87 protein-coding genes, 1 tRNA gene, 1 rRNA gene, 2 pseudogenes and 1 riboswitch (1 of these 92 running past the window's edge) are annotated in these 115,343 nt (G+C 72.6%); of the genes and pseudogenes, 30 read left to right on the top strand and 61 right to left on the bottom strand.

Annotated elements, in window-relative coordinates; translation table 11 throughout:
- Positions 1-211 carry the 3' portion of a D-arabinono-1,4-lactone oxidase gene (locus ACZ4WQ_RS21500; RefSeq protein WP_468022340.1) on the top strand. The gene continues 1,124 nt to the left of window position 1, outside the view, so only the last 211 of its 1,335 coding nucleotides appear in the window; its start codon lies beyond the left edge, outside the window; the stop codon is at positions 209-211.
- A 459-nt stretch (positions 212-670) separates the two neighbouring features.
- Positions 671-1,753: a septation protein SepH gene (sepH, locus tag ACZ4WQ_RS21495; RefSeq protein WP_385346220.1), complete on the top strand. Its 1,083-nt coding sequence runs from the start codon at positions 671-673 to the stop codon at positions 1,751-1,753.
- A gap of 75 nt (positions 1,754-1,828) precedes the next feature.
- Here the strand turns inward: sepH and ACZ4WQ_RS21490 are convergent, their stop codons facing one another.
- Positions 1,829-2,665: a sulfurtransferase gene (locus tag ACZ4WQ_RS21490; RefSeq protein ID WP_398373687.1), complete on the bottom strand. Its 837-nt coding sequence runs from the start codon at positions 2,663-2,665 to the stop codon at positions 1,829-1,831.
- Positions 2,666-2,944: 279 nt separating this feature from the next.
- On the opposite strand from ACZ4WQ_RS21490, the gene ACZ4WQ_RS21485 reads away from it, so the two are divergent.
- Positions 2,945-3,754: a VOC family protein gene (locus ACZ4WQ_RS21485; RefSeq protein ID WP_385342019.1), complete on the top strand. Its 810-nt coding sequence runs from the start codon at positions 2,945-2,947 to the stop codon at positions 3,752-3,754.
- A 7-nt stretch (positions 3,755-3,761) separates the two neighbouring features.
- On the opposite strand, the gene ACZ4WQ_RS21480 is transcribed toward ACZ4WQ_RS21485, so the two are convergent.
- The 4 genes from ACZ4WQ_RS21480 to ACZ4WQ_RS21465 all read right to left on the bottom strand — a co-directional run bounded on the left by ACZ4WQ_RS21480 (position 3,762) and on the right by ACZ4WQ_RS21465 (position 9,264).
- The gene (locus ACZ4WQ_RS21480) at positions 3,762-4,475 is read right to left on the bottom strand and encodes a thymidine kinase (RefSeq protein WP_311723763.1); all 714 of its coding nucleotides are present in this window, start codon (positions 4,473-4,475) and stop codon (positions 3,762-3,764) included.
- A gap of 64 nt (positions 4,476-4,539) precedes the next feature.
- Positions 4,540-5,772: an alkaline phosphatase family protein gene (locus ACZ4WQ_RS21475; RefSeq protein ID WP_311723765.1), complete on the bottom strand. Its 1,233-nt coding sequence runs from the start codon at positions 5,770-5,772 to the stop codon at positions 4,540-4,542.
- Positions 5,772-6,368: a DUF5998 family protein gene (locus ACZ4WQ_RS21470; RefSeq protein WP_311723766.1), complete on the bottom strand. Its 597-nt coding sequence runs from the start codon at positions 6,366-6,368 to the stop codon at positions 5,772-5,774. The genes ACZ4WQ_RS21475 and ACZ4WQ_RS21470 overlap by 1 nt, the downstream gene beginning before the upstream one ends.
- Before the next feature lie 61 nt (positions 6,369-6,429).
- Positions 6,430-9,264 (bottom strand): bifunctional acetate--CoA ligase family protein/GNAT family N-acetyltransferase, encoded by a 2,835-nt coding sequence (locus ACZ4WQ_RS21465; protein WP_358847730.1) that lies wholly within the window; start codon positions 9,262-9,264, stop codon positions 6,430-6,432.
- A 209-nt stretch (positions 9,265-9,473) separates the two neighbouring features.
- Here ACZ4WQ_RS21465 and ACZ4WQ_RS21460 point away from each other — a divergent pair, with 209 nt between their 5' ends.
- Positions 9,474-9,755: an HPr family phosphocarrier protein gene (locus ACZ4WQ_RS21460; protein ID WP_311723768.1), complete on the top strand. Its 282-nt coding sequence runs from the start codon at positions 9,474-9,476 to the stop codon at positions 9,753-9,755.
- Between the two features lie 216 nt (positions 9,756-9,971).
- Here the strand turns inward: ACZ4WQ_RS21460 and ACZ4WQ_RS21455 are convergent, their stop codons facing one another.
- The 4 genes from ACZ4WQ_RS21455 to ACZ4WQ_RS21440 all read right to left on the bottom strand — a co-directional run bounded on the left by ACZ4WQ_RS21455 (position 9,972) and on the right by ACZ4WQ_RS21440 (position 15,088).
- Positions 9,972-10,730, bottom strand: coding sequence for a GntR family transcriptional regulator (locus tag ACZ4WQ_RS21455; protein WP_398373686.1), 759 nt, complete (start codon positions 10,728-10,730; stop codon positions 9,972-9,974).
- A 226-nt stretch (positions 10,731-10,956) separates the two neighbouring features.
- Complete coding sequence (locus tag ACZ4WQ_RS21450) at positions 10,957-11,781, bottom strand: M23 family metallopeptidase (protein WP_311723770.1); 825 nt, start codon at positions 11,779-11,781, stop codon at positions 10,957-10,959.
- Positions 11,782-11,794: 13 nt separating this feature from the next.
- A riboswitch (cyclic di-AMP (ydaO/yuaA leader) is annotated at positions 11,795-11,993 on the bottom strand.
- A gap of 297 nt (positions 11,994-12,290) precedes the next feature.
- Positions 12,291-13,673: a M16 family metallopeptidase gene (locus tag ACZ4WQ_RS21445; RefSeq protein ID WP_311723885.1), complete on the bottom strand. Its 1,383-nt coding sequence runs from the start codon at positions 13,671-13,673 to the stop codon at positions 12,291-12,293.
- 20 nt (positions 13,674-13,693) lie between these two features.
- On the bottom strand, positions 13,694-15,088 hold the full coding sequence (locus tag ACZ4WQ_RS21440; protein ID WP_358847729.1) for a M16 family metallopeptidase: 1,395 nt from the start codon (positions 15,086-15,088) through the stop codon (positions 13,694-13,696).
- A gap of 339 nt (positions 15,089-15,427) precedes the next feature.
- Between ACZ4WQ_RS21440 and ACZ4WQ_RS21435 the strand changes: the two genes are divergently transcribed.
- Positions 15,428-17,881 carry a DNA topoisomerase (ATP-hydrolyzing) subunit A gene (locus ACZ4WQ_RS21435; RefSeq protein WP_398373685.1) on the top strand — a complete coding sequence of 818 codons (2,454 nt, stop codon included), beginning with the start codon at positions 15,428-15,430 and terminating at the stop codon, positions 17,879-17,881.
- 172 nt (positions 17,882-18,053) lie between these two features.
- Here ACZ4WQ_RS21435 and ACZ4WQ_RS21430 read toward each other — a convergent pair whose 3' ends face one another.
- Positions 18,054-18,932, bottom strand: a complete 879-nt coding sequence (locus tag ACZ4WQ_RS21430; RefSeq protein WP_398373684.1) for an alpha/beta fold hydrolase — start codon at positions 18,930-18,932, stop codon at positions 18,054-18,056.
- A gap of 185 nt (positions 18,933-19,117) precedes the next feature.
- Here ACZ4WQ_RS21430 and ACZ4WQ_RS21425 point away from each other — a divergent pair, with 185 nt between their 5' ends.
- From ACZ4WQ_RS21425 to ACZ4WQ_RS21410, 4 genes are all read left to right on the top strand, one after another.
- On the top strand, positions 19,118-21,136 hold the full coding sequence (locus tag ACZ4WQ_RS21425) for an AfsR/SARP family transcriptional regulator (RefSeq protein WP_398373683.1): 2,019 nt from the start codon (positions 19,118-19,120) through the stop codon (positions 21,134-21,136).
- Positions 21,137-21,282: 146 nt separating this feature from the next.
- Complete coding sequence (locus ACZ4WQ_RS21420; RefSeq protein ID WP_398373682.1) at positions 21,283-22,320, top strand: sucrase ferredoxin; 1,038 nt, start codon at positions 21,283-21,285, stop codon at positions 22,318-22,320.
- 79 nt (positions 22,321-22,399) lie between these two features.
- Positions 22,400-24,070, top strand: coding sequence for a sensor histidine kinase (locus ACZ4WQ_RS21415; RefSeq protein ID WP_311723776.1), 1,671 nt, complete (start codon positions 22,400-22,402; stop codon positions 24,068-24,070).
- A 22-nt stretch (positions 24,071-24,092) separates the two neighbouring features.
- Positions 24,093-24,821, top strand: coding sequence for a response regulator (locus tag ACZ4WQ_RS21410; protein WP_398373995.1), 729 nt, complete (start codon positions 24,093-24,095; stop codon positions 24,819-24,821).
- A 9-nt stretch (positions 24,822-24,830) separates the two neighbouring features.
- Here ACZ4WQ_RS21410 and ACZ4WQ_RS21405 read toward each other — a convergent pair whose 3' ends face one another.
- From ACZ4WQ_RS21405 to ACZ4WQ_RS21385, 5 genes are all read right to left on the bottom strand, one after another.
- Positions 24,831-26,435: a solute symporter family protein gene (locus tag ACZ4WQ_RS21405; protein WP_361186122.1), complete on the bottom strand. Its 1,605-nt coding sequence runs from the start codon at positions 26,433-26,435 to the stop codon at positions 24,831-24,833.
- Complete coding sequence (locus ACZ4WQ_RS21400; RefSeq protein WP_398373681.1) at positions 26,432-26,893, bottom strand: DUF485 domain-containing protein; 462 nt, start codon at positions 26,891-26,893, stop codon at positions 26,432-26,434. Before ACZ4WQ_RS21400 ends, ACZ4WQ_RS21405 begins: the two co-directional genes overlap by 4 nt.
- A gap of 177 nt (positions 26,894-27,070) precedes the next feature.
- Positions 27,071-27,805, bottom strand: coding sequence for a response regulator transcription factor (locus tag ACZ4WQ_RS21395; protein ID WP_398373680.1), 735 nt, complete (start codon positions 27,803-27,805; stop codon positions 27,071-27,073).
- Between the two features lie 115 nt (positions 27,806-27,920).
- Positions 27,921-29,072, bottom strand: a complete 1,152-nt coding sequence (locus ACZ4WQ_RS21390; RefSeq protein ID WP_398373679.1) for a sensor histidine kinase — start codon at positions 29,070-29,072, stop codon at positions 27,921-27,923.
- A gap of 146 nt (positions 29,073-29,218) precedes the next feature.
- Positions 29,219-31,348, bottom strand: coding sequence for a DNA gyrase/topoisomerase IV subunit B (locus tag ACZ4WQ_RS21385; protein ID WP_361186118.1), 2,130 nt, complete (start codon positions 31,346-31,348; stop codon positions 29,219-29,221).
- Positions 31,349-31,790: 442 nt separating this feature from the next.
- Here ACZ4WQ_RS21385 and ACZ4WQ_RS21380 point away from each other — a divergent pair, with 442 nt between their 5' ends.
- Entirely contained in the window at positions 31,791-32,021 is a 231-nt protein-coding gene (locus tag ACZ4WQ_RS21380; protein WP_311723781.1) for a DUF7455 domain-containing protein, read from the top strand.
- A gap of 127 nt (positions 32,022-32,148) precedes the next feature.
- On the opposite strand, the gene ACZ4WQ_RS21375 is transcribed toward ACZ4WQ_RS21380, so the two are convergent.
- The 6 genes from ACZ4WQ_RS21375 to ACZ4WQ_RS21350 form a co-directional block, all read right to left on the bottom strand.
- Positions 32,149-32,979 carry a S1 family peptidase gene (locus ACZ4WQ_RS21375; RefSeq protein ID WP_311723782.1) on the bottom strand — a complete coding sequence of 277 codons (831 nt, stop codon included), beginning with the start codon at positions 32,977-32,979 and terminating at the stop codon, positions 32,149-32,151.
- A 190-nt stretch (positions 32,980-33,169) separates the two neighbouring features.
- Positions 33,170-34,738 (bottom strand): RNA polymerase sigma factor, encoded by a 1,569-nt coding sequence (locus tag ACZ4WQ_RS21370; protein ID WP_311723783.1) that lies wholly within the window; start codon positions 34,736-34,738, stop codon positions 33,170-33,172.
- A 463-nt stretch (positions 34,739-35,201) separates the two neighbouring features.
- Positions 35,202-36,152, bottom strand: coding sequence for a FadR/GntR family transcriptional regulator (locus ACZ4WQ_RS21365; protein WP_311723784.1), 951 nt, complete (start codon positions 36,150-36,152; stop codon positions 35,202-35,204).
- Positions 36,153-36,402: 250 nt separating this feature from the next.
- Positions 36,403-38,445 carry an ATP-binding cassette domain-containing protein gene (locus tag ACZ4WQ_RS21360; protein WP_398373678.1) on the bottom strand — a complete coding sequence of 681 codons (2,043 nt, stop codon included), beginning with the start codon at positions 38,443-38,445 and terminating at the stop codon, positions 36,403-36,405.
- Between the two features lie 129 nt (positions 38,446-38,574).
- A complete protein-coding gene (locus ACZ4WQ_RS21355; protein ID WP_358846283.1) occupies positions 38,575-39,336 on the bottom strand; it encodes an NUDIX hydrolase in 762 nt (253 codons plus the stop codon).
- Between the two features lie 108 nt (positions 39,337-39,444).
- Positions 39,445-40,779: a DUF4192 domain-containing protein gene (locus ACZ4WQ_RS21350; protein WP_398373677.1), complete on the bottom strand. Its 1,335-nt coding sequence runs from the start codon at positions 40,777-40,779 to the stop codon at positions 39,445-39,447.
- A 110-nt stretch (positions 40,780-40,889) separates the two neighbouring features.
- Here ACZ4WQ_RS21350 and ACZ4WQ_RS21345 point away from each other — a divergent pair, with 110 nt between their 5' ends.
- The gene (locus ACZ4WQ_RS21345) at positions 40,890-43,079 is read left to right on the top strand and encodes a RecQ family ATP-dependent DNA helicase (RefSeq protein ID WP_311723788.1); all 2,190 of its coding nucleotides are present in this window, start codon (positions 40,890-40,892) and stop codon (positions 43,077-43,079) included.
- 218 nt (positions 43,080-43,297) lie between these two features.
- A complete protein-coding gene (locus ACZ4WQ_RS21340) occupies positions 43,298-43,921 on the top strand; it encodes a hypothetical protein (RefSeq protein WP_398373676.1) in 624 nt (207 codons plus the stop codon).
- A 12-nt stretch (positions 43,922-43,933) separates the two neighbouring features.
- Here ACZ4WQ_RS21340 and ACZ4WQ_RS21335 read toward each other — a convergent pair whose 3' ends face one another.
- From ACZ4WQ_RS21335 to nrdR, 7 genes are all read right to left on the bottom strand, one after another.
- Positions 43,934-44,590 (bottom strand): hypothetical protein, encoded by a 657-nt coding sequence (locus tag ACZ4WQ_RS21335; RefSeq protein ID WP_398373675.1) that lies wholly within the window; start codon positions 44,588-44,590, stop codon positions 43,934-43,936.
- A 60-nt stretch (positions 44,591-44,650) separates the two neighbouring features.
- Positions 44,651-45,352, bottom strand: a complete 702-nt coding sequence (locus tag ACZ4WQ_RS21330; protein WP_311723791.1) for a ribonuclease HII — start codon at positions 45,350-45,352, stop codon at positions 44,651-44,653.
- A 183-nt stretch (positions 45,353-45,535) separates the two neighbouring features.
- A complete protein-coding gene (locus tag ACZ4WQ_RS21325) occupies positions 45,536-46,426 on the bottom strand; it encodes an ADP-ribosylglycohydrolase family protein (protein WP_398373674.1) in 891 nt (296 codons plus the stop codon).
- Positions 46,423-47,097 (bottom strand): histidine phosphatase family protein, encoded by a 675-nt coding sequence (locus ACZ4WQ_RS21320; protein ID WP_352132082.1) that lies wholly within the window; start codon positions 47,095-47,097, stop codon positions 46,423-46,425. The genes ACZ4WQ_RS21325 and ACZ4WQ_RS21320 overlap by 4 nt, the downstream gene beginning before the upstream one ends.
- 84 nt (positions 47,098-47,181) lie before the next feature.
- Positions 47,182-47,787, bottom strand: a complete 606-nt coding sequence (locus ACZ4WQ_RS21315) for a YdbC family protein (RefSeq protein WP_358846278.1) — start codon at positions 47,785-47,787, stop codon at positions 47,182-47,184.
- A 227-nt stretch (positions 47,788-48,014) separates the two neighbouring features.
- Positions 48,015-50,888 (bottom strand): vitamin B12-dependent ribonucleotide reductase, encoded by a 2,874-nt coding sequence (locus ACZ4WQ_RS21310; protein WP_311723795.1) that lies wholly within the window; start codon positions 50,886-50,888, stop codon positions 48,015-48,017.
- 114 nt (positions 50,889-51,002) lie between these two features.
- Complete coding sequence (nrdR, locus tag ACZ4WQ_RS21305; protein ID WP_311723797.1) at positions 51,003-51,524, bottom strand: transcriptional regulator NrdR; 522 nt, start codon at positions 51,522-51,524, stop codon at positions 51,003-51,005.
- A gap of 441 nt (positions 51,525-51,965) precedes the next feature.
- Here nrdR and lexA point away from each other — a divergent pair, with 441 nt between their 5' ends.
- Positions 51,966-52,769, top strand: coding sequence for a transcriptional repressor LexA (gene lexA / locus ACZ4WQ_RS21300; RefSeq protein WP_311723798.1), 804 nt, complete (start codon positions 51,966-51,968; stop codon positions 52,767-52,769).
- Between the two features lie 95 nt (positions 52,770-52,864).
- On the opposite strand, the gene ACZ4WQ_RS21295 is transcribed toward lexA, so the two are convergent.
- The 3 genes from ACZ4WQ_RS21295 to ACZ4WQ_RS21285 form a co-directional block, all read right to left on the bottom strand.
- Positions 52,865-54,871 carry an ATP-dependent DNA helicase gene (locus ACZ4WQ_RS21295; RefSeq protein ID WP_311723799.1) on the bottom strand — a complete coding sequence of 669 codons (2,007 nt, stop codon included), beginning with the start codon at positions 54,869-54,871 and terminating at the stop codon, positions 52,865-52,867.
- Positions 54,872-54,984: 113 nt separating this feature from the next.
- Entirely contained in the window at positions 54,985-55,680 is a 696-nt protein-coding gene (locus ACZ4WQ_RS21290) for a GNAT family N-acetyltransferase (protein ID WP_358846276.1), read from the bottom strand.
- A 56-nt stretch (positions 55,681-55,736) separates the two neighbouring features.
- Positions 55,737-57,740: an IucA/IucC family protein gene (locus ACZ4WQ_RS21285; RefSeq protein WP_398373994.1), complete on the bottom strand. Its 2,004-nt coding sequence runs from the start codon at positions 57,738-57,740 to the stop codon at positions 55,737-55,739.
- A 251-nt stretch (positions 57,741-57,991) separates the two neighbouring features.
- Between ACZ4WQ_RS21285 and ACZ4WQ_RS21280 the strand changes: the two genes are divergently transcribed.
- The gene (locus ACZ4WQ_RS21280) at positions 57,992-59,218 is read left to right on the top strand and encodes a trypsin-like serine peptidase (RefSeq protein WP_311723802.1); all 1,227 of its coding nucleotides are present in this window, start codon (positions 57,992-57,994) and stop codon (positions 59,216-59,218) included.
- A 168-nt stretch (positions 59,219-59,386) separates the two neighbouring features.
- Here ACZ4WQ_RS21280 and hflX read toward each other — a convergent pair whose 3' ends face one another.
- From hflX to miaA, 6 genes are all read right to left on the bottom strand, one after another.
- Positions 59,387-60,895 (bottom strand): GTPase HflX, encoded by a 1,509-nt coding sequence (gene hflX / locus ACZ4WQ_RS21275; RefSeq protein WP_398373673.1) that lies wholly within the window; start codon positions 60,893-60,895, stop codon positions 59,387-59,389.
- A gap of 26 nt (positions 60,896-60,921) precedes the next feature.
- Positions 60,922-62,556, bottom strand: coding sequence for a M1 family metallopeptidase (locus tag ACZ4WQ_RS21270; protein ID WP_398373672.1), 1,635 nt, complete (start codon positions 62,554-62,556; stop codon positions 60,922-60,924).
- A gap of 90 nt (positions 62,557-62,646) precedes the next feature.
- Positions 62,647-64,839, bottom strand: a complete 2,193-nt coding sequence (locus tag ACZ4WQ_RS21265) for a RelA/SpoT family protein (RefSeq protein WP_398373671.1) — start codon at positions 64,837-64,839, stop codon at positions 62,647-62,649.
- A 136-nt stretch (positions 64,840-64,975) separates the two neighbouring features.
- On the bottom strand, positions 64,976-65,890 hold the full coding sequence (dapF, locus tag ACZ4WQ_RS21260) for a diaminopimelate epimerase (RefSeq protein WP_311723806.1): 915 nt from the start codon (positions 65,888-65,890) through the stop codon (positions 64,976-64,978).
- Positions 65,891-66,002: 112 nt separating this feature from the next.
- Complete coding sequence (locus ACZ4WQ_RS21255; protein ID WP_385342226.1) at positions 66,003-66,530, bottom strand: hypothetical protein; 528 nt, start codon at positions 66,528-66,530, stop codon at positions 66,003-66,005.
- A 107-nt stretch (positions 66,531-66,637) separates the two neighbouring features.
- Positions 66,638-67,576: a tRNA (adenosine(37)-N6)-dimethylallyltransferase MiaA gene (gene miaA, locus ACZ4WQ_RS21250; protein ID WP_311723808.1), complete on the bottom strand. Its 939-nt coding sequence runs from the start codon at positions 67,574-67,576 to the stop codon at positions 66,638-66,640.
- Between the two features lie 120 nt (positions 67,577-67,696).
- Between miaA and ACZ4WQ_RS21245 the strand changes: the two genes are divergently transcribed.
- Together ACZ4WQ_RS21245 and ACZ4WQ_RS21240 are read left to right on the top strand one after the other, a co-directional pair.
- Positions 67,697-68,023, top strand: coding sequence for a hypothetical protein (locus tag ACZ4WQ_RS21245; protein WP_311723809.1), 327 nt, complete (start codon positions 67,697-67,699; stop codon positions 68,021-68,023).
- A 24-nt stretch (positions 68,024-68,047) separates the two neighbouring features.
- Positions 68,048-68,302, top strand: a complete 255-nt coding sequence (locus ACZ4WQ_RS21240) for an antitoxin (RefSeq protein ID WP_311723810.1) — start codon at positions 68,048-68,050, stop codon at positions 68,300-68,302.
- A gap of 81 nt (positions 68,303-68,383) precedes the next feature.
- On the opposite strand, the gene ACZ4WQ_RS21235 is transcribed toward ACZ4WQ_RS21240, so the two are convergent.
- Entirely contained in the window at positions 68,384-69,112 is a 729-nt protein-coding gene (locus tag ACZ4WQ_RS21235; protein WP_398373670.1) for a class III extradiol dioxygenase subunit B-like domain-containing protein, read from the bottom strand.
- 128 nt (positions 69,113-69,240) lie between these two features.
- Positions 69,241-70,758: a tRNA (N6-isopentenyl adenosine(37)-C2)-methylthiotransferase MiaB gene (gene miaB / locus ACZ4WQ_RS21230; protein WP_361186094.1), complete on the bottom strand. Its 1,518-nt coding sequence runs from the start codon at positions 70,756-70,758 to the stop codon at positions 69,241-69,243.
- A 127-nt stretch (positions 70,759-70,885) separates the two neighbouring features.
- Between miaB and ACZ4WQ_RS21225 the strand changes: the two genes are divergently transcribed.
- Positions 70,886-71,884, top strand: a complete 999-nt coding sequence (locus tag ACZ4WQ_RS21225; RefSeq protein WP_311723813.1) for a TAXI family TRAP transporter solute-binding subunit — start codon at positions 70,886-70,888, stop codon at positions 71,882-71,884.
- Between the two features lie 80 nt (positions 71,885-71,964).
- On the opposite strand, the gene ACZ4WQ_RS21220 is transcribed toward ACZ4WQ_RS21225, so the two are convergent.
- Both ACZ4WQ_RS21220 and ACZ4WQ_RS21215 read right to left on the bottom strand, forming a co-directional pair.
- A complete protein-coding gene (locus ACZ4WQ_RS21220; protein WP_358846268.1) occupies positions 71,965-73,371 on the bottom strand; it encodes a sensor histidine kinase in 1,407 nt (468 codons plus the stop codon).
- 21 nt (positions 73,372-73,392) lie between these two features.
- Positions 73,393-74,103, bottom strand: coding sequence for a response regulator transcription factor (locus tag ACZ4WQ_RS21215; protein ID WP_311723815.1), 711 nt, complete (start codon positions 74,101-74,103; stop codon positions 73,393-73,395).
- A 273-nt stretch (positions 74,104-74,376) separates the two neighbouring features.
- Here ACZ4WQ_RS21215 and ACZ4WQ_RS21210 point away from each other — a divergent pair, with 273 nt between their 5' ends.
- The 8 genes from ACZ4WQ_RS21210 (at position 74,377) to ACZ4WQ_RS21175 (ending at position 80,950) form a co-directional block, all read left to right on the top strand.
- On the top strand, positions 74,377-75,153 hold the full coding sequence (locus tag ACZ4WQ_RS21210) for an amino acid ABC transporter ATP-binding protein (RefSeq protein WP_311723816.1): 777 nt from the start codon (positions 74,377-74,379) through the stop codon (positions 75,151-75,153).
- Positions 75,154-75,259: 106 nt separating this feature from the next.
- Complete coding sequence (locus tag ACZ4WQ_RS21205) at positions 75,260-76,165, top strand: glutamate ABC transporter substrate-binding protein (RefSeq protein WP_311723817.1); 906 nt, start codon at positions 75,260-75,262, stop codon at positions 76,163-76,165.
- A gap of 72 nt (positions 76,166-76,237) precedes the next feature.
- Positions 76,238-76,885 (top strand): amino acid ABC transporter permease, encoded by a 648-nt coding sequence (locus ACZ4WQ_RS21200; protein ID WP_311723818.1) that lies wholly within the window; start codon positions 76,238-76,240, stop codon positions 76,883-76,885.
- Positions 76,882-77,823, top strand: a complete 942-nt coding sequence (locus tag ACZ4WQ_RS21195) for an amino acid ABC transporter permease (protein WP_311723819.1) — start codon at positions 76,882-76,884, stop codon at positions 77,821-77,823. The genes ACZ4WQ_RS21200 and ACZ4WQ_RS21195 overlap by 4 nt, the downstream gene beginning before the upstream one ends.
- A gap of 175 nt (positions 77,824-77,998) precedes the next feature.
- Positions 77,999-79,741: an FAD-dependent monooxygenase gene (locus tag ACZ4WQ_RS21190; RefSeq protein WP_398373669.1), complete on the top strand. Its 1,743-nt coding sequence runs from the start codon at positions 77,999-78,001 to the stop codon at positions 79,739-79,741.
- 104 nt (positions 79,742-79,845) lie between these two features.
- Entirely contained in the window at positions 79,846-79,935 is a 90-nt protein-coding gene (locus tag ACZ4WQ_RS21185; RefSeq protein ID WP_352132105.1) for a putative leader peptide, read from the top strand.
- A 60-nt stretch (positions 79,936-79,995) separates the two neighbouring features.
- Positions 79,996-80,553 carry a cysteine dioxygenase gene (locus tag ACZ4WQ_RS21180; RefSeq protein WP_398373668.1) on the top strand — a complete coding sequence of 186 codons (558 nt, stop codon included), beginning with the start codon at positions 79,996-79,998 and terminating at the stop codon, positions 80,551-80,553.
- 4 nt (positions 80,554-80,557) lie between these two features.
- Entirely contained in the window at positions 80,558-80,950 is a 393-nt protein-coding gene (locus tag ACZ4WQ_RS21175) for a rhodanese-like domain-containing protein (protein WP_358846260.1), read from the top strand.
- Between the two features lie 49 nt (positions 80,951-80,999).
- Here ACZ4WQ_RS21175 and ACZ4WQ_RS21170 read toward each other — a convergent pair.
- The 5 genes and pseudogenes from ACZ4WQ_RS21170 to ACZ4WQ_RS21150 form a co-directional block, all read right to left on the bottom strand.
- Positions 81,000-83,554 (bottom strand): annotated as a pseudogene (locus tag ACZ4WQ_RS21170) (ABC transporter permease).
- Positions 83,555-83,718: 164 nt separating this feature from the next.
- Positions 83,719-84,405, bottom strand: a pseudogene (recX, locus tag ACZ4WQ_RS21165) (recombination regulator RecX); the annotation flags it as partial.
- The gene (recA, locus tag ACZ4WQ_RS21160; RefSeq protein WP_311723824.1) at positions 84,324-85,457 is read right to left on the bottom strand and encodes a recombinase RecA; all 1,134 of its coding nucleotides are present in this window, start codon (positions 85,455-85,457) and stop codon (positions 84,324-84,326) included. The gene recA and the pseudogene recX, both read right to left, overlap by 82 nt.
- A 139-nt stretch (positions 85,458-85,596) precedes the next feature.
- Complete coding sequence (locus ACZ4WQ_RS21155; RefSeq protein WP_311723825.1) at positions 85,597-86,808, bottom strand: AI-2E family transporter; 1,212 nt, start codon at positions 86,806-86,808, stop codon at positions 85,597-85,599.
- Between the two features lie 75 nt (positions 86,809-86,883).
- On the bottom strand, positions 86,884-87,078 hold the full coding sequence (locus tag ACZ4WQ_RS21150; protein ID WP_311723826.1) for a DUF3046 domain-containing protein: 195 nt from the start codon (positions 87,076-87,078) through the stop codon (positions 86,884-86,886).
- 79 nt (positions 87,079-87,157) lie between these two features.
- Here ACZ4WQ_RS21150 and ACZ4WQ_RS21145 point away from each other — a divergent pair, with 79 nt between their 5' ends.
- Positions 87,158-88,093 (top strand): hypothetical protein, encoded by a 936-nt coding sequence (locus ACZ4WQ_RS21145; RefSeq protein ID WP_311723827.1) that lies wholly within the window; start codon positions 87,158-87,160, stop codon positions 88,091-88,093.
- On the opposite strand, the gene ACZ4WQ_RS21140 is transcribed toward ACZ4WQ_RS21145, so the two are convergent.
- The 3 genes from ACZ4WQ_RS21140 to ACZ4WQ_RS21130 form a co-directional block, all read right to left on the bottom strand.
- Complete coding sequence (locus tag ACZ4WQ_RS21140) at positions 88,090-88,392, bottom strand: AzlD domain-containing protein (RefSeq protein ID WP_311723828.1); 303 nt, start codon at positions 88,390-88,392, stop codon at positions 88,090-88,092. The genes ACZ4WQ_RS21145 and ACZ4WQ_RS21140 overlap by 4 nt on opposite strands.
- On the bottom strand, positions 88,389-89,129 hold the full coding sequence (locus ACZ4WQ_RS21135) for an AzlC family ABC transporter permease (RefSeq protein WP_311723830.1): 741 nt from the start codon (positions 89,127-89,129) through the stop codon (positions 88,389-88,391). The genes ACZ4WQ_RS21140 and ACZ4WQ_RS21135 overlap by 4 nt, the downstream gene beginning before the upstream one ends.
- Before the next feature lie 65 nt (positions 89,130-89,194).
- The gene (locus ACZ4WQ_RS21130; RefSeq protein WP_398373667.1) at positions 89,195-90,034 is read right to left on the bottom strand and encodes an AraC family transcriptional regulator; all 840 of its coding nucleotides are present in this window, start codon (positions 90,032-90,034) and stop codon (positions 89,195-89,197) included.
- A 100-nt stretch (positions 90,035-90,134) separates the two neighbouring features.
- Between ACZ4WQ_RS21130 and ACZ4WQ_RS21125 the strand changes: the two genes are divergently transcribed.
- Genes ACZ4WQ_RS21125 through ACZ4WQ_RS21115 form a run of 3 tightly spaced genes read left to right on the top strand, consistent with a single transcriptional unit; the run spans position 90,135 to position 96,392 of the window.
- Positions 90,135-94,739 (top strand): ATP-dependent helicase, encoded by a 4,605-nt coding sequence (locus tag ACZ4WQ_RS21125; protein WP_398373666.1) that lies wholly within the window; start codon positions 90,135-90,137, stop codon positions 94,737-94,739.
- Between the two features lie 48 nt (positions 94,740-94,787).
- Positions 94,788-95,582 (top strand): Fpg/Nei family DNA glycosylase, encoded by a 795-nt coding sequence (locus ACZ4WQ_RS21120; RefSeq protein ID WP_468022339.1) that lies wholly within the window; start codon positions 94,788-94,790, stop codon positions 95,580-95,582.
- Positions 95,583-95,618: 36 nt separating this feature from the next.
- Positions 95,619-96,392, top strand: coding sequence for an SDR family NAD(P)-dependent oxidoreductase (locus ACZ4WQ_RS21115; protein ID WP_358846255.1), 774 nt, complete (start codon positions 95,619-95,621; stop codon positions 96,390-96,392).
- Positions 96,393-96,814: 422 nt separating this feature from the next.
- On the opposite strand, the gene ACZ4WQ_RS21110 is transcribed toward ACZ4WQ_RS21115, so the two are convergent.
- From ACZ4WQ_RS21110 to ACZ4WQ_RS21070, 9 genes are all read right to left on the bottom strand, one after another.
- Positions 96,815-97,294, bottom strand: coding sequence for a Dps family protein (locus ACZ4WQ_RS21110; protein ID WP_311723835.1), 480 nt, complete (start codon positions 97,292-97,294; stop codon positions 96,815-96,817).
- A gap of 180 nt (positions 97,295-97,474) precedes the next feature.
- Positions 97,475-97,858, bottom strand: a complete 384-nt coding sequence (locus tag ACZ4WQ_RS21105; protein ID WP_065965310.1) for a helix-turn-helix domain-containing protein — start codon at positions 97,856-97,858, stop codon at positions 97,475-97,477.
- A 109-nt stretch (positions 97,859-97,967) separates the two neighbouring features.
- The gene (locus ACZ4WQ_RS21100; RefSeq protein WP_385342247.1) at positions 97,968-98,501 is read right to left on the bottom strand and encodes a CinA family protein; all 534 of its coding nucleotides are present in this window, start codon (positions 98,499-98,501) and stop codon (positions 97,968-97,970) included.
- A complete protein-coding gene (gene pgsA / locus ACZ4WQ_RS21095) occupies positions 98,498-99,142 on the bottom strand; it encodes a CDP-diacylglycerol--glycerol-3-phosphate 3-phosphatidyltransferase (RefSeq protein WP_398373664.1) in 645 nt (214 codons plus the stop codon). The genes ACZ4WQ_RS21100 and pgsA overlap by 4 nt, the downstream gene beginning before the upstream one ends.
- Positions 99,139-100,713: a 30S ribosomal protein S12 methylthiotransferase RimO gene (gene rimO / locus ACZ4WQ_RS21090; protein WP_311723837.1), complete on the bottom strand. Its 1,575-nt coding sequence runs from the start codon at positions 100,711-100,713 to the stop codon at positions 99,139-99,141. Before rimO ends, pgsA begins: the two co-directional genes overlap by 4 nt.
- Before the next feature lie 63 nt (positions 100,714-100,776).
- The gene (locus ACZ4WQ_RS21085; protein WP_398373663.1) at positions 100,777-101,619 is read right to left on the bottom strand and encodes a helix-turn-helix domain-containing protein; all 843 of its coding nucleotides are present in this window, start codon (positions 101,617-101,619) and stop codon (positions 100,777-100,779) included.
- Positions 101,620-101,809: 190 nt separating this feature from the next.
- On the bottom strand, positions 101,810-104,674 hold the full coding sequence (locus tag ACZ4WQ_RS21080) for a DNA translocase FtsK (protein WP_398373662.1): 2,865 nt from the start codon (positions 104,672-104,674) through the stop codon (positions 101,810-101,812).
- Positions 104,675-104,847: 173 nt separating this feature from the next.
- Positions 104,848-105,525 (bottom strand): response regulator, encoded by a 678-nt coding sequence (locus ACZ4WQ_RS21075; RefSeq protein ID WP_311723842.1) that lies wholly within the window; start codon positions 105,523-105,525, stop codon positions 104,848-104,850.
- Positions 105,526-105,799: 274 nt separating this feature from the next.
- A complete protein-coding gene (locus ACZ4WQ_RS21070) occupies positions 105,800-111,352 on the bottom strand; it encodes a HAMP domain-containing protein (RefSeq protein WP_311723843.1) in 5,553 nt (1,850 codons plus the stop codon).
- A 253-nt stretch (positions 111,353-111,605) separates the two neighbouring features.
- Between ACZ4WQ_RS21070 and ACZ4WQ_RS21065 the strand changes: the two genes are divergently transcribed.
- Entirely contained in the window at positions 111,606-114,230 is a 2,625-nt protein-coding gene (locus tag ACZ4WQ_RS21065) for a SpoIIE family protein phosphatase (protein ID WP_311723892.1), read from the top strand.
- Between the two features lie 75 nt (positions 114,231-114,305).
- Here the strand turns inward: ACZ4WQ_RS21065 and ACZ4WQ_RS21060 are convergent.
- From ACZ4WQ_RS21060 to rrf, 3 genes are all read right to left on the bottom strand, one after another.
- Positions 114,306-114,378: transfer RNA gene (locus ACZ4WQ_RS21060), tRNA-Thr, on the bottom strand.
- A gap of 66 nt (positions 114,379-114,444) precedes the next feature.
- A complete protein-coding gene (locus ACZ4WQ_RS21055; RefSeq protein ID WP_311723844.1) occupies positions 114,445-115,143 on the bottom strand; it encodes a DegT/DnrJ/EryC1/StrS family aminotransferase in 699 nt (232 codons plus the stop codon).
- Positions 115,144-115,251: 108 nt separating this feature from the next.
- Positions 115,252-115,343 (bottom strand): 5S ribosomal RNA (rrf, locus tag ACZ4WQ_RS21050); the annotation flags it as partial.

Raw genomic sequence — 115,343 nt, 5'->3', positions numbered from 1 at the left:
GGGCACCCCGCACCGGGAGTACTTCACCGCCGCCGAGCAGATCATGACCGCGCACGGCGGGCGCCCGCACTGGGGCAAGCTGCACAGCCGCGATGCCGCGTATCTGGCCGAGGTCTACCCGCGCTTCGGAGAGTTCACGGCCGTCCGCGACCGGCTCGATCCGGAGCGGCGGTTCGGCAACGACTATCTGCGGCGGGTGCTGGGCGACTGACGCATCCGCACATTCGTTCCCGCACATGAAGGGAAGCGAGCAAAAACGAAGTAGATCGTTCCGTTTCTGTCGATCATGTGAAACTTGCCACCCACTTCACGGGCGACACCGCCCGATTCCCGGTCCGCGGGCCCCGCGCGGCGAGAACTCGGCTGGCGCGCCGCTCCACCTGAGCGGCCCGAATGGAGTACTGTGACGATCCTTGGCCCCGCTTTCCCGTCCGGCCGCCCGGACCCAACGGGAGGGGTCGGACGGCGGCAACTCAACCGGCGGCGCCGCGACATGACATGGGGATCGCTGCCCCGAGCGACGGCGCCGTCGCTTTGGGCTGCAAACAGGTCACCGTGCCATAACGGCGGATCGGGGTGCAGGCCCGACACGCCGGGCAACTCGGCAAAGTTGTGGCAGGCTGCACCCGGGCAGGCCACACTCGTCTAGCGGGAGAGCAGCGACGCAACCGTGACGTCGGCAGGCACCACCCGGGAGGTCCCCATGCCCGAACTGCGTGTCGTGGCCGTCAGCAACGACGGCACACGGCTGGTGCTCAAGGCTGCGGACAGCACGGAGTACACACTTCCCATCGACGAGCGACTGCGCGCTGCCGTGCGCAACGACCGCGCTCGGCTCGGCCAGATCGAGATCGAGGTCGAGAGCCATCTGCGGCCGCGTGACATCCAGGCCCGTATACGCGCCGGCGCCTCGGCCGAAGAGGTCGCGCAGATGGCGGGCATCCCCGTCGACCGCGTGCGCCGCTTCGAGGGACCGGTGCTCGCGGAGCGCGCCTTCATGGCCGAGCGCGCCCGCAAGACCCCCGTGCGCCGCCCCGGCGAGAACGCCGGGCCCCAGCTCGGCGAGGCGGTCGCGGAGCGGCTGCTGCTGCGCGGCGCCGAGAAGGACACCGCGCAGTGGGACTCCTGGCGGCGTGACGACGGCACCTGGGAGGTGCTGCTGGTCTACCGCGTGGCCGGGGAGCCGCACTCGGCCAGCTGGACCTACGACCCGCCCCGGCGGCTGGTGCAGGCCGTCGACGACGAGGCCCGGGCGCTGATCGGCGAGGCCGACGACACCCCGGAGCCGAGCTTCCCCTTCGTGCCGCGGATCGCCCGGCTGCCGCGTGACCGCGACCGGGACCGGGACCGGCTGGGCGCGCCCGAGCGCGGTGACGGCGATGCCGAGTCCGCGTCGGCGTCCGCCTCGGTGGACGACGGGCTCGGCGGGGAGCGGGACTCGCTCACCAGCCTGCTGGAAGCCGTGCCCAACTTCCGCGGCGACATGATCGTGCCGGAGCCGCCGGGCGTCTCCTCCCCGCCGGACGAGCCGGCCGAGGAGCCGGAGGCCGTCGAGCCGCCGGCCCCGGCGGCGAGCGCCGGCTCGGCGTACGCGGACGTCCTGATGCCGCGTTCGGTCGCCGGGCACCGCGACCGGCTGACCGGCACCACGGACCGTCAGGCGGAGGCGGACGGCGTGCGTCCGGGCCGCCGGGCGGCGGTGCCGAGCTGGGACGAGATCGTCTTCGGCACCCGCCGCAAGAAGCAGGACTAGCGGCAACAGCAGCCGCACCGGGCCCCGCCGTCGCTCCGACGGCGGGGCCCGGTCGCGTTGGCCCGGTGTGGGACCTCAGCCGCGGTCGGGGCCGGTGGCCACCGGGCGGGCCGGGTCGGCCGACCATTCGCTCCAGGAGCCGACGTACAGGGCGGCCGGGACGCCCGCGACCGCCAGGGCCAGCACCTGGTGCGCGGCCGAGACGCCCGAGCCGCAGTAGACCCCCACCTCGGTGCCCTCGGCGGCGCCGAGTTCGCCGAAGCGCTCGGCCAGCCGCTCGGCCGGCAGGAACCGGCCCTCGGGGGTGACGTTCTCCATCGTCGGCGCCGAGACCGCCCCGGGGATGTGCCCGGCCACGGGGTCGATCGGCTCCACCTCGCCCCGGTACCGCTCGCCCGCCCGCGCGTCCAGCAGCACCCCGCGCCGGGCCAGCGCCGCCGCGCCGTCCGCGTCCAGCAGCGGCAGGGCGCCGGGGCGCGGCTCGAAGTCGCCCTCGGGCGGGGCGGTCACCTCGGTGCTCAGCGGGCCGCCCTGCTCGGTCCAGGCCGCCAGGCCGCCGTCGAGGACGCGTACGGACGGGTGGCCCGCCCAGCGCAGCAGCCACCAGGCGCGCGCCGCGGCCCACCCCTGTCCGCCGTCGTACGCCACCACGCGCCGGTCCGCGCGGACTCCGGCCCGGCGCATCGCGGCGGCGAAGACGGACAGATCGGGCAGCGGGTGGCGGCCGGCCGCGCCCGCGGGGCCCGCGAGTTCGGCCTCGAGGTCGACGTAGACCGCGCCGGGGAGGTGCCCGGCCTCGTACGCCGGGCGGCCGGGCGGGCCGCCCAGCTGGTAGCGGACGTCCAGGAGGAGCGGCGGCTGCTCTCCCGCCAACTCATCCATGAGATCGGATGCGGTGATGATGGCATTCATGGGAACCATCCTTGCGTAGATGTGACTGCGACTATTGGCCCACTCGATCACCCGCCGTACAGCTGACGGACCCCCCGCGACCATGGCTCGGAAACGGATGCCCGGCCCGAAAGCGGGCATTGTCCTGGCGGGAGCCGCGAATTGCGGCGCGGCCAGGGCCCGTGTCACGACAGGTGGTGCAAATATCTGTCGGGCGCGACCACCCCCACCACCGCCCCGCACACCAGCGGGCGGGCCGAAGCCGTACGGACACCACAATGGTCCGAGGAGAGAGTGAAGATGACCGAGGCAGCGACCCGGCGCACACCGGGCACGCCCTGTTGGACGAGCCTGATGGTGCACAGCCTGGCCGCGACGCAGGACTTCTACCACGCCTTGTTCGGTTGGGAGTTCACCCCGGGGCCACGGCACCTGGGCCCGTATGTACGCGCGCGGATCGGCGACCGGCTGGTCGCCGGGCTGGGCGAGCTGCCTCCGGAGCGCCACCTCCCGGTCGCCTGGACGACGTATCTGGCCTCCGACGACGTCGACGAGACGGCGGAGCTGATCCGCGCGTGCGGCGGCACCGTGGCGGTGGGCCCGCTGGACGCGGACGACGCGGGCCGGATGGCTCTCGCGGCCGATCCGGAGGGCGCGGCCTTCGGCGTGTGGCAGGAGCGCGAGGGCCTGGGCACCGAGGAGATCGGGGTGCCGGGCTCCCCGGTCTGGCATGAGCTGATGACCCGTGAGTCCTCGGCCGTCGGCAAGTTCTACGACATGGTCTTCGGCTGCGACAGCGAGCCCTCTCCCCGTCGGTCCGACGGCCCCGGCACGGCCCCCGGATCCGAATCCGGATCCGATGTGCGGACCCTGCGGGTGGCGGGGCGGCCGGTGGCCGCGATCCACGGCCTGGGCGGCGCGCTCCCGCGCGACCGGGGCCCGCACTGGCGGACCCACTTCGCGGTGACGGACGTGGACAAGGCGGTGCGCCAGGTGGCCGAGCTGGGCGGCTATGTGGTCCTCCCGCCACAGGACGGCGCGAGGGGCCGTACGGCCACCGTCACGGACCCGGAGGGGGCGGCCTTCACCCTGGTCGGAACGGACGGCTGACGGACGGCTAGGAGGCGGTCCAGGGCGTTTCGCCGGTGTCGCCGGACGCGGGGGCGGGGATCGGGGCCGGGGACGTCGGGTCGACGGGGAGGACGTCGGGCGACAGCGCGGCGGCGCGGGCGGCGGCGGCCGTCATGCGGCGGCTGTGGTGGCGCCGGCACAGCACCTCGTAACCCACCTCGGTCCCGGGCTGGTTGACGTCGCCGACGACCACCTGGGCGCCCTCGACGACCATCTCGCCGCCGACGGTCCGGGCGTTGTGCGTGGCGCGGGCCCCGCACCAGCACAACGCCTCGACCTGGAGCACCTCGATCCGGTCCGCGAGTTCGACCAGGCGCTGCGAGCCGGGGAAGAGCTTGCTGCGGAAATCGGTGGTGATGCCGAAGGCGAAGACGTCGAGCCCGAGGTCGTCCACGACCCGGGCGAGCTGGTCGATCTGGGGCGGGGCGAGGAACTGCGCCTCGTCCACGATCACATAGTCGGCGCGGCCCCCGGCCGTGAGCGTCCCGACGACATGGGCGTAGAAGTCCAGGTCGTCACCCGCCTCGACGGCCTCGGTGACCAGCCCGAGCCGCGAGGAGAGCTTGCCCCGGCCCGCCCGGTCGTCCCGGGTGTAGATCATGCCCTGGAGCCCGCGCGTCGAGCGGTTGTGCTCGATCTGGAGAGCGAGGGTGCTCTTTCCGCAGTCCATGGTTCCGGAGAAGAACACCAGCTCGGGCATGGGAGTGGTGAGGCCTTTCGTACGGGAGGGGCGGGCAGGCGAGCGGGGCGGGCGGAGGAACGGCTCAGGAGCGTACTTCGAGGAGCGGGACGAGCTGCTCGACGGGGGTCATCGAGCCGTGCAGCCCCACCATCGCCGACTCCTTCGGCTCGGTCCGCGAGGCGACGATCGCGACGTCCGCGCTGGCCGCGGCCACCACATCGCCGATCCGCCGGTACACCCGCTCGTCCACGCCGCCGCCGACGCCAGCGTCGTCAGGCCGCCCGAACCAGCCCGCCTCGATGGCCTCGTCGCGGCTCGCCACCCACATCCGGTCGCCGAGCACCTCGCGCCACACGGCCAGCACATCGCCCGCGGCGCCGGGGACCGCGTACACATGGCGGGCGCGGCCCTCGCCGCCCAGCAGGGCGACGCCGGCCCGCAGCTCCCAGTCCTCGTCGAAGTCGATCCGGGACTCCGGGTCGAAGGGGATGTCGATCATGCCGTGGTCGGCGGTGACATAGAGGGCGGCGCGGGGCGGCAGCTGCTCGGCGAGGCGCTGGACGAGCCCGTCCACATAGCGCAGCTGGGCGCGCCACTCGTCGGAGTCGACGCCGAAGCGGTGCCCCTTGCCGTCGACTTCGCTGTAGTACGTGTACACCAGCGAGCGGTCGCCCGCGGCCAGCTGCTCGGCCGCGAGATCCATGCGCTCCTCGCCGGTCAGCCGGCCGTGGAAGGTGCCGCCGCTCAGCGCGACCTTGGTGAGCGGGGTCTCGGCGAAGGTCGGCGCGGACACCTGGCAGGTGTGCACGCCTGCGGCGTCGGCCAGTTGGAAGACGGTGGGGTACGGCTGCCAGGCGTGCGGGTCCGTCCACGGCTGCCAGCGCAGCTGGTTCATCAGCCCGCCGGTGGCGGGGTCGGCCACCGTGTAGCCGGGCAGGCCGTGGGCGCCGGGCGGCAGGCCCGTGCCGACGGAGGCCAGCGAGGTCGCGGTGGTGGAGGGGAAGCCCGCCGTGATGGGCTCGCCGGTGCCGCCCAGCGAGCCGGCCAGCAGCGAGGTCAGAAACGGCGCCTCGGCGGGGTGGGCGCGCAGCAGCTCCCAGCCGAGGCCGTCGACCAGGAAGACGCAGACGCGGTCGGCGGGCGCGAGGGCGAGGCCCGAGGCAAGGCCCGGGACCCCCTGGCCCGCGGCGACGGCGGGCAGCAGATCGGCGAGCGAGCCCGTGCCGTAGCGGGGCGCGGGGGCGGAGCGCGGGTCGAGCGGCTCGGGCTCATGCCATGGGGAGGCAGTGGTGGAGCCCGCGGTGAAGTCGGACATCAGCGGCCGGCGTCCGGCGTGTCCACGGTGGCTTCGGAGAGCGACTGGGCAAAAGCGAGGGTCTGACGGACGCTGTCGGGGCCGTCGCCCGCCTCGCTGACCCGCAGGCTGAGGTCGTCGGCGGTGGAGGAGCCGGTGTAGCCGTGGTCGGCCTCGCAGTTGGGGTCGCCGCAGGCGGCGGGCTCGAGGTCGAGACGGTTGACGGCGCCCCAGCCGATGGTGAGGACCACCTCGCGGGGCAGCGTGCCGGGGGTGTACGACTCGGGGTTGGCCACGACCCGGCTGAGCACCACCGAGGAGATCCGCTGGAGCTTCACCGACTCGGTGGAGGTGGTCGCGTACGGCGACGGGGAGGTGCCGTCGGCGGCCTGCTCGTCGGTGTGGCTGACGATGAAGCGGGTGCCGGTCAGGACGAGGACCGTGACATGGCGGCGGACCTCGTTGGAGTCGAAGGTGGTCTCCTGGTGGACCAGATACGAGACGACGGGCTCACCGCCCACAGCGGCCTCCACCGCCTCGGCAACGAGTGCCGGGTAATAGCCACTGCGCTCGATCGCCGCGCGCAGCCCCTTGGTCGTCGTACCGGTCTTCGCCATGTGCCCATCCTACGGGCCCGCGCCGACACCGGCGCCCATGCCGGCCATGCCCACGGCGGGGTCAATAGCTGGGGAGGTGGCGGGGGCCGAGGTCGGTGCGCGGGGGTGGCGGGGCCAGCCGGACGGCCGCGCCGAGCACGGACAGGCCGTGCGGGGCGACGACGACCGGTTCCAGGTCGACGCCGACCACCTCGGGATGGTCGTCCACCAGTCGGGACACCCGCAGCAGAAGCTCCTCCAGCGCCGCGGTGTCGACGGGTCTTGAGCCGCGCCAGCCGAACAGGAGCGGCGCGGTCCGGATGGATCTGATCAGCTCCGCGGCGTCCCGGTCGGTGGCCGGGACGAGCCGGTGCGCGGTGTCGCCGAGCAGCTCGGAGGGGGCTCCGGCGAGCCCGAAGGAGAGCACCGCCCCGGCGGCGGGGTCGATGGCGGCCCGTACGACGGTGTCGACGCCGCGCGGGGCCATCCGCTGCACGACGAGCCGCAGCTCCTCGGGGGCGCCGAGGTACCCGGTCAACTCGGCGTAGGACCGGCGCAGTTCCGCCTCCCCGCCGAGGTCGAGCCGCACACCCCCGAGGTCGGCGCGGTGGCGCAGCTGGGGCGCGGTGGTCTTGAGGGCGACGGGGAAGCCGAGCCGGGCCGCGGCCCGTACGGCGGCGTCCGGGTCGGGGGCGGGGAACGCGGGCAGCACGCTGACGCCGTAGCGGGCGAGGAGGCGCTGGGCGTCGGGGGCGGACAGGCTGACGGGGGGCGGGGCCGGGACCTCGGGGCGGGGGCCGCCGGGCGGGGCCGCCTCGGTCGAGTCCGACGGGGCGAGCAGCACGTCGATGTCGGCCGCGGCCCCCGCCTCGTCGATGTCCTCGTACTGGGGCACCCGCCCCGGCTCTTCTTCGGCCTGCCGGCGCCACCGCGCGTACCCCACGGCCTCGGCGAGGGCCCGTACGGCGCGCTCCGCGGCCGGGTACGCGGGGATCCGCGGGGCCGGGAAGGGTTCACCGCCCTCCTGTCCCCCGTGTGCTCCGGGGGCGCCCCAGGGCGCGGCCAGGGCCTCGACGAGCCCCGGGATCTCCAGGTGGACCACCGCCACCGGCTTGGCCGCGCCGCCCGCCGCCGCCTCGGCGGCCGCGCCCCGCATCGCCCCGGCGAGGTCGGCCGCGTCTGCGTCGCCGACCCAGGGGATGGCGGTGACGACGACCGCGTCGCACGCGTCGTCGGCGAGGGCCGCTGCCAGGGCCCGCCGGAAGTCGTCGCGGGCGGCGGCCGTGGTCAGGTCGCGGGGCGGCAGCGGGCGCAGCCCCTCGGCGAGGCAGGCGTCGTAGGTGAGCAGCCCCAAGGACTCGGAGTTGCCGAGGATGGCGATGCGCGGGCCGGCGGGGAGCGGCTGGGAGCCGAGCAGCAGCCCGGCGTCGACGAGCTCGGTGACGGTGTCGACCCGGATGACGCCCGCCTGCCGCAGCAGGGCGGAGACGGTGGCGTCCGGGATGCCGGTGGCGGGCACGGCGTGGCCGGTGGGGGCGCTGCCGCTGTGCCGGGCGCCCTTGACGACCACGACCGGCTTGACCGCGGCCGTGCGCCTGGCGAGCCGGGTGAACTTGCGGGGGTTGCCGATGGACTCGAGGTACATCAGGGCGACGTCCGTCCGCGGGTCGTCGTACCAGTACTGGAGGAGGTCGTTGCCGGACACGTCGGCGCGGTTGCCCGCGGAGATGAAGGTGGAGACCCCCGCGGTCCCCGCGCCGCGCCGGTCGAGACCGGAGAGCAGCGCGATGCCTATCGCCCCGGACTGGGTGAACAGGCCGAGCCGGCCGGGGGCGGGCAGCCGAGGCGAGAGGGAGGCGTTCAGCCGCACGCCGTCGGCGGTGTTGATGATGCCGAAGGCGTTGGGGCCGATGATCCGCATGCCGTAGGTGCGCGCCTGGCGGACCAGCTCGCGCTGGCGGTCGCGGCCCTCGGGCCCGCTCTCCGCGTAGCCGGCGGAGACCACGACGAGGCCCTGGACGCCGTGTTCGCCGCAGTCCGCGACCACGGACGGCACCTGGTCGGCGGGGACGGCGACGACGGCGAGGTCGACCGGCCCGTCGATCTCGCGGATCGAGCGGTGGGCCGGGACGCCCTCGGGGTCCAGCCGCTTCCACTCCCCGGGGAAGCGGCGGTTGACGGCGTGGACGTGCCCGGTGAACCCGCCGTCCAGGAGGCCGCGCAGCACGGTGCGGCCGACGCCGCCCGGGGCCCGCCCGGCGCCGATGACGGCGACGGAGCCCGGGGCGAGCAGCCGCTGTACGGAGCGGGCCTCGGCGCGCTGCTCGCGGGCGCGCATGACGGCCAGGGAGCGGTCGGTGGGTTCGAGGTCGAGCTCCAGCCGGACGACGCCGTCCTCGAAGCTGCGCTTCTGGGTGAAGCCCGCATCCGTGAACACCTTGATCATCTTGGTGTTGGCGGGCAGCACCTCGGCGGCGAAACGGCGGATGCCGCGCTCGCGGGCGACGGCGGCGATGTGCTCGAGCAGGGCGGAGGCCACCCCGCGGCCCTGGTGGGCGTCCTGGACGAGGAAGGCGACCTCGGCCTCGTCGGCCGGGCCCGTCGCGGCCAGGCCCTGGCCGTCGATCCGGTCGTAGCGGACGGTGGCGATGAACTCGTCCCCGACCGTGGCGGCCAGGCCCACCCGGTCGACGTAGTCGTGGTGCGTGAAGCGGTGGACGTCGCGATCGGAGAGCCGGGGGTAGGGCGCGAAGAAGCGGTAGTACTTGGACTCGTCCGAGACCCGTTCGTAGAAGCTGACCAGGCGCTGTGCGTCGTCGGCGGTGATCGGGCGGATCTGGGCGGTACCGCCGTCGCGGAGCACCACGTCGGCCTCCCAGTGGGCCGGATAGGCGTGGGTGTCGGACGGGGGCCGCATGGGGCCCAGCCTACGGCGCGGGTGGAGAGGGGTCCGGACATCCGAATGGCGGACCCCTCTTGCGTGAAGAGGAGGTGTCGAGGGAAGGTCCGTATCGGACCCGTACGGGCACGCTCGGGCCCACTCGGACACCTTCCGGGCAGACCCAGACACCGACACCGTATGATTTGGTCTAGACAACAACCACACCGCTTCTGAAGGGCAACACCATGGCTGAGCGCCGCGTCAACATCGGCTGGGCCGAGGGCCTGCACGCCCGCCCCGCGTCGATCTTCGTCCGGGCGGCCACCGCCTCCGGCGTCCCCATCACGATCGCCAAGGCGGACGGCACCCCGGTCAACGCCGCGTCCATGCTCGCGGTGCTCGGCCTCGGCGCCCAGGGCGGCGAGGAGGTCGTCCTCGCCTCGGAGGCGGATGACGCCGAGGTCGCGCTCGACCGTCTGGCCAAGCTGGTCGGCGAGGGGCTCGAGGAGCTGCCGGAGACCGTCTGACTGGCTCCGGCTCCGCCGTCGGCGGATCGATTCGGCACGGCCGCGCAGCGCGGCCGCGGTGCCCCATTCCGGGCGACCGCGGCCGCGTTGTTTTATGTTTTCCGCCCGCGCTCCGCACACACCACCTGAATACGGGGACACGAAATCAGCGGCCACGGAAATCCACGGCCGCGACACATCGGCGATAATTCCAAGAAGTTGTATACGGGGCCGCTGTTAATTCCGCGCGCCCGCATTGTTTACGGAATGTTTCGAAGTCCTCACGCGGGGGGGACGGCGCAGCCGGTATTCCGACATCGAGCGCTCGGCGTGAGCCGCGGCGAGCGTCCGGGCGCGGTCGGCGTCGCCCCGCGCCACCGCGTCGACCAGCGCCCCGTGCTCGCTCCAGGACTCGACGGCCCTGAGCGAGAAGTCGGGGCGTCCGGGGCCGCCCGGGACGGGCGGCGCGGACCGGCGGGGCTCCACCGCGTACACCCAGGCGATCTTGCGCCGCAGCTGCACCAGCAGCCCGGCCAGGCTCGGGCTGCCGGACGCCTGGGCCAGCGTCTCGTGGAACCAGTCGCTCAGCGACCGCAGTTCGCCCAGCTGACCGCGCTGGGCCCGCTCCTGGCCCAGCCGGACCAGGCCGCGCAACACCTTCAGATGCGCCTCGGTGCGGCGCTGGGCGGCCCGGGCGGCGCCCAGCGGCTCCAGCAGCGCGCGGATGTCCAGCAGGTCGGCGGCCTCCCGGTCGGACGGCTGGGCCACGCATGCGCCCGCGTGCCGGCGGGTGGTCACGAAGCCCTCCGACTCCAGGGTGCGCAGGGCCTCGCGCACGGGCACACGCGAGACGCCGTACCGCCGGGCGAGGACTTCCTCGGTCAGCCGGCTGCCCGGCGCGAAGGTGCCGGAGACGATGTCGTCGCGGATCGCCGTACACACCGCGTGCGCCGAAATCCGGCGGCTGCCGTGGACCGCGGTCGTATCGCCGTTCACTTACGGTCCCGCATTGTCGAACCTCCGCCTTAATCTCCGCGAAACGCAGCCGATTGACGCGTGTTCAGCGACTCTATTCTAAGCGGCTGGAATTTCCGATGGGCGGGGGGATTTCATGGATATTTTTTGGCCAGGGCGAGCGGACGGACAGCGGGCGGACGGACAGACAGACAGACCGAAGGCCCCGGGTCCGTGGGACCGGGGCCTTCGGGCGGCGTGCGGTTGATCAGATGTTGACGCCGTGCGAGCGCAGATAGGCGACGGGGTCGATGTCCGAGCCGTAGTCCGGGCTCGTGCGGGCCTCGAAGTGCAGATGCGGCCCGGTGACGTTGCCCGTGGCGCCGGACAGGCCGATCTGCTGACCGGGGGTGACCGCCTGGCCGACGGAGACGCTGAGGGACGACAGATGCGCGTACTGGGTGTAGGTGCCGTCGTTCATCTTGATCACGATGTTGTTGCCGTACGCGCCGCCCCAGCCGGCCTCGACGACGGTGCCGGAGCCCACGGAGTGCACCGAGGTCCCGGACGCGGCGTGGAAGTCCACCCCGGTGTGGCTGCCGGAGGACCACAGGCCGCTGGAGGCCTGGTAGCTGGTGGAGAGGTACGAGCCGGAGACCGGCAGCACGAACATGTTCAGCCGCTTGCGCTCCGCCTCGCGCGCCGCGCGCTCCTTGGCCTCACGCTCCTGCTTGGCCTTCTTCGCGGCCGCCTCCGCCTTGCGCTTCGCCTCCGCGGCCAGCCGCGCGGCCTCCTTGCGGGCGTCGGCCTCGGCCTGCGCCTTGGCGGCGGCCTCCGCGGCGAAGGACTGCTGGGTCTCCGCCTGGGCGGCGACCTGGTCGGCGAGCTCGTCGCCCATGGCGACCGCCTGGCGCAGCCCGGTGTCCTCGGCGCCGCGCCCGTCGTCCGAGGCCGCGAGCGCCGGGGCGGCGAAGCCGGCGACCACGCCGGAGGCGGCCAGTGTGGCTATGCCCGCCAGGTTGGCGCCGGAGCGGGCGGTACGGGGGGCGCGTCCGGGGCGGCGGTGCTTCCCGGTGGTACGGGTGATCGCCATGAAGCGGCGCACTCCTTTCCTTCCCTCTCGCCTACCGGGTTAGCTGACGGGTTCGGAGCAGGAAGGTCTCCTACGGGCCCCTCGCCCCTCGCGGGGAAGGCGTCCGATTCACCCCTGGGAATCGCCCCTCCGGCGCCGCGGGCGGCAACGGGCGAGGCTGGTTCCCCGGTTCCCCTGGCTCGCGCCGTACGGGGATTCGGCGATGGTTGTCCGTGCCGCGGGCGCGGCGTGTCTCGGGCGGGCAACCGGACTGACGCTAAGCGGGACCGCTTTCGATCACCAAACGGTTCCGCTCTTTTGTTGGTTTCCCCACAGACACGCCCATCCAGATGGGCAACCTCTGCTATAAAGCGGGCGAAACGACCGGTGAAACGGCAACAAAAGGAAACCCCGGCGCCTGAAACGGCGCCAGGGTCCTTGTCCCGGCGGCCCGTTCGCCCAGCTCGCGAGGGCGGCCGGGCGCGTCGGCCTCACGTCAACCTGGGGTAAACCCCCGGGTCATCTCCAGGTCAGCCCTGGATGACGCTCACCTCGCCGATGCCGAGCTCCTTGACCGGCTCCTCGATCTTCGAGGCGTCGCCCACGAGCACCGTGACCAGCCTGTCGGGCGGGAAGGCGCTCACCACCGCGGCCGTCGCCTCCACCGTGCCGGTCTCCGCGAGGCGCGCGTACAGGTGCGCCTGGAAGTCGTCCGGCAGGTGCTGCTCGACCTGGTCGGCCAGCGTACCCGCGACCGCGGCCGCCGTCTCGTACTTCAGCGGGGCCACCCCGACGAGGTTCTGCACGGCGACATCGCGCTCGGCGTCCGTCAGGCCCTCCTCCTTGAGCGTGCCCAGCACCTTCCACAGGTCCTCCAGGGCGGGACCGGTGACCTCGGTGGCCACCGAGCCGCTGATGGCCAGCATCGCGGCGCCCGTGGCCCCTCCAGAGGCGTCCGGGGCCGCCGAGCGGAGCACCTGGCCGAAGGCGCGCACGCCGTAGGTGTAGCCCTTCTCCTCGCGCAGCACCCGGTCCAGCCGGGAGGTGAGGGTGCCGCCCAGGCAGTAGGTGCCCAGCACCTGGGCGGGCCAGATGCGGTCGTGGCGGTCGGCGCCGATCCGCCCGATGAGCAGCTGGGTCTGCACCGCGCCCGGCCGGTCGACGATGATCACCCGGCCGGTGTCATCGGCGGTGATCGGCGGCATGGAGCGGGGCTCGGCGGCGCCGCCCGTCCAGGCGCCGAGGGTGTCGGCCAGCGCCTTGTCGAGGTCGACGCCGGTCAGGTCGCCGACGACCACGGCGGTCGTGGTGGAGGGGCGGACATGCGTCTCGTAGAAGGCCCGCACGGCCGCGGCGTCGATGCCCTCGACGGTCTCCTGGGTGCCCTGGCGCGGGCGGGACATCCGGGACTCCGCCGGGAACAGCGTCTTGGACAGTGCCATCGAGGCGCGCCGGGCCGGATTGGCCAGCTCGTGCGGGATCTCGTCCAGGCGGTTGCGCACCAGCCGCTCGACCTCGCCCTCGGGGAAGGCGGGCGCGCGCAGCGCGTCGGCCAGCAGGCCGAGCGCCTTGGGCAGCCGGGAGACGGGGACCTCCAGGGACACGCGGAGGCCGGGGTGGTCGGCGTGTGCGTCCAGGGTGGCGCCGCAGCGCTCCAGCTCGGCGGCGAACTCCTCGGCGGTGTGCTTGTCGGTGCCCTCGGACAGCGCGCGGGCCATGATCGTGGCGATGCCGTCGAGCCCGGCCGGCTCGGCGTCCAGCGGGGCCGCGAGGTTGACCTCCACGGCCACGACCTGCTGGCCGGGGCGGTGGCAGCGCAGCACGGCCAGCCCGTTGGACAGCTCGGCGCGCTCGGGGGCCGGGAAGGCCCAGGGCTTGGCGGCGCCGCCCAGCGGCTGCGGGTGGAAGGTCATCGTGGTGGTGACGGCGTCGCTCACTGGGCCGACTCTCCTTCTGCGTCGTTGTCGTCGGCTGCCGCGTCGTTGTCCGTGTCCGTGACGGCGTCGGCCTCGGCCTGCTCGGCGCCCTGGAGCGGTTCGTACACCAGCACCGCGCGGTTGTCGGGGCGCAGCCTGGCCTGGGCCACGGCCCGCACCTCCTCGGCCGTCACCTGGAGCACGCGCTCCACGGCGGTCAGCGCCAGCTGCGGGTCGCCGAACAGCACCGCGAACCGGCACAGCTCGTCGGCGCGGCCGCCGACCGTGGCCAGCCGGTCCAGCCACTCGCGCTCCAGCTGGGCCTGGGCGCGCTCCATCTCCTCCGGGGTCGGCCCCTCCTCGGCGAACCGGGCCAGCTCCTCGTCGACCGCGGCCTCGATGTCGGGCACCTCCACGCCGCCCGAGGTCTTCACGTCCAGCCAGCCGAGTGAGGGGGCGCCGGACAGCCGCAGCAGGCCGAAGCCCGCGGCCACCGCCGTACGGTCGCGGCGCACCAGGCGGTTGTGCAGGCGGGAGGACTCCCCGCCGCCCAGGACGGTCAGCGCCAGGTCGGCTGCGTCGGCCTCGCGGGTGCCGTCGTGGGGCAGCCGGTAGGCGGCCATCAGGGCGCGGGCCGGGACCTCCTCCTCGACGACCTCGCGCAGCTGTCCGCCGATCACCTCCGGCAGGGTGCCGTCGCGGGGCGGGCGCTTGCCGTCGTGGGAGGGGATGGTGCCGAAGTACTTCTCGATCCAGGCAAGAGTCTGCTCGGGGTCGATGTCGCCCACGATCGCCAGCACCGCGTTGTTCGGCGCGTAGTACGTGCGGAAGAACTCGCGCGCGTCCTCCAGGGAGGCCGCGTCCAGGTCGGCCATCGAGCCGATCGGGGTGTGGTGGTACGGGTGGCCCTCGGGGTAGGCCATGCCGACCAGGCGCTCGAACGCGGTGCCGTACGGCACGTTGTCGTAGCGCTGGCGGCGCTCGTTCTTGACGACGTCGCGCTGGTTCTCCAGGCTCTCCTCGTCCAGCGCGGTCAGCAGCGAGCCCATGCGGTCCGCCTCGAGCCACAGCGCCAGCTCCACCTGGTGGGTCGGCATCGTCTCGAAGTAGTTGGTCCGCTCGAAGCTGGTCGTCCCGTTGAGCGAGCCGCCGGCGCCCTGCACCAGCTCGAAGTGGCCGTTCCCCTTCACCTGCGCCGAGCCCTGGAACATCAAGTGCTCGAAAAGGTGAGCCAGCCCGGTACGCCCCTTGACTTCGTGGCGCGAGCCGACGTCGTACCACAGGCAGACCGCCGCGACCGGGGTCAGGTGGTCTTCGGAGAGCACCACCCGCAGGCCGTTGGCCAGCCGGTGCTCGGTCGCTGTCAGGCCGCCGGAGCCGGCTTGTTCCGTGGCCGTGTGACCCATGGGCATGTACGTCCCTTCGATCGCGTGATGGAGCGCGTGCGAGCCGCGTGAAGTGCGGTCCTGTCACTGTATGCAAGCGCACGGACATCTGGCGAAGTTCCCGCCGGGCGAATCTCGCCGGCGGGCCGCCGGAACACCGCGCGAGCGGCTCCCGGCGCGCCCCCGGCGTGCCCCTGGGGCACCGCCCAGCGGTAGTCGGGGGAGCTCCCAAGACGGCTCCGCGGGGGCCCTGGGAACGGTCGGCGAGGGGGCGTTGACCATGGCCCGTTCCACACTTGTCTGCGGTCCGGTCCACAATGGTCGGCGTCAGATCCCGCCTCGGCAGTTGAAGGAGCCGCAAGCGCGATGGCCCGCCGCAGCACAAAGACCCCTCCGCCGGACGACTTCGAGGAGCGCATTCTCGACATCGACGTCGTCGACGAGATGCAGGGCTCCTTCCTTGAGTACGCGTACTCGGTCATCTACTCGCGCGCCCTTCCCGACGCCCGGGACGGGCTCAAGCCGGTGCACCGGCGCATCCTCTACCAGATGAACGAGATGGGCCTGCGGCCCGAGCGCGGCTTCGTGAAGTGCGCCCGGGTCGTCGGCGAGGTCATGGGCAAGCTGCACCCCCATGGCGACGCGTCGATCTACGACGCGCTGGTGCGTATGGCCCAGCCCTTCTCGATGCGCGTCCCGCTGGTCGACGGCCACGGGAACTTCGGCTCCCTGGGCAACGACGACCCGCCCGCCGCGATGCGCTACACCGAGTGCCGCATGGCCTCGGCGACCTCGCTGATGACGGAGTCGATCGACGAGGACACCGTCGATTTCACCCCCAACTACGACGGCAGCGAGCAGGAGCCGGTGGCGCTCCCCGCCGCCTATCCCAACCTGCTGGTCAACGGCGCCTCCGGGATCGCCGTCGGCATGGCGACGAACATGCCCCCGCACAACCTGGGCGAGGTGATCGCCGCCGCCCGCCATCTGATCAGGCACCCGGGCGCGGACCTGGACGCCCTGATGCGGTTCGTGCCCGGCCCCGACCTGCCGACCGGCGGCCGGGTCGTGGGCCTGGGCGGCGTCCGGGACGCGTACGAGAAGGGGCGCGGCACCTTCAAGATCCGCGCCACGGTCGCGGTGGAGGACGTGACGGCACGCCGCAAGGGCCTGGTCGTCACCGAACTGCCCTTCGCGGTCGGCCCCGAGAAGGTCATCTCGAAGATCAAGGACCTGGTCGGCGCCAAGAAGCTCCAGGGCATCGCGGACGTCAAGGACCTGACCGACCGCGAGCACGGACTGCGCCTGGTCATCGAGGTCAAGAACGGCTTCAACCCCGAGGCCGTGCTGGAGCAGCTCTACAAGCTGACGCCGATGGAGGAGTCCTTCGGCATCAACAATGTCGCGCTGGTGGACGGCCAGCCGCTCACGCTCGGGCTCAAGGAGCTGCTGGAGGTCTATCTCGACCACCGCTTCACCGTGGTGCGGCGGCGCAGCGAGTTCCGGCGCGGCAAGCGGCGGGACCGGCTGCACCTGGTCGAGGGGCTGCTGGTCGCCCTGCTCGACATCGACGAGGTCATCCGCATCATCCGCTCCAGCGACAACGCGGCGCAGGCCAAGGAGTCCCTGATCGCCCGCTTCGGGCTCTCCGAGGTCCAGACGCAGTACATCCTGGACACCCCGCTGCGCCGGCTGACCAGGTTCGACCGGATCGAGCTGGAGTCGGAGCGCGACCGCCTCAAGGCGGAGATCGAGGAGCTGACCCGGATCCTGGATTCGGACGCCGAGCTGCGCAAGCTGGTGTCGGCGGAACTGGCCCAGGTGGCCAAGAAGTTCGCCACGCCGCGCCGCACGGTGCTTCAGGAGTCGGCGAACGCCCCGGTGACCGCGGTGCCGCTGGAGGTCGCCGACGACCCGTGCCGGGTGCTGCTGTCCTCCACCGGCCTGCTGGCCCGCACGGCCAACGGTGAGCCGTTCCCGGGCGAGGGGCAGGCCAAGCGCGTCAAGCACGATGTGATCGTCTCGGCGGTCCCGGCCACGGCCCGCGGGGACCTGGGGGCGGTGACCTCGTCCGGGCGGCTGCTGCGGCTCGCCGTGGTCGATCTGCCGATACTCCCGGAGACGCCCGGGGCCCCGAACCTGGCGGGCGGGGCGCCCATCGCGGAGTTCCTGACCCTGGAGGACGGCGAGGAGCTCGTCTGCCTCACCACGCTCGACGAGTCCTCACCCGGGCTCGCGATCGGCACGGAGCAGGGCGTCGTCAAGCGCGTGGTCCCCGACTACCCCGCCAACAAGGACGAGTTGGAGGTCATCGGCCTCAAGGAGGGCGACCGGATCGTCGGCGCGGTGGAGCTGCGCACGGGCGAGGAGGACCTGGTCTTCATCACCGATGACGCACAGTTGCTGCGCTATCCGGCCGCCCAGGTGCGGCCGCAGGGCCGCCCCGCGGGGGGCATGGCCGGCATCAAGCTGGGCTCGGGCGCGAAGGTGATCTCGTTCACGGCCGTCGACCCGGCGTCCGACGCGGTGGTGTTCACGGTCGCCGGCGCGCACGGCACGCTCGACGACTCGGTGCAGCAGTCGGCCAAGCTCACGCCGTTCGACCAGTACCCGCGCAAGGGCCGGGCGACCGGCGGGGTGCGCTGCCAGCGGTTCCTGAAGGGCGAGGACTGCCTGGTCCTGGCCTGGGCGGGCGCGACACCGGCCCGCGCGGCCACGCCTACCGGAACCCCGGTGCCGCTGCCGGAGCCCGATCCGCGCCGCGACGGCTCGGGAGTGCCGCTTGCGAAGGCGGTGTCGGTGCTGGCCGGCCCGGTGTAGGGGCCGGTGCGGACGGGGCGGGCTCGTCGTAGCGCGCCGTCGTCGTGACCGTCATGGCCGCGTCGGCCGGGCCGTCGTCGTACGGCCCCGCCGCCGCGGCCGTTCAGGGGCGCCCCTGTCGCTCGAGCGACTCGGGGGCGCCTCGGCTGTCCGGGCGACGCCGCCCCGGCCTTCAGCGGGCGAGCAGGGCCCGCAGGGCCTTCACGATGTCCGCGGGGGCCTCCTCGGCCATGAAGTGGCCGCAGGTGACGGTGGTGTGCCGCAGATCCGGCGCCCACGCGCCCCACAGCGCGGCCGCGTCGTAGCCCAGAGCGGCACCCCAGTCCTGCTGGAGCACGGTGACCGGCATCCGCAGCCGGCTGCCGGCGGCGCGGTCGGCCCGGTCGTGGTCGGTGTCGATCCCGGCGGAGGCGCGGTAGTCGGCGACGATCGAGGGCACCGCCTCGCGGCAGGCGTCCAGGTACGCGGCGCGGACGTCGGCCGGGACGGCACGCGGGTCGCCCGCCCACAGGTCGAGGAAGTGGCCGAAGAAGGCCTCCGGGGCGGCCGAGATCAGCCGCTCGGGCAGCCCGGGCGGCTGGGCCATCAGGTAGAGGTGGAAGCCGACGGCCGCGGTGGTGCCGTGCAGCGCCTCCCACATGTCCAGGGTCGGCAGCACATCGAGGCAGGCCAGGTGGGTGATCGCCGCCGGGTGGTCGAGGCCGGCGCGGAAGGCGACCAGCGCGCCGCGGTCGTGCCCGGCCAGCGCGAACCGCTCGTGGCCCAGCTCTCGGGCCAGGGCGACGATGTCGGCGGCCATGGTGCGCTTGGCGTAGGCGGTGCCGTCGGGGTCGGCGGGCTTGTCGCTGGCGCCGTAGCCGCGCAGGTCGGGGCAGATGACGGTGTGGTCGGCCGCGAGGTCGGCGGCGACGTGCCGCCACATCAGGTGGGTCTGCGGAAAGCCGTGCAGCAGCACGATCGGAGGGCCCGAACCGCCGACGGCCGCGTGGAGGGACACTCCGTCGGCGACGGGGACTCGCTGATGGTCGAAGCCGGTGATGACAGGCGCCATGGTTCCGCCTCTTTCGTGGGGCTGGGAGTTTGGTGCGGCTGGGAGTTTCGTGGGGGCTGGGAGTTTCGTGGGGGCTGGGAGTGAGGATCCGCCGTTGTCGTCAGCGTGCCGGGCGCGGATGAGCGGCGGATGAGCGAGCTACCGTGGCCAGGGCGCTGCCCCGGGTCCGGAAAGGGTGGTCAGGCGTGCGGTTCCTGTTCGGCGTGCTGGGTCCGGTGGCGGCCTGGGACGGGGCCGGGGGCGCGATCGCCTTGAAGGGGCCACGGCATCGCGCGGTGCTGGCCCGGCTGATCGTCGCCCGCCGCCGTGTCGTCCCGGTCCGCCGCCTGGCCGAGGACCTGTGGACGGAGCCGCCCGCCGACGCGGTGGGCGCGATACGCACCTTCGTGGCCGCGCTGCGGCGCAGCCTGGAACCGGAGCGCCCGCCCCGCGCTCCGGCCCGGCTGCTGGTCACCGAGGGGCCGGGATACGCGCTGCGCGCCGACCCCGGCGCGGTGGACGCCTGGGGCTTCGAGCGGGCGGTGGCCGCCGCCGCGGCGCTGCCTCCCGAGGACGCGTTCGTACGGCTGGACGAGGCGCTGGAGTGGTGGCGCGGGCCCGCCTACGCGGAGTGCGCCGACGAGCCCTGGGCCCGCGCGGAGCGCTCCCGCCTGACGGAGCTGCGGCTGCACGCCGTCGAGCGGCGGGCCGAGGCCCGGGTCGCGCTGGGCCTGGCCGCCGAGGCGGCGGCCGACCTGGACGCGCACGTGGCCGAGCACCCCTGGCGCGAGGGCGCCTGGCGGCTGCTGGCCCTGGCGCTGTACCGCTCCGGCCGCCAGGGCGACGCGCTGGCGGTGCTGCGCCGCGCCCGCGCGCTCCTGGCCGAGCAGCTGGGGGTGGACCCCGGCCCGCGGCTGCGCGGCCTGGAGGCGGACATCCTCGGCCACGCCGCCCACCTCGACCCCGGCCCGGCCGGGGCGGCGGGGCGGGTGTGGGCGCGTACGGCCGCCGCCTACGACCGCACCGTGCCCTCCGGCGCCCGGGCCCGTCTGGAGTCGACGGTGGGGCTGCTGCGCAGCCTCGCGGTGACCGGCGGCAGCGGCCTCCAGACCGCCCGGCGACACCGCGTGGCGGCCATCACGGCGGCCGAGGAGCTGGCCGACGCGGAGCTGACGGCCCGCGTGATCGGCGCGTACGACGTCCCGGCAGTCTGGACGCGGGTCGACGACCCCGAGCAGGCCGCGCAGGTCGTCGCGGCGGCGGAGCGCGCCCTGGCCACCCTGTCGCCCGGCGGGCACGAGGCGGCCCGGGCCCGGCTGCTGGCCACGATCGCCCTGGAGTCGCGGGGGACCCGCGCCGCGCGCGGGCCCCAGGCCGCCCGGCAGGCGGAGGAGCTCGCCCGCCGCCTGGACGACCCCGCGCTGCTCGCGTTCGCCCTCAACGCCACGTTCATGCAGACCTTCCACCACGCCGGTCTGGCGCCGCGCCGGGACGCGATCGGCGCCGAGCTGATCGCCCTGTCCGCCCGGCACGGCCTGACCACCTTCGAGGTCCTCGGCCACCTCGTCCGGCTCCAGGCTCGCAGCGCGCTGGCGGACTTCGCCGGGGCCGACCGCCACGCGGCCGCCGCGGACCGCCTGGCCGAGCGCCATGAGCTGCCGCTGGTCGGCGTGTTCACGCGGTGGTACGCCGCGCTGCGGCTCGACGCGACGGGCGACGCGACGGAAGCAGCGGCGGAGGCCGCCTACCGGAGCGCCGCCGCGCGGCTGGACGGCGCCGGCATGCCCGGGCTGGAGCGCGGTCTGCTGCCGCTCGCGCTGCTGTGCCTGCGCACCCGGCGCACGCTGCCCGTCCGGTCCAGCCCGCACAACGACCCGCACACCGACCCGCACACCGACCGGCACACCGACTGGGGGCCCTACGCGCCCTGGGTCCGCCCCCTGGCGCTGCTGGCCCAGGACCGCCGCGACGAGGCCGCGGCGGCGCTGCGCGAGGCCCCGGACCCACCGCGCGACCTGCTGTTCGAGGCGCTGTGGTGCCTGACAGCCCGGGCGGCCGTCGCCGTCGGCGACCGGGAGACGATGGAGCGCGCCCACCGCGAGCTCACCCCCGCGGCGGCGGAGCTGGCCGGGGCGGGCAGCGGCCTGCTGACCCTCGGGCCGATCTCGGCGTATCTGAGCGATCTCGCCACGGCCCTGCGGCACCCGGGCCCCGGCCGGCGCTGAGGCCTCCGGGCGGCCCCGGCGCAGGCCCGCCCCGGCCCGCGGCCGCCCCCCTCGGAACCCGCCCGCACCCAGCACAAACGCGCCTCGCACCCCCAGAGGCGCGCCTTCGGAAGCCGACGGCCGCAAGAGAGGTTAGGCTTACCTTCGTGAGCACGTGCGCGACCGCCTCCCGTGATCTGTCCGAGCCGCTCGCCGGGACGGCGACCACCGCCACCACCTGGCTTCTGCTCGAACAGCCCGGCCCCTGGGGGGCCGAGGCCCTGACCGCCAGCCATCTGGCCCCGGCCGTCGGCCGCGCGCTGGAGCGCGCCGTCAAGGACACCGGAGTCCGGGTCGCGCTGATCCGGCGCCCCGGCCGGCACCCCGACTGCCACACCCACCCGCGGCAGCGGGTCTTCATCGCGCACACCCGCCCGGGCCGCTCCTGGATCCGTACCACCACGCTCACCGAGCCCGAGCGGCTGCTCGCCCTCGACTTCGGCGCGCTGGGCGCGGGCGACCCGGGCGGTCTGCGCCCCGTGGCCACGGGCCCCGGCCAGGCGTGGGAGCAGTACACCGGCGACCCCCTGGTGTTCGTGTGCACCAACGGGAAGCGCGACCGCTGCTGCGCCATCCTCGGCCGGCCGCTGGCCGCCGAGCTCATCGCCTCCGGCGCGCGCGGCACCTGGGAGATCACCCACATCGGCGGCCACCGCTTCTCCCCCACGCTCATGGTGCTGCCGCACGGCTACGCGTACGGCCGGGCCACCGCGCAGTCCGTCCAGGAGGTGCTGGACGCGCTGCGCGAGGGCACGGTCGTCACCGAGGGCTGCCGCGGCCGGTCCACCTGGGAGCGCCCCGGCCAGGCCGCCGAGCTGGCGATCCGCGAGCTGACCGGCGAGGCGGGGGCCGACGCGCTGACCGTGCTGCGGACCGAGGGCGCCGCCCCGGCCTGGACCGTGACCGTCGAGCACACCGACGGCCGGCTGTGGCGGGTCGGCGTCGTCCAGGTCGCCGCCGCGCCGCCGCGCCCGGAGAGCTGCGGGTCCGTCCTGGGCTCCCCGGCGCGGATGGACGTCGTCGGAGTGCGGGCGGTGCGCGCCTCGCGGCCGGTGCCGCCCGTCGCCGCCACGGCTGTGACGCAGCCATCAATTGAGGAACCCCCACGGCGAGCAACCACCTCCGCGAGAGTGGCGCCGGTTTAGACACAAAGGCGCCGGTTTAGGCACAAAGAGGGTGTCCTGGCGCAGTGCCGGGGCCCGCTCTTGGTTACCCTTCCGTGGCATGAGCGCCGCGATACCCCGGGGGCCGCGCGCCGAGGCCCCAAGGTGGCGCATCGGCTGGCCCCGACGTGTCTTCTCCCAGGTCCTGCTGATGCAGCTGACCATCGCCACGGGTGTCACGGTGCTCGCGACCGGCCTCTTCCTCGCCCGGCTCGGCTCCCAGCTGGACGACCAGGCCATGCGCCGTGCCCTCGCCATCGCCCAGACCACGGCCTCCGCCCCGAATCTCACCGACGCCATCGAGCACACCCGCCCCGCCCCCGACGGCCCGGTCCAGGTCCAGGCGGAGCGGATCCGCCGGGCCACCGGTGCCGAGTATGTCGTGATCATGGACAAGCGTGGCGTGCGCTGGTCCCACACCTCTTCCGAGGAGATCGGCCGGCATGTCTCCACCGACCCCAGCGACGCCCTCGCCGGCGAGGAGGTCATGGAGATCGACAACGGCACGCTCGGCCGCTCGGCCCGCGGCAAGGTCCCGCTGCGCGACGAGCACGGCCGGATCGTCGGCGCCGTGTCGGTCGGCATCTCGTACAACAGCGTGCGCGACCGGCTCATCGGGGCGGTGCCGGGGCTGCTCGCCTACGCGGGCGGCGCGCTCGCGGTGGGTGCGGTCGCGGCGTACGTGGTGGCCCGCAGGCTCCGGCGCCGCACCCACGACCTGGCCTTCTCCGATATCTCCGCGCTGCTCGCCGAGCGCGAGGCCATGCTGCACGGCATCCGCGAGGGGGTCGTCGCCCTCGACGCGCGCGGCCGCATCCGGCTGGTCAACGACGAGGCACAGCGGCTCCTGGACCTGCGCGCCGAGGACACCGGGCGGCCGCTGGACGAGTTGCTGCCGCCGGGCCGTACCACCGATGTCCTCGCCGGGCGGGTCACCGGATCCGATCTGCTGACCGTCAGCGGCGGCCGGGTGCTGGTCGCGAACCGGATGCCGACGGACGACGGCGGGGCCGTGGCCACCCTGCGCGACCGCACCGAGCTGGAGCGGCTGGGCCGTGAGCTGGACGGCACCCGGGGGCTGATCGACGCGCTGCGCGCCCAGGACCATGAGCACGCCAACCACCTGCACACCCTCCTCGGGCTGCTGGAGCTCGAGCTGTACGAGGAGGCGGTGGAGTTCGTCACCGAGACGGTCGGGGTGCACCGCGCCACCGCCGAGCAGGTCACCGAGCGGGTCCACGACCCGCTGCTGGCCGCATTGCTGGTCGGCAAGGCCACGGTCGCCGCGGAGCGCGGCGTCTCGCTGCGCATCGCCGAGGGGACGCTGCTGCCGGACCGGCTGGTGGACCCGCCGGGCCTGGTGACGATCGTCGGCAACCTCATCGACAACGCGCTGGACGCGGCGGCCGGGACGGCCGACCCGCTGGTCGAGGTGGAGCTGGCCGCCGACGACACGGCGGTGGTGCTGCGGGTCTCCGACAGCGGGCCCGGTATCCCGGCCGACCGGCGCGATGTGGTCTTCGCCGAGGGCTGGTCGACCAAGGAGCCGCCCGCGCACCGCAAGCGCGGCATCGGCCTGCCGATGGTGCGCCGGCTCGCCGAGCGGCAGGGCGGCAGCGTGCGGGTGACCGACCGGGACGGCGGGGGCGCGGAGTTCACGGTGGTGCTGCCCGAGGCGCTGGCCGAGGAGCCGAGCGGGGCACAGCTGAGCACGACAGGAGAGCCGCGATGACGGAGGTACGGAGGTGACGGCCGTGAACGGCAGGGGCGGCGTGGGTGGGCCGGGCGGCACGGGTGGCGCGAGCAGCGCCATCAATGTGTTGGTCGTGGACGACGACGTGCGCGTGGCCCGGGTCAACGCGGCGTATGTGGAGAAGGTGCCCGGCTTCCGCGTCGTGGGGCAGGCGCACACGGCCGGTGAGGCGCTGGCCTTCCTGGACCGCGCCGCGGTCGACCTGGTGCTGCTGGACCACTATCTGCCGGACGGGACGGGCCTCGCGCTGGTGCGGCGGCTTCGCGAGCGCGGCCACCACACCGACATCATCATGGTGACCGCCGCCCGCGACATCGCCACCGTCCAGGCCGCGATGCGCCATGGCGCGCTCCAGTACCTGGTCAAGCCCTTCACCTTCGCCGGGCTGCGCGCCAAGCTCCAGGGCTACGCGGCGCTGCGCCGCGCGCTGGAGGGCGGCGGCGAGGCCGGGCAGGACCAGGTCGACCGGATCTTCGGCGCCGTGGGCGGCGCCTCGGCGGGCCCGGCGGAGCTGCCCAAGGGCCACTCCGCGCTCACCGCCGACCTGGTGCGGGAGGTGCTGCGGGGCGCCGAGGGCCCGCTGTCGGCGCAGGAGGTCGCCGAGCGGTCCTCGCTCAGCCGCCAGACCGCCCAGCGCTATCTCAAGCTCCTGGAGCGCACGGGCCGGGTCCGGCTCAGTCTGAAGTACGGCGAGACGGGGCGCCCGGAGCACCGCTACGCATGGGTGTGACCCGGCGCGTCAGGCCGCTCCCGCCCCGGTGAGGGCCCTTACCTCCGTCTCGGCGTACTTGGCGGCGTGCCTGGAGTGGGCGCCCCGCGGTGAGGTGACCGTGCCGAACCAGCCGGCGAGGAAGCCGAGGGGGACGGAGACAAGGCCCGGATTCTCCAGCGGGAAGACATGGAAGTCCACGCCCGGGAAGATCGCCTCCGGGCCGCCGGACACCACCGGGGAGAGCACCACCAGCACCAGCGCCGGAAGCAGCCCGCCGTAGACGGCCCACACCGCGCCGCGCGTGGTGAACCGCCGCCAGAAGAGCGAGTACAGCAGCACCGGGAGGTTCGCCGAGGCGGCGACCGCGAACGCCAGCCCGACCAGGAAGGCCACATTGAGGTCCTGGGCCAGCAGCCCCAGCCCGATGGCGGCCGCCCCGATCCCGACGGCCGCGATCCGCGCGACCGCGACCTCGCTGCGCGGCGTACGGTGCGCGCGGCGGCCCAGCGAGGCGTACAGGTCATGGGCGACCGAGGCGGAGGAGGCCAGGGTGATCCCGGCGACCACGGCGAGGATGGTGGCGAACGCGACGGCGGCGACCGTGGCGAACAGCACCGTGCCGCCGGTCGACCCGGCGCCCCCGCCGAGATCCAGCGCGAGCAGCGGGACGGCGGTGTTCCCGGCCGGGTTGGAGCTCCGTACGGCGCCGCCGCCCAGCACGGCGGCGGCGCCGAAGCCGAGCACGATGGTCATCAGATAGAAACCGCCGATCAGCCCGATGGACCAGATGACCGAGCGGCGGGCGGCCCGGGCGGTGGGCACGGTGTAGAAGCGGGACAGGATGTGCGGCAGCCCGGCGGTGCCGAGGACGAGGGCGAGTCCGAGGCTGATGAAGTCCAGCCGCGCGGTCCATCCGCCGCCGTACTTCAGGCCCGGGGCGAGGAAGTCCCGGCCATGCCCGCTGTGCCGCGCCGCCGCGCTGAGCAGGGCGTCCACATCGCCGTGGAAGCGGACCAGGACCAGGGCGGTGAGCGTGGCCGCCCCGGCCATCAGCAGCACCGCCTTGACGATCTGGATCCAGGTCGTGGCGCGCATCCCGCCGAGCGCCACGAAGATCACCATCAGGGTGCCCACCCCGATGACCGTCCAGGCGCGGGCGCGCGGCCCGGTCTCACCGAGCAGCAGGGCGATCAGGCTGCCCGCCCCGACCATCTGGGCCACGAGGTAGAGCACGCACACGGTGACGGAGGAGACGCCCGCGGCGATCCGGACCGAGGGCTCGCCCATCCGGGCGGCCAGCACATCGGCGAGGGTGAACCGGCCGCAGTTGCGGACCAGTTCGGCGACCAGGAGCAGCACGATCAGCCAGGCCACGAGGAAGCCGACGCAGTACAGCACGCCGTCGTAGCCGTAGAGCGCGATGAGGCCGGAGATGCCGAGGAACGAGGCGGCCGACATGTAGTCGCCCGCGATGGCGAAGCCGTTCTCCATGGGCGAGAACAGCCGCCCGCCCGCGTAGAACTCCTCCGGAGAGCCTTGCCGACGACGCCCCGCCCAGGTGGTGATGGCGAGCGTGGCCGCGACGAACACGCCGAAGAGCAGCAGCGCCAGGCTCTGCTGATTGCCCGTCACCGGCCGCGCCCCCGCATCATCTCCTGCGTCACCCAGCGGAGCTCCAGCGCGACCTGGTCCCGGCGCAGCCGGGCGTGGCGGGCGTACGCCCAGGTCAGCAGGAAGGTGGTGGCGAACTGGGCCAGCCCGGCGACCATCGCGACATTGAGCGCGCCGACGACGGGGCGGGCCATCAGACCGGGCGCGGTGGTCGCCGCGACGACGTACCCCAGATACCACAGGAGGAAGGCGGCGGCCGCGGGGAAGACGAAGCGGCGATAGCGTCTGCGCACCTCCTGGAAGGCGGCGCTGCCGTGCACCTCGGTGTAGATGTCCGCCGCGGCGGGCGGGCGCGCGCGACGGGCTCCGCGGTCCTCCCTCTCCCCCTCGCCCGCACCCCAGCCGGAGGCGACCGTGTCGTACCAGGGGTCGCCCAGCCCGACCGCCCCGGCGTCGCGCGCGTTGTGCTGCATGTCCACCCGAACACTCCTTGCTCCACTGCCGCATTGGCCGCGTGCCAAGGATGGAGGGGGCGCGAGACCCCGGACCCCGCAATAACGGACGTTCACCCCATCAGGTGACTCAGGTGACGAACATCCTGGAACCGGGACCGGAGCCGGAGCTGAGATCGGGGCCGGAATCGGGGCCGGAACGGGTCAGGAGGCCGGGTCGAAGCCGGGTGGCCGGGCGATCCCGCTGCGGTAGGCGTAGCGCACGGCCTGGGCGCGGTCGCGGACCCGCGCCTTGGTGAAGAGGTTGTTGATGTGGGTCTTCACGGTCGCCGGGCCGATACGGAGCCGACGGGCGATCTCCGCGTTGGACAGCCCCTCGGCGACCAGGGCGAGCACCTCCGCCTCGCGGGGCGTCAGCCCGTCGGGCAGCGGGCCGGGGGCGCCCACGGCCGCCGCGGGCGCACCGCCCGGCGCCCCCGTGGCACCCTCCTGCACCAGCCGCTCCAGCAGCCTCCTCTGCACCTGCGGCGACAGCGCGGCCTGCCCGGACATCACGTCCTCGACGGCGCGGGCGATCTCCTCCGCGTCCGCGTCCTTGGTCACATAGCCGCGGGCGCCCGCCTTCAGGGCCGGGAAGAGCCACTCGTCGTCGGCGTAGGTCGTCACCACCACGACCTGGGTCGCGGGGTGCTCGGCGCGGATGCGCCGGGTCGCCTCGACGCCGTCGCAGCGCGGCATCCGCAGATCCATCAGCACCACGTCCGGGGAGACCTCGGCGACCAGCCGCAGCGCCTCCTCGCCGTCGCCCGCCGAGCCGACGACCTCGATGCCGGGCAGCAGCCCCAGCAGCAGCACGATGCCCTCGCGCACCATGATCTGGTCGTCGACGACCAGCACCCGCACCACGCGCGGGCCCGTGGCGCCGTGCCCTTCGCTCATGGCCCTGTCCCCCATGCCGTCCCCGCTCCTGCCGTTCCCGCTCCTGATGGCGACGCTCCTGATGGCGACGCGGCGTCACACCCGTACGCCGTCATACCAGTACGCCGGTGGACCGTCACGCCGGGACCCGCAGGCGTACGACGAAGCCTCCCTCGGCGGGTCCCGCCTCGAGCGTGCCGCCGAGGAGTTCGGCGCGCTCCCGCATCCCCCGCAGGCCGTATCCGGCCCCGGTCGCCGCCGGGCCGCCGGAGGGCGCCTGGCGCGCCCCGCCGTCGCGTATCTCCAGGAGCACCTCGTCCTCCTGGTAGGCGAACCGCACTTCCACCGGGGCGCCCGGCGCGTGCTTGCGGACGTTGGTCAGCGCCTCCTGCGCGACCCTCCGCACCGCGAGCCCCGTCTCGGCGGCCAGTTCGCGCGGCTCGCCCTCCGTCTCGAAACGCGCCCCCTCGGTCGCGGCGGACTCCCGCAGGAAGTCCTCGACCGGCGCCGTCTCGCCGCGCAGCGCGTGCAGCGCCTGGCGGGTCTCGGCCAGGCCGTGGCGCGCCATCCGGCGGGCCGCCACCACCCGCTCCAGCACCATCTCCTGGTCCCGCCCGCGCTCGATCAGCAGCCTGGCCGCCTCCAGATGCACCAACTGGGCGGACAGGCTGTGCGCCAGCACATCGTGGATCTCCCGGGCGATCCGGGCCCGCTCGGCGAGCGCCGCGCTCTGCGCCTCGGCGCTGCGCGCCGCCCGCTCCTGCTCCAGCAGCAAGTAGGCGGTGCCGCGCGCCTCCTCGTCCACCCGCAGCGAATAGCCGATGAGCACGAGGCCGGCGCCGATGGCCGGGCCGGTCAGCGGGCCGTGGTCGACGGTGAGCACGAAGGAACCGGCGGCCACGGTCGAGGCAGGCAGCGCGGCCATCAGCGGCAGCCGCTCCATCGCATGGATCGCGCCGACGATCCACGCCACGACCGCCGGGGTATCGGCGCCCACGGCCCACAGCGCCGCGCCCGCGGCGAGCAGCAGGGCGAGCAGGCCGAGGGCGGGGCCCAGCCGGCGGTCGACGGTGACGCGGCGGAACGCGTGCACCGTGGCCCCGCAGCCGGCGACGGCCGCGAGCAGGGCGATCCGCTGCCACACCTCGAAGGAGCCGTCACGGGCCACGTTCCAGATCAGCAGGCCCGACCCGACGATCGACATCCCGCAATTGATCACCAGCCGGACCTTGGGCAGGCCCTGGCCCGTGAGCGCCTGCCGCGAGGGCCACTGCGTCCATCCGCTCATCGGCCCTCCCCGGCTCCGGACGCTCACGACGCTACGCAATGCCCTCCGCCGAGCGAATCGGCCTCCGGTCGGGCGCGGGTGGAGAACGCCCCTCCACCCTGGGGTGGAGAGGCGCCTCGCGTTTCCGCGCCCGTCAGGGTCCTCCGTCAGGCGTCGATACGCGAACGGTCCAGGGTCGCCGCCGAGTTGGTGATGAACTCCTTGCGCGGCGCGACCTCATTGCCCATGAGCAGGTCGAAAACCTGCTCGGCCGCCTCCAGGTCGCTGATGTTGATCCGCCGCAGGGTGCGGTGGCGCGGATCCATCGTGGTCTCCGCGAGCTGGTCGGCGTCCATCTCGCCCAGACCCTTGTAGCGCTGGATGCCGTCCTTGTAGCGCACGCCCCGGCGCTGGAAGTCCAGCAGCGTCTCCTGGAGCTCCTTGTCCGAGTAGGTGTAGACGTACTTCTCCTGCCCCCGCTTGGGGTTGACCAGCTCGAGCCGGTGCAGGGGCGGCACGGCCGAGAAGACCCGCCCCTCCTCGACCATCGGCCGCATATAGCGCTGGAAGAGGGTGAGCAGCAGGATGCGGATGTGGGCGCCGTCGACATCGGCGTCGGCGAGGAAGATCACCTTGCCGTAGCGCGCCTGGTCGATGTCGAAGGTACGGCCCGAGCCCGCCCCTATGACCTGGATGATCGAGCCGCACTCGGCGTTCTTCAGCATGTCGGAGACCGACGCCTTCTGAACGTTGAGAATCTTGCCCCGGATCGGCAGCAGCGCCTGGAACTCGGAGTTCCGGGCGAGCTTGGCCGTGCCGAGCGCCGAGTCGCCCTCGACGATGAACAGCTCGCTGCGGTCCACGTCGTCGCTGCGGCAGTCGGCCAGCTTCGCGGGCAGCGAGGAGGACTCCAGCGCAGTCTTGCGGCGCTGTGCCTCCTTGTGCTGGCGGGCCGCGATACGGGTGCGGGCGGCCGCCACGATCTTGTCCAGCACGGCGCGGGCCTGCTGCTTGGCGTCCCGCTTGGTGGAGGTGAGGAACGCCTTGAGCTCCTTGGCCACCACATTCGCCACGATCCGGGAGGCCGCGGAGGTGCCCAGCACCTCCTTGGTCTGCCCCTCGAACTGCGGCTCCGCCAGCCGCACGGTCACGACCGCGGTGAGGCCCTCCATCGCGTCGTCCTTGACGACGTCGTCCTCGGCGACGCGCAGCAGCTTGGCGCCGCGCAGCGCCTCGTTCACCGTCTTGGTCACCGAGCGCTCGAAGCCGGCGACGTGGGTGCCGCCCTTCGGGGTGGCGATGATGTTGACGAAGGACTTCATGGTGCTGTCGTAGCCGGTGCCCCAGCGCAGCGCGATATCGACACCGAGCTCGCGCGTGACCTCGGTGGGTGTCATATGGCCGCGCTCGTCCAGGACCGGCACGGTCTCCTTGAAGGTGCCCTGCCCGGACAGCCGCAGCACGTCGCAGACGGCCTTGTCCTGCGCCAGGTACTCGCAGAACTCGCTGATGCCGCCGTCGAACCGGAAGATCTCCTCCGAGTGGCCTGCGCCGTCCCCGCCCTCGGGGGTCCGCTCGTCCCGGACGATCAGCGTCAGGCCCGGCACCAGGAAGGCCGTCTGGCGGGCGCGCGCGTACAGCGTCTCCAGGGAGAGCTTGGCGTCCTTGAGGAAGATCTGCCGGTCCGCCCAGTAGCGGATGCGCGTGCCGGTGCGGCTCTTGGGAACCCGCTTGCCCTTGAGGAGGCCGCTCGACGGGTCGAAGGGCGCCTCGGGGCCGCCTTCGGTGAAGATGCCCGGGACACCTCGCCGGAAGCTGATGGAGTGCGTCTTGCCGTCCCGGTCCACCTCCACGTCGAGCCGGGAGGACAGCGCGTTCACCACGGAGGCGCCGACGCCGTGCAGACCGCCGGAGGCCGCGTACGAGCCGCCCCCGAACTTGCCGCCGGCGTGCAGCTTGGTCATCACGACCTCGACGCCCGACAGACCGGTCTTGGGCTCGACGTCGACCGGGATACCGCGGCCGTTGTCCCGCACCTCCACGGAGCTGTCGTCGTGCAGGATCACCTCGATGCGGTCGCAGTAACCCCCGAGCGCCTCGTCGACGGAGTTGTCGATGATCTCCCAGAGGCAGTGCATGAGGCCACGGCTGTCCGTGGAGCCGATGTACATGCCGGGGCGCTTGCGTACCGCTTCGAGCCCCTCCAGGACGAGCAGGTGCCGCGCGGTGTAGTTGGAGCCGCCCCGGTCTGCTCCGGTCAGCAGCGCAGTGGACGGCACGGACGTGTCGGCGGTCACGCGGTTCGCTCCTCGCTGAATTTCTTTGTTGGCCCGGCTGGGGGCCGCTTGGTGGCAGGGTCGCCCGTCAGAGCGTACCGAGGCCTGATAGAGCCGTTGTGCCACCACCCATGAGAACGTCCATGCTAGTCCAGACTCCTTGACTTTCGCTCGTACGTTCGATCGCTCGTTGGAGTGACGCACACATCACGTTCCCTTTCAGGCATGAACCATTTAGGCTCCGGGCACGTCCTCAGCAACAACCGGCAACCCAGCCGGGAGGACAAATCCGACAAGCGACGTGAAACCGTAAACCAACGCAATACGGCTCATTCGCCGCCAACCGTCACCATCTGGTCTACTCAGAAGCAATTTTTGAGAAAAAGCCACGAGCGGGAACGTTTTCGGCTTGGTTGGATGTTGACCCTGGTACGACAGCTCGTCGAGCTAGAGAAGAGGCGACGTGACTACTGTTCTGACCCCCGCGAGCCCCCTGACGGCCGCTGACCGCTGCGACCGCTGCGGCGCCCAGGCGTACCTGCGTGTCGTCCTGGTAAGTGGCGGTGAACTGCTCTTCTGCGCCCACCACGGACGTAAGTTCGAGCCGGAACTCAAGAAGATCGCCGCGGAGATACAGGACGAGACCGAGCGGCTGACGACCGTCCCGGCGTCCGCGTCCAACGACGAACGCTGACACCTCGCATCCGACGACGACGAGCGACACCGGCCCAGGGCCGGGACCTCGGGCGGCCGTCCCCGCATGGGGCCGGCCGCCCGCCCGCATGCCCTCCCTTGCTCTCCCCCGCCATCCCGGCATCCCGTCATCCGGCGGCGGTCACCTGCGACAGCACCGCTGAGATCCGCGTGTAGACGCCGGGCCTGCCCGGCTCCGCGCAGCCGCTCCCCCAGGACACCAGGCCGACCAGCTTTCCGCGGGCGATCAGCGGCCCGCCGCTGTCCCCCTGGCAGGCGTCCCGGCCACCGTCCGGCAGCCCCGCGCACATCATGGATTCGGAGATGTACTCCCCCTCCGCACCACCCGGATAGGCCTCCTCACACGTCGCGTCCGGCATCACCCGCAGCCGGGTGGCCCGCAGCGTCGAGGCATAGCTGCCGTTGCCCCGGGTGTCGCCCCAGCCGTACACCGCCGCTCGCGCGCCCGGCTGGTACGCCGGATCCCCCACGGCCGCCATGGCGACGCCGTAGATCCGGGGCAGCGGCTGGGAGAGGGTCAGCACCGCGACGTCCCCGGCCCGGCCCCCCTGGTCGTAGGCCGGATTGACCCAGACCCAGCGGGGCGCCATCTCCACCCCTCCGCTGCCGCGCAGATCGTCGCGGCCGATGATCACGCGGAGGTCCCCGACCTCCCACCAGTTCACGCCGAGCACACCACGGCTCATGCAGTGCGCGGCCGTGAGCACCGTGGTGGGGCCCACCACCACACCGCCGCAGAACTGGCCCGAGCGCGCATCGCCGAACCGCTCACGGCTCGCCAGAGCCACCGCCCAGGGCGCCAGGGCGGTGTGCGCGGGGTGGCCCCCGACCACCGTGCGGTCTGCCGTCGCCGGGGGAGGCAGGATCACCAGCATGGCCAGTGCGGTGACCAGCGGTGCCGCGAGAGGGGCGAACAGGGCGGACAGCGACCTACGCATTCAGCCTCCTGACCGTACGGAGCGCGTCGCACACCCAGCGTCACCCGGCCTCGGCCATCCCGCATCCCGAGAGGGGCCGAACGGGTCGGGGGGGGGGAAGCGCGGACAGCGCGAAGGCCGGGCCCTGGAAAAGGGCCCGGCCTTCGCGCTGTGCCGTGGAGCTGCTCTGTCGATCAGCCCAGCTCCGTCATCAGTCCAGGTAGTCGCGCAGGACCTGGGACCGGGACGGGTGGCGCAGCTTCGACATCGTCTTCGACTCGATCTGCCGGATGCGCTCACGCGTCACCCCGTAGACCTTGCCGATCTCGTCGAGCGTCTTCGGCTGGCCGTCGGTCAGGCCGAAGCGCATGGAGACCACGCCCGCCTCGCGCTCGCTGAGCGTGTCGAGGACGGAGTGCAGCTGCTCCTGGAGCAGCGTGAAGCTCACCGCGTCGGCCGGAACGACCGCCTCGGAGTCCTCGATCAGATCGCCGAACTCGCTGTCGCCGTCCTCACCGAGCGGGGTGTGGAGGGAGATCGGCTCGCGGCCGTACTTCTGGACCTCGATGACCTTCTCGGGGGTCATGTCGAGCTCCTTGGCCAGCTCCTCCGGGGTGGGCTCGCGGCCCAGGTCCTGGAGCATCTGGCGCTGCACACGCGCGAGCTTGTTGATGACCTCGACCATGTGCACCGGGATACGGATGGTGCGGGCCTGGTCGGCCATCGCGCGGGTGATCGCCTGACGGATCCACCAGGTGGCGTACGTGGAGAACTTGTAGCCCTTGGTGTAGTCGAACTTCTCGACGGCGCGGATCAGACCCAGGTTGCCCTCCTGGATGAGGTCCAGGAAGAGCATGCCGCGGCCGGTGTAGCGCTTGGCCAGGGAGACCACCAGACGGAGGTTGGCCTCCAGGAGGTGGTTCTTGGCCCGGCGGCCGTCCTCGGCGATGATCTCCAGCTCGCGCTTGAGCTTGGGGGCGAGCTTGTCGGAGTTGGCGAGCTTGTCCTCGGCGAACAGGCCGGCCTCGATGCGCTTGGCGAGCTCGACCTCCTGCTCGGCGTTGAGCAGCGGGACCTTGCCGATCTGCTTCAGGTAGTCCTTGACCGGGTCGGCGGTCGCGCCCGCCGCGGCAACCTGCTGCGCCGGGGCGTCGTCCTCGTCCTCGTCCGAGAGCACGAAACCCTGGTTCTCGGGCTCGCCCTCGGCACCCTCGGCCCCGGGCTTGCCACCGGGAGCTTCCTCGATGACGTCCTCGCCCTCGAGGATCTCGTCCGAGTCCTTCTTGGCGGTGGTCTTCTTCGCCGCCGTCTTCTTGGCGGCGGTCTTCTTGGCCACCGCCTTCTTGGCCGTGGTCTTCTTGGCCGCGGCCTTCTTCGCGGGCGCCGCCGCGGCCTCTCCGGCCGCGCCGTCTGCCGCCTCGGCCGCCGGGGCGGTCGGAGCGGCGGCAGGGGTCTTCTTCGCGGGGACCGTCCTGGCCGTGACGGTCTTGGTGGCGGTGCGCTTTGCCGGACTCTTCGCTGCGACGCTCTTACGGGTGCGCTTGGGCGCCTCTGCGGCACTGACCATCAGCGTCACACCCTCCTCGTCGAGGACCTGGTTGAGGCTGCGCAGAACGTTCTTCCACTGGGTTGGCGGAATCTGGTCAGCCTCGAAGGCCCGACGCACGTCATCGCCGGCGATCTGCCCCTCAGCCTTTCCCCGCTCGATGAGCGCCATGACAGACTCGGACTCGGCGATCTCCGGCGGGAGCGTACGGGATGTGCTGGCCGACACGAACAACCTCTCGGAACGATGGAAACGGCTTCCGGCCCCGTCCGCTGGGGACTGGAGCCGACGACCGCCGGCAGGATGAACCGACGGCGCGGGCGGAGTGCGGGTGAACTGGAACGTCGCGAGCGACGTCCGTATTCCCTCCGCGGCTGCCACCTCTTTAATCATCGCGCTGCCCCAAAGAGCGTTACGCCCATTCCTCGTGTCCCGAGTCACACCCCATAACGGCCGTAATGCCTACTCGGCGGACAGATCGGCACTGGTTGATCATGATCAGCGCCCGGACCGGCACCTCCGCGCCGAGGGCGTTGCGCCGCCGAACCCGCCTGGCGGGTTCCGGCGACGCCGCTCTCGTACGCCGCACGCCGCGGTCGCCGTACGCCGCGGTCCGGGGTCCGGAGTCCGCGGTCCGGGGTCTGCGGCCCGGGGTCCGGAGTCCGCGGTCCGGAGTCCGCGGTCCGGAGTCCGCGGGTCAGTGCTCGCGCGGCGCGGGCACCCCCACCTCGGCGTGGTCGCGATCGGGGTGAACGGTCAGCAGCTGGCGCATAGCGGCCTCCGCCGCCACGGCGTCACCGGCGCCGATGGCCTCGACGATCCGGCGGTGGTGGCCCACCCCGGCCTCGCTCAGCCGGTCGCAGCCGGTGATCGGGGCGCCCGAGACGTGCAGGGCGGCGGCGACGATGCCGGCCAGGTGCTCCAGCATCCGGTTGCCCGCGACCTGGAGCAGCAGGGCGTGGAACTCGGCGTCGGCCCGCGAGAAGGTCAGGGCGTCGCCCTGACCCAGCGCATGGCCCATGATCTCCGCCATGTCGGCGAGCCGCTGCTGCACGTCCTCGCGGCCGGAGCCGGCCGCGAGGCGGGCGGCGAGCGGCTCGATGGTCCAGCGCAGCTCGCACAGCTCGCGGCGCTGGTCGTCGCGCTGTGGGCCGAAGGCCCGCCACTCGATGATGTCCGGGTCCAGGAGGTTCCAGTCGCTGACGGGGCGGACCCGGGTGCCCACGTTGGGCCGGGCGCTGACCAGGCCCTTGGCCTCCAGGACACGCAGCGATTCCCGCACCACCGTGCGGGAGACCTCGAAGCGCTGGCCGATCTCCTCGGGGACGAGCGGGCGGTCGGCCCCCAGATCGCCGGAGACGATCATCTGGCCCAGCTGCTGGACGAGTTGGCCGTGCAGCCCGCGGCCCCGGTTGCCGGCCGTGCGCCGGCCCACTCGGCCGATCTCGGCGTCGGCGCCGTCCCATGAGGGGGCGCCGCCGCGGTCACCGCCGGGGGCGTCGGCGTAGGGGTAGCGGTCCAGCTCGCCCGGGCCGGCGAGGCCGGAATCGGCGGGGCGAGCCGCGGTCATCGTGGTGTGCGCAAGGGTACTCACGCATCCTTTGTCGGCGACGCTCCGGAAGCCCTTGAGGTCTTTGGTGAAAAGCACACGAAAGGGTGATCGCCCATTACCTCACAATTGACGCCGAATCGGACAGAAAACAGCACCCTTCGCGGAGTTGCGACCACTTCATGCGATGGGCCTGCGGAAGTGCTCCCGGCCTGGTCCACCGCCGCAGCGGGCCGCACCGGCGCCGAGCCGGTGCGGGATGGGAGGTGAGCCCGCGCCAGGTCGGCACTGGGCCGGACGGAGTCCATCGGCGCGCCGGGCGGCACTCCTCCGGAACGCCGGGGGCGTATTACTGACGCGCCCGGCCGCGCAGGCCGGTGAGGGCATACGCGCACAGCAGGACGGCCAGCGACAGCACCAGGGCCTGCCCCACGGGCTGGGACGCCAGCCTCAGGGCGAGCGCCAGGATCCGGTCCACCATGGAGTGCGGACGGTCCAGCGCCTCCGCGCGCAGCCGGTGCGGCAGCCCGACGAGCGAGCGCACCGACGGCTCGGCCATCAGCCGCTGGACGACCGGCACCGCCAGGATGGGCACCGCCAGCAGCGTCGCCAGGCCGAGCGCGGTGGACCGGAAGACGGCCGCCGCCATCAGCCCGGCCCAGCCGGAGCCGATCGCCAGGGCGCACACGCTCGCCGTCAGCAGCGGCCAGTCGCCCGGGAGCGGCACCGCGTCACCACCGACGAGCATCAGGAGCGCCGCCCCGTCCAGGGCCAGGACGGCGAAGGAGAGCAGCACCGCGCCGACGGCACACACGAGCAATTTGGCGACCAGCAGGCTGAGTCGGCGCGGCACCGTGTCCCGCGCCGGGGCCAGCGCCGGATATCGGAACTCCTCCCCGAAGGCCAGCGCGCCCAGCAGCCCGGACGCGACCGCCACGGGCGGCAGGGGAACGTCAGCGGGCCAGGCGGTGATCCGGTGCAGTTCCCCAGCCCCGCCCGCCCGGGCGAGCAGCACGGAACCGACGAGCGAGGCCACGAGGGCCGTGACGGCGATCAGCCAGCCGGTCCGTACGCCGGTGGCGCGGCGCAGCTCGTAGCGCAGCGGCCACGCCGGGCCGGGCAGCGGCAGCCTCGGGAGCACCCGGGGCGGGGTGACCCGGGGATCGCGGGCGGCGGTGTCCCCGCGCGCGGTCTCCGGACCCATGTCGGCGGTCTCCTCGACCAGGCGGTGCACGACGATGCCATGGCGGTACGCGGCCTCGCCGACGGCGGCGCAGGGCAGCCCGTAGACGGAGATGCGGGTCTCGTCCTCCTTCACCACCGAGAGCCGGCCGTCGATCGGGCGCTCCGCGGCCTCCGCGGATCCGGCGCCGCCCTCCTCCGCGCCCTCCGCACCCTCCGTTCCGTCAGCGGCGGCCGCACCGGCCTCCGCGGCCTCCGCGGCCTCCGCGGCCTCCGCGGCCTCTGCGGCCTCTGCCTTGGCCTCTGCCTCGTTTTCCGCCTCGGTTCCCGCCTCGGTTCCCGCCTCGGCCTCCGTCGCACCCCCTGCCTCTGCCTCTGCCTGCGTCTTGGCCTCTGGTTCGGCCTCCGCCCCGTCCACGCTCGCCTCAACCTCGGGCTCGGCCTCGGGCGGAGACGGCGGCCCGGCGGCCGGCTCGGCGGCGCGCGCCTCCTCCTCCAGCACGGCGGCCAGCCGCCCGGCCAGCGGCGAGAGCACGGCAACGCGAGGGCGCAGCCGGGTGCGCGCGAACTCCTCAACCGGCTGATCCGCGACCAGTCGGCCGCCCTCCAGGGTGAGGACCTGGTCGGCGAGGCGGGTGATGCTCTCCGAGTTCCGGTCGGTGACGAGGACGGCACCGCCCTGCCCGGCGAACTGTCGCAGCAGCCCGTGCATCCAAACGGCTTCCCGGGCGGACAGACCGCGCGTCGGGGCGTCGAGGACGAGCGTATGCGGGTCTCCGAGGAGCGCTGTGGCGAGGCCGAGCCGGCGCTCCATACCGGCCGCCAGATTGCCGATGCGCTCATCGGCCAGCTCGGTGAGACCGACCACGTCCAGCACCACGTCCGCTCGGGTGGCGGGCACCCCGACGGCGGCTCCGAGCATCTTGAGGTGGGCCCGTGCCGTGCGACCGGGGTGGCCGGGGACATCGTCCAGAAGGACGCCGATCTCCCTGGCCGGGCGCCGGATGCGATGGAGCGGGCGGCCCCGGAAGAAGGCCGCGCCATGGCCTCGGTCGAGCTGTAGCAGCAGCCTCAGCGCGCTGGTCTTGCCCGCGCCGGGGGCGCCGGCCAGGGCGGTCACACGGCCCGGTGGCGCCTCGAAGGTGAGATCGTCGATGACAGGCCGGTGGTTGCGGCGGGGGGTGCTGGTCAGTCCGGTGGCCTGGATCATGGCTTCTCCCGCGGGGCGTGGAACCGCTCGTGGCACGTGGGGACTGGTGACGTACCGGAGCACGGTAACCCGCTATGTCCTATTTCTTCAGTACCTACACTCCCTGTCGAGTCGTCGTGTCATAGGTCGTCACACCTCGGGGCGAAGCATGGGCGGGTTGAGCACCGTCGCACCCCCGGCCCGGAACAGCTGTGCGGGACGGCCGCCCTGACGGGTCGTGGTGCCACCCGTGGGCACCAGGAATCCGGGCGTTCCGGTGACCTTGCGGTGGAAGTTGCGCGGGTCCAGGGCCACCCCCCACACCGCCTCGTACACCCGGCGCAGCTCGCCGACCGTGAACTCCTGGGGGCAGAAGGCGGTGGCCAGCGAGGAGTACTCGATCTTGGAGCGGGCCCGCTCCACTCCGTCCGCGAGGATGCGGGCGTGGTCGAAGGCGAGCGGGGCGGCCAGGTCGGCGTCGCGGCCGAAGGACCCGTCCTGGTCGAGCAGGGACTCGACCGGTGCCCAGCGCACGCTGTGCGCGTCGCCCCCGGCCCGGGGCGCGGGGAGGTCCGGGGCGAGGGCGAGGTGCGCGACGCTCACCACCCGCATCCTGGGGTCGCGCTTCGGGTCGCCATAGGTGGCGAGTTGTTCGAGGTGGGCCGCGTTGGGAGGAGCCGGAACCGCGGGATCGTGGGCGAGCAGCCCGGTTTCCTCCACCAACTCCCTGGCGGCCGCCGCCGCGAGGTCCTCGTCGGGCCGCACGAACCCGCCTGGCAGAGCCCAGCGCCCCTGGAAGGGCGGTTCGCCACGGCGGACGGCCAGCGCGCACAGCGCATGCCCCCGGACGGTCAGCACGACCAGATCGACGGAGACGGCGAAGGGCGGGAAGGCCGATGGGTCGTAGGGCATGTGGCGATCATAGTCGTCTTCCTGACGATAATCAGTGCCTTCTGCATGATCGTCGATGTTGATGGAACCGCTCCCGCCGCCGCGGCCCCACCCCGGGCCCGGCGTGGCTCAGTGACGGCTGCGGGCACCTCGATGCCCGGGCCTGCGCCGCATCCGGGTCCGGCCGGGCGGCCGCCGCCTGGCCCCCTGCGCACCCGAGCTCTTGGCCCGGCCGCCGCGCTGCCGGTCGGACCCGCCGGAGCCACCGGATCCCCCTGACGCGGCGGCGGCAGCGGCGCCGAGGCGCTCCAACTCCCCGCGCACCGCGGTCTGGAGGGCCCGGTCGGCGCGCTCCTGGCGCAGGCTGCGGCGCAGCAGCTCCGGGTCGAGCCCCTCGTTGCAGGCCTGGTGCAGCAGCCTGGCGAAGAGGTACTCGGGATCGGCGCACAGCGCACGGCCGAGCGCGACGCGTGCCGCGGGCTCGTCCCCGACCGACCAGGCGACCCAGCCCGCGAGGGTGAGCGGCGCCGCGGCGTGCTCGGCGTACGAGCCGACACAGCGGCGCGCGAGGGCGCGCCACAGCCGCAGCGCCGCCTCCGCGTCGGGCCCCTCCATCCACTGCGCGGCCCGGTCGCGCGCCAGCCGGTCCTGGAGCCCGATGATGACCGCGGCCGCCTCCTCGTCGCCGATCATCCCGTCGTCACGGACATCGGTCGCGACCGGGTCGGCGATCGGCGGCGCGGAGCGGAAGCGGGCCAGCATGCCGCCGAGGAGGACGAGGGTCTCCTCGCGCACTGTCGCGCAGTCCGCACCGCCCAGGATCCTGGGCACGAGCTCGCCACCCGCCGCGTCCAGCGCCCGCTCCTGCTCCTCGGCCCGGGGCGGGGCGAGCGGCGCGAGCCTGGCCTCCATCTCGCGCAGTGAACCCCGCACATGGATGCCCGCGTAGGTCGCGGCCGCCGCCATCACGGAGGTGCCGGGCAGGGTGAGCGGGACGCCTTCCGGCGGGCAGCAGCGCCGGTCCGGGCACACATACGACCAGAACCGGCCGTCGGAGATGCACAGCGCCTCGAAGACGGGCACCTCCAACCTGCCGCAGGCGGTACGCAGCCGCTGGGCAAGCGGCCGCAGGCGCTCCATCACATCCTGCCCCGACTCCCCCTCGGCCGGCTCCTGGCACAGGAACAGCACCGTGCCGTCGGGCCGGCCCGCCCGCCGCTCACTGCCCGCCACGAGGCACTGGGCGAGCTGGTCACAGACCTCCGGCCACTCCTCGCTCGCCCGGGGAATGCCGAGCCTGAGCCTGCCTCCGAAGCGGCCGCGGGGCCCGTGCAGCGCGATCATCACGATGCTGTCGTCCGGGTGGAACCCGAGGACGTAGGGCAGGGCGTCGGCCAACTCGGCCGGGCTGCGGAGCGTGATCTGGTCATTGCCGGACAGGCCGGCTTGGTCGTGTCGCGTCATGACCCGACGGTCTCCCAGCCCGGCCCGGACCGCCAGGCCTGTGGATAACGTTATCCACAGGCCGGGGGCCTGGTTCGCGCGATGTCGGTGGGATCGGGTTGCATGGGGGCATGAGCGACGAAGACCTGCGCACCGCGGCCGACCGCGTCCTGGCCCGCCTCGTCGGGGACCCCACCGGCTCCGCCCGCCTGCGGGAGGACCAGTGGCGGGCGATCGAGGCGCTGGTCGCCGACCGCCGCCGGGCGCTGGTCGTGCAGCGCACGGGATGGGGCAAGTCGGCCGTCTATTTCGTCGCCACCGCTCTGCTCCGCGAGCGCGGCAGTGGCCCGACGGTGATCGTCTCCCCGTTGCTCGCGCTGATGCGCAACCAGGTCGAGGCCGCCGCTCGGGCCGGTATCCGCGCGCGCACGATCAATTCCGCCAATACCGAGGAGTGGGACACCGTCCAGGCCGAGGTGGCCGCCGGCGAGGTGGATGTGCTGCTGGTCAGCCCCGAGCGGCTGAACAACCCCGACTTCCGCGACCAGGTCCTGCCCAAGCTCGCCGCGGCCACCGGCCTGCTGGTCGTCGACGAGGCACACTGCATCTCCGACTGGGGCCACGACTTCCGCCCCGACTACCGCAGGCTGCGCACCATGCTGGCCGACCTGCCGCCGGGCGTGCCCGTGCTGGCCACCACCGCGACGGCCAACGCCCGGGTGACCGCGGACGTCGCCGAGCAGCTGGGCACGGGCGGGGCCGGGCCGGGCGGCGCAGGCGCGGAGGGCTCGCCGGCCCTGGTGCTGCGCGGGCCGCTGGACCGGGAGAGCCTGAGCCTGGGCGTGCTGCGGCTGCCGGACGCGGCACACCGGCTGGCCTGGCTCGCCGACCACCTCCCCGAGCTCCCCGGCTCGGGGATCATCTACACCCTCACGGTCGCCGCCGCCGAGGAGGTGGCGGCCTTCCTGCGGCAGCGCGGCCACACCGTGGCCTCCTACACCGGCAAGACGGAGAACGCGGACCGCCAGCAGGCCGAGGAGGACCTGCTGGGCAACCGGGTCAAGGCTTTGGTGGCCACCTCCGCGCTGGGCATGGGCTTCGACAAGCCGGATCTGGGCTTCGTGGTGCACCTGGGCTCACCCTCCTCCCCCATCGCCTACTACCAGCAGGTGGGGCGGGCCGGGCGCGGTGTGGAGCACGCGGAGGTGCTGCTGCTGCCGGGCCGTGAGGACGAGGCCATCTGGCGGTATTTCGCCTCGCTCGCCTTCCCTGCCGAGGAGCAGGTGCGCCGCACGCTCGATGTGCTGGCCGCGGCGGGCCGGCCGGTGTCCCTGCCCGCGCTCGAGCCACAGGTCGACCTGCGCCGCTCGCGCCTGGAGACCATGCTCAAGGTGCTCGATGTGGACGGCGCGGTGCGGCGGGTGCGCGGCGGCTGGACCGCGACAGGGCAGCCGTGGACGTACGACGCGGAGCGGTACGCGTGGGTGGCGCGGCAGCGGGAGGCGGAGCAGCAGGCCATGCGGGACTACGCCGCGGCGGCCGGCTGCCGGATGGAGTTTCTGCGGCGGCAGCTGGACGACGAGGCGGCGAAGCCCTGCGGGCGCTGCGACAACTGCGCGGGGGCTCGGTTCGCCGCCGAGGTGTCCGCCGCGTCGCTGGATGCGGCGCGCGGGGAGCTCGGGCGCCCGGGTGTCGAGGTGGAGCCGCGCCGGATGTGGCCGACGGGCCTGCCCGCGGTGGGCGTCGAGCTCAAGGGCCGGATCCCGGCCGGTGAGCAGGCGGCCCCCGGGCGGGCGCTCGGCCGTCTCTCCGACATCGGCTGGGGAAACCGGCTGCGGCCGCTGTTCACCCCGCAGAGCCCGGACGGACCGGTTCCGGACGATGTTGCCGCCGCCGTTGTGACGGTGCTGGCCGACTGGGCCAAGGGGCCCGGCGGCTGGGCGTCGGGGGCGCCGGACGCCCCGGCCCGCCCGGTCGGGGTGGTCACGGTGGCCTCGCACACCCGGCCGCGGCTGATCCAGACGCTGGGCGAGCGGATCGCCTCCGTCGGCCGGATGCCCCTGCTCGGCGCCGTCTCCTACCTCGACGCCGGGGCCGACACCCGGGTGCCGCGGACCAACAGCGCCCAGCGGCTGCGGGCGCTGCACGGGGCGCTGACCGTGTCGGCCGAGCTGGCCGCGGCGCTCGAGCGGGCCTCGGGGCCGGTGCTCCTCGTCGACGACATGGCGGACACCGGCTGGACGCTGGCCGTGGCCGCCCGGCTGCTCCGCAGGGCCGGGGCGGAAGCGGTCTTCCCGCTGGTTCTCGCGGTGCAGGGATGACCGCCGCCGCAGGTAAGGGCGGCTCCCGGAATATTGACGGCGCACCGGCCCAAACCGGTCAGTCGCGCCAATTGCTCGTTGCCGCGCGCCTGTACGACCGCAAGAATTGAAGAGTTCCCCACTCCTGGCCCGCCCGTGGTGCGCCGGAGCTGTGTCGTGGCGTGCGCCCGTGCCCGACCCTTCGCACGGACCGTGGGCGCGCAGACGAAGGGAGGACCGTGACCTTCGGCTTCGCTCCGCCGCCGGCCGCCGACCCCGTTTCCCGCCTGAGCCGGATACTCGAGCCCGCCGAGTGGGCCGCCGCCGGCATCCCGTTGCTGCGCAACCCGCGCGAGGTCGTCACCGGCCTGCACAGCCGTCATCGGCCCAGGCCCTCGACGGCTGTCATCGCGGTCCTGGACCCGGAGGAACGGCTGGCGGCCAGTGCCTCGTTCATCCGGCGCGGCTCCTCGGCCGCCGACGGCTGGGAGTTCCGGAACGCGCTGCTGGCCCAGCTGCGCCGGGTCATCCCACACGACCTGCGGCGCCGCACGCCCGTCCGCACCGCCGTGCTGCTCTACTGCCGGGAGGGCGAGAGCCAGTGGACGGAGGAGGACGGCGCCTGGATGTGGGGCCTGCGCGATGCCTGCACCCTGCACGGCCTGCGCTGTGGCGCCTACATCACGCTGACCCGCGCCGGCTGGCAGGTGCTGGGTGAGGGGCGGGGCGGCCGTCGGCCGCACTCCGCCTCCCTCCACAGCCGCCTCGACACCGCCACCGCCACCGGTGACGGTGTCACGACGGCCGTGCCGTACCCGCGCGGCGAAGCGCACGAGGCGCTGCGCCGCTCCGCGGCCGTGTGAGCGACCGCGCGATCAGACGCCCGCGGCGAGCAGGGCGTTGATCCGCTGCGCGTCACCGCAGACGATCAGCAGCGTTCCGGCGCGCCGCATCGCCTCGGGCAGCGCACGGGCGACGGTGTCGTCGGCTCCTCCGTCGACCGCGACGACCACGACCGGGCGGGCCGTGGCGCGGCTGGCGGCGGCGGAGGCGTAGAAGACGTCGTCACCGGCTTCCTGCTGCGCCCAGTACGACGCCTCTCCGAAGGAGAGCTCATGCGTCGCCCACGGATGCTGTTCCCCGGTGGTCAGCACCAGGATCTCGCCGGGTGCCCGGCCGGAGTCCAGCAGCAGGTCGACGGCCTCGTCCGCCGCGTCCAGAGCCCCCTCCGGCGAGGCGGGGATCAGCTGGATCTGCGGGCCGGTCGGCGCGGAGGCGGCGGGCGGCCCGGGCTTGGCCGCCGCGGTGGGCGGTCCGGGCTTCGCCACGTCACCCGCGGTGCGCTGGGACGGGGCCGAGGGGGTCGCGGTGGAACCGCGGTTGGGACCGGGGCTGCCGGGCCGCCGAGGGGCGGGCCGGGGGCCGGGGCCAGGAACAGGACGAGGGGTCGGCGCGGTGCGGCCTGCGGCCGGTGTCGCGCGAGGACCCGGGACACTCTCGTGAATCTGAGGCTCCTCGGGGATGAGAGGCATGGGGTGATGTCTATCAAACGCCGGTGCGAGTCGCATCGGCGGGTGGGTGGAAAAATGCGTTCAGAAGTCGAAGCCGAGTTGCCCGTGATCCTCCGCGTCGGCCGGTCCGGGCACACTGCGGACCCGCTTGAGATGCCGCCAGCGGGGCAGCCCGTCCAGGTAGGACCAGGACAGCCGGTGGTAGGGGGTGGGACCCAACTCCACCAGAGCGGCGCGGTGCGCGGGCGACGGATACCCCGCGTTGTCACCGAAACGGAAGTCCGCGTGGGCGGCTCCCAGTTCGGTCATCAGCGCGTCCCGCCGGACCTTGGCGATCACCGAGGCCGCGGCGACGGCCACGCAGGACTGGTCGCCCTTGATGACCGTACGGACCTTCCAGGGCTCGCCCAGGTAGTCGTGCTTCCCGTCGAGTATCACAGCGTCGGGGCGCACGGACAGCCCCTCGAGCGCACGGGTGGCGGCGAGCCGGAGGGCCGCCGTCATCCCCAGGGCGTCGATCTCCTCGGACGAGGCGTGGCCAAGGGCATACGAGGTCACCCACGTCTCCAACTCCTGAGCCAGCGCCGTGCGCTTCTTGGGGCTCAGCAGCTTGGAGTCGGTGAGTCCGGCCGGCGGTCGCCGCAGGCCGGTGACCGCCGCGCAGACCGTCACGGGACCGGCCCAGGCCCCGCGCCCGACCTCGTCGACTCCGACGACGATCTTGGCGCCTGTGGTGGCGCGGAGCGAGCGCTCGACGCGGTGAGTGGGCGGTTCGTAGGCCATGGCGAGGACAAGATTACGCCGCCCGGGCGGCAGCCGTGCACCGGGTTCCGCCCGGCGGCCCGCGACCGGGCCCCGCGGGCGGCGCCGCTCAACCCGACACCGATGGCGGGCGGTTCGCCGGCGCGGGTCGCTCGCCGGGCGCAGGCCCCGGTGGCACCCCGTGTCATCCCACGTCAGCGCCTGTCAGCCCGACGTCGGGACCCAGTCCGGAAGCGGCTCGGTGCGGCCCTGCCACTCGCCGGGCGGCGCACCGGCCTCCGCGGCCGCGAGGACACCCCCGACGATGGCGCAGTTGGTGTCCACGTCCCCGCCCACCTGAGCGGTCGTCCAGAACGCCTCCTCGAAGGCGCCGAGGTGGCGGGCCGCCGCCCACAGGGCGAACGGCACGGTGTCGTGCGCGCTGGTCCGGCGGCCGCAGCCGAGCACCGCGGCGACGGTCCCGGCGTCCGCGTAGTCGAGCATGTCGCGGGCGCGGCGCAGCCCGGCCTGGACGGCGCTGCGCGGCACCAGCGAGATCACCCGGTCCAGCAGGGCCTCCGGCCCACCCGCGCCCGCCGGGTCGCCGGCCAGCGACGCCGCCGCTGCCACCGCCATCGCTCCCGCCACGGCCTCCCGGTGCTGGTGCGTGGTGTACGCGGAGATCTCCGCCTGGTGCGTGGCCTGCTCCGGGTCGCCCGCGTACCAGGCGCCCAGCGGCGCGATCCGCATCGCGGCGCCGTTGCCCCAGGAGCCCTGTCCCTGGAAGAGGCCCGCGGCCAGCTCCCGCCAGTCCCCGCCCTGTCTGATCAGGCGGAGCATCCGGTTCACGGCGGGGCCGTAGCCTCGGTCGAAGTCATGGTGCTCGGCGAAGGACCGGGCGAGCGCGTCCTGGTCGATGCGGCCGTGGGCGACCAGGACGGCCAGCACGGAGCCGGCCATCTCGGTGTCGTCCGTCCACTGCCAGGAGCCGGGCGGCAGCTCGCGCCGACCCAGCAGCGGATAGTTGACGGGCACGAAGAACTGGGAGCCGAGCGCGTCGCCCACGGCCAGCCCACGCAGGCTCCGCAGAGCCCGCTGGAATCGGTCGTCGGTCATGCCCACGCACTCCAACTGGTCAGGCCGTAGGGTTCGGGGGCGCACCAGCGCTGGAAGGGCCGATCGATGTGGTAGCGCCCGTCGGAGCCGAGCAGCAGGGTCCGGGTCTCGCCATTGTCCGGGTTGGACAGCGACTCGAACTCCGCGACGGTCCAGTGCAGCCAGCGCATACAGAACAGCCGCATGGTCAGCCCGTGGGTCACCAGCAGGACGTTCGGCGGGTGGCCGGGGTCCTCGAAGCTGCGCCACAGGCTCTCCAGGAAGGCGCCCACCCGGTCGTAGACATCGGCGCCCGACTCGCCCTGGGCGAAGCGGTAGAAGAAATGCCCGTAGGCGTCCCGGTAGGCCTTCTGCTTGCGGACGTCCTCCCGGTCCTGCCAGTTTCCCCAGTCCTGCTCACGCAGCCGGGGCTCCTCCCTGACGCGGGTGCGCGCCGGGTCGAGGCCGAAAAGGTCCAGGGTCTGGTGGGTGCGTCGATACGGCGACACATAGACCGAGACCCGCTCGTCGGAGAAGGTCGCGCGCAGCCGCTTGCCCGCCTCGACCGCCTGCCGCCGCCCGGTCTCCGTCAGCCTGAGGGCATGGTCGGGCACCCGTTCGTACACGGTGTCATCGACGTTCCCCTCCGATTCGCCATGCCGTACGAGAACGATGCGCCGGGGTCGTGCCATGCGGCCACCCTAGGCCACCGGTCTGTCGTCGCCCATCTCGCACTGGCGGCCGGTGACCGGCGGCGCCGGCAGCCGGTCTCGCGTTCACACCGTCCAGGAGGACTCGACGCCGACGACATCGCCCGCGATCGCGGCCACATCCGCCTCGGTCTGCGCGCGCAGCCCGAGGCGTTCCACCCGCTCGGTGCGGTACTTGCCGTGCTCGGCGGCCGAGTCCCACATCGACAGCACGAGGAACTCATTGCCGGGAGCCTCTCCGAACACCCCGCGCAGCATCCCCGGCGACCCGGCCATCGCCGGATTCCACACCTTCTCCTGCACCAGCGTGAAGTGCTCCACCCGGTCCGCGTGCACCCGGCTGTGCGCCACCCGCACCACGTCCGCGTCGGTGAACCGCGGCTGGAAGCCCACCTTCACATCGAAGCGGTGCTCGAACAGCCGCACCTGCATGTCTCTGTACGTACCCGACTGCGCCGCCGCCAGCCGGTCGTGCGAGCGCGCCATGAAGGAGTCGTAGAACGCCCTGCTCTCCCAGAACGCGAAGACATGCGCCACGTTCGGCCGCCCCCGGCTCCAGCCACCGCCCTGTCCCCGGAATCCCGGTTCACCGAGCAACCCCGCCCATTTCCGCTGCCCCCGCTCGAAACCGCGGCGGTCCACCACGGTGCAGCGAATCCACTTGACCAGCACCGCGCCATCGTACGGCCCCATAGGTGGCCCGCATCACGGACTGAAGGAGTGGACTACGCGTGGGGGTCGCCCGGCGGCAGCACGTTCGAGTCTCCGCGCGGCCGTGCGCCCCGCGCACGCCCCGAAGAGCCCCGAAGAGCCCCGAAGAGCGCCAAAGAGCGCCAAAGGCGGGGCACGGGCCAAGGCCCGCACCCCGCCTCAGCGGTTCGTCCCCGAAGGGCCGGTGATCAGCTACAGCCGCTGGTCGAACCGCAGCCCTCGCACAGGTAGCAGCTGCCCGCCCGGCGCATCTTCGTCCCGCAGGAGAAGCACAGCGGCGCGTCGGCGTTCAGCCCGAACTGGATCTCGGCGAGCTCGGTGGAGCTGTGCGCCTGCTTCGGCGCCGGGGCGACGGCGCGCGGCTTGGAGGTGGCGGCCTGCGGGGCGTCCACGTGGCGCGGGGCCGACTGTGCCAGGCCCTCGACGTCCACCTCGGCGTCGTCGATGGACTGCTCGTACGAACCGGTCTCCAGGTGGCGCTGGCGCTCCTCCGCGGAGTGGATGCCGAGCGCCGACCGGGTCTCGAAGGGCAGGAAGTCCAGCGCCAGCCGGCGGAAGATGTAGTCGACGATCGACTGCGCCATCCGCACATCCGGGTCGTCCGTCATCCCGGCCGGCTCGAAGCGCATGTTGGTGAACTTCGAGACGTAGGTCTCCAGCGGCACGCCGTACTGGAGGCCGACCGAGACGGCGATCGAGAAGGCGTCCATCATGCCCGCGAGGGTCGAGCCCTGCTTGGACATCTTCAGGAAGACCTCGCCGAGGCCGTCGTCCGGGTAGGAGTTCGCCGTCATGTAGCCCTCGGCGCCGCCCACCGTGAAGGAGGTCGTGATGCCGGGGCGGCCCTTGGGGAGGCGCTTGCGGACCGGGCGGTACTCGACGACCTTCTCGGCCTCGGGCGCGGCCTGCTCGGCGGGCTTCTCCTCCTTCTTCTTGGCGGAGAGCGGCTGGCCGACCTTGCAGTTGTCGCGGTAGATCGCCAGAGCCTTCAGGCCCAGCTTCCAGCCCTCGAAGTAGATCTCCTCGATCTCCTCGACGGTGGCCGACTCCGGCATGTTGACCGTCTTGGAGATCGCGCCCGACAGGAAGGGCTGGGCCGCGGCCATCATCCGCACATGGCCCATCGGCGAGATGGAGCGCTCGCCCATCGCGCAGTCGAACACCTCGTAGTGCTCGGGCTTCAGCCCCGGCGCGTCGATGACGTTGCCGCTCTCGGCGATGTGGGCGACGATCGCCTCCACCTGCTCCGGCTGGTAGCCGAGCCGCTTCAGCGCCTTGGGGACCGTGTTGTTCACGATCTGCATGGAGCCGCCGCCGACGAGCTTCTTGAACTTGACCAGGGCCAGGTCCGGCTCGATGCCCGTGGTGTCGCAGTCCATCATCAGGCCGATGGTGCCGGTCGGCGCGAGCACCGACGCCTGGGCGTTGCGGAAGCCGTTCTTCTCGCCGAGGCGGATCACGTCCTGCCAGGCCTCGGTGGCCGCGGCCCACACCGGCGTGTCCAGGTCGTCCATGCGCTTGGCGGCGCCGTTGGCGTCCGAGTGCTGCTTCATGACGCGCTTGTGGGCGTCGGCGTTGCGGGCGTAGCCGTCGTACGCGCCGACGACCGCCGCCAGCTCGGCGGAGCGCCGGTAGGACGTGCCGGTCATCAGCGAGGTGATGGCCCCGGCCAGGGCCCGGCCGCCGTCGCTGTCGTAGGCGTGGCCGGTGGCCATCAGGAGAGCGCCGAGGTTGGCGTAGCCGATGCCCAGCTGACGGAAGGCGCGGGTGGTCTCGCCGATCTTCTCGGTCGGGAAGTCCGCGAAGCAGATGGAGATGTCCATCGCGGTGATGACGAGCTCGACGACCTTGGCGAAGCGCTCGGCGTCGAAGCGCTGGCGGCCCGCGTCATCGTCGTCGAGGAACTTCATCAGGTTGAGCGAGGCGAGGTTGCACGAGGAGTTGTCCAGGTGCATGTACTCGCTACAGGGGTTGGAGGCGGTGATCCGGCCCGTCTCCGGCGAGGTGTGCCAGTGGTTGATCGTGTCGTCGTACTGGATGCCAGGGTCGGCGCAGGCCCAGGCCGCCTCGGCCATCTTGCGGAAGAGCGCCTTGGCGTCGACCTCTTCGAGGGTCTCGCCGGTCATCCGGGCGCGCAGTCCGAACTTCGAGCCGGACTCCACGGCCTTCATGAACGTGTCGTTCACCCGAACCGAGTTGTTGGCGTTCTGGTACTGGACGGACGTGATGTCGTCCCCGCCCAGGTCCATGTCGAAGCCCGCGTCGCGCAGCGCGCGGATCTTCTCCTCCTCCTTCACCTTGGTCTCGATGAAGGCCTCGACGTCCGGGTGGTCGACGTCGAGGACGACCATCTTGGCGGCCCGGCGGGTCGCGCCGCCCGACTTGATCGTCCCGGCGGAGGCGTCGGCGCCGCGCATGAAGGAGACCGGCCCGGAGGCGTTGCCGCCGGAGGAGAGCAGCTCCTTGGAGGAGCGGATACGGGAGAGGTTCAGGCCGGCTCCGGAGCCGCCCTTGAAGATCATCCCCTCTTCCTTGTACCAGTCGAGGATCGACTCCATGGAGTCGTCGACGGAGAGGATGAAGCAGGCGCTGACCTGCTGCGGCTGCTTGGTGCCGACGTTGAACCAGACCGGCGAGTTGAAGCTGAAGACCTGGTGCAGCAGGGCGTAGGTGAGCTCGTGGTCGAAGATCTCGGCGTCCGCGGGGGAGGCGAAGTAGCCGTGCTCCTCGCCGGCCCGGCGGTAGGTGCGCACCACCCGGTCGATGAGCTGCTTCAGGCTCGACTCGCGGTCCGGAGAACCGACCGCGCCGCGGAAGTACTTGCTTGTGACGATGTTGACCGCGTTCACCGACCAGGAGTCGGGGAACTCGACGCCACGCTGCTCGAAGTTGATCGAGCCGTCGCGCCAGTTGGTCATGACGACGTCACGGCGCTCCCAGACCACCTCGTCGTACGGATGCACGCCGGGAGTGGTGTGGATGCGCTCGATACGCAGACCCTTGGCCGCCTTGCTTCCCTTGGAGCGGGAACCTCGTGCCGGGCCGCTCGTCGTCTCTGTCATTCCGCCTCCCTGTACGGGCAAAAACGCCCTGATGTGCCGCTTTCTTCCCGCGGCACGGTGTATGTCGTTCATCCGAGGGCACTACGGCCCCCGGCAGGCCTTGGCCGCCGCGACTCAGTCGGTGGCGGTGGCGGGCGCGGGGACCTCCGCGGCCCCGTCGGCGCCGGGCCCGCGGTCGTTCGCGGGAGGCCGTTGCTGGTTGCGCAGCTCCGTGACCGCGGCTTCGAAGTCCTCGAGGGAGTCGAAGGCGCGGTAGACGGAGGCGAAGCGGAGGTACGCGACGAGGTCGAGCTCCTGGAGCGGGCCGAGTATGGCGAGCCCCACGTCATGGGTGGACAGCTCCGCGCTGCCGGTGGCCCGCACGGCCTCTTCCACCTGCTGACCGAGTTTGGCGAGGGCGTCCTCGGTGACCGGGCGGCCCTGGCATGCCTTGCGCACCCCGGAGATGACCTTGTCGCGACTGAAGGGCTCGGTGACCCCACTCCGCTTGATCACCATCAGTGACGCGGTCTCCACGGTCGTGAAGCGACGCGAGCAGTCGGGGCACTGGCGGCGCCTGCGAATCGAACAACCGTCGTCGGTGGTCCGGCTGTCGACGACTCGACTGTCGGGGTGCCTACAGAAGGGGCAGTGCATGACTCCGTACCCTCCTCACCCTCAAGAACGGCGTATAGCTGACGTGCTTCGGCATGCTTCGACCGGCCCTCACAGGCCTTTCGAAGCGGCCACAAGCATAGGCGAAGCGCTCGGTTGTGAATAACCGGGGACCACAACCTGTGGGCGGCTGACTCCATCTAACCACTAGATGTGGTGCCTGACATCCAGCCGCAGCGGCGGCGTGTCCCGACTCGCGAGCAGGCACGAGACTACGCGAAGCCCACCGGCCGCCACGCCACCGGGGGTGAGGATGTCAGACTGGGCACCCCTTCACCGACCACCAGATCAATCGCCCTATACACCCAATCCTGTGATCACGTCAGCTCATCTGCGAAATTTCACTCGAACGTGTGTTTGGCGCAACCTTTCGAAAGCAACTACCGTTGCCCTACTAGGGAGAACATCTCGAGAGGGGCCGTCGTGACCACCACCACAGAGAGCGCCACCATCACCGCCCAGGAGCGTTCCCAGAGCCGACTCGAACACACGCACGCGATGAACCAGGGCCACCCGATGAATGACGCAGCCACGAACCCGGAGGGGCAGAAGCCCACGCGCTCCCTACCCGGCCGACCTCCAGGCATCCGGGCGGACAGCTCCGGGCTGACCGACCGACAGCGCCGGGTCATCGAGGTCATTCGCGACTCTGTGCAGCGGCGCGGCTACCCGCCGTCCATGCGTGAGATCGGGCAGGCGGTGGGCCTCTCCAGCACCTCCTCCGTCGCCCATCAGCTCATGGCTCTGGAGCGCAAGGGCTTTCTGAGGCGCGACCCGCACCGGCCCCGGGCGTACGAGGTGCGCGGCTCCGACCAGCCCAGCGCCCAGCCCGCCGACACCACCGGCAAGCCTGCCGCCTCGTACGTGCCCCTGGTCGGCCGGATCGCGGCCGGTGGCCCGATCCTCGCCGAGGAGTCCGTCGAGGACGTCTTCCCGCTCCCCCGGCAGCTCGTCGGTGACGGTGAGCTCTTCGTCCTGAAGGTCGTGGGCGACTCCATGATCGAGGCCGCCATCTGCGACGGTGACTGGGTGACGGTGCGCCGCCAGCCCGTCGCCGAGAACGGCGACATCGTCGCCGCGATGCTCGACGGAGAGGCGACGGTCAAGCGCTTCAAGCGGGAGGACGGCCATGTGTGGCTCCTCCCGCACAACGCCGCGTACCAGCCGATCCCTGGCGACGAGGCGACCATCCTGGGCAAGGTGGTCGCGGTGCTGCGCCGGGTCTGAGCTCGGCGGGTCCAGGCGCGTCGACCCTCCGCGCCCAGTGACCGGGCCCCGGAACCTCTGCGCCGGTTCCGGGGCCCTGCTGTGTCCGCGCCGTGCTACGCCTGGGCCTTCTTGGCCGCGGCGTCAATGGCGGCCAGCGAGCGGCGCACCTGATTGCGGTCGGTCGTGTACCAGAAGTCCGGCATGGACTTGCGCAGAAAGGAGCCGTAGCGGGCCCGCTCGACACGCGGGTCCAGCACGGCGACGACCCCGCGGTCCCCGGAGGCGCGCACGAGCCGGCCCGCCCCCTGAGCCATCAGCAAGGCGGCATGCGTGGCCGCGACCGCCATGAAACCATTGCCACCGGCCTCCTCCACGGCCTTCTGGCGAGCGCTCATCAGCGGGTCGTCGGGGCGCGGGAACGGCACCCGGTCCATCACCACCAGCTGACAGTTCGGGCCGGGCACATCGACGCCCTGCCAGAGCGAGAGCGTGCCGAACAGGCACGTACGGGCATCGGCGGCGAAGGTGCGGATCAGCTCTCCGAGCGTCTCCTCGCCCTGAAGCAGGATCGGCATGTCGAGCCTGCCGCGCAGTTCCTCCGCGGCCGCCTGGGCGGCACGCATCGAGGAGAAGAGGCCGAGCGTCCGGCCGCCCGCGGCCTCCACCAGCTCGGCGAGCTCTTCGAGCATGTCAGAGCGGCTGCCCTCGCGGCCGGGCTGGGCCAGATGCTTGGCGACGTAGAGGATCCCCTGCTTGGAGTAGTCGAAGGGCGAACCGACATCGAGCCCCTTCCACGGGGGCGGGGCGCCCTCCTCGCCGTCGGCGCCCTGGACACCCTCGGGAGAGAGTCCGAGCGAGGCGGCCACGCCGTTGAAATCCCCGCCCAGCTTGAGGGTCGCGGAGGTGAGGACCACCGACCGGTCCTCGAAGAGCTTCTCGCGCAGCAGACCCGACACCGAGAGCGGGGCGACGCGCAGCGAGGCGCCGAAGCGGTCATGCCGCTCGTACCAGACCACGTCGTACTCGGAGCCGTCCACGATGCGCTCGGCCACCTGGTGGATGTTCTCCACGGAGGCGAGGGCCTGCTTGCGCACGGCGTCCTCGTCCTGGACCGAGGCGTCACGCGTGGCGCCGAGCGCCGAAATGACCGTACGCGACGCGTCGCGCAGCGCCATCAGGGCATAGCCGAGGTCCTCGGGGATCTCCTCGAGGCGACCGGGCAGCGCCAGCTCCATGAGCCGCTCGAAGGTCTCGGCGGCGGTCTGGAGGGCGTCCGCCGCCTTCTCGTTGACGAGCTTGGCGGCGCGGCGCACGGCGCGGTTGACCTGGCCCGGGGTGAGCTCGCCGCTGGCGACTCCGGTGACCCGGGAGACCAGCTCATGGGCCTCGTCGACGATCAGCACCTCATGGCTTGGCAGGACGGGCGCGCCCTCGATGGCGTCGATGGCGAGCAGCGCGTGGTTGGTGACCACGACCTCGGCCAGCTTCGCCCGCTCGCGGGCGGCCTCGGCGAAGCATTCGGCACCGTAGGCGCACTTCGACGCGCCGAGGCATTCCCGCGAGGAGACGGAGACCTGGGACCAAGCGCGGTCGGAGACGCCGGGGGTCAGATCGTCGCGGTCGCCCGTCTCGGTCTCATCGGCCCAGTCCCGCATCCGCAGCAGGTCCTTGCCCAGCTTGCTGGTGGGCTCGGCGGCCTCGAACGGGTCGAACAGCCCGGCTTCCCCCGACTCGGCGTCCTCCTGTGGCACGCCCTCGTGGAGGCGGTGCAGACACAGGTAGTTGGAGCGGCCCTTGAGCATGGCGAACTCGGGGCGGCGGCGCAGCAGCGGGTGCAGGGCGTCGACGGTGCGCGGCAGGTCGCGCTCGACGAGCTGACGCTGAAGGGCGAGGGTGGCCGTGGCGATCACGACACGCTCTCCGTGCGCGAGGGCGGGCACGAGATAGCCGAGGGACTTTCCGGTGCCGGTGCCGGCCTGGGCCAGCAGATGGGAATTGTCGCCGATCGCCTCGGCTACGGCTTCGGCCATGGCGACCTGGCCCGGGCGCTCGGTGCCGCCGACGGCGGTGACGGCGGCATGCAGCAGGTCAGCGAGTGGCGGCGGGGACGATGCAGTCATAGGCCTGTCAGCCTACGCGGCGGCACTGACATCACGGGGCGGATCTCCTGGCGCGGAACCGGAACGGGGCGGGCGGTGTATGGAAGGCAGAGGCGCGAAGTGGCGCCGGCGGATCACAGGAGGTGGCGCAGGGTGCGATCCCGCAGCATGAGGGCAGCGTGTTTGTCGGGCAGTTCCATCTCGGCGGCGAGACGGAAGCCGGCGCCGAGGAAGGCGGCCACGCAGGGGCTGTTCCGCAGATCGGGTTCGGCGACCACCCGGCCGCAGGAGGGTCGCCGGTCGAGGACGAGGTCGGCCACGGCGCGCAGCAGGGCCGTGCCGATGCCGCGGCCCCGATCGCGCACGCTGCCGATGAGCAGATGGAGACCCGTGTCATGCGGCCGGGCCGGGTAGTACCGGGCCAGGGGGGTGAGGTCCGCGCGGTACACCTCCCAGTAGCTCATCGGCACCCCGTCCAGGACCCCCAGGCAGGGCACGCTGCGGCCGTCGCCGTCGAGCTGGGCGCGCAGATGCCGCGCGGTGGTCTCGTCGGGGCCGGACAGTTCCCAGAAGGCGGCGACGGCCGGGTCGTTCATCCATCGGGCGATGAGCTCGACATCGCGCTCGAGGTGGACCGGTACGAGCTGGAAGGCGCCCACCGCCGTGCCGGCGGCCCCCCACTGGGCGACCCCGTCGAGCAGGTCCGGCCGGTCGAGGGCCTCCGCCCCGGCGAGGTGCTCTTCGGCAAGGCGTGCGGCGCGCTCCTCGGACGGCCGCATGTCGAGGGTGTCCTCGGTGCTGGAGCCGGTGCCGGAGTCGGTGGGCGGCATGGCGGCGCTCTCCTCTTGTCGTTACCGGGGCGTCGTGGGGCGCCGGGCCGTGGAAGTCATGCGTGGGAAGTCACCGATCGGAACAGGGGGTTGGGGATGGCGACATAGACGGACTGGGTATCCACCGGGCCCACAAGCTCGTCCAGGCCGCGCAGCCGGGTGAGCAGATTGGCCTTGCAGCGCAGGGTGGGCGCCTCCAGGAGCCTGGCGGGCAGTGTCGAGCGGATCTTCGCGGGGCCGGACGCGGCCTCGGCGAGGAAGCGGCGGAGCGCGGCCAGCAGAAGGCGCTCGTCCGCGAGCCGCTGGGAGCCGAACGCACCGATCAGGCCCAGGATGTTGTTGACGCCGAGGTAGTAGGCGAACCGTTCGTCGGCGACCTCGTCGGAGACGAACGTGTCGCTGTGGGCCCCGAGGTCGGACAGTCGCCGCTGGAGTTCGGGGCGCCGGGACTCACGGAAGTAGTAGCCCTGGTTGTCGCGGTAGCGGCCGCCGATCGGCCAGCCGTCGAGGTCCAGCAGCACCAGGGTGTTCTGCTGGTGCGCCTCCAGGGCGATGCCGGCCTCCCCGTCCAGCCAGAGCACGGGCCGTACGACGGTGTGCAGATACCGCAGGAACCACTCGGCACTGACGGTCGCGGGGCGGCGGCCGGTTCGGGCGGCGAGCCGGGCGACGATCCGTTCGAGCCGTGAGCACATCGCGCTGCGGTCCGGCCAGGGGCGGAGCGAGGTGAGGCCTGCCAGACACACGGCCTCGTCACCTGGGCCGAACGGGTTGTGCCGGATGACGACATCGACTCCGGTCAGCGGAGTGCCGTCGGGCTTGTCGACCGCGAGCCAGGCGGGGTCGCGGACGATGTCGAAACCGGGGCGCCCGGGGCAGGCCGCACGCCACTGCCCGGAGAGGCCGCTGCGCAGCAGCCGGTGCACCTCGACGCCACGGCACAGCTCCTTGCGGAGGTTCTCGCGGCGGGAGTTGGTGATCCGCAGGCCGAGGGACAGCTTGAGCATCGCGGGTGCGCCGGTCCGGTACACGGTGCGGAGGGAGGAGGTGGGATGCCAGTGTTCGCCGGCCGGTCCCAGGTCGCGCAACAGCCCCGTGTCGAAGAGCGCGGCGGCGTCCGGGCGGTACCGGATCTCCCGGGCCTGCCAGGGGTGCAGCGGCAAGGGGACGGTGCCGGACGGAAGTTCCGGGTCGGGGCCCGCGAGCGAGAGGGCCAGCCGTTCGGCGGGCACGGTCCGGCCGCGTTCGGTCCAGGCCGAGTCACAGGCCAGCACGGACCGGTCGACGGCGATCCAGTGCAGGGGGAAGGAGCCACGCGGCTCCGGTGAGAAGACGGGCGATTCGGCGTCGGAGAGCCCCTCGCGGCTGTTGGGCGTGGGATGGAGGGGGTGTCCGAAGAGAAGGGACTGTTCGGCGGTCAGAAAGGGGGTGTCCGTGGCGGGATCGGCGGGGGCGCCCCGCCGGCGGGACAGAAACCGGGCGGTGTGCTCCACGGAGTTCGCGACGCGGCCGACGAGTTCGGTGGTCCCGGCCCGGGCACCGAGCCGCTCGGTGCCGTGGTCCGCCTCCCGGCCGAGGAGGGAGGCGAGGGTGACCGCGTCGAGGGCGGGCGCGTCCTGGGCGCCGCCGTCGAACACGGGTGGGCCGAAGCGGTGCCATCCGGTGGCTGACCAGTGGCGCACTGGCACGAGCAGCGCGGTGTCGGTGGCGGGGAGCGGGATGCGCAGGGTGTCCGTGTCGGGGGGAGCGGCGCCGCTCTCGCGCACCCAGCAGCGCAGCAGGTTCTCGGTGGCGCAGGCGTCCGCCGCGGCCCAGGGGTCGGGGTGGTCCAGCGGATCGTCCGGGGCGTCGTACGGGTCGAGCTCTGGGACGTCGCACGGGGAGCCGCCCAGCGGGGCCGGGCGGGTCGCCGGGGTCTGGCCGCGGGGCGCGCTGTCGGCGCGGCGGCCCTGCCGTGGGACGACCGCCGCCTCGGCGCCTGCCCCGTCCTGGCACCGCTCGGCGGCGGTCCGCGGTGCCGACGGAAGGTGTGGGCGGTGTTCCCCGGGGGAGTGCGGCATGTCGGGTGCGGGCACGGCTTCGGTCCTCCTGCTGCTGAGCGCCTTTCGGCTGTCCCCCGCACGTACCAACGACGCGTGGGGCGTGGGATCACGGGCAACCGGAAGATCCGTGCGACCGGGAACCAAGGACCCGGCTCCGGCCGTCGTAGGCGGCACCGGCATAGTGGGGGCCGCCCCATCCTCGGGGGCGGTGCATGACAAATTCACAGCAGCACTCAGAGCAGCCCAGAACATCAGGGGGAGTTCCGCCCATGCCATCCAATCGCCAGCAAGCCTCGCGCTCACGGTCCAGGTGGAGGGCGCTGCGCACCCGCAGCAACTCCCCCGTGCTGGCCGCCGCGGCCATCGCCTCGGTGCTGGCGCTGACCGCCACGGCGTGCGGCCCCTCGGACGACAACGCGGAGTCCGAGCCGACCGCTTCCTCCTCTCAGAACGCCGGCGACGTCACCCTTCCCGACAACCTCGACGACAAGTTGAAGGACCTCGGGATCGACCTGGACAAGTGGAAGAACGGCGCCTGGAACAAGTGGGACAAGGACGACTGGCTGCGTGAGGCGGGCGACTTCATCAACCCGATCATCAAGGACCTCTGGAAGCCGGACCGGATGAAGGAGGCCCAGGAGCCCGACACTCCGGTCGACGACAACGACATCTCGGGCGACCAGGGCATAACCGACCCTGACCCGCAGCCGGTCACGGCCAAACAGGTCGCGAGCCCCTACAGCGCCAACGTCCCCGAGGCGGGCAAGGTCTTCTTCGACGGCCCCCAGGGCTCGATGGTCTGCTCCGCCACCGTGGTGCAGGACCCGGCGCACCCGGGCAAGTCCAACCTGGTGTGGACGGCGGGCCACTGCGTCCACGCGGGCAAGGGCGGCGGCTGGTACAAGAACCTGATGTTCGTCCCCTCGTACAACGACGCCGGCAAGTCGGCCGCCGAGCTGGAGAACGCCACCAAGGAACAGCTGGCGCCCAAGGGTGTCTGGTGGGCCGACTGGGCGCAGACCTCCTCGCAGTGGATCGACAACGGCGCGTCCATCGGCGGCAAGGGCGCCCCGTACGACTTCGCGGTGCTGCATGTGAAGCCGGAGAACAGCGGCGGCAAGTCGCTCGAGGAGACGGTCGGCGGCGCGCTGCCGGTCGACTTCAACGCCCCGGCGGTGAAGTCCATCAGCGCGATCACGGCCACGGGCTACCCGGCCGCGCCCCCCTTCGACGGCCAGAAGATGAACCAGTGCACGGACAAGCCCGGCCGGCTCTCGCTCGACGCCAAGCAGCCGACGATGTACCGCATCGGCTGCACCATGACCGCGGGTTCGTCCGGCGGCGGCTGGGTCGCGACCGGCTCCAACGGCAAGCCGGCGCTGGTGTCGAACACGTCGATCGGCCCGTCCAACGCCACCTGGCTGGCCGGCCCGCACCTCGGCCCCGAGGCGAAGGCCCTCTACAACGCGGTCAGCAAGAAGTTCGCCAACCAGTAGGACGCCAGTAGAACCATCCGGCCGTGCCGGAACGAAGGGCGCGGCGGTCGGCCCCGGCCGGCCGCCGCGCCCCGCACACCCCGCGAGGGCCCGCGCGCCCTCGGCGCGTACGACGAAGGCCCGCCCCCGGTCTCCCGGAGGCGGGCCTTCGCCGTGGAAGGGGTGTGGCTAGCCCTGCGAGGGGGTGGCTGCGGGTACGTACCGCCGCAGCTCGGCGGCCAGTTCCTCGTGCACCAGAGCCTTGAGCAGCGTGCCCTCCGCGGTGTGCTCCTCGGAGAGCACCTCGCCATCGGCATGCGTACGCGAGACCAGCTTGCCCTGGGTGTACGGCACCAGCGCCTCGATCTCGACCTGAGGTCGCGGCAGCTCGGCGTCGATCAGCCCGAGCAGCTCGTCAATGCCCTGCCCCGTACGGGCCGACACCGCGATGGCGCGCTTCTCGAGGCGCAGCAGCCGCTGGAGCACCAGCGGATCCGCCATGTCCGCCTTGTTGACCACCACGATCTCGGGCACGTCGACCGCGCCCACATCGCGGATCACCTCGCGCACGGCGGCCAGCTGCTCCTCCGGCATCGGGTGCGAGCCGTCCACCACATGGACGATCAGATCGGCGTCGCCGACCTCCTCCATGGTGGAGCGGAACGCCTCGACCAGGTGGTGCGGCAGATGCCGCACGAAGCCGACGGTGTCCGCGAGGGTGTACAGCCGCCCGCTGGGCGTCTCGGCCCGGCGCACGGTCGGGTCCAGGGTGGCGAACAGTGCGTTCTCCACCAGAACACCCGCGCCGGTGAGCCGGTTGAGCAGCGAGGACTTCCCCGCGTTGGTGTATCCGGCGATGGCGACCGAGGGCACCCGGTGGCGCTTGCGCTCCTGCCGCTTGATGTCGCGGCCGGTCTTCATCTCCGCGATCTCCCGGCGCATCTTCGCCATCTTCTCGCGGATACGGCGCCGGTCGGTCTCGATCTTGGTCTCACCGGGGCCTCGGGTGGCCATACCGCCGCCAGCCGCTCCGGAGCCACCGCCACCCATCTGCCGGGACAGCGACTGACCCCAGCCGCGCAGCCGCGGCAGCATGTACTGCATCTGGGCCAGCGAGACCTGCGCCTTGCCCTCTCGGGACTTGGCGTGCTGGGCGAAGATGTCGAGGATCAGGGCGGTGCGGTCCACCACCTTGACCTTGACGATGTCCTCCAGGTGGATCAGCTGGCCGGGGCTCAGCTCACCGTCGCACACCACCGTGTCGGCGCCGGTCTCGACCACGATGTCGCGCAGTTCCTGGGCCTTGCCCGAGCCGATGTAGGTGGCCGGATCCGGCTTGTCACGCCGCTGGACGACCCCGTCGAGCACGAGGGCGCCCGCGGTCTCCGCGAGCGCGGCCAGCTCCGCCAGGGAGTTCTCCGTGTCCTGCACCGTGCCGGACGTCCAGACGCCGACCAGCACCACGCGTTCCAGGCGCAGCTGCCGGTACTCGACCTCGGTGACGTCTTCCAGCTCGGTGGACAGGCCCACGACGCGGCGCAGCGCGGCCCGCTCGGATCGGTCGTACTGGTCGCCGTCACGCTCCTCGTCGATCTCGTGACTCCAGGCGACGTCCTCTTCCATCAGGGCGTCCGCCCGAAGGCTCTCGGCGAAGGCGAAGCGCTGCCGGTCCTGCGGAAGGGAAGAGGAGTGGGTCAAATCGATCCTTACGTCGTTGGGTGCTGTCACCGTCGACAACGCGTGGCGGACCCGGAGGATTCCCGGCCGCCGGCCGCTGCGCCGACCCGTCGATGGTCGCACGCGGCGGCCGGGCCGTCACCCGGGTTTCCGCCGGCTTTCGCCATGGTTTCCCCGTGGGCCGCGGCGTCGGACTTCCAGTCGGGGTGCCCGGGCATCTTCGGCGTCGTCCTCCCGTACAGCCAGGGCCACAGGAAGCCGGACAGGTCGCGGCCCGCCACCTCCGACGCCAGCCGGATGAAATCCCCGGTCGAGGCCACCCCGTCGCGGTACCGGTGTGTCCAGCGCCGCTCCAGCCGCTCGAACGCCGCCCGCCCGATCCGCTGCCGCAGCGCGTACAGGACCAGGGCGCTGCCGTCGTAGACGACCGGGCGGAAGATGCCGATCTGGTGGTCGGCGTCGGACGGCAGGGGGGCGGCGGGTGGGCCGCCGGAGGCGCGCCAGGCGTCGGACTGCCGGTAGGCGAGGCGCATCCGCTTCTCGAGCGGCAGCTTTCCGCGCTCGTCTCCGTACAGCGCCTCGTACCAGGTGGCATGGCCCTCGTTGAGCCACAGGTCGGACCAGCGGCGCGGGCTGACGCTGTCGCCGAACCACTGGTGCGCCAGCTCGTGCACCATGATCGACTCGATGTACCAGGAGGGCAGTCCGGAGGTGGTGAACAGGCCGCTCTCGAAGAGGGAGAGGGTCTGGGTCTCCAGCTCGAAGCCGGTCGTGGCCCTGGCGATGAGCAACCCGTACGTCTCGAAGGGGTAGGGGCCGACTTTCTTCTCCATCCACTCCAGCTGTGCCGGTGTGCGCGCGAGCCACTTGGCCAGGCGCTCGCGGTCCGCCGCGGGCACGACGTCGCGCACCGGCATCCCGCCGGGGCCGGTGCGGTGCAGGACGGCCGAACGGCCGATGGAGATCTGCGCCAGCTCGGTGGCCATGGGGTGGGCGAGGCCGTACCGCCAGGTGATGTCGTCGCCCTTCTGGGTGCGCCCGAGCGGCAGCCCGTTCGCGACGACCGTGAGTCGCTTGGGGGCGGTGACGCGGAAGGTGAAGCGCGCCTTGTCGGAGGGGTGGTCGTTGCAGGGGAAGACGCGGTGCGCGGCGTCGGCCTGGTTGGCCATCGCCAGGCCGTCGTGGGTGCGGACCCAGCCGCCGCCGCTGCCGCCCGGGTCGCTGGTGTGCCTGACGGTGACCCGGAACCGGGCGCCGCGGTGGACCGGCCGGCCCGGGGTGATGACGAGGTCCTCCCCCGCGCCGGTGAACAGGGCGGGCCTGCCGTCGACCCGCACCGAGCGCACATCGCCATGGGCGAAGTCGAGGTTGAAGGTGGGCAGCGGCGCGGTGGCGCGGGCCGTGAGGGTGGTGATGGCATCAAGCGGCCGGTCGTTGCCGTGGTAGCGCAGCGCGATGTCGTATGACGCGACGTCGTAGCCGGGGTTGCCGAGATACGGGAAGAGCCGGTCGCCGATGCCCCGGGGGACCGGGGGCGGCGCGGGCGCCGAGGACACCGGCCCCGCGGCCGAGGACGGGCAGATCGCGACGAGGGCGGCGGTCAGCGCGGCGGCCGCGGCGGCGGTCCTGCGACGTCGCGCGCGCCGGGCCGGCGAGGGGCGTCCCCTCGGGGAAGACAGCATGATCTACGGCTATCAACGCCCGGACGACCGCGCCGGGCGGCGCGGCCCAACTCCACCCGAATGGGGGTTCGGGCCTTGGCTCCGGCCGGTTCAGGACCGCGCCGCCGCCATCCGCCGGCCAGCCCGCGTCACGTCGTAGACCCCGGGCACATCGCGCATGGCGCGCATCAGCGTCGGCAGCCGGCCGGGGTCGGGCAGCTGGAGCGTGTACGTATGGCGGACGCGCTGCTCGCGGGGCGGCTCGACGGCGGCCGAGACCACGGCCGCGCCCTCGGCGGCGATGGCCTCGGTGAGGTCGGCCAGCAGACGGGGTCTGCTGAACGCCTCGGCCAGGAGGGTCACGCGGTAGTCGCCCCCGTCGCTCTCCTCCCCCTCCAGCCAGCGCACCCCGACCGTGCTCCGCCCGGCCGCCGTCATACGGGCCACCGCGGGGCACTGCTCGCGGTGCACGGTGACGGCCCCGCCGCGCACCGCGAAGCCGATGACCACGTCCGGGGGCACGGGGGTGCAGCAGCCGGCCAGTCGCACGGCCGCGCCGGGCAGGTCCGCGGCGATGCCGGTGGCGACCGCCTCCCGCACCGCGGCCCCACCGGACGCGCCGCCTCCGCCGGCCGTGCCGCTCCCGGCGGCCCCGGCGGGGTCCTCGGCCGGTGCGGGGCCCGGGCCGGTGGCCGGCTGGGGCTGCTGCCGCTCCGGGTTGGCCGCGAGCCAGCGGCTGATGGCGATGCGCGCGGCCGGCGTGCGGGCGTGGTCGAGCCACTCGGGCGAGGGCCCCGAGGAGGCGGCGTCCCGGGTGTCGCGCGCCATGAGCAGCTGAAGCATGTCGCCGTCGCGCAGCACGGTGCTCAGCGTCGCGATACGGCCGTTGACCCTGGCGCCGATGCAGTCGTGGGCGGCCTCGCCGTACTGGGCGTACGCGGCGTCCACACAGCTGGCCCCCGCGGGCAGGCCCAGCGTGCCGCCGTCGGCCCGGAAGACGGTGATCTCCCGGTCCTGGGCGAGCTCGGCGCGCAGCGAGGACCAGAACGTGTCGGGGTCGGGGGTGGCGCTCTGCCAGGCCAGCAGCCGCGACAGCCAGCCGGGGCGGGTGGGGTCGGCGCGCTCGCCGTCGGGCGCGTCGGCGGCCTCCGACGGCGCGTTCGGCGCGTAGGGATTGCCGAGGGCGATCACCCCGGCCTCGGCGACCTGGTGCATCTGGTGGGTGCGGATGAGGACTTCGGCGACCTCGCCGTCGCGCCCGGCCACCGCCGTGTGCAGCGACTGGTACAGGTTGAACTTGGGGACCGCGATGAAGTCCTTGAACTCCGAGATGACCGGGGTGAAGCAGGTGTGCAGCTCGCCGAGGACCGCGTAGCAGTCCGCGTCCTCCGAGACGAGGACGAGCAGCCGGCCGAGGTCGGAGCCGGTCAGCTCGCCGCGCTTGAGGCCCACTCGGTAGACGGATACGAAGTGCCGGGGCCGGACGAGGACTTCGGCGGCGATGCCCGCCTCGTGCAGCACGGCGCGTACGTCCTCGGCGGCGCGGGCGAGCGGGTCCGGACGGCCCGCGTGCTCCAGCAGCAGCTCGCGGGTGCGGGCGTACTCCGCGGGGTGGAGGATGGCGAAGACCAGGTCCTCCAGCTCGGTCTTGAGCGCCTGTACGCCCAGCCGCTCGGCGAGCGGAATCAGCACATCGCGGGTGACCTTGGCGATGCGCGCCTGTTTCTCGGGGCGCATCACACCGAGGGTGCGCATGTTGTGCAGGCGGTCGGCGAGCTTGATGGACATCACGCGCACGTCGTTGCCGGTGGCGACCAGCATCTTGCGGAACGTCTCGGGCTCGGCCGCCGCGCCGTAGTCGACCTTCTCCAACTTGGTGACGCCGTCGACGAGATAGCGGACCTCCTCACCGAACTGCTCGCCCACCTGATCCAGCGTCACATCGGTGTCCTCGACCGTGTCGTGGAGGAGTGACGCCGTCAAGGTCGTGGTCTCGGCGCCCAGTTCGGCGAGGATGAGGGTGACCGCGAGCGGATGGGTGATGTACGGCTCGCCGCTCTTGCGCATCTGGCCGCGGTGCGAGGACTCGGCGAGCACATACGCCTGGCGCAGTACGTCGAGATCGGCCCCGGGGTGGTGGGCCCGGTGCACCTTGGCCACATGCTCGATCGCGTCCGGCAGGCGGCCGCGGGCGGGCGAGCCCGACAGCGCGGCCCTGCTGAACCTGCGGAGATTGCGCAGGTCGATGCGCGGGAGGCCGCGCCTGCGGCCGAGAGCGGCGTGGTCGGTGGCCTCTGCGCTCATGGGCACCTCCGGCGGCGTCGAGCGTCAACCGGCGTGGGCACTCCCCCTGGGCCGGTGCTTGATGCTACCGAGCCCATCACGCACGGCCGACCGGCTCTCGCCCAGAGTGAAATGGATCACCCATTGGGGTGAACTCTCAGGCGACGGCCGTGTCCAGCCAGGCAGGGTCGATCTCGCCCTCGGCGACGATCACGGCCGGGCCGGTCATCTCCACCGTACCGTCCGGGAGTTCGCTGATCACCAGGCGTCCGCCGGGGACGTCCACGGTGTAGGTGACGGGGTGGCCCTCGGCCGCGGGGTCGGCTCCGTCCCTGCGGGCGGCGGCAACCATCACGGCGCAGGCGCCGGTGCCGCAGGATCGGGTCTCGCCGGAGCCGCGCTCATGCACCCGCATCGCCACATGGCGCGGGCCGCGGTCGACCACGAACTCGACGTTGGTGCCGTGCGGATACGCGGAGCCGGGGGTCACCCCGGGGGCGTCGAGCAGGCGCCCCGCCTGGCCGAGGTCGTCGACGAACGCGACCGCGTGCGGGTTGCCCATGTCCACGTGGCGGGCGGGCCAGCTGTGCTCGCCGACGGTGACCGTGATCGGGCCGTCGGGGCCGGGCTCGGGCAGCAGGGCCTTGCCCATCCGGACGGTGATCGCCCCGCCGTGGCCTTCGGCGCCGCCGGGGCCGTCCTTGGCGATATGGACGCGGCGCACTCCGGCGCGGGTGGCGACCGCGAGATCGCCGGGCTCGACGAGCCCGGCCCGCTCCAGATAGCGGGCGAAGACGCGGACTCCGTTGCCGCACATCTCGGCGACGCTGCCGTCGCTGTTGCGGTAGTCCATGAACCACTCGGCCTCGTCGGCCATGGCCCGGGCCTCGGGGTGCGCCGAGGACCGTACGACGCGGATCAGCCCGTCACCGCCGATGCCGGCCCGGCGGTCGCAGATGCGGGCGACGGCGGCCGGGGACAGCTCGAGCCGGCCGTCCGGGTCGGGGACGATGACGAAGTCGTTCTCGGTGCCGTGGCCCTTGAGGAAGGTCGGCCGGGGCGCGTCGTTCATCCCTCGATCCTACGGGGCGCCCGGGACGAGTGCTCCGAGAGGGCTCGCCACCAGCGGTGACCACGAGCGGGGCGCCACCGGCGGTGACCGGCGGAGGCGCTACCGGCGGGGATCAGCGCAGGCGGGCCACGCGCCAGATGGTGAGGGTGGCCAGCACCGCCACAACCGCCACGTACAGCAGGATGAACCGCCAGTCGGGGCGGCGCCCGGAGCCCCGGGGCGGCAGCCCCGGCCAGGTGTAGCCCACGCGACGGGCGGCCATCAGGCCCCATCCGGCGGCGCAGCAGCTCAACAGCAGCCCGAGCATGGCGACCACCGCCCCGCCGTCGCCGAACTCGAAGGCGAGCGGGAAGGCGAACATCAGCGAGCCCAGGATGGCGAGGCCGACGATCGGCGCGATCTGCCAGATCCGGAACCGGCGCGGCGGACGCAGCTCGCTGAAGGACTCACCGGGGGCGGGGAGCCCCTCGATGCCGTCGTCGATGGCCGGGGCGCCGGGCTCAGCCGAGACCGCGTCGCCGCCAGGACCGTCGGAAGTGAGGTCCGGACCGTCGGAGGCGAGGTCAGGGCCGTCGGAGGTGAGCGGACCCGGGTCGCCGTGGGGCGACTGCTGCGATACGTCGCGAGGGCCGGCCTCCATCGCCACCCGCCCTCCCAACTCCTGAACAACAGCACGATCGGAGCTCGATGATGGCATGCCCGCACGGGCCGGTATGGCACACGGAGCGTCCCGATGCCATCACGTGATCAGGCTGTGACCGCCCGGTCCACCAACGCCAGCGCGTCGTGCAAAAGCTCCCCGCGGCGGGCGACCGCGCCGCTGAGCCAGTGGACGCGCGGGTCGCGCCGGAACCAGGAGTCCTGGCGTCGCGCAAACCGTTTGGTGGCCCGCACGGTCTCGGCCCGGGCCTGGTCCTCGCCGTACTCCCCGGCCAGCGCGGAAAGCACTTGCTGATAGCCCAGGGCGCGGGACGCGGTGCGGCCGTCGCGCAGCCCGGCGCCCTCCAGCCGGCGCACCTCGTCCACGAGCCCGGCCTCCCACATCCGGTCCACGCGCACCGCGATCCGCTCGTCCAGCTCGGGGCGCTCGACGTCGACGCCGATCTGAAGGGTGTCGTAGACGGCCTCGTGGCCCGGCAGATTCGCGGTGAAGGGGCGGCCGGTGATCTCGATCACCTCGAGCGCCCGCACCACCCGCCGGCCATTGCTGGGCAGGATCGCGCGAGCCGCCTCGGGGTCGGCGGCGGCGAGCCGGGCGTGCAGCGCACCCGAGCCGAGCTCCGCCAGCTCGGCCTCGAGCCGGGCCCGGACGGCCGGGTCCGTGCCGGGGAACTCGAGGGCGTCGATCGCACCGCGGATGTAGAGCCCCGAGCCGCCGACCAGGACGGGGGTGCGGCCCTCCGAGAGCAGCCGGTCGATCTCGGCGCGGGCCAGCCGCTGGTACTCGGCGACGCTGGCGGTCCGGGTGACGTCCCAGATGTCCAGCAGCCGGTGCGGCACCCCTTGCCGCTCCTCCTCGGTCAGCTTGGCGGTGCCGATGTCCATGCCCCGGTAGAGCTGCATGGAGTCGGCGTTGACCACCTCGCCGCCGAGGTGGCGGGCGAGGGCGACGCCCAGGTCGGACTTTCCGGCCGCGGTGGGGCCGACGACGGCGATGACGCTGGGTGGGGGGCCTGGGGTATTCACCGGACCAGTCTCGCAAACCCTGGACCGCCTACTCGAACGAGCTACGTGACGGGACACCTCCGGGGTCGTTGCCTGAGCGGCACGCGATATCGCCCGCACGAGTAGGGTATGGAGATAGTTATGGGTGTTTTTGATTGGTTTCGCCGAGGTCCCAAGGAGGCGAGCCGATCGCCCGAGGCGTCAACCGAGCAGCCCGAGGCCCACACCTCGGTGGACGGAGTGACGGCCGGCGCCGCTGACGAGGCGGGGCCGGAGCACGCCGGGGCGGCTGCCCCGGCGGGCGAGGCCATCGGTATTCCGAAGCAGCAGTCCAAGCAGGAGGCCGATGCCGCGCGGGAGCCCGTGCGGGAGACTGAACAGGAGCCCACGCGGGAAGCCGAGCAGGAGGCCGTACAGGAATCGCTCGGCGCCGCGGACAGCGAGACCGACGAGAGTGCCCGCAGATAGTCATTGACCGAGGGAAGGTGGCCCATGAGCGTGCTGGACAACCTCAAGGCCAAGGCCGGAGTCATGAAGGACAAGGCCGCCGGCTTCACACGGCAGCACGAGGAGAAGATCGAGCGCGGCTTGGACAAGGCCGTCAAGACGGTCGACACCAAGACCAAGGGCAAGTACCGCGACAAGCTCGAGAACAGTGCGGACAAGGCCAAGGGCGCCCTCGGCCGCTTCTCCCACGGGCAAGAGGGCGGGGGCAAGGCCAAGGGCGACGAGCGGCCCAGCGCCTGAGCCCCTCCGGCGAACGGCCGCGGAGCGCCCGCTCCGCGGCCGCGCCCATGCCCGCTCTCGTACCCGCTCCCGCGAGGGCCGCTACGACCACATCGCGACGAAATACCCCACGCCGTACGGCGCTCCCTCATACCGCAACTCCCCCTTCAGCGCGGCCCCCTCGCCCGCGCCCGCGAGCACCTGCAACGGCGCCCGGCCCGCCGCCTTCAGCTCGGCCGCCAGCTCCTCGTCCAGCTCGGCGAGCGCGGCGATGTCCGCCGCGCCCAGCGCCCGCGCCACCTCCGCGTCGAAGGCGGCCGCCCGGTCGTCGAGATAGCCCGGAGCCTTCAGCGTCCGGCACGCGCTGCCGTCGCCCATCACCAGCAGCGCGACCCGCTCGGCCTGTGCCGCCAGTTCCCTTCCGACTTCTCTACACCGCTCGGCCGCCAGAGGTTCCCCCACGCCCAGCCCCTCGACCGGCGCGGCCTGCCACCGCGCGCGCTCCAGCAGCCACGCGGCCACGGCCAGCGAGGGCGGCAGCGTCCGCTCGGAGGCCTCGGCCCCGGCTCCGGCCTCGCCCCAGCCGCCGAGCCGTACGTCCAGGTCCACCCCGAAGCCGCCGAACGACCCGGGCGTGCCCTGCGGGTGCGGGCCGCGCCCGTCGCACTCCGCGGGCCCCACGACGATCAGCCGCTCCGGCCGCGCCGCGGCCAGCACCCCGACCGCGTCCAGGCACGCCGCGCGCAGCGCGGCCAGCTCACCGGCCGCCCCGGCGGCGACCTCGGGCACCAGCAGCGGTGGACAGGGGCAGACAGCGGCGGCGATCAGCATGATCGCCAGCCTATCCGGCAGGCTCGGGCCGGGGCTCCGAGTCCCACAGCAGCTCGGCCACCCGGAACCGCCGGCAGTAGTTGCCCGTCGCGGCCTCCGGCACCATCAGGAAGACGTCGCCGTCCCGCTCAGTCGCAGCCGCAGCCCGCGGCGGGCGCGGGGACCGGCGGCGGGGCGCCGACCGTCGGCAGGCCCAGCATCACGCCCGCGGGCTTCTTCTCCTCGGCCGCGTTGCGCCGCTCCCACGCGTCGCCCGCACGGGTGCGCCGCACGCCCTTGGCCGGGCCCTCGGCGAGCAGGTGGTGCGGTGCCGCGTAGGTGAGGTCCACGGTGACGACATCCCCCGGACGGACGCTCTCCTCGGGCCGCGCGAAGTGGACGAGGCGGTTGTCGGGGGCGCGGCCGGACAGCCGCCGGGTGGCGCCGTCCTTACGGCCCTCGCCCTCCGCGACCAGCACCTCCACGGTCCGGCCGATCTGCTTCTTGTTCTCCTCCCAGGAGATCTCCTCCTGGAGGGCGACCAGCCGCTCGTAGCGCTCCTGGACGACGGCCTTCGGCACCTGCCCGTCCATCTCGGCGGCCGGCGTGCCGGGCCGCTTGGAGTACTGGAAGGTGAACGCCTGGGCGAAGCGCGCCTCGCGCACGACGTGCAGGGTCTGCTCGAAGTCGGCATCGGTCTCGCCGGGGAAGCCGACGATGATGTCGGTCGAGATCGCGGCGTCCGGCATGGCGGCGCGCACCTTCTCGATGATCCCGAGGTAGCGCTCCTGCCGGTAGGAGCGGCGCATCGCCTTCAGCACGGTGTCCGAGCCGGACTGGAGCGGCATGTGCAGCTGGGGCATCACGTTGTCCGTCTCGGCCATGGCGGCGATGACGTCGTCCGTGAAGTCGCGCGGGTGCGGCGAGGTGAAGCGGACCCGCTCCAGGCCCGCCACCTTCCCGCAGGCGCGCAGCAGCTTGCTGAACGCCTCGCGGTCGCCGATGTCGGACCCGTACGCGTTCACGTTCTGGCCCAGCAGGGTGATCTCGCTGACGCCCTCGGCGACCAGCGCCTCCACCTCGGCGAGGATGTCGCCCGGACGGCGGTCCTTCTCCTTGCCGCGCAGCGCCGGGACGATGCAGAACGTGCAGGTGTTGTTGCAGCCGACGGAGATCGAGACCCACGCCGCGTACGCCGACTCACGCCGCGTCGGAAGGGTGGAGGGGAATGCCTCCAGGGACTCGGCGATCTCGACCTGGGCCTCTTCCTGGATCCGGGCGCGCTCCAGCAGCACCGGCAGGCTGCCGATGTTGTGCGTGCCGAAGACCACGTCGACCCAAGGAGCCTTCTTGACGATGGTGTCGCGGTCCTTCTGGGCCAGGCACCCGCCGACGGCGATCTGCATGCCGGGCCGCCCGGCCTTGATGGGCGCCAGCCGGCCGAGGTTGCCGTACAGCCTGTTGTCGGCGTTCTCCCGCACCGCGCAGGTGTTGAACACGACGACATCGGCGAAGGCCTCGTCGCCCTCACCCACGCCCTCGGGCGCGCGGACATAGCCGGCCTCCTCCAAGAGGCCGGAAAGCCGCTCGGAGTCGTGGACGTTCATCTGGCACCCGTAGGTGCGCACCTCGTAGGTCTTCAAACCGGCTACCTCGCTGCTGCTCACCCATCCAGGGTAAGGGGCGGCGATCAGGCCACCGTGCCGAATCGGGAAGGCCGCGTTTGAGGCCGCATACGGCCACCGACGGCCCCCGCCTCCCCACAGGGCCGGGGGGACTGTCATGATCCTGCGCATGGCCGTCCGTCTTCCGCGCCTCGGCCGGCGCCGCGCGCTTCAGTCCGCCGCCGCCGGAGCCGTCGCGCTCGCCCTGCTCCTGTGGTGGCTGGTGCCGATCGGGGACGACGAGTCGCCCCACGGCCCGGTGACCTTCGCGACCGGAGTGCCCACCGGGGTCTACGAGACCTACGGCAAGATGCTGCGCCGCGACCTCGCCCGGGACCTCCCCGGCCTGGACGTGACGCTCCAGCGCAGCAAGGGGTCCCCGGACAACGTCCGGCGGCTCGCCGAGGGCCGGGCCACGTTCGCCATCGCCGCCACCGACGCGGTGGCCGCCTACCGTGAGCAGGGCGGCAAGGGCTCCGAGCGGCTGCGCGCCTGCGCGCGGCTGTACGACGACTACATGCAGCTGGTGGTGCCCAGGGGCTCCCGGGTGCGGTCCACCCGGGACCTCAAGAACCTGCGGGTCGGCGTCGGCGAGGACGACTCGGGTGTACAGCTGATCGCCAAGTCGCTGCTCAAGGCCGCCGGGCTCGACATGGACAAGAACGTCACGGCCGTGCGCGAGGGCATCGACCGGATGCCTGCCCTCCTGAAGGAGGACAAGCTGGATGCCTTCTTCTGGTCCGGCGGACTGCCGACGACCGCCGTGCGCACCCTGGCCGAGGACTTCCCGATCCGGCTGGTCCAGCTCGGCGACCTCATCGGCCCGCTGCACAGCCAGGGCGGCGTGACCCGCTACTACAGGGCGGCGGCCGTGCCCGCCGACGCGTACGCGGACATGCGCCAGAAGGACGCCATCAAGACCATCGCGGTGCCGAACCTCCTGGTCACCACGGACCGGGTGGACCCCGCGCTCGCGGAGGCCGTCACCCGGACCGTGATAGAGAACCGGGACCGCATCGGCTCCAAGGTGCACGCGGCGCAGAAGGTGGACCTTCGCACCGCGATCTTCACCGACCCGCTGGAACTCCACGCGGGCGCGGCGCGCTACTACCGCTCGGTCAAGCCGTAGGGCCCACCGCCCACACCCGGCCCGCCCCTACTGCGACCCTCTACTGCGACCCCCTACCGCGACGCCGTACCGGGGCCCGCCTAGTGCGGCCCGGTGCGCGGCACGGTGATCGTCACGCGCAGCCCGCACGGCTCGTTGGGGGCGTACTCGATGGAGGCGCCACCCGCGGCGAGCAGCGCCCGGGAGATCGACAGCCCCAGGCCGGAGCCGTTGATGTTCTGATGGCGGCCGCTGCGCCAGAAGCGGTCGCCGATGCGCGCGAGCTCGTCCTCGGTGAGGCCGGGGCCGCCGTCGGCGACGACTATGGCGACCGTGTCCCCGTCCGGCTGGGCGGAGACCCGCACGTCCGCGCCCGCCGGAGTGAACTTCAGCGCGTTGTCCACGACGGCGTCCAGCGCGCTGGACAGCGCCACCGGGTCGGCCCAGCCGGCCACGGCCGACGGGCCCTCGTAGGAGAGGCGGACGCCTTCCCGCTCGGCGAGCGGGAGCCAGGCGTCGACCCGGTCGGCGGCGAGCTCGGCGATGTCGGTGAGCTTGAGGTCGGTGGTGGAGTGCTCGGCCAGGGCCAGGTCCAGGAGGTCGTCCAGGACCTGGGCGAGGCGCTTGCCCTCGGTGCGCACCGAGGCGATCTCCTCGTGGCCGTCGGGCAGGTCGAGGGCCAGCAGCTCGATGCGCAGCAGCAGCGCGGACAGCGGGTTGCGCAGCTGGTGGGAGGCGTCGGCGACGAACGCACGCTGCTGTTCGAGGACTTCCTCGACGTTGTCGGCCATCTCGTTGAAGGAGCGGGCCAGGCGGCGCAGCTCGGGCGGCCCGGAGGCGGCCGCGACGCGCGACTGCATACGCCCGGTGGCGATGTCGTGGGTGGCGGTGTCGAGGATCCGTACGGGCCTCAGCACCCAGCCGGTGAGCCGGAAGGCCGCCCCGACCGCCAGGAGCATCGCGGCGGCCTCCCCCGCGGCGATCACCAGCCACCCGTGCAGGGTGCGCGACCGCATCTGCCCGGTGGGCGAGTCGGTGACCACGACGGCCACCACGTCGCCGTCGCGCACCACGGGGGAGGCGACGGTGAGCCGGCCCCGCTGCCAGGGCCAGACCTGGTCCGGGTCATGGCTGCGACGGCCCTGGAGGGCCTCCTCGAACGCCTCGGCGCCGTCCCCGGCCTTGGGGAGCCGCCAGCCGTCGGGCGCCTGGGCCATGGGCTTGCCGCTCCGGTAGAAGACGCCGGCCCGGATGCCGTACAGGGCGTGGTAGCGCCGGAGTTCAGCCTTCAGGGTGCTGAGCCGTTCGTCGTCCTCCGCGCTGGCGGCCGCGGCCGGCCCGGCCGTGACGAACTGCGCGAGCGCGGCGAACCGCGCGGTGTCGTCGATCCGGTCGACGACCACGCGCTGCTGCTCGCGGGCGGCCACGCTGCCCGCGAGCGGGAAGCCGAGCGCGAGCAGCACGCCGGCCATGAGGACGATGAGGAGCGGGAGAAGTCGGGTGCGCACGGGGAGAAGTCTCTCGGGTCCTCAGCTCGCCGGTGACACCAGGCGGTACCCGACGCCGCGAACCGTCTCGATCAGCGCGGGCATGCGCAGCTTGGAGCGGAGCGAGGCGACGTGCACCTCCAGGGTGCGCCCGGTCCCCTCCCAACTGGTCCGCCACACCTCGCTGATGATCTGCTCCCGCCGGAAGACGACGCCGGGGCGCTGGGCGAGCAGCGCCAGCAAGTCGAACTCCTTACGGGTGAGCGAGATGGTCGTACCCTCCACCGCGACCTGCCGGGTGGCCAGATCGAGGGTGACGGGGCCGATCCGCAGGGGTGCGTTGCGGCTCTCGGTGCCCTCCTCGGAGGCCGGGGCGGGGTCGGCCGGAAGCGTGCGCCGACTCACAGCGTGGATCCGGGCGAGCAGCTCCATGGTGTCGTAGGGTTTGACCACATAGTCGTCGGCACCGAGGTGGAGACCATGGATGCGGGATCTTACATCCGCCCGCGCGGTCACCATGATCACGGGAGTGGTGGTCCGCTTGCGGATTTTGCCGCACACCTGGAAGCCGTCCTGGTCCGGCAGCCCGAGGTCGAGGAGCACAACGCCGAACGGCGGCCCCGAGTCGGGCAGCAGCGCTCTGAGCGCCTCCTCACCGCTTCTGGCGTGCGTAACTTCGAAACCGTGCCTCGCGAGCACCGCGGAGAGAGCCGCGGCGACATGGTTGTCGTCCTCGACGAGCAGCAGCCTCACCGAGCCTTCCACCACCTTTCCACAGAGTGGCGCATGCGTTTCGCCAACATGGCCACAGGGCATCCACGCCCAGTAGACGCGTGCTCGTCAAGACGCATCTAGTCACACTTAGGTTTCCGTTATGTAGCCGGTACGGCAGCCTCGGACCGCGTTCACACAGAGTGCCGCTCCGCTGCCGGATCGTTATCCTCAATTTCCGCTCAGATGTAATGACGCTGGTCTCGGCGGCCCCCTAAGGTCCTCCCAACCGAGGAGGACGGAGCGAAACGCCGAATGAGCGAAGTACCGGTGACCAAGGACGCAACTCCCGTTGCGGACGCGTTGGTTGCGCTGTCAGGAGTCAACAAGCACTTCGGCGCGCTGCATGTGCTCCAGGACATCAACCTGAACATCGCACGGGGCGAAGTGGTCGTTGTGATCGGCCCTTCCGGGTCCGGCAAGTCGACCCTCTGCCGCACCATCAACCGCCTGGAGACAATCGACTCCGGCACCATCACGATCGACGGCAAGCCACTGCCTCAAGAGGGCAAGGAGCTCGCCCGGCTGCGCGCCGACGTCGGCATGGTCTTCCAGTCTTTCAACCTTTTCGCGCACAAGACGGTGCTCGAAAACGTGATGCTGGGCCAGCAGAAGGTGCGCAAGACAGACAAGAAGACCGCCGAGGAGAAGGCCCGCACGCTGCTCGACCGAGTGGGCGTGGGCAAGCAGGCGGACAAGTACCCCGCGCAGATGTCCGGTGGTCAGCAGCAGCGCGTGGCCATCGCCCGAGCGCTGGCCATGGACCCCAAGGCGATCCTGTTCGACGAGCCGACCTCCGCGCTCGACCCGGAGATGATCAACGAGGTGCTGGACGTCATGCAGCAGCTCGCCCGGGACGGTATGACGATGGTCGTCGTCACCCACGAGATGGGCTTCGCGCGCTCCGCCGCGAACCGGGTGGTCTTCATGGCCGACGGCCGGATCGTCGAAGAGGCCGAGCCCGAGGAGTTCTTCAACAACCCCCGCAGCGACCGGGCCAAGGACTTCCTGTCGAAGATCCTTCACCACTGAGGCACCACTGAGGCCCATACCCGGGTCCCCCGCACCTGGCTTCACCACTGAGCCCCGCACGGCTCACCTTCTGCACGCACGCACAACAAAACCTGAGGGATGCACGATGAGAATTCGTAAGACGGCCGCAGCGGCTTCGGTGGTTCTGGCTCTGGCGGCGACCGCTGCCTGCGGTGGCAAGGAAGGCACGGCCGGCGACAAGCCCAAGGGCGGCGAGGTCGTCAGCGGCGACTACACCGTCGCCAAGGACGTGAAGCTGGACTCGCCGACCCTCAAGGCGGCCCAGAAGCGCGGCAAGCTCATCATCGGCGCCAAGGCCGACCAGCCCTACCTCGGCTTCGAGGACACCACCGGCAAGCGCTCCGGCTTCGACATCGAGATCGCCAAGATGGTCGCCGCCGACCTGGGCTTCTCCGAGGACCAGATCGAGTTCAAGACGGTCGACTCCAACGTCCGCGAGACCTCCATCTCCAAGGGCCAGGTCGACTACTACGTCGGCACCTACACGATCAACGACGAGCGCAAGAAGCAGGTCGGCTTCGCAGGCCCGTACTACGTGGCCGGCGCGGACCTGCTGGTGCGCAAGGACGACAAGGACATCACCGGCCCGGACGCCGTCAAGGGCAAGAAGGTCTGTTCCATCGTCGGCTCCACTCCGCTCCAGGAGATCAAGAAGCCGAAGTACGGCGCCAAGACCACCGAGCTCGGCAAGTACTCGCTGTGCGTCAAGCAGCTGCTGGACGGCCAGGTGGACGCGGTCACCACCGATGACGCGATCCTCAAGGGCTACGCGGCCCAGCGTCCGAGCAAGCTCAAGGTCGTCGGCAAGCCGTTCACCGAGGAGCCCTACGGCGTCGGCATGAACAAGGACGACAAGGTGCTGCGCGACGCGATCTCCGACGCGCTCGAGAAGCACATCGGGAACGGCGACTACAAGAAGGCGTACGAGGGCACGCTCGGCAAGTCCGGCTCCGCCTACGTCGCCCCGAAGACCCCCCTGCCGCGCTACTGAGCCGGTTCTCCCCGTACGCCCTGAAGCCGGTGCGATCCGTCGTGCTGCCCTGACCGCTAGCGCGGAGAACAGATGAACCTACTCTTCGATTACTTCCCTGAGTTCCGCGACGGGTTCCTCGGCACCCTGTCGCTGACCGCGGCCAGCGCGGCGCTCGCCCTCATCCTCGGCATCATCATGGCCGGCTTCAGGGTGTCCCCCATACCGCCGCTGCGTGCCTTCGGCACCGCCTGGGTCACGCTGCTGCGGAACACCCCGCTGACCCTGCTGTTCCTGATCACGTTCTTCGTGATCCCCCAGATCCTCTTCCCCGGGACGAGCCCCTACAAGCTCGCGGTGGGGGCGCTGGGCTGCTACACCTCGACGTTCGTCTGCGAGGCGGTGCGCTCCGGCATCGGCACGGTGCCGATCGGGCAGGCCGAGGCGGCCCGAAGCCTGGGGATGACCTTCTTCCAGACCCTGCGGATGATCGTCCTGCCGCAGGCCACCCGGACCGTGATCCCGCCGCTGAGCAGCATATTCATCGCCCTCACCAAGAACTCCGCGATCGCGGGCGCCTTCAGCAACACCGAGCTGTTCAGCGTCTCGAAGCTGCTGAGTGACAAGGGGTACGCGATCGCCTGGATCTTCCTGTGGATCGCGCTCAGCTACCTGGTCATCACCTTCACCATCAGCGGGCTCTTCCGGCTGCTGGAGCGCCGCATGGAGGTGGCCCGATGAGCGCAAGCGTCCTGTACGACTCGCCCGGTCCCAAGGCCCGTATCCGCAACCGCGTGTACTCGGTCATCGGCACTCTCGCCGTGATCGGCCTGATCGCCTTCATCGCCATACGGCTGAACGACAAGGGTCAGTTCGCGCCGGAGATGTGGGACATCTTCAACTACGCGGGTGTCCAGAACGACATCATCGACGGCCTGCTGACCACCCTCCAGGTGTTCGCCGTGGCCGCGGTGCTGTCGGTGGCGCTCGGCGTGGTGCTCGCCGTCGGCCGGCTCTCGGACCACAAGTGGGTCCGAGTGTTCACGACCGGATTCATCGAGCTGTTCCGGGCCGTCCCGCTGCTGATCACCATCTACGCCCTGTGGGTGCTCTTCCTCACCTACAAGAACGATCTGGGGTTCACCGGCGACGGGACGGAGTTCTGGGCCCTGGTCGTCGGCCTGACGGTCTACAACGGCTCGGTGCAGGCCGAGGTGTTGCGGGCGGGCATCAACTCGGTGCCCAAGGGGCAGCGTGAGGCCGCCTACGCCCTGGGTATGCGCAAGACCCAGGTCATGATGACCATCCTGATTCCGCAGGGTGTCCGCGCGATGCTGCCGACCATCATCAGCCAGCTGGTGGTCACCTTGAAGGACACCTCGCTCGGCTATGTCATCACGTACCAGGAACTGCTGTACAAGATGCAGCACATCGCCGAGGTGACCGTCGTCAACGACGAGAGCCCCTACGTTCCGGTGATCATCGTCGGCGGTGTGATCTATGTGGCCCTGTGTCTGGCGCTGTCCGCCCTGGCCACCTGGATCGAGCGGCGCGGTCGGCGCGCCAAGAGCGGTATAGCGGTCGCACCGGCCGAGCAGCCGGTCGCGGCGGGAGACGCTCTGGACGTCGTCGACCAGGCCGAGGTGGCCGGACCGGCCGACACGGCGGCGAAGAACTGACCGTATACCCGGTCCGATATCCGGTCCGACGGGGGCGGTGGCGTACGCGCCACCGCCCCCGTCGCTTGACGCGGGGACCCGCAGTGGGTTGCATACTTTGTGTGATCGCGCACCGGGTTTCAACTGCCAGTTTCCTCAACTCACGTACGTCCCGCAGGGTCACCGGAACCGCGCCGTGGACCCGGTGATCGTCGCCGGGGCGGGCCCGGTCGGCCTCGCCCTGACCCTCGCGCTCGCGCGCGCCGAGGTGCCCGTCATCCTGCTCGACGAGAGCCAGGGCGGCGACGAGCGCCGCCCCGCCCGTACGGCCGTGCTGCGCCCCGACACCGCCGCCCTGCTGGAGCGGCTGGGCTGCCGGGCCGCCCACGCGGCCGAGCCGTGGACCGGCTGGCGCACCCTGCGGCGGCGGCAGCTGGTCCGGCATGTGTCCCTGGTGCCCGGTCGGCCGTTCCTGCCCGGCCGGAGGGACAGCCCCGGCGGTAACGGCTATGGCTATGACGTCGGCCCCGACGCCGGGACGGTGGGCGACGAGCCGGAGGCGGAGCTGCCCTCGCCGCTGCACCTGCCCCAGCACGAGCTCACCGGCGCCCTGCGCGCCGCGCTGGCCACCATCCCCGGCGAGGACCTGGTCCGGATCGTCCCGGGCACCCGCCTGGACACCCTGGAACAGGATCCCCGGGGCGTCAGCATCCGCACACGGGGCGCCCAGAGCACCTGGTGGCGGGGCAGTTATGTGATCGGCTGCGACGGGCCCCGGTCCACCATCCGCAAGCTCCTGGGCGTGCGCTTCCCGGGGCGCACCGCGGTGGAGCGGCACGCGGTCGCCGCGCTGCGCGCCGAACTCCCCTGGCCCGGCGAGGCCGTGCTGCACCGCTCCCCGCCGTGGCGCACCCTCGACGCGGAGGTGACCGCCCGCCCGCTGCCGCGCGGCGTCTGGCGGCTGGACTGGCTGCTGCCGCCGGGCCGCGACCTGGTCACGCCGGACGCGCTGGTCGCGCGGGTGCGCGACACCCTCACGGGGTGGTCCGGCGACCCCGCGCTCCCCTACGAGCTTCTGGACACCGGCGTGCACACCGTGCACCACCGGCTCGCGCTCCGCTGGCGCGCCGGCCGGGCCTTCCTCGCCGGGGACGCCGCCCATCTGCTCGGCGCGCTCGGCACCCAGGGGCTCGACGAGGGCATGCGGGACGTCGGCAACCTCTCCTGGAAGCTGGCCCTCGCCTGGCATCACGGGGCGTCGGACGCGCTGCTCGACAGCTATCAGGCCGAGCGGCGCGGCGCCGTGAGCGCCCGGCTGCGCGCCGCGGACCAGGCGCTGCCGCTGGTGCGGGCCTCCGGCGGCTGGCACGCGATGCGGCGCTCCGTGCTGCCCGGCGCGGTCCGTGCCCACGACGAGCTGCTCACCGACGGCCATCTGGGGCGCGGTCCCCTGGGCGAGCCACCGGTCCACCGCCGCTCGCCCCTCACGCCCGCGGCGGCCCCCGAGGGGTCGATCACAGTCGACACCGAGATCGGCGCGCTCGCCGCCGATGTGCCGGTGACCGCGTCGGACGGATCGCTCACCCGGCTGTGGGCGCGGCTGGGGCGGGAGCTGCTGGTCGTCCTCGTCGCCCCCGGCACGGGCGTGTGGGACCGCCGTCACTGGCTGCGCGCGGGGCTGATGCCCCGGCTGGCGGCGGCCGTCGCGGCGCTGCCGATGCGGGCCGAGCTGCTGGTCGCCGAGGAGTACCCGGGTGCCCCGGCCCACACCGTGCTGCTGGTGCGGCCCGACGGGCACCTGGTCGCGGCGCTGTCCGGGGTGCGCCCGGCCGAGCTGTACGCGTGCGCGGACGCGGCGCTGGGCGGGAGGGCCGCGCGGGGCGGCGGCGCAGAGGAGGCGTCGGCGGAGGCGGAGGCGGGAACGACGGCGCACCGGTAGGGCGGCGCGCGGCAGTGTGCGCGCCGGGGTGCGTGGCAGGGGGCGTCCGCGGAGTGGACAGCAGTAGTTGACCTTGCTTTCCGCCCCGTGGTTGAGTACGCCTCGTGACCGACACTCAGCTGCCGCGCTTCTGGCGGAGAGTCCATGTGGACCTCGTCCGCTACGCGGGCTGCGTCTGTCGCCCCTCCTGTTGATCGGCTTTTTCCCGCGCGGCCAGGGCCGCGCCCCTTTCGCGATCACTCAGGACGGTCTCAGTGCCCGACGTAAGCACATCCTCCCCCGCCCGGCCCTCGGCACCCGCCGGGTCCCCCGCCGACGCCTCGCCCGGCCCGGCCGAGCTCCTCGAGTTCGCCCGCCGTACCGCCGCCGACGCCGCGCTCGTCGACTCCCTCCCCCTCGACCCGGAGGGCCGCACCTGGCTGCGGCTCGAGGGGCCGGGCGGCAGCGAGGCGTGGCTGATCGGCTGGCCTCCCGGCACCGGCACCGGCTGGCACGACCACGGCGGCTCGCACGGCGCGTTCGTCACGGCGGCCGGTCAGCTGCGCGAGCAGTCGCTCGCCGCGCGCCTGCCCACCGAGGGCTGGAAGACCCTTGAGCTGGCCGACGACGTCGACCGTGAGCGGTCGCTTCCCGCCGGACAGGGGCGGGCCTTCGGACCGCACCACGTCCACGAGGTGCTCAACACCTCCACGGAGCGGCACGCGGTCTCGGTACACGCCTATTACCCGCCGCTGCCGCTGATGCGCCGCTACAGCCGCACCGGACAGGTGCTGCGGCTGGAACAGGTCGAGCTGCCGGGTGAGTGGGAGTGATCCGATGAGCGCGAAGCGGAGCATCGACGAACTGCTGGCCGAGGCCCGTACGGGCCTGGACCGCCTCGGGCCCGCGGAGGCCGCGGCGGCACAGGCCGAGGGCGGGCTGCTCGTGGACATACGGTACGCCGCCCTGCGGGAGCGCGACGGGACCATCCCGGGCGCGCTGATCGTCGAGCGGAACGAACTGGAGTGGCGGCTCGACCCGCTGTGCGACCACCGGCTGCCCGAGGCCACGGACCACGATCTGCGGATCGTGGTCGTGTGCAACGAGGGGTACGCGTCCAGCCTCGCGGCGGTCTCGCTGCGGCAGCTCGGGCTGTCGCGCGCCACAGACCTGGTGGGCGGCTTCCAGGCGTGGCGCGCGGCGGGCCTGCCGGTGAGTCCTCACCCGTGAAACCTGTGAACCCCGTGAAACCTGCGCTCCAGGCCCGTCGGCCGCCCGCTCACTCCTTGGCCGAGGCCAGGTCCACCGGACGGGCCGTCAGCGCCAGCCGCCCGGGCAGCACCGTCGCCGCGAAGGCCAGCAGGGCCGCGAGGCCCAGCACGAGCCCGTAGGCGAGCGGGACGACGGTGGGCGCCGCGCCGCCCGTCATGCCGACGCTGAACGCGGTCAGGACGGCCAGCGCCGTGCCGGTCCCCAGGACGGCCGCGATCAGCAGCAGGCCCGCCGTCTCGATCCGCAGCATCCGCAGCACCTGGCGCCGGGTGGCCCCGGCCAGCCTGAGCATCGCGAACTCCCGGCCGCGCTCGGCGGTGGACATGGCCAGGGTGTTGACGACGGCGATGGCGGTGAAGGCCACGATGAGGCCCATCGCGATGTAGTCGACCTCCGCGTTCGACCGCGCGGTCGCGGCCCGCAGCTCCTCGACCCGGTCCGGGGCCAGGACCCGTACCCCCGGAAAGTCCCGCACGGCCTTCGCCAGGCCGGCCCGCGTGGCGTGGTCCGCGGCCACGAGTACCGACGAGGCCAGCGGATTGTCGACATGCCGCGCCACCAGGTCATGGGGCATGGTCAGATCGCCGAAGCCCAGTCCGCGGGCGTAGACGGCGACGACCGTGAGGGCGGCGCGGGTGCCGTCCCCGAGCGTGAGCTTCAACGTGTCGCCGGGAGCCAGGCCCAGGCCGTCGGCCGCGACCTCGCTGACGGCCACCGTGCCGTCGCCGAAGCGGGCCAGGGAGCCGCGGGTCACGTCCGGGTCCCAGGTCCGGGTCAGCCCCTCGGGGGTGACGCCCTGAGCCGGGTACTTGTCGAGGCCGACGCGCACGGTAGTCCGCACCACCTCGGTCGCCGCCGTGACGCCCGGCGTCCCGCGGACCGCGGTGGCCGCCGCCCCGGGCACGCCCGGCCCCTGGGAGGCGAGCGTCCAGTCGGCGCGGTTGCCGTCCCTGGCCTGGCGGCGGGCGGCGTCGTCGAGCGTGGGGTGGAGGAAGAGGACCGTGGCGGCCATGCCGATCAGCAGCACGAGCGGGGTGACGGCGGTGGCCATCCGGGTGGCGTTGCCGCGCAGGTTGGCGGCGGCCAGCCGGCCCCAGGGCCGGGCCATGCGCAGCGGCAGCGCCAGGATGGCCACCGCCATGCGGACGATCAGCGGGCCGAGCAGCGCGACGGCCCCGGCGAGGACGACGACGGCGAGGTAGGTGACGGGCGTCGAGGCGGGCTCGGTGTGCAGATGGCCGAGGAGTACGACCAGGACCACGCCCCCGGCCAGCAGCGCCAGCCCGGCCAGCACCCGCCCCAGGGCCGGGCGGGGGCGCTCGACCGCGGCCTCGGAGAGGGCCTCGGCGGGCCGGATGCGGACGATCCGGCGGGCGGAGATGCGGGCCGCCGCCCAGGCGCCGAACAGCGTGGTGCCCACGGCTGCGGCCATCGGGAAGAGGCCGACCGCGAGGTGCAGGGTGGCGGGGACGGCGCCGGTCGCCACGAACCGGCCGTACAGCCAGTGGGCGAGCGGCAGTCCGGCGAGCGAGCCCAGGATGCCCGCCACCAGGCCGACGACGAGGGCCTCCCGGCCGAGGAGGCGGCGGATCTGGCCCGGGGTGGCGGCGATGGCGCGGAGCAGGGCGATCTCACGGTGGCGCTGCTGGATGGAGAGGGCGAAGGTGCCGACCACGACCAGGATCGCGACCAGCAGCGAGGTGCCGCCCATGGCGCCGCCCATGCTGACCAGGCGGGTACGGGCGGCCGCCGCGTCGGGGAACTCGGCGGGTCCGCGGTCGCCGCCGGTGTGGACCCGGGCCTTGGTGCCGCTCAGGGCCGCGGCGAGGTCCTGCTTCAGCCGGGCCGGGTCCGTGCCCGGTTCGGCCAGCACGCCGATGGCGGCGATCCGGCCGGGGCGGGCGGCGAGCCGGTCGGCCTCGGCGTCGGTGAAGAACAGGCTGGTCTGCCGGCGCAGATCGCCGTCGGCGGGCGCGGCGATACCGGTGACGCGGTAGGCGCGGGGGCGGCGGTGGACTGGACGGTGAGCCGGTCGCCGGGCTCGAGACCGGCGCGGGCCGCGAGTTCGCGGTCGACGACGACATCCCCGGCTGAGCGCGGGGCGCTGCCGCGGGTGAGGGCGAACGGGGTGAGCGGCGCGGAGCTCCAGGCGTGGCCGTACGAGGGAGTGTCGCCGGGACCGGTCAGAACGCGGTCGTCGGGCGTCACCGCGTAGGCGGGGAAGGTGAGTTCGGGGACGGCCCGGCGCACGCCGGGGACGCGCTGGACGGTGCGCACCGTGTCATACGGCAGCCAGACATGCTCGGCCAGCGGCTTGGCCTTGTGCTTGACCTTCGTCTTGCCCTTCTTGTGCTTGACGGTGGTCTTGTGCACGTTCTGGTCGGCCGAGACGACGACAGGGGTCGCGGCATAGCGCTCGGTGGCAATGGAGCCGCGCAGGCCCGTCTCCAGCAGCACACCACAGGCGGTGATCAGAGCCGAGGCGCAGACCAACGCGAGCAGCGCGCCGATGAATCCGCCCTTGCGGGCGCGCAGGGTTCGTATCGCGTAGCGCAGCATCATGGCCCGCTGCGTGGGGTGCTCTGTCATGAGCGCACCATTCCACGGGGCCGGGGTCGGGGGCGCTCCTGCCGACCGGCCTCTTGATCGTCGGGTTAACCCCCCTTCCCCACGACCGGCGGCCACCCGGTACAGGCCCTCGCCCGGGATCACCGCGACCGCCCCGGCTACGCGTCGGGCAGATGCCGCTCAAGCAGTTCCGGGTCCTCCCCCTCCTCCTCCAGCGCGCGCCGCACCACCCGCAGCGCCACCCCCTCCGCATAGCCCTTGCGGGCGAGCATCCCCGCCAGGCGGCGCAGCCGCTTCTCCCGGTCGAGGCCGCGGGTGGCCCTCAGCTTGCGCTCGACCAGCTCACGCGCGGTGCGCTCCTCCTGCTCGGCGTCGAGCTGCCCCACAGCCTCGTCGATCAGGGCCGAGTCCACGCCCTTGGTGCGCAGCTCACGGGCGAGCGCGCGGCGGGCGAGGCCCCGGCTGTGGTGGCGGGACTCCACCCAGGCGTCCGCGAACGCCGCGTCGTCGATCAGCCCGACGTCCTCGAACCGGGACAGCACCTCCTGCGCCACCTCGTCGGGGATGCCGCGGGTGCGCAGCGCGTCCGCGAGCTGTCTGCGCGTGCGCGGGGTCCCGGTGAGCAGGCGCAGACAGATCGCCCGCGCCTGCTCCTCCGGGCTGCGCGGCGGCCCCTGCTCGGCCCTCGACGAGGAGGGGGCGCCGCTGTCCGGGCCGGCCGGACGGCCTTGGCCGTCCGGCCAGTCGGTCCGCCGCGTCACGGTCAGCTCTTGGCCGCGGCAGTCTTGGCCGCCTTCGTTCCGGCCTTGGCCGCCGCAGCGGGCGCCGCCTTGGCGGGCGCGGCGGCGGGCGCGACAGCTCCGGCCGCCTCGGCGCCGGACTCGGCGGCCGGCTCCTCCCGCTTGACGCCGATGCCCAGCTTTTCCTTGATTTTCCGCTCGATCTCGTTGGCGAGATCGGGGTTGTCCTTCAGGAAGTTCCGGGCGTTCTCCTTGCCCTGGCCGAGCTGGTCGCCCTCGTAGGTGTACCAAGCGCCGGACTTGCGGACGAAGCCGTGCTCCACGCCCATGTCGATCAGGCCGCCCTCGCGGCTGATGCCCTGGCCGTAGAGGATGTCGAACTCGGCCTGCTTGAAGGGCGGCGCGACCTTGTTCTTGACGACCTTGACACGGGTGCGGTTGCCGACCGCGTCGGTGCCGTCCTTGAGGGTTTCGATGCGGCGGATGTCCAGGCGCACCGAGGCGTAGAACTTCAGCGCCCGGCCACCGGTCGTCGTCTCGGGGGAGCCGAACATGACGCCGATCTTCTCGCGAAGCTGGTTGATGAAGATCGCGGTGGTCTTGGACTGGTTGAGCGCGCTGGTGATCTTACGGAGCGCCTGGCTCATCAGCCGGGCCTGCAGACCGACGTGGGAGTCGCCCATCTCGCCCTCGATCTCCGCCCGCGGCACCAGGGCGGCGACGGAGTCGATGACGATGAGGTCGAGCGCGCCGGAGCGGACCAGCATGTCGACAATCTCGAGCGCCTGCTCGCCGTTGTCCGGCTGGGACAGGATGAGGGAGTCGGTGTCCACGCCCAGCTTCTGCGCGTAGTCCGGGTCGAGGGCGTGCTCCGCGTCCACGAACGCGACCGCGCCGCCGGCTCGCTGGGCGTTCGCCACCGCGTGGAGGGTCAGGGTGGTCTTACCGGAGGACTCGGGGCCGAAGACCTCCACCACACGGCCGCGCGGCAGGCCGCCGACGCCGAGGGCCACGTCGAGCGCGGTCGATCCGGTGGGAATCACCTCGATCGGCTCGTTCGGCCGCTCGCCCATCCGCATCACGGCGCCTTTGCCGAATTGCCGTTCAATCTGTGCGAGCGCGGCGTCGAGCGCCTTCTCGCGGTCGGTTCCTGCCATGGGTTCCACCCGGTTTGCTTGAGTCGATCGCTTCACGTCCACGACGCTAACGCCTGCCACTGACAAGCGGCCCGGACGTCCTCCGCCTGTGGATAACTCAGGCGAGATCCACCATGAGAATGGATGTTCGATTTTTGTGTCAACCACGCCGCTTCAGCATGTCCCGCGCCCGTGCCAGGGCCGACATCCCGCGCTGCCGCCGCGTCCGGCCCTTGACCCGCAGGTCGTCTGTGACGTCATACCGCTTGATGTACGCGCCGAGGAACGCCTGGAGCGTCGCGGTCGCCGGGATCGCGATCAGCGCGCCCACCGCACCGAGCAGCGCGGTGCCCGCGATCACCGAGCCGAAGGAGACCGCCGGGTGGATGTCCACCGTCCTGGCGGTGATGCGCGGCTGAAGCAGATAGTTCTCGAACTGCTGGTAGACCACGACGAAGACCAGCACCCACAGCGCGTACCAGGGCTCGACGGTGAACGCGATCAGCATCGGCAGGGCGCCTGCCATGTAGGTGCCGATGGTCGGGATGAACTGCGAGATCAGCCCCACCCAGACGGCCAGCGCCGGGGCATAGGGCACGCCCAGCCACTCCAGCAGGACGTAGTGCGCTATGCCGGAGATCAGCGCCATCAGGCCGCGCGAGTAGATGTAGCCGCCGGTCTTGGCGACCGCGATCTCCCAGGCGCGCAACACCTCGGTCTGCCGGGTCGGCGGCAGGACCGAGCACAGGGCGCGGCGCAGCCGGGGGCCGTCGGCGGCGAAGTAGAAGGCGAAGAGGGCCACCGTCAGGACCTTGAAGAGCCCCCCGAGGACCTGCGTGGAGACGTCCAGCACGTTGTCCGCGCTGTTCTTGACGTAGTTCTGAAGCCAGTCCGAGTGGAGCAGGCTGTCCTGGACCTCGACCCGCGAGAGCTCGGTGTGGAACGTCTCGTTGATCCAGCTGACCAGCTGGTCGAGGTACTTCGGGAAGTCCTCGACCATGGTCATGATCTGGTCGGCGAGCATCGAGCCGAGCAGGGTGAAGAACCCGGCGACACCGATCAGGATGCCGAGGAAGACCAGCCCGGTGGCCGCCCCGCGGCGCATGCCGCGCGCCGCCATCCGGTCCACGGCCGGTTCGACGGCGAGCGCGAGGAAGAACGCGATCAGGATGTTGAGGAGCAGTCCGGTCAGCTGGTCGAAGGCCCAGGTGGCCAGTCGATAACAGGCCACCAGGGCGAGCGCGAGCACCATGGCGCGCGGCAGCCAGCGCGGCATGCGCGCGTCGGGCCGCGCCCCGGGGGCGGCGGCAGCCTCGGGGCTGGCGGGGACGCCGTCGGCGTCGGGCGGGAGGGTCTCTTCTGCTGGGGCCACTGGGCAAGTGTGGCGTACATCCGTGGAAGAATTCCGGCCACCCCGCAACTCCGGGGCCGCGGGCCCGGCGGCCGATCAGCGCTTGTCGGCCGGAATCTCCAGGGCGACGCACACCCCGCGCCAGACGGCCTTGGCCTCCCAGCCGGCGTCCAGCGCCTGGTGCACGGTACGACCACCGAGCTCGGACATCACATGATCACGTGCGAAGGAGTCCGCGTACCCCTCTCCGAAGTAGTCCGCCATCCGCTGCCAGAAGTCCGTCAACCGCATGCGATCAGTATCGCGCTCCTGGGAGTGCAGTCGGACGCGAGCCGCCGTGCGACAGCGCTTTGCGGCCTACGGTCGGCCCATGGACCGATCCGCAGCAGTCCCCTCCTCCCCGCTCGCCCGCGCCGAGCAGTTCGTGTGGCTGACCGCCCGGGTGCTCGAGCAGCGCAGATTCGCGTACCACTTCCTGGGCGGCGGCGCCGATCCGGTCGAGACCGCGCTGGCCGCGTACCTGGGCGACGACGGGGGCTACGGCCACGCCCTGGAGCCGGATCTGCGCGGCCCGCACAGCAGGCCGCAGCACGCCGCGCACGCGCTGCGCGTCCTGGACGGGATCGGCCGCTGCGCGGGGCGGCGCGTGGAGCTCCTGTGCCGCTATCTGACGGAGATCACCACCCCGGACGGCGCGCTCCCGGCACACCGCCCCGCCCCGCCCGGCGCCGCGGTGGCCTCCTGGAATCCCGCGGCGGACGGCTCGGCCGGCGATCTGCGCGCCACCGGTCCGGTGGTGGGCCTGCTGCACCGCAACGACGTGTGGCACGCCTGGCTGTTCCGGGCGACGGACTTCTGCTGGGCGGCCGTCGCGGCCCTGGCGGAGGGCGCCGCGCCCCGTCCGCGCGAGGTGCTGGCGGCCGCCGCCTTCCTCGACGGGGCGCCGGACCGCCCCCGAGCGCTGGCGGCGGCGGAGCGGCTCGGGCGGCGGGTGCGCAAACTGGGGCTGGTGACGCTGGACCCCGAGCCCGCCGAGGACCGTCCGCCCGCCGAGGGCCGCGCCCCGGGCGAGCGGATCTTCGTACACGAGATGGCGCGCACCCCGGACTCGTCGGCCCGTCCGTGGTTCACCGACGCCGAGGTGGAGCGGTCGCTGGACTTCCTCGCCGCCTCCCAGGGCGAGGACGGCGGCTGGCCCCTCCCCCACCTGCGCCCGGGCCCGCCCGGTGCGGCCCTGGAACGGCGGCCGATCGTAACCATCGAGGCCCTGCTGACGCTGCGCGCGTACGGCCGCGCTCTGGACTAGAGCGCCCGTACACCCGCGGTGACGATCACCGCGACGGCGACCACCACCAGAAAGGGGGCGCGCAGCACCAGGGCGAGCGCCGCCGCGCCGAGCCCGGCCGCGCGCGCGTCGAGGACCAGGTGCTGCCCGTCGCCGAAGGTCTGCTGAGCGGTGAGCGCGGCCAGCAGCGCGACGGGGAGCAACGCGGCCAGGCGCCGGACGGCCGGGCGCTCGAGGGCCCCGGCGGGCACCGAAAGGCCCAGCAGTTTGGCCAGGTAGCACCCGGCCGCGGTGACGCCGATGGCGATCCAGGTGCTCAACGGACCCCGCCCTCCCCGGTGGCGCGCCGGGCACGCAGGCCTTGGGCGGCGAGGACGGCGGGTGCGGCGAGCGCCGCCACCAGGACCGGCACCCCGGCGGGCAGCAGCGGCAGACAGCCGAGGACGAGCAGCACCCCGAGGCCGGCCGCGGCCCGCTCGACCGTGCCGCGGAGCATGGGCGCCAGCAGGGCGAGGAAGACCGCGGGCCCGGCGGCGTCCAGGCCCCAGGCGGCGGTGTCGCCGAGGGCGTTCGCCCCGACGGCGCCGGCCAGCGTGGTCAGGTTCCACAGGACGTACAGGCTCAGGCCGGTGACGGTGAAGCCGAGCCGCGCGGTGCGCCGGTCGGGCTGCGCGAGGGCGACGGCGGAGGTCTCGTCGATGACCCAGTGCGCGGCCAGCGGACGCACGGGCCGGGGCAGTCCGAGGAGGCCGGACAGCCGCAGCCCGTAGAACGCGTTGCGCACGCCCAGGAAGAACGCCCCCGCGGCGGCGGTGAGCGGGTTGCCGCCCGCCGCCAGCGCACCGACGAGGGCGAACTGCGAGGCGCCGGTGAAGACGAGGAGGCTGAGCGCGCAGCTCTGCGCGATGCTGAGGCCGGCGCCCGCCGATGTCACGCCGAAGGCGAAGCCGGAGAGCCCGACCGCGACCCCGACGCCCAGCGCGTCACGGACCACGGCCGCGCTCGCCTTGGGCTCGGAGCCGATACGTATGTCGATCTGTTCTGCCACGCCCCGCACGTTAGGAGACCGGATGGCGCCCGGTCTTGTACGTTCTTGCACCTGCTCACGCCGGGGCCTACTGCCTACGGCCTGGCGGCGCGCTCGCGCCGGTAGGCGCCCGGCGGCACTCCGACGATCCGGGTGAAGTGCCGGTTCAGATGGGGCTGGTCGGTGAAGCCGACGGCGATGGCGGCCTCGGCGGGGGCGGCCCCGCCGTCCAGCAGGCGGCGGGCCCGGCGCACCCGGGCGTCGGTGAGCCAGGTGTGCGGCGGCATCCCGTAGGCGGCGCGGAACGCGCGCAGCAGGGCGAAGGGGCCCGTGCCGAGCTCTGCCGCCAGCCGCTCCAGGGTGGGCGGGTCGGCCATCCGCTCCTCGAGGAGCTCGCGGGCGCGCGCCGCCGAGCACGCTCCCGCGCTGCGCGCCGTGCGCGCGGGGAGCGGGCCGCCGTGGTGACGCAGCAGATGGGCGACAGTGACGCGCAGCAGGCTGTCGGCGGCGAGCGCTTCGCCCTCCTCGGCCGCCCGGTGCACCTCGCCGATGAGCCGCGCGGCGTGCGCGTCCTCGACCATGGCCTCGGCGAACCAGACCGTGCCGCGGACCGTGGTGGTCTCGGCCGCGATGTCGGCGATCACCGACGCGGAGGGATAGAGCGTGGCGTAGGCCCAGCCCTCCGGCACCCCGGCGCGCGCGGTGTGCGGCACCTCCGGGTTGATCATGACGACGGTGCCGGGGCCGGCCCGCTCGATGCCGCCCGGCAGCCCGACCTCCTCCACCCCGCGGGTGACCGCGCCGAACACATATCCGTCGTGGGAGTGCAGGGGGAAGGTGTGGCGCACATAGCGGGCCCGCAGCAGGTCCAGACCCGGCAGCGCGGTCCAGCGCCAGTGCCGTGCCCACTCCCCTGCCCGCCGCCTGGTGTCCATAGGGTCATTGTGCGCCGCGAACCGAGCCGCGGAACCACCAGCCCGGGGCCGTGACCTGCGGGTCCGCCCGTTGTCAGTGGTGCGGTGCACGATGGAGGGCATGGCAGGCCCAGCGCTCGACGGATTCTCCCCCGCCACCCGCGGATGGTTCGCGGGTGCCTTCATCGCGCCCACAGCGGCGCAGGAGGGCGCCTGGCGGGCGATCGGCGAGGGCTCGGACGTGCTGGTCGTGGCCCCCACCGGCTCCGGCAAGACCCTGGCCGCGTTCCTCGCCGCGCTCGACCGGCTGGCGAGCACGCCCCCGCCGGCCGAGGCCCGGCAGCGCTGCCGGGTGTTGTACATCTCGCCGCTCAAGGCCCTGGCGGTGGACGTCGAGCGCAACCTCCGCAGCCCGCTCACCGGCATCCGCCAGGAGTCCGTGCGGCTCGGGCTGCCCGAGCCGGAGATCCGGGTGGGCGTCCGCTCCGGCGACACCCCGGCCGCCGAGCGCCGCGCGCTGGTCAACCGCCCGCCGGACATCCTGATCACCACCCCCGAGTCGCTGTTCCTGATGCTCACCTCGTCCGCGCGGGAGGCGCTGCGCGGTGTGGAGACGGTGATCCTCGACGAGGTGCACGCCGTCGCCGGGACCAAGCGCGGCGCGCATCTCGCGCTCTCCCTGGAGCGGCTCGACGAGCTGCTGACCCGCCCGGCCCGGCGGATCGGCCTCTCGGCGACCGTGCGGCCGGTGGACGAGGTGGCGCGCTTTCTGTCGCCGCGACGCAAGGTGGAGATCGTCCAGCCGCGGTCGGACAAGGAGTTCGACCTGACGGTGGTGGTCCCGGTCGAGGACCTGGGCGAGCTGGGCGGCTCGCCCGTGCGGGACGGCGACACCGACACGGGCGAGAAGCCGTCGATCTGGCCCCATGTGGAGGAGCGGATCGCCGATCTGGTGCAGGCCCACCGCTCGACGATCGTCTTCGCCAACTCCCGCCGCCTCGCCGAGCGGCTGTGCAACCGGCTCAACGAGATCGCCTACGAGCGGGCCACGGGGGCGGCCCTGCCCGAGGACCACTCCCCCGCCGAGCTGATGGCCGAGTCGGGCGCGGCCAAGGGGGCGCCCGCGCTGCTGGCCCGCGCGCACCACGGCTCGGTGTCCAAGGAGCAGCGGGCGCTGGTGGAGGAGGACCTCAAGGCGGGCCGGCTGCCCGCCGTGGTGGCCACCTCCAGCCTGGAGCTGGGCATCGACATGGGCGCGGTCGACCTCGTCGTCCAGGTCGAGTCGCCGCCGTCGGTGGCCTCCGGGCTCCAACGCGTGGGCCGCGCCGGCCATCAGGTGGGCGCGGTCTCCACCGGCGTGGTCTTCCCCAAGTACCGCGGCGACCTGGTGCAGGCCGCGGTGGTCACCGAGCGGATGCGCGAGGGGGCCATCGAGTCGCTGCGCGTGCCCGCCAACCCGCTGGACGTGCTGGCCCAGCAGCTCGTCGCCATGACGGCCGTGGACACCTGGGACGTGGACGAGCTGCTGGCCCTGGTCCGCCGCGCCGCCCCCTTCGCCGCGCTCCCCGAGTCCGCCTTCGTCTCGGTCCTCGACATGCTCGCGGGCCGCTATCCGTCCGACGCCTTCGCGGAGCTGCGGCCGCGCCTGGTGTGGGACCGCGTGGCCAATACGGTCACCGGCCGCCCGGGGGCGCAGCGGCTGGCGGTCACCTCGGGCGGCACGATCCCCGACCGGGGCCTGTTCGGGGTCTTCCTGGCGGGTGCCGACCCGAAGAAGGGCGGGGGCAGGGTAGGCGAGCTCGACGAGGAGATGGTCTACGAGTCGCGGGTGGGCGATGTGTTCACCCTCGGCACCACCTCATGGCGGATCGAGGACATCACCCGCGACCGGGTCGTGGTCACCCCCGCCCCCGGTGTCCCCGGCCGCCTCCCGTTCTGGAAGGGCGACCAGCTGGGCCGTCCGCTGGAGCTCGGCCGCGCGCTGGGCGCCTTCCTCCGGGAGATCGTCGGCATGACCCCCGAGGCGGCCCGGGAGCGGCTGCTGGCCGCCGGGCTCGACGACTGGGCCGCCGACAACGTCCTGGCGTATCTGGACGAGCAGCGCCGCGCCTGCGGCCATGTGCCGGACGACCGCACCATCGTCGTGGAGCGCTTCCGGGACGAGCTGGGCGACTGGCGCGTCGTCATCCACTCCCCCTTCGGCGCGCAGGTCCACGCCCCCTGGGCGCTGGCGCTGGGGGCGCGGCTGTCCGAGCGGTTCGGGCTGGACGCGCAGGCGATGCACGCGGACGACGGCATCGTGCTGCGGCTGCCCGACGCGGACCTGATGGGTCTGGACCTGCTGGACGCCGACCCGGCCGCCCAGGGCCGGGAGTACGACTTCGAGCAGTCCCCCGTCGGGGCGGCCGATGTCGCCTTCGACAAGGACGAGGTCGGCCAGATCGTCACCGACCAGGTCGGCGGCTCGGCGCTGTTCGCCTCGCGCTTCCGCGAGTGCGCGGCCCGCGCCCTGCTGCTGCCCCGCCGCAACCCCGGCAAGCGCACCCCGCTGTGGCAGCAGCGCCAGCGGGCCTCGCAGCTGCTCCAGGTGGCGAGCGAGTTCGGGTCGTTCCCGATCGTTCTCGAGGCCGTCCGCGAATGCCTCCAGGACGTGTTCGACGTCCCCGGGCTCACCGAGCTCATGGGCGACCTCGAGTCCCGCCGGGTCCGGCTGGTGGAGGTGACCACCCCGGAGCCGTCCCCGTTCGCCCGCTCGCTGCTCTTCGGCTATGTGGCGCAGTTCCTGTACGAGGGCGACTCCCCCCTGGCCGAGCGCCGGGCCGCCGCGCTCTCCCTCGACTCCCGGCTCCTGGCCGAGCTCCTCGGCCAGGCCGAGCTGCGCGAGCTGCTCGACCCCGACGTCCTGGCCGAGCTGGAGCGCGAGCTCCAGTGGCTCACCGAAGACCGCCGGGTCAAGGACGCCGAGGGCGTCGCCGACCTGCTGCGCCTCCTGGGGCCGCTCACCGACGCCGAGCTGTCCGAGCGCGGCGCCGACCCCCAGTGGGCGCGGGAGCTGTCGGGGGCCCGCCGGGCCATCCGCGTCCGTATCGCCGGGCAGGACCACTGGGCGGCCGTCGAGGACGCGGGGCGGCTGCGGGACGCGCTGGGCACGGCGCTGCCCGTCGGGGTCCCCGAGGCGTTCACCGAGCCGGTCAAGGATCCGCTCGGCGATCTCCTGGCCCGCTTCGCCCGCACCCACGGCCCCTTCACCTCCGCCCAGGCCGCGGCCCGCTTCGGCCTGGGCACCGCCGTCACCGACGGGGCGCTGCACAGCCTCGCGGCGGGCGGCCGCATCGTCCAGGGCGAGTTCGCCCCTGCCGGGGTCAGCCAGGAGTGGTGCGACGCCACCGTGCTGCGCCGGCTGCGCCGCCGCTCCCTGGCCGCGCTACGCCACGAGCTGGAGCCCGTCCCGCCGACCGCGCTCGCCTCCTTCCTCCCCCGCTGGCAGCACCTGGGCACCCACAGCCTGCGCGGGATCGACGGGCTGGTGCGCGCCGTCGAGCAGCTCCAGGGCGCCCCGGTGCCCGCCTCCGCGCTGGAGAAGCTGGTCCTGCCCTCCCGGGTCGGCGACTACACCGCCACCATGCTCGACGAGCTCACCGCGAGCGGGGAGGTGGTCTGGGCCGGGGCGGGCGCGCTGCCCGGCAAGGACGGCTGGGTCACCCTCCACCTCTCCGAGGCCGCTCCGCTGCTGCTGCACCCGCCGCACCCGCTGGAGATCGGCCCGCTCCACCAGGCCGTGCTGGACGCACTGGCCGGTGGCTACGGCCTGTTCTTCCGCCAGATCTCCGAGCAGGTCCGGGCCGCCGGACACGACGTCCAGGACCCTCAGCTCGCCGAGGCCGTCTGGGACCTGGCCTGGTCCGGCCGGCTCACCGGCGACACCCTCGCCCCGCTGCGCGCCCTGATGGGCTCGGGACGCACGGCCGGCTCCACCGCCCACCGGGCCAGGCGCGCGGTCCCCCGGGGCCGCTACGGCAGCCTCACCGGCCGCCCCACCGCCTCCCGTAACGGACCGCCCACCGTGGCGGGCCGCTGGTCCCTGCTGCCCGAGCGCGAGCCGGAGCCCACCCACCGCGCCCACGCTCTGGCCCGTACGCTCCTCGACCGCCATGGGGTGGTGACCCGCGGCGCGGTCGCCGCCGAGGGCGTCGAGGGCGGGTTCTCCGCCGCCTACCGGGTGCTGTCCGCCTTCGAGGACAGCGGCCAGGCCCGCCGCGGCTATGTGGTCGAGGGGCTCGGCGCCGCCCAGTTCGCCATGGACGGGGCGGTCGACCGGCTCCGCGCGGTCAACACGGCCCGTGACACCGGCGACCCCGCCCGCCGCGCCGTCCTCCTCGCCGCGGCCGACCCGGCCAACGCGTACGGCGCCGCCCTCCCCTGGCCCGACCCGCCCGCCGACGCGAACCACCGGCCGGGCCGGAAGGCGGGGTCCCTGGTCGTCCTCGTCGACGGAGAGCTGACCCTCTATATGGAGCGCGGCGGCAAGACGCTCCTCGCATGGCACGACGACACCCGGCTCGACGCGGCGGTCGAGGCGCTCGCCCAGGCCGCGCGCGCGGGCTCGCTGGGCACGGTGACCGTGGAGCGGGTCAACGGGGCGGCCGCGCTGTCCTCCCCTACGGGGCGCGCCCTGGAAGGAGCCGGATTCCATCCCACCCCCCGCGGCCTGCGGCTTCGCCCGTGACGGACAGGGCGCGCCCCGCACCGCCGCGCCGGAGGGCATCATGGATCCATGCCCGAGGGAGACACCGTCTGGCGGACGGCCCAGCGCCTGCACCAGGCCCTGGCGGACCGGCCGCTCACCGGCTGTGATCTACGCGTCCCCCGGCTGGCCACGGTCGACCTCGCCGGGCGCCGGGTGACGGATGTCACCGCGCGCGGAAAGCATCTGCTCACCCGTCTGGAGGGCGGCCTGACCCTCCACTCCCATCTGCGGATGGACGGCTCCTGGCAGATCTACGCCCCCGGCGAGCGGTGGCGCGGCGGCCCGCTCCACCAGGTCCGCGCCGTGCTCAGCACCGCCGACCACACGGCCGTCGGCTACCGCCTCCCCGTCCTCGAGCTGCTCCGCACCTCGGATGAGGACCGGGCCGTGGGACATCTGGGCCCCGATCTCCTCGGCCCCGGCTGGGACCCGTCCGAGGCCGTGCGCCGCCTGCTCGCCGACCCCGCCCGCCCCGTCGGCGAGGCCCTGCTCGACCAGCGCAGCCTCGCGGGGATCGGCAATGTGTACAAGTCGGAGCTGTGTTTCCTGCTGCGCGTCTCCCCATGGCTCCCCATCGGTCAAGTGCCGTCCCCCGAGCGGCTGGTGGCCCTCGCCAAGAGGCTGTTGGAGGCCAACAAGACCCGCCCCGCGCGCGTCACCACGGCCGAGCCGCGCGCCGACCGCCGGCTGTGGGTCTACGGCCGGGCGGGCAAGCCCTGTCTGCGCTGCGGCACACCCGTGCGTCTGGTGGATCAGGGCCGCGCCGGCCAGGAGCGCACCACGTACTGGTGCCCGGCCTGCCAGCCGGGCCCGACCGACTAATTGACGGTCCGTCAGATTCGGGCGTACGGTCACGCCATGACGGTCACCGCGTACGACCTCACCGGCCGCACCGCACTGGTCACCGGCGCGGCCAGCGGAATCGGCCGGGCCTGCGCCGCCCTGCTGGCCGAGGCCGGCGCCACCGTCCACATCGCGGACCTGGACGGCGATGGCGCGCGGCGGACGGCCGACGACATCACCGCATCGGGGGGCAGCGCCCACGCCCACACCCTGGACGTCGCCGACCGCGCCCAGGTCGCCGCCGCGGTGGCCGCCGCACGCGCGGACGGACGCCTCGACATCATGGCCAACATCGCCGGGATCATGCACAGCAGCCCCGTCCTGGAGACGGACGACGCCGATCTCGACCGTGTGCTGGCGGTCAACTTCAAAGGGGTGCTGTACGGCTGCCAGGAGGCCGCCCGCGCCATGGTCGAACAGGGCACCGGCGGCGCCATCGTCACCATGGCCTCCGGCGCCATCGACACCGGCGCGCCCGGCCTGCTCTGCTACGGCGTCGCGAAGGCCGCCGTCGTCCAGCTCACCAAGACCCTCGCCACCGAGGTGGGCCGCCACGGCATTCGCGTGAACGCCGTCGCCCCCGGGTGGATCCGCACGCCCATGACAGACCGCCACAGCGACGAGGAGCAGCGCCTCGCGGAGGAACCGATGGTGCGGCACAGCCCGCTGGGGCGGGTGGGCGAGCCGGCGGACGTCGCACACGCGGTGCTCCACCTGGCGTCCGACGCCTCATCCTTCACGACCGGCCAGATCCTGCGCCCGAACGGCGGCCTCGCCATGCCCTGGTGACCCCGGCCCCGGCCGCGGCCTCGACCAGAGCCGGCGCATCGACCGCCCCCGGGAGGGACAACAGTGCACCGGCAGCAGACTCAGCCCCCAGCCGCCCACCGTGAACGCCCCCTCGACCGGCCCCGTCTGCTCCGGCGCCGCGGCCATCCGCAGCACCGCCCACCACCACACCCCGCCGAGAGCAAGCGCGACCGCCCACCGGACCGGTCCGCGGCGCTGTTTGTCGGCCCCTCCCACGGCTGCCATCGACTGCCTCCTTCGGCCGACGCTAGACGCCCGCTCACTCACGACGGGAGGGCGCATCGGAGGCTCATGGGCGCGTCAGACATCCCGCGCCCCCTCCAGTCTGACCGGCCTCACCGCCGCCCGCACCCAGAGCCGGGGAGCCCCCGCGACACCGGGCGGCCGGGCCGCGGAGGGCGCTACCGGCCGTTGACGTTCTCCGCCTGGAACATCCAGTGGTGCTTCTCCAGATCGCGCGTGAGTCCGATGAGGATGTCCTGGGTCACCGGATCGGGGTCGGCCGTGGCCTCGATGCGGTCGCGCATGCGGGTGATCACGGCTCGGAGGCCGGCCACCAGGGCGCGCACGGCGTCCTTGTCCTCGGTCCAGCCGCTCTTGGCCGTGTCGATGCCGCTGGTCGCGGCCACGGTGGCGGCACGGCCGTCCGGGGGCACCCCGAGCGCGGAGGCCCGCTCCGCCACGGTGTCGGCGTGCTGCCTGGCGGTGGTGACGACGTCGTCGAGCTGTAGATGGACCGAGCGGAAACGCGGGCCGACGATGGTCCAGTGGACCTGCTTGCCCACGAGCGCAAGGTCGACGAGGTCGACGAGAGCACCCTGTAGCGCATCGCTGACGACCTTGAGGTTCTCCTCCGAGAGCGGGCTCTTCACCACAGACATCCATCTCCTCCTTTTCGACCCGTTGACTGACTCTTGAATAGGTTTTGAACTATTTGGGCTCTTTTGCTCCTTTTTCTACCTTCCCTACAGAGTGACCCGTGCGCGACCGGGCAAACGTCGAGCCCCGGTCGGTGTGTACCGACCGGGGCTCAAAAGCTCTTCGCTGTCAGGGTGCGGCGGTCAGGCCGCGACCACGTCCACAGCCTCCGTAGGCGCCTTGATGGTCACCCGCTCCTCCGGGACACCCGTCACGGACGTCACGGAAACCGAATTGAGCATGGGCCGCATCGGTGCGGGCACCTTCTCGCTCGCCGCCGTCGACTCCGCCAGCTCCGCGAGCGACAATTCGTCGCTCACCTCTCGCATGACCTGGGACATTCTGACGTCCAGTGCGTCGCAGATCGCGGACAGCAGCTCGGAGGACGCCTCCTTCTGGCCGCGCTCCACCTCTGAGAGATAGCCGAGGGACACCCGGGCGGAGGAGGACACCTCGCGCAGGGTACGGCCCTGGCGCTGGCGCTGCCGACGCAGCACGTCACCCAGCAGGCGACGGAGCAGAATCATCGCTGGCTCCCTCCTCGGACCTCGGATCCGGATCCTTCACGCCCCACCGTACCGCCTCTTGCTGCGCCCGTGCGGGGAGCGATGTCGTGTTCACTCAGGGCTGCAAACATCAAATCCCCCCGCGTTGTTCCGTATCCTGTGCCCTCGCCGTCGCGATCAATTCTCTCAACAGCAGCTTGACCGCCGCCTCCACGGTTTGTCGACGGATTCCGGCGCGGTCTCCGGACAGCCGCAGCGCCACCGCGGCGGCCGCGCCCGAAGGCCCCGCCACCGCCACATGGACCGTACCCACGGGCTGCCCGTCCTGCGGTGTGGGCCCCGCCACACCGGTGGTCGCCACGCCCCAGTCCGCACCCAGGGCCCGCCGTACACCCCCCGCCATCTGCCGGGCGACCTCCGCGTCCACCGCCCCCCGGGCATCGAGCAGGGGCCCGTCGACGCCCAGTACGTCCCGCTTGAGATCGGTGGCGTACGCGGTGACCGAGCCGCGGAAGGAGCGGGACGCACCCGGCACATCCGTCAGCTCGGCGGCCAGCAGCCCCCCGGTCAGCGATTCGGCGACGGCGACGGTCTGCCCGCGCTCCTCCAGCAGCCCCAGCGCCTCGGCCGCGCCTCCCCCGCTTCCCCCGTGCCCCCGGTTCACCCCACGGACTCCCGCCCCGCCCGCTCCGCGGCCAGCCCGGCCCGGCGCAGCACGACCGCCTGGCGGACGTAGTCGAGGCCGGTGAGCACGGTGAGCGCCACCGCCACGGCCATCATCCAGAACCTCAGGGTGGCCAGCGGCCCGGTCATCACCAGGATGTACATGCCCACCGCGGTGCCCTGCGCGAGCGTCTTCATCTTGCCGCCCCGGCTGGCCGGGATCACGCCGTGCTTGATCACCCAGAAGCGCATCAGTGTGATCCCGATCTCACGGAAGAGGATCACGCCGGTGACCCACCACGGGAGGTCGGACAGGGCCGACAGACAGATCAGCGCGGCGCCCATGATCGCCTTGTCCGCGATCGGATCGGCGATCTTGCCGAAGTCGGTGACCAGGTTGTACCGGCGGGCCAGGTGCCCGTCGAAGAGGTCGGTGATCATGGCGATGGCGAAGGCGGCCCAGGCGAAGGAGCGCCAGACCGGGTCGTACCCGCCGTTGTGCAGCATCAACAGCACGAACCCGGGCACGAGGACCAGCCGGACCATGGTGAGGATGTTGGCGATGTTCCACAGCCCGGCGGGCCGGACGGCCGCGGCCGTCCGGCTGTGCCCCCCCGCGGCGGAGGCCGGGACTCCGCTCATCTGCCAGCCTCCTCGGAACACGCGCCGCCCTCCAGCGCCTCCCCCTGTTCCAGCACCTCGGCGACCAGGTCCACACCCTCCGTCGCCACCACCTTCGCCGTGACCAGCTGCCCCACCGCGGGCCCGCGGCCGCCCCCGGGCAGGGTCAGCAGCGTCTGGCCGTCGGTCTCCGGCGCCTGGTGGGCGGCGCGCCCCACCAGGGCTCTCTCGCCGTCCACAGCATCATCCGCGTCCACGGCCTCACCGGGCTCTTCGGCGTCGACTGTGGTCGTCTCCTCGACCAGCACCTCGACCACCTCGCCCAGCCGCTCCTCCGCCCGCTGCGCGGTGAGCTCCTCGGCCAGCCGCGAGATGTGCGCCAGCCGCTCGGCGACCTCGTCGGGGTCGAGCTTGTCCTCGTAGGTCGCGGCCTCGGTGCCTTCCTCATCCGAGTAGCCGAACACGCCGATGGCATCCAGCCGGGCCGCGCCGAGGAACCGCTCCAGCTCGGCCAGGTCGTCCTCGGTCTCGCCGGGGAAGCCGACGATGAAGTTGGACCGGACGCCCGCCTGCGGCGCCCTGGCCCGGATCCGGTCGAGCAGCTCCAGGAAGCGGTCGGTGTCCCCGAAGCGGCGCATCGCGCGCAGCACCGAGGGGGCGGAGTGCTGGAAGGACAGGTCGAAGTACGGCGCGACCTTCTCGGTCGAGGTCAGCACGTCGATCAGCCCGGGCCGCATCTCGGCGGGCTGTAGATAGCTGACCCGGATCCGCTCGATGCCGTCCACCGCGGCCAGCTCGGGCAGCAGCGTCTCCAGCAGCCGGATGTCCCCGAGGTCCTTGCCGTAGGAGGTGTTGTTCTCGGAGACCAGCATGATCTCCTTCACGCCCTGTTCCGCCAGCCAGCGCGTCTCGCCGAGCACATCGGAGGGTCTGCGCGAGATGAAGGACCCGCGGAAGGACGGGATGGCGCAGAAGGAGCACCGCCGGTCGCAGCCGGAGGCCAGCTTGACGGAGGCCACCGGGCTGGTCCCGAGTCTGCGGCGCAGCGGGGCCCGGGGGCCGGACGCCGGAGCCACCCCCGCCGGCAGGTCCTCGGGGGCCTGCGCGGCCTCGGCCTCGGTCTGCGCGTGGCCCGGCAGGGCGACCTCGGCGGCCCCCTGCCGCTCGGCCGGGCTGATCGGCAGCAGCTTGCGCCGGTCGCGCGGCGTGTGCGAGGCATGGACCCCGCCGGACAGGATGGTCCGCAGCCGGTCGGAGATATGGGCGTAGTCGTCGAAGCCGAGTACCCCGTCGGCCTCGGGCAGCGCCTCCGCCAGCTCTTTTCCGTACCGCTCGGCCATGCAGCCGACGGCGACCACGGCCTGGGTGCGGCCGTGGTCCTTCAGGTCGTTGGCCTCCAGCAGGGCGTCGACCGAGTCCTTTTTGGCCGCCTCGACGAAACCACAGGTGTTGACGACGGCGACATCCGCGTCGGCGGCTTCCTCGACGAGCTCCCAGCCGTCCGCCGCCAAGCGGCCTGCGAGCTCCTCCGAGTCCACCTCGTTACGGGCGCAGCCAAGAGTGACAAGGGCGACGGTACGGCGTTCGGACATGGGCTCAGACTACTTCGTCGCGCTGACACCTCCCGCTGCCAGGGCTCCCGTCCGGCTTCCCGCTCAGCCCGCCACGGGATCTCCCTTGGTGTAGCTCAGCCGCTGGACCTGTCCGTTGGCCGCCAGGTCCTTGACTTCCTTGCCGTTCACGAACAGCTTGATGGCCTGGGCGTTGCCGAGCACCAGGTCGATCCGCTTGCTGTCGCTGAAGGTCTTGGAGTCGCCCTGGCGCAGCAGCCCCTCGTGGATCAGCCGCCCGTTGTGGTCCTGGGCGGAGATCCAGCTCTGCCCGGCCTGCGCGGTCAGCTTGACCGTGACCTTGTCCGCCGGGACCCCCGCGATGGCGCCGTCATCGCCGCCGACGCCTTCGGTGGGCTCCGGCTTCTGGTCGGCCGACTTGGAGGGGGCGGGCTTGGTGCTGGGCGGGGTGGTGGACGGCTTGGCCGTCGTGGTCTCCTCGGCGACCGTGGAGCCGTCCTTCCCGTCCTCGCCGCTGAAAAGCGTGAAGCCGACGAATCCGACGACCGCGACGATCGCCGCGACCATGGCGGCCGTCCAGTTGGGGCGCCGGGGCTCGGGACGGATCCGCTCGGCTTCGAACACCGGCGCCGTCAGGGTGGGCACGGGGCGGCCGCCGTGCTCGTCGTCGTACTGGGCGACCAGGGCGTCCGGGTCGAGGCCCACGGCGCGGGCGAGCACACGGATGTGCCCCCGGGCGTAGACGTCGCCGCCGCATCGCGAGTAGTCGTCCTGCTCGATGCCTTGCACTATGGGAACGCGCACCCGGGTGGTGGTACTGACCTCGTCGACGGTCAGCCCCGCGGCGATGCGGGCCTGCTGGAGAGCACGGCCGACGGAAGGCCGGTCGTCTTCGGGGGAGTTGCCAGGAGAGTTGCCGATGGACACGGGGGCGCCTTTCGAGCGTGTAGCCACCTGCTGGAGGTTCAGTCTAGGGGTGGGGCGAAAGGGTCGGGCAAGCGGGAGGACGGAGTTTGTCCGCCATCAGGATTGCCGTATGACCGCGATCGTGGGACATCGCTCCGCCACCTCCCTCAACTTGACGTATCGGCAGGGGAAACGGTTGCCCTCCGATTCCTTATGGGTGAGCCTCCCCGCGGATCACCGCGAGCACTCCATCCAATTCATCCGGTTTGACCAGCACATCGCGCGCCTTGGAACCCTCGCTCGGGCCGACGACCCCCCGCGACTCCATGAGGTCCATCAGCCGCCCCGCCTTGGCGAAACCCACCCGCAGCTTGCGCTGGAGCATCGACGTCGACCCGAACTGTGTGGAAACGACCAGCTCAGCGGCCTGGCACAGCAGATCCAGGTCATCGCCGATCTCCTCGTCGATCTCCTTCTTCTGCGCCGTCCCGACGGTGACGTCCTCGCGGAAGACGGGCGCCATCTGAGCCTTGCAGTGCTCGACGACGGCGGCGACCTCCTCCTCCGTGACGAAGGCGCCCTGCATCCGGACCGGCTTGCTCGCGCCCATCGGCAGGAACAGGCTGTCGCCCTTGCCGATCAGCTTCTCGGCCCCGGCCTGGTCCAGGATCACCCGGCTGTCGGCCAGCGAGGAGGTGGCGAAGGCGAGCCGTGAGGGCACGTTCGCCTTGATCAGGCCGGTGACGACGTCCACGGAGGGCCGCTGGGTGGCCAGCACCAGATGGATGCCCGCAGCGCGGGCCAGCTGGGTGATACGGACGATCGAGTCCTCGACGTCCCGGGGCGCCACCATCATCAGGTCAGCGAGCTCGTCGACGATCACCAGCAGATACGGGTAGGGCTTGAGCTCGCGCTCGCTCCCCTCGGGCAGCTTCACCTTGCCGGCGCGGACCGCCGCGTTGAAGTCGTCCAGGTGCCGGAAGCCGAACGCCGCGAGGTCGTCGTAGCGCAGGTCCATCTCCCGTACGACCCACTGGAGGGCCTCGGCGGCGCGCTTGGGGTTGGTGATGATCGGCGTGATCAGGTGCGGGATGCCCTCGTACGCGGTCAGCTCCACGCGCTTGGGGTCGACCAGCACCATCCGCACGTCGTCCGGGGTGGCGCGCGCCATGACCGAGGTGATCAGACAGTTGATGCAGGACGACTTTCCGGAGCCGGTGGCGCCGGCCACCAGCACATGGGGCATGGCCGCCAGGTTGTGCGAGACATAGCCGCCCTCGACGTCCTTGCCGAGCGCGACGATCATCGGGTGGTCGTCGCCGGAGGCCTCGGCCGAGCGCAGCACGTCCCCCAGCCGGACCATCTCGCGGTCGCTGTTGGGGATCTCGATGCCGACCGCGGACTTGCCGGGGATCGGGCTGATGATCCGCACGTCGGGGCTGGCGACCGCGTAGGCGATGTTCTTGGTCAGCGCCGTGATCCGCTCGACCTTCACGGCCGGGCCCAGCTCCACCTCGTAGCGGGTGACCGTCGGGCCGCGGGTGAAGCCGGTGACGGACGCGTCCACCTTGAACTCGGAGAAGACGTTCGACAGCGAGGCCACCACCGCGTCGTTGGCCGGGCTGCGGGTCTTGCCGGGGCCGCCGCGCTCCAGCAGCTCCAGCGAGGGCAGGGCATAGGTGATGTCGCCGGAGAGCTGGAGCTGCTCGGCGCGCGGCGGCAGCGGCTCGGAGTGCTCGGGCGCGGGCCGGGTCAGGTCGGGGACGACGGCCGCCCGCTCCTCACCGGCACCCTCCGCCCGACCGGACCGCTTCCGCTTCCCCGCCGGGGCGCCCGGTGCGCCGGGCTGCCCGGAGTCGCGCGCCCCCGGGACCCCGCCCGTGTCGGAGTCGGCGCCCCGGTCGGTGGAGATCCCGTTGCTGAGCCCGGCGACCAGCGGTGAGGGCTGGACGCCGTGCAGCACCGCCCCGTCCAGGGCCGCGGCCGCCGCGGCCGCGACATCCACGGCGTCCATCGGGCGGTCGAGCGGCGGCTGCGCGGACGGCGCGCGGCGCGGACGGCGGCGCTTGCGCAGCGCCTCCTCCTCGGCCCGCTCCGGGTCGCCCGCGCCCTGCGGGCCCCCCTTGTCCAGCGAGGCCCGCCGAGGCCGTCTGGCGGGCGTCTCGCGCCATTCCTCGGCGTACTCCCCGGCGTCGTCCCACTCGTAGGCCTCGTAGGCCGCGTAGCCGTCGTCGTCGGCCGGGTAGCCGGCGGGACGCTCCCGCACCAGGCCGAGTTTGGAGGCGAGCAGGCGCAGCCGCTGCGGGATGGCGGCGACGGGCGTCGCGGTCACCACCAGCAGCCCGAAGACGGTGAGCAGCACCAGCAGCGGTACGGCCAGCACCTCGCCCATCGCGACGATCAGCGGCCGGGACGCGGCCCACCCGATGAGGCCGCCCGCGTCCTGGATCGCCTGGGTGCCCTGGCCGCGCCCCGGCGCCCCGCAGGCGATGTGGACCTGGCCGAGGATGCCGATCACCAGAGCGGACAGCCCGATGACGATCCGTCCGTTCGCCTCCGGCTTCTCGGGGTGGAGGATCAGGCGGACCGCGATGGCGCCCAGCAGTATCGGCACGACCAGGTCGAGCCGCCCGAACGCGCCGGTGACCAGCACCTCGACCAGGTCACCGACCGGCCCCTGGAGATTGGACCAGGTGCCGACCGCGACGATCAGGGCCAGGGCGAACAACAGCAGCGCGCTGCCGTCCTTGCGGTGGGCCGGGTCCAGCCCCTTCGCGCCGCGCCGTATGCCACCGAACAGCGCCGCGAGGCCACGCGCCAGGCCCATCCAGACGGCGCGCGCCGCGCGGAACACCCCACTGGTGGGGTTCGGCGCCGGCTTGGGCGGCGCGGCCTTGGCGGCGGCCTTCTTCGGCGCGGCCTTCTTCGCGGGCGCGGCGGACTTCTTGGCGGGCGCCTTCTTGGCAGCCGCCTTCTTCGCGGGTGCCTTCTTGGCTGCGCCCCCGGACTGCCCGGCGCGCTTCTTCGAGGTGCCCGCCGTGCTCTGGGAACCCTTGCCGGACGTACGAGAGGCCATGGAGGCGAGATTACCCGCGTCCGCCGTACGGAGCACGCATACCGCGGGGCCAGGCGTCACCCAGGCCACACCGGTGACCGCCCCGGCGGCCGTGGCGGGCGGCGGGTGCGCGGTGACAGCGCGTCAGGGCGACGGGACGTCACAAACCCCGGGGCGCGGGACGGATGGGCCGCTCAGCCCTGCGGCGGCAGCTGGCCCGCCCCACCGCCCGCGCCGGGCTCCAGCGCGTCCAGCGCCCGCCGCAGCCCGGTCAGCTTGCGCTCCAGATGGGCGGCGGTGGCCACGGCGGCCGCGTCCGCGGACTCATCCAGCTGCTTCGACAGCGCCTCGGCCTGCTCCTCCACCGCGGCCAGCCGCGCGGACAGCTCGGCCAGCAGCCCCGCCGACTCCTTCGCGTCCTCGCCGCCGGACTGGCCGCCCTCCAACTGGAGCCGCAACAGCGAGGCCTGCTCCCTCAGCTGGCAGTTCTTCATGTAGAGGTCGACGAACACCGAGACCTTCGCGCGCAGCACCCACGGGTCGAACGGCTTGGAGATGTAGTCGACCGCGCCCGCGGCATAGCCGCGGAAGGTGTGGTGCGGACCGTGATTGATCGCCGTGAGAAAGATGATCGGGATGTCGCGGGTCCGCTCCCGCCGCTTGATGTGCGCGGCGGTCTCGAAGCCATCCATCCCCGGCATTTGGACGTCCAGCAGGATCACCGCGAAGTCGTCCGTCAGCAGCGCCTTGAGCGCTTCCTCCCCTGACGATGCCCGTACCAGTGTCTGATCGAGCGCGGAGAGAATGGCCTCCAGCGCCAGCAGATTCTCCGGCCGATCATCGACCAGGAGGATCTTGGCCTTCTGCACCATGGCCCGTCCTCCTCGCCCCGGCATGGGGCCTCCCCTGCTCAAAGAGCTCGGGGAGGCGCCGGGCGCCGCCCCGGGGGACGACTCCCTTGCGCCGCCCGTCCTTGTGCCGGTCATGGTAGCCGCACCCCGCTGTTCGCCACACCCTGTCACCGCGATGTCACTGTGCACGTAGCAGAAACGCGGCGAGAGACCAGAAGGTTCCCCGGACACCGAGTTCCCACACGTGTTCGGCGACACTCAGTCAGCAGCCCTGTGGCGGCGCCGTTCCCGCCGGTCACTCCGCGCCCATCCACTCTTCCATAACGGCGAGGAGATGATCCGTGTCGACAGGCTTGGTCACATAATCCGACGCACCGGCCTCGATGCTCTTCTCCCGGTCGCCCTTCATCGCCTTCGCGGTGAGGGCGATGATCGGCAGCCCGGCGAACTGGGGCATCCGGCGGATCGCGGCCGTCGTGGCGTAACCGTCCATCTCCGGCATCATGATGTCCATCAGGACGAGCACCACGTCGTCGTGCTGCTCCAACACCTCGATGCCCTCCCGGCCGTTCTCGGCGTAGAGCACCTGGAGCCCGTGCTGCTCCAGCACGCTGGTGAGCGCGAACACATTGCGGATGTCGTCGTCGACGATGAGCACCTTCTCGCCGTGGAACCCGCCCGACGGCTCCGGCGCGACCAGGTCCTGACCACCCAGCAGCCAGGGCTCGGGCGCCTCCGGCCGCCGCGCCACCGGACGGCGGCCCGGCCGACTCACCGGCACCCCGCCGCCCATCGCCTCCTGCTCGGCCCGCTGACGGCGCCGGAAGCTCCCCGTGCCGCCGCGCGCCCGGTGCTGCGCCGCATGAGCGGCATGGGCCGCGTGCGCCGCGTGGACCGCCGAGACGTCCCGCATGGCCTCCCGCGCCTCCGGGGCGCGCTCCTCCGCCCCCTCCGCGCCGGTGTCCAGCACGGCCTCCAGGGCGAGCGCGCCATCGCCGCCGGGGCCGAGCTGCGGGTAGCCCTGGGGCGGCAGCCCGCTCGGGTGGAGCGGCAGGTACAGCGTGAAGGTCGAGCCACGGCCCGGCTCGCTGGCGGCGTGGATCTCACCGCCGAGCAGCCGGGCGATCTCCCGGCTGATGGACAGTCCGAGGCCGGTGCCGCCGTACTTGCGGCTGGTGGTGCCGTCGGCCTGCTTGAACGCCTCGAAGATGACCCGCATCTTGCTGGCCGCGATGCCGATACCGGTGTCGGTGACCGAGAACGCGATCATCTCGGCGTCCGGGTCGCGCAGCGCGCCGTGCTCCAGGAGCTGCTCCCGGATGCCGTCGGGCACATCCGGGCCCGCCGTCCTGATGACCAGCTCCACGGCCCCGGTGTCGGTGAACTTCACCGCGTTGGACAGCAGGTTGCGCAGCACCTGCAACAGCCGCTGCTCGTCGGTGTGCAGCGTCGCCGGCAGCTCCGGGGAGACCCGTACGGAGAAGTCCAGGCCCTTCTCCGCGGTCAGCGGCCTGAACGTCGCCTCCACATAGTCGACGAGCTGGATCAGGGCGATACGCGTCGGGCTGACGTCCATCTTGCCCGCCTCGACCTTCGACAGGTCCAGGATGTCGTTGATCAGCTGAAGCAGGTCCGAGCCCGCGCCGTGGATGGTCTCGGCGAACTCCACCTGCTTGGGCGAGAGATTGCCGTCGGCGTTGTCGGCCAGCAGCTTGGCGAGGATCAGCAGGGAGTTGAGCGGGGTGCGCAGCTCGTGCGACATGTTTGCCAGGAACTCGCTCTTGTAGCGCATCGAGACGGCGAGCTGCTCGGCGCGCTCCTCCAGCACCTGCCGGGCCTCTTCGATCTCGGTGTTCTTGACCTCGATGTCGCGGTTCTGCCGGGCCAGCAGTGCGGCCTTGTCCTCCAGCTCCGCGTTGGAGGCCTGGAGCGCCTTCTGCCGGTTCTCCAGCTCGGCCGACCGCTCGCGCAGCTGCTCGGTGAGCTCCTGCGACTGCATGAGCAGCACCTCCGTCTTGGTGTTGACGGCGATGGTGTTGACGCTGGTGCCGATCATCTCGGCGATCTGGCTGAGGAAGTCCTTCTGGATCTGGGTGAAGGGCTGGAAGGACGCCAGCTCGATCACGCCGAGGAGCTGGCCCTCGAACAGCACCGGAAGCACGATCACATTCGCCGGGGCGGCCTCGCCGAGGCCCGAGGAGATCCTCAGATAGTTCGGCGGCACCCGCTCGATCAGCACGGTGCGCTTCTCGACCGCGACCGTGCCGATGAGCGAGTCGCCCGGCCGGAAGGTCGTCGGCATGGTGCCCTTGGAGTAGCCGTAACTGCCGATCAGCCGCAGCTCGTACGCGTCCCCGTCGCCGTCGGCGCCGACCTCCACGCCCTCGTCGGTCGGCACCGCCAGGAAGAACGCGCCGTGCTGCGCGGAGACCACCGGGGTCAGCTCGCTCATGATCAGCCGGGCGACGTCCGCCAGGTCGCGCCGCCCCTGCATCAGACCGGAGATACGGGCCAGGTTGCCCTTGAGCCAGTCCTGCTCCTCGTTGGCGAGCGTCGTCTCGCGCAGGTTGGCGATCATGGTGTTGATGTGGTCCTGGAGGACCTGGATCTCGCCCGCGGCATCCACATCGATCTTGAGGTTGAGGTCGCCGCGGGTCACCGCGGTCGCGACCTCGGCGATGGCGCGCACCTGACGGGTCAGGTTGCCCGCCATCTCGTTCACGGACTCGGTCAGGTCCTTCCAGGTGCCGGCCACGTCCCGCACCCGCGCCTGGCCGCCCAACTGCCCCTCGGTGCCCACCTCGCGGGCCACCCGGGTGACCTGGTCGGCGAACGACGACAGCTGGTCCACCATCGTGTTGATGGTCGTCTTGAGCTCGAGGATCTCGCCCCGCGCCTCGATGTCGATCTTCTTCGTCAGGTCACCCTGGGCGATCGCCGTGGTGACCATCGCGATGTTGCGGACCTGCCCGGTCAGGTTGGACGCCATCGAGTTCACGGACTCGGTGAGGTCCTTCCACGTCCCCGAGACGCCGGGCACCCGCGCCTGGCCGCCGAGGATGCCGTCGGTGCCCACCTCGCGCGCCACGCGGGTGACCTCGTCCGCGAAGGACGACAGCGTCGTCACCATCGTGTTGACGGTGTCGGCGAGCGCCGCGACCTCGCCGCGCGCCTCGACCGTCACCTTCTTCGTCAGATCGCCGTTGGCGACCGCGGCCGAGACCTGGGAGATGTTGCGCACCTGAATGGTGAGGTTGTTCGCCATCAGGTTGACGTTGTTGCTCAGGTCCTTCCAGATGCCGGTCACGCCCGGCACTCGCGCCTGCCCGCCCAGCTGGCCCTCCGTACCCACCTCACGGGCCACCCGCGTGACCTGCTCGGCGAACGACGACAGCTGGTCCACCATCGTGTTCACGGTCGTGACGAGCTCCAGGATCTCGCCCTTGGCGTCGACCGTGATCTTCTTCGACAGATCGCCCTTGGCGACCGCCGTGGTCACCTCGGCGATGCTGCGCACCTGGGAGGTCAGATTGTCGGCCATGCCGTTCACGGACTGGGTGAGGTCCTTCCAGGTGCCGGAGACCCCCTGCACCTCGGCCTGCCCGCCCAACTGGCCCTCCGTGCCCACCTCGCGGGCCACCCTGGTGACCTCCTCGGCGAAGGAGGACAGCTGGTCGACCATGGTGTTGAGGGTGTTCTTCAGCTCCAGGATCTCGCCGCGGGCGTCCACCTCGATCTTCTGCGACAGGTCACCGCGCGCCACCGCCGTGGCGACCTGCGCGATGCTGCGGACCTGAGCGGTCAGATTGCCCGCCATGCTGTTCACCGAGTCGGTCAGATCGCGCCAGACGCCCGCGACGCCGGGCACCCGCGCCTGCCCGCCCAGCCGGCCCTCCGTGCCCACCTCGCGGGCGACCCTGGTCACCTGCTCGGCGAAGTCGGAGAGCTGATCGACCATCGTGTTGATGGTGTTCTTCAGTTCGAGGATCTCACCCCGCGCGTCGACCTCGATCTTCTGCGACAGATCGCCGCGCGCGACCGCCGTCGTCACCTGCGCGATCCCGCGCACCTGCGATGTCAGGTTGCCCGCCATGGAGTTGACGGAGTCTGTCAGGTCCTTCCAGGTGCCGCTGACGCCGTCCACCCGGGCCTGCCCGCCCAGCCGGCCCTCGGTGCCCACGTCCCGGGCCATCCGCGTGACCTGGTCGGCGAAGGACGACAGCTGATCCACCATCGTGTTCACGGTGTTCTTCAACTGGAGCATCTCGCCGGAGACGTCCACGGTGACCTTCTGCGACAGGTCGCCGTTGGCGACCGCCGTCGTCACCTCTGCGATGTTGCGCACCTGTCCGGTGAGGTTACGGAACGCGGTGTTCACCGAATCGGTGAGATCCTTCCACGTACCCGCCACACCCGGCACCTGCGCCTGACCGCCCAGCTCACCCTCGACGCCGATCTCCCGCGCCACCCGCGTCACCTCGACGCCGAAGGACTGGAGCTGGTCCACCATCGTGTTGACGGTGTTCTTCAGCTCCAGCATCTCGCCGGCCACATCGACCGTGACCTTCTGCGACAGATCGCCGTTCGCCACCGCCGTCGTCACCTGCGCGATGTCCCGCACCTGCGCGGTGAGGTTACGGAACGCGGTGTTCACCGAATCGGTGAGATCCTTCCACGTGCCCGCCGCACCCGGCACCTGCGCCTGACCGCCCAGCAGGCCCTCGGCCCCGACCTCGCTGGCCACCCGCGTCACCTCGTCCGCGAAGGTGCGCAGCGTCTCGGTCATGGTGTTGATCGTCTCGGCGAGCTGGGCGACCTCGCCGCGCGCGCTCACCGTCACCTTCTGCGACAGATCGCCATTGGCGACCGCCGTGGTGACCTGGGCGATCCCGCGCACCTGGGCGGTGAGGTTCCCGGCCATCAGGTTGACCGAGTCCGTCAGGTCCTTCCACACCCCCGCCACGCCGGGGACCTTCGCCTGACCGCCCAGCTCGCCCTCGGTGCCCACCTCACGAGCGACCCGGGTCACCTCCGAGGCGAAGGACGAGAGCTGATCCACCATCGTGTTGACGGTGTTCTTCAGTTCGAGCATCTCCCCGGCCACATGAACCGTGACCTTCCGGGACAGATCACCCTTGGCCACCGCCGTGGTCACGAGAGCGATGTCACGTACCTGGGCGGTGAGCCGGGACGCCATCGTGTTGACGGACTCCGTGAGGTCCTTCCACGAGCCGGACATCCCGCGCACCCGGGCCTGGCCGCCGAGCTTGCCCTCCGTGCCCACCTCGCTGGCCACCCGCGTCACCTCGTCGGTGAACGCGGACAGCTGATCCACCAGGCCGTTGACCGTACGGCCCACCTTGAGGAACTCCCCGCGCAGCGGATGCGCCGATCCGTCCGCCCCCTGCGAGCGCAGATCCATCCGCTGCTCCAAGTCGCCCTCGGCGACCGCCGACAGCACCCGGCCGACCTCGGAGACGGGGCGCACGAGATCGTCCACCAGCGCATTGGAGGCATCGATAGCCGCGGCCCACGAGCCCTCGCACGCCCCCATCTCCAGCCGCTCCGTGAGCTTCCCCTCACGCCCGACCACCCGCCGCACCCGCGCCAGCTCGCCCGTGAGCTGGAGATTTCGGTCCGCGACCTCGTTGAAAACCGCCGCGATCTCGGACATCACACCATCGCCCGAGACCGTCAGACGCTTGCGGAAGTTCCCGTCCCGCATGGCCGTCATCGCCGTCAGCAGGCGGTGCAGGGCCGCCGTGTCCACTTCAGTCGTCCCATTGCTCCGGGACCGTCCGCCTTTCGCGCGCGTGCTCGTGCCTCGCGTCGCAGCGCCAGACTCCACCGTGTCCCTCCCGCAGGGTCGACCATCCTCGTCGGGTTCTTCTTCCAGCTTGCCCAGTGTTTCACCCCGTCCCAACCAGGCCATAACAGTTCGGCACCATCGCACACCCCCGAGAGCACACTCTGGGTGGAATCAACCCCCACCGGCGTTCGCGGAAGCGGTCGAGGTAAGTAACCTGGCATCCGGCCAGGCATCGGAGGGGCGCTGCGACATGGGTGAGCAGATCGCCGAGACAACACGCATGAGGAGACCTGTGATCACCGCGCGGGCAGCCGCCACCTTCGAGCCGGTGGGACGCTCGGTCGCCTCCGCCCGTACCTTTGTCCGCGACACCCTCCAGGGATGGGGCCTCACCGACATCGTCGATGACGCCGTCGTCCTGACCAGCGAGTTGGTCACCAACGCGGTCGTCCACTCCGGCACCACCGCCGACGTCGTGTGCATCCGCGCCGACGGCGGCGCCCGCATCGAGGTCACCGACCGCTACCCGGAGCGCGAACTCCCGCTCCAGACCACCAGCTCCCCCATCGGCAACCCCGACCGCGAGGGCGGCCGCGGCCTGCTCCTGTGCGCCGCGCTCGCCTCCCGCTGGGGCGTCGAGTACACGGCCACCCACAAGCAGGTCTGGTTCCACCTCGAGTTCCCGGACCGCCCGGCCGGCACCCGCTCGGCCGGCCCCGCCCTGCCCACCGACGCCCTGCCCGTCACCGAAACCCGGATCCGCGTCGCGGTCACCCAGATCGACCGCACCGGCGTCATCAGCGCCTGGAACGATGACGCGCAGGAACTGTTCGGCTACGCCCCGGAACAGATCGTCGGCAAGCCCCTCACCGACCTCGCGGCCTGGCCGCACACCCCCGGCACCGGCACCGGAGTCGCCGAGGCCCTTCAGCTCTCCCGCTGGGAGGGCTCGTACGGCATCAGGGGCGCCGACGGCCGCGTCATCCCCGTGTACGCCTCCCACCTCCGCGTCCGCGACGCCGACGGCGATCCGTCCACCGTCTGCCTGCTGGTGCGCGAGCGGGAGCGCGCGGTGCTCCAGAGCCCGCAGCGCGGCCCCGGGCCCGACGCCGCCGACATGGCCGAGCGCGGCACGGCCGCCGACGCCTTCGAGGTCTCCCTCGGCTCGCCCGCCCCCGACGACCTCGACGGGCTGCTCCAGCGCACCGTCGAGCGCGCCCGCGACATGCTCGACGGAGACGCCGCCTATCTGCTGCTCGCCACCGACGACGAGACCGAGCTGGAGGTCCGCGCCTCCACCGGGCTCACCTCGGCACGCCAGCGCTTCGCCCGCGTCCCCGTCGAGGCCGGCACCGGCCGCTACGGCTCCGCCCGGATGCCCGCCGTCCACGAGGATCTGTCCGTCGTGCCCGGCGCCGTCCCGCTCCTCGCCAACACCGGCCTGCGCTCGGTCGTCACCGTCCCGCTGAAGGTCGAGGGCCGGCTCACCGGCTCGCTCGGCGTCGCCGCCGAGGCCCCCGCCCGCTACAGCAACGAGGAGGCACTGCGGCTTCAGTTCGCCGCCGACCGCATCGCGCTCGCTGTCGAACGCGCCCGCCTCACCGAGCTGGAGCGGCTGCGCCGCAACTCCCTCTCCTTCCTCGTCGAGGCCTCCGATCTGCTCGCCGGAACCCTCGACCGCGACCAGACGCTCGCCCTCATGGCCCAGATGACCGTGCCCACGCTGGCCAACTGGTGCGCCGTCTACACCGTGGCCGACCCCGCCTCCGACCCCGAACTCTCCTACGTCCTGCACGAGGACGAAGAGCGCATCGACGGCCTCAAGGCCCTGCTGACGAAGATCGACCCGCCCGAGCAGGTCCGCACCGGCGGCGCCCGCCTGTGGACCGCCCCCTCCCAGGCCGCCCACGCCGCGGCGCTGCGGACCTCACTGCGCGGCCTCAGCCTCGGCGACGCCGCCCGCCCGTCCTCGGGCCCCAGCGCCTCGCTCGCCACCGCCTCGGCGGTCGGCGGCGAGACCGTGGTGCTGCCGCTGGTCGCCCGCAACCGCGTCATCGGCATGCTCACCCTCGGCAAGTCCACCGACGGCCACTTCCGCCAGGAGAACCTGGAGCTCGCCGAAGACCTCTCCCGCAGGGCGGCCCTCGCTCTCGACAACGCCCGGCTGTACTCCGAGCGCACCGCCATCAGCCAGTCCCTCCAGCGCAGCCTGCTGCCGCCCGAACTGCCCGATGTCTCCGGCGTGGAGGTCGAGGTCATCTACCGCGCGGCGGGCGAGGGCAACGAGGTCGGCGGAGACTTCTACGACCTCTTCCCGATCAGCGACGGCGCGTACGGCTTCGCCATCGGCGACGTCTGCGGCACCGGCCCGGAGGCCGCCGCGGTCACCGGCCTCGCCCGGCACGCCCTGCGCCTCCTCGCCCGCGAGGGCTTCGGCGGCCCGGCGGTGCTGGAGCGCCTCAACGCCGCCATCCTCGACGAGGGCGCCCGCAGCCGCTTTCTGACGCTCCTTTACGGGGAGCTGTGGCCCCAGGAGGACGGCAGCGCCCTGCTGAAGGTCGTCTGCGCGGGCCATCCGCTGCCGCTGCGGCTCCGCCAGGACGGCACCGTGGAGGCCGCGGCCGAGCCCCAGCCGCTGCTCGGCGTGATGGACGACCTCGAACTGTACGAGCAGACCGTCACCCTCGCGCCGGGCGATGTCCTGCTGTGCGTCACCGACGGCGTGACCGAGCGCCGCGAGGGCGGCCGGATGCTCGGCGACGACGGCCTCATCGACGTACTGACAACCTGCACGGGTCTTACGGCGGGCGCGGTGGCCTCCCGAGTGCTGCGCGCCGTCGAGCGCTTCGCGGCCCAGCCGCCGTCCGACGACATGGCGATCCTCGCCATGCGCGTCCCCGAGCCGCAGGACTCCTGAGCAACCCTCAGAAATCATCCGAGACATGACTAAGGCCCCCGCCGATCGGCGAGGGCCTTGTGCCGTGAAATGGAGAGCCCCAATACGGAATCGAACCGTAGACCTTCTCCTTACCATGGAGACGCTCTGCCGACTGAGCTATTGGGGCGCGTCGACGGAATAAATCATACCCCGAAGATCAGGGTGCTCCGTACCGCCGCCCCAACGGCCACGGTTAAGCCGCCACCTGGAGAACCCCGCCGAGCGCATTGCAGGCGGAGACCACACGCTGCAACTCCCGCCGGGACATTGTCGCGTCGACGGGCAGCGCCAGACATTCATCGGCGGCCCGCTCGGTCTCCGCGAGCCACAAGTCCCGCCGGAACCGCGCGGTGCGATGAGCCGGCGTCTGTACGGGGACATGGCACACCACACCGCGGGAACGCAGCGTACGGGCGAAGGCGTCACGGTCCGGCCTGCCATTGCCCGGCACACGCACCACGTACTGCTGATAGGTGTGCTGGGCCCCCGGAGCCACCCGCGGAATGACCACGCCGCGCAATTTCCCGTCCAGATAAGCCGCGTTCGCCTGCCGTCGCAGTATCTCCGAGGCCGGCTCGGGCCGCGCCCCGTACTCGATGACGGCCAGACCGTGCCGCCTGCCGAGTTCTCCGAGGCGAACCATGTCGGCGGGGTGGCCGAAGGTGTGCACCGCGATGACGGCGACGGTCTGGGGCGTGAGCGCCTCCGCGACCGCGGCCGGGTCTATGCAGAAGGTATTGGCCTCGATGTCCACGAACACCGGCCGGGCCCCGGCCAGCAGCACCGCTTCCGCGGCCTCGGCGGTGCCGTACGACGGCACCACCACCTCGTCACCCGGTCGTACGCCCGACCTGGTGAGCTCTTGCAACAGCTCGTCCGCAGGAGTCCCCATGACTGGCATCGTGCCCAGGCAACATGAACACCGAGTGGCCCGCAGCGCAACAAAAAGAGAGCTCTGTCGGGAAACAAAGTTCCTGACAGAGCTCTCTCTGTAAAAATTGTTCGGCGGCGTCCTACTCTCCCACAGGGTCCCCCCTGCAGTACCATCGGCGCTGAAAGGCTTAGCTTCCGGGTTCGGAATGTAACCGGGCG

Source organism: Streptomyces sp. NPDC028305 (assembly GCF_055569495.1).
The sequence above is the reverse complement of the archived record's forward strand: the minus strand, read 5'-3'. Positions and strand labels throughout refer to the sequence as shown.

Bases quoted from the DNA above. Each gene is read 5' to 3' on its own strand.
- ACZ4WQ_RS21490 (WP_398373687.1), bottom strand. From the start codon at position 2,665: ATGAATGCCATCATCACCGCATCCGATCTCATGGATGAGTTGGCGGGA.
- ACZ4WQ_RS21485 (WP_385342019.1), top strand. From the start codon at position 2,945: ATGACCGAGGCAGCGACCCGGCGCACACCGGGCACGCCCTGTTGGACG.
- ACZ4WQ_RS21480 (WP_311723763.1), bottom strand. From the start codon at position 4,475: ATGCCCGAGCTGGTGTTCTTCTCCGGAACCATGGACTGCGGAAAGAGC.
- ACZ4WQ_RS21475 (WP_311723765.1), bottom strand. From the start codon at position 5,772: ATGTCCGACTTCACCGCGGGCTCCACCACTGCCTCCCCATGGCATGAG.
- ACZ4WQ_RS21470 (WP_311723766.1), bottom strand. From the start codon at position 6,368: ATGGCGAAGACCGGTACGACGACCAAGGGGCTGCGCGCGGCGATCGAG.
- ACZ4WQ_RS21465 (WP_358847730.1), bottom strand. From the start codon at position 9,264: ATGCGGCCCCCGTCCGACACCCACGCCTATCCGGCCCACTGGGAGGCC.
- ACZ4WQ_RS21460 (WP_311723768.1), top strand. From the start codon at position 9,474: ATGGCTGAGCGCCGCGTCAACATCGGCTGGGCCGAGGGCCTGCACGCC.
- ACZ4WQ_RS21450 (WP_311723770.1), bottom strand. From the start codon at position 11,781: ATGGCGATCACCCGTACCACCGGGAAGCACCGCCGCCCCGGACGCGCC.
- ACZ4WQ_RS21445 (WP_311723885.1), bottom strand. From the start codon at position 13,673: ATGACCTTCCACCCGCAGCCGCTGGGCGGCGCCGCCAAGCCCTGGGCC.
- ACZ4WQ_RS21440 (WP_358847729.1), bottom strand. From the start codon at position 15,088: ATGCCCATGGGTCACACGGCCACGGAACAAGCCGGCTCCGGCGGCCTG.
- ACZ4WQ_RS21435 (WP_398373685.1), top strand. From the start codon at position 15,428: ATGGCCCGCCGCAGCACAAAGACCCCTCCGCCGGACGACTTCGAGGAG.
- ACZ4WQ_RS21430 (WP_398373684.1), bottom strand. From the start codon at position 18,932: ATGGCGCCTGTCATCACCGGCTTCGACCATCAGCGAGTCCCCGTCGCC.
- ACZ4WQ_RS21415 (WP_311723776.1), top strand. From the start codon at position 22,400: ATGAGCGCCGCGATACCCCGGGGGCCGCGCGCCGAGGCCCCAAGGTGG.
- ACZ4WQ_RS21395 (WP_398373680.1), bottom strand. From the start codon at position 27,805: ATGAGCGAAGGGCACGGCGCCACGGGCCCGCGCGTGGTGCGGGTGCTG.
- ACZ4WQ_RS21390 (WP_398373679.1), bottom strand. From the start codon at position 29,072: ATGAGCGGATGGACGCAGTGGCCCTCGCGGCAGGCGCTCACGGGCCAG.
- ACZ4WQ_RS21375 (WP_311723782.1), bottom strand. From the start codon at position 32,979: ATGCGTAGGTCGCTGTCCGCCCTGTTCGCCCCTCTCGCGGCACCGCTG.
- ACZ4WQ_RS21360 (WP_398373678.1), bottom strand. From the start codon at position 38,445: ATGATCCAGGCCACCGGACTGACCAGCACCCCCCGCCGCAACCACCGG.
- ACZ4WQ_RS21355 (WP_358846283.1), bottom strand. From the start codon at position 39,336: ATGCCCTACGACCCATCGGCCTTCCCGCCCTTCGCCGTCTCCGTCGAT.
- ACZ4WQ_RS21350 (WP_398373677.1), bottom strand. From the start codon at position 40,779: ATGACGCGACACGACCAAGCCGGCCTGTCCGGCAATGACCAGATCACG.
- ACZ4WQ_RS21345 (WP_311723788.1), top strand. From the start codon at position 40,890: ATGAGCGACGAAGACCTGCGCACCGCGGCCGACCGCGTCCTGGCCCGC.
- ACZ4WQ_RS21335 (WP_398373675.1), bottom strand. From the start codon at position 44,590: ATGCCTCTCATCCCCGAGGAGCCTCAGATTCACGAGAGTGTCCCGGGT.
- ACZ4WQ_RS21330 (WP_311723791.1), bottom strand. From the start codon at position 45,352: ATGGCCTACGAACCGCCCACTCACCGCGTCGAGCGCTCGCTCCGCGCC.
- ACZ4WQ_RS21325 (WP_398373674.1), bottom strand. From the start codon at position 46,426: ATGACCGACGACCGATTCCAGCGGGCTCTGCGGAGCCTGCGTGGGCTG.
- ACZ4WQ_RS21320 (WP_352132082.1), bottom strand. From the start codon at position 47,097: ATGGCACGACCCCGGCGCATCGTTCTCGTACGGCATGGCGAATCGGAG.
- ACZ4WQ_RS21310 (WP_311723795.1), bottom strand. From the start codon at position 50,888: ATGACAGAGACGACGAGCGGCCCGGCACGAGGTTCCCGCTCCAAGGGA.
- nrdR (WP_311723797.1), bottom strand. From the start codon at position 51,524: ATGCACTGCCCCTTCTGTAGGCACCCCGACAGTCGAGTCGTCGACAGC.
- ACZ4WQ_RS21295 (WP_311723799.1), bottom strand. From the start codon at position 54,871: ATGACTGCATCGTCCCCGCCGCCACTCGCTGACCTGCTGCATGCCGCC.
- ACZ4WQ_RS21290 (WP_358846276.1), bottom strand. From the start codon at position 55,680: ATGCCGCCCACCGACTCCGGCACCGGCTCCAGCACCGAGGACACCCTC.
- ACZ4WQ_RS21285 (WP_398373994.1), bottom strand. From the start codon at position 57,740: ATGCCGCACTCCCCCGGGGAACACCGCCCACACCTTCCGTCGGCACCG.
- ACZ4WQ_RS21280 (WP_311723802.1), top strand. From the start codon at position 57,992: ATGCCATCCAATCGCCAGCAAGCCTCGCGCTCACGGTCCAGGTGGAGG.
- ACZ4WQ_RS21270 (WP_398373672.1), bottom strand. From the start codon at position 62,556: ATGCTGTCTTCCCCGAGGGGACGCCCCTCGCCGGCCCGGCGCGCGCGA.
- ACZ4WQ_RS21265 (WP_398373671.1), bottom strand. From the start codon at position 64,839: ATGAGCGCAGAGGCCACCGACCACGCCGCTCTCGGCCGCAGGCGCGGC.
- dapF (WP_311723806.1), bottom strand. From the start codon at position 65,890: ATGAACGACGCGCCCCGGCCGACCTTCCTCAAGGGCCACGGCACCGAG.
- ACZ4WQ_RS21255 (WP_385342226.1), bottom strand. From the start codon at position 66,530: ATGGAGGCCGGCCCTCGCGACGTATCGCAGCAGTCGCCCCACGGCGAC.
- ACZ4WQ_RS21245 (WP_311723809.1), top strand. From the start codon at position 67,697: ATGGGTGTTTTTGATTGGTTTCGCCGAGGTCCCAAGGAGGCGAGCCGA.
- ACZ4WQ_RS21240 (WP_311723810.1), top strand. From the start codon at position 68,048: ATGAGCGTGCTGGACAACCTCAAGGCCAAGGCCGGAGTCATGAAGGAC.
- ACZ4WQ_RS21235 (WP_398373670.1), bottom strand. From the start codon at position 69,112: ATGCTGATCGCCGCCGCTGTCTGCCCCTGTCCACCGCTGCTGGTGCCC.
- ACZ4WQ_RS21225 (WP_311723813.1), top strand. From the start codon at position 70,886: ATGGCCGTCCGTCTTCCGCGCCTCGGCCGGCGCCGCGCGCTTCAGTCC.
- ACZ4WQ_RS21210 (WP_311723816.1), top strand. From the start codon at position 74,377: ATGAGCGAAGTACCGGTGACCAAGGACGCAACTCCCGTTGCGGACGCG.
- ACZ4WQ_RS21205 (WP_311723817.1), top strand. From the start codon at position 75,260: ATGAGAATTCGTAAGACGGCCGCAGCGGCTTCGGTGGTTCTGGCTCTG.
- ACZ4WQ_RS21200 (WP_311723818.1), top strand. From the start codon at position 76,238: ATGAACCTACTCTTCGATTACTTCCCTGAGTTCCGCGACGGGTTCCTC.
- ACZ4WQ_RS21195 (WP_311723819.1), top strand. From the start codon at position 76,882: ATGAGCGCAAGCGTCCTGTACGACTCGCCCGGTCCCAAGGCCCGTATC.
- ACZ4WQ_RS21175 (WP_358846260.1), top strand. From the start codon at position 80,558: ATGAGCGCGAAGCGGAGCATCGACGAACTGCTGGCCGAGGCCCGTACG.
- recA (WP_311723824.1), bottom strand. From the start codon at position 85,457: ATGGCAGGAACCGACCGCGAGAAGGCGCTCGACGCCGCGCTCGCACAG.
- ACZ4WQ_RS21150 (WP_311723826.1), bottom strand. From the start codon at position 87,078: ATGCGGTTGACGGACTTCTGGCAGCGGATGGCGGACTACTTCGGAGAG.
- ACZ4WQ_RS21145 (WP_311723827.1), top strand. From the start codon at position 87,158: ATGGACCGATCCGCAGCAGTCCCCTCCTCCCCGCTCGCCCGCGCCGAG.
- ACZ4WQ_RS21130 (WP_398373667.1), bottom strand. From the start codon at position 90,034: ATGGACACCAGGCGGCGGGCAGGGGAGTGGGCACGGCACTGGCGCTGG.
- ACZ4WQ_RS21125 (WP_398373666.1), top strand. From the start codon at position 90,135: ATGGCAGGCCCAGCGCTCGACGGATTCTCCCCCGCCACCCGCGGATGG.
- ACZ4WQ_RS21120 (WP_468022339.1), top strand. From the start codon at position 94,788: ATGCCCGAGGGAGACACCGTCTGGCGGACGGCCCAGCGCCTGCACCAG.
- ACZ4WQ_RS21115 (WP_358846255.1), top strand. From the start codon at position 95,619: ATGACGGTCACCGCGTACGACCTCACCGGCCGCACCGCACTGGTCACC.
- ACZ4WQ_RS21110 (WP_311723835.1), bottom strand. From the start codon at position 97,294: ATGTCTGTGGTGAAGAGCCCGCTCTCGGAGGAGAACCTCAAGGTCGTC.
- ACZ4WQ_RS21105 (WP_065965310.1), bottom strand. From the start codon at position 97,858: ATGATTCTGCTCCGTCGCCTGCTGGGTGACGTGCTGCGTCGGCAGCGC.
- pgsA (WP_398373664.1), bottom strand. From the start codon at position 99,142: ATGAGCGGAGTCCCGGCCTCCGCCGCGGGGGGGCACAGCCGGACGGCC.
- rimO (WP_311723837.1), bottom strand. From the start codon at position 100,713: ATGTCCGAACGCCGTACCGTCGCCCTTGTCACTCTTGGCTGCGCCCGT.
- ACZ4WQ_RS21080 (WP_398373662.1), bottom strand. From the start codon at position 104,674: ATGGCCTCTCGTACGTCCGGCAAGGGTTCCCAGAGCACGGCGGGCACC.
- ACZ4WQ_RS21075 (WP_311723842.1), bottom strand. From the start codon at position 105,525: ATGGTGCAGAAGGCCAAGATCCTCCTGGTCGATGATCGGCCGGAGAAT.
- ACZ4WQ_RS21055 (WP_311723844.1), bottom strand. From the start codon at position 115,143: ATGGGGACTCCTGCGGACGAGCTGTTGCAAGAGCTCACCAGGTCGGGC.